105 protein-coding genes, 2 tRNA genes and 1 riboswitch (1 of these 108 running past the window's edge) are annotated in these 114,916 nt (G+C 62.1%); of the genes, 54 read left to right on the top strand and 53 right to left on the bottom strand.

From position 1 onward, the window contains the following. The first annotated feature begins 62 nt into the window (after positions 1-62). On the top strand, positions 63-1,613 hold the full coding sequence (locus RH950_RS05765) for a trimethylamine methyltransferase family protein (RefSeq protein WP_350054610.1): 1,551 nt from the start codon (positions 63-65) through the stop codon (positions 1,611-1,613). A gap of 23 nt (positions 1,614-1,636) precedes the next feature. Here RH950_RS05765 and RH950_RS05760 read toward each other — a convergent pair whose 3' ends face one another. After that, positions 1,637-2,602, bottom strand: a complete 966-nt coding sequence (locus RH950_RS05760) for a fatty acid desaturase (RefSeq protein WP_350054608.1) — start codon at positions 2,600-2,602, stop codon at positions 1,637-1,639. Between the two features lie 130 nt (positions 2,603-2,732). Between RH950_RS05760 and RH950_RS05755 the strand changes: the two genes are divergently transcribed. From RH950_RS05755 to RH950_RS05740, 4 genes are all read left to right on the top strand, one after another. Beyond that, the gene (locus RH950_RS05755; RefSeq protein WP_350054606.1) at positions 2,733-3,596 is read left to right on the top strand and encodes a helix-turn-helix domain-containing protein; all 864 of its coding nucleotides are present in this window, start codon (positions 2,733-2,735) and stop codon (positions 3,594-3,596) included. Next, complete coding sequence (locus tag RH950_RS05750) at positions 3,593-4,396, top strand: phosphate/phosphite/phosphonate ABC transporter substrate-binding protein (protein ID WP_350054604.1); 804 nt, start codon at positions 3,593-3,595, stop codon at positions 4,394-4,396. Before RH950_RS05755 ends, RH950_RS05750 begins: the two co-directional genes overlap by 4 nt. 72 nt (positions 4,397-4,468) lie before the next feature. After that, positions 4,469-5,173 carry a glutathione S-transferase N-terminal domain-containing protein gene (locus tag RH950_RS05745; RefSeq protein ID WP_350054602.1) on the top strand — a complete coding sequence of 235 codons (705 nt, stop codon included), beginning with the start codon at positions 4,469-4,471 and terminating at the stop codon, positions 5,171-5,173. A gap of 30 nt (positions 5,174-5,203) precedes the next feature. Further along, positions 5,204-5,752, top strand: a complete 549-nt coding sequence (locus RH950_RS05740) for a carboxymuconolactone decarboxylase family protein (protein ID WP_350054601.1) — start codon at positions 5,204-5,206, stop codon at positions 5,750-5,752. A gap of 495 nt (positions 5,753-6,247) precedes the next feature. Here the strand turns inward: RH950_RS05740 and phnE are convergent, their stop codons facing one another. From phnE to phnC, 3 genes are all read right to left on the bottom strand, one after another. Continuing rightward, positions 6,248-7,027 carry a phosphonate ABC transporter, permease protein PhnE gene (gene phnE / locus RH950_RS05735; protein WP_350054599.1) on the bottom strand — a complete coding sequence of 260 codons (780 nt, stop codon included), beginning with the start codon at positions 7,025-7,027 and terminating at the stop codon, positions 6,248-6,250. 93 nt (positions 7,028-7,120) lie between these two features. After that, the gene (phnD, locus tag RH950_RS05730) at positions 7,121-8,137 is read right to left on the bottom strand and encodes a phosphonate ABC transporter substrate-binding protein (protein ID WP_350054597.1); all 1,017 of its coding nucleotides are present in this window, start codon (positions 8,135-8,137) and stop codon (positions 7,121-7,123) included. A 33-nt stretch (positions 8,138-8,170) separates the two neighbouring features. Further along, positions 8,171-9,031 (bottom strand): phosphonate ABC transporter ATP-binding protein, encoded by an 861-nt coding sequence (gene phnC / locus RH950_RS05725; protein ID WP_350054595.1) that lies wholly within the window; start codon positions 9,029-9,031, stop codon positions 8,171-8,173. Between the two features lie 274 nt (positions 9,032-9,305). On the opposite strand from phnC, the gene RH950_RS05720 reads away from it, so the two are divergent. After that, complete coding sequence (locus RH950_RS05720) at positions 9,306-10,058, top strand: tellurite resistance TerB family protein (protein ID WP_350054593.1); 753 nt, start codon at positions 9,306-9,308, stop codon at positions 10,056-10,058. Between the two features lie 11 nt (positions 10,059-10,069). On the opposite strand, the gene RH950_RS05715 is transcribed toward RH950_RS05720, so the two are convergent. Then, complete coding sequence (locus RH950_RS05715; RefSeq protein WP_350054591.1) at positions 10,070-10,522, bottom strand: MaoC family dehydratase; 453 nt, start codon at positions 10,520-10,522, stop codon at positions 10,070-10,072. A 4-nt stretch (positions 10,523-10,526) separates the two neighbouring features. Then, the gene (locus RH950_RS05710) at positions 10,527-11,591 is read right to left on the bottom strand and encodes a tartrate dehydrogenase (RefSeq protein WP_350054589.1); all 1,065 of its coding nucleotides are present in this window, start codon (positions 11,589-11,591) and stop codon (positions 10,527-10,529) included. A gap of 158 nt (positions 11,592-11,749) precedes the next feature. Continuing rightward, positions 11,750-11,850, top strand: a riboswitch (TPP riboswitch). Positions 11,851-11,926: 76 nt separating this feature from the next. On the opposite strand from RH950_RS05710, the gene RH950_RS05705 reads away from it, so the two are divergent. The 10 genes from RH950_RS05705 (at position 11,927) to RH950_RS05660 (ending at position 21,895) form a co-directional block, all read left to right on the top strand. Further along, positions 11,927-13,042 carry an ABC transporter substrate-binding protein gene (locus tag RH950_RS05705; RefSeq protein ID WP_350054587.1) on the top strand — a complete coding sequence of 372 codons (1,116 nt, stop codon included), beginning with the start codon at positions 11,927-11,929 and terminating at the stop codon, positions 13,040-13,042. A 24-nt stretch (positions 13,043-13,066) separates the two neighbouring features. After that, positions 13,067-13,960, top strand: coding sequence for a branched-chain amino acid ABC transporter permease (locus tag RH950_RS05700; RefSeq protein WP_350054585.1), 894 nt, complete (start codon positions 13,067-13,069; stop codon positions 13,958-13,960). After that, a complete protein-coding gene (locus RH950_RS05695; RefSeq protein ID WP_350054583.1) occupies positions 13,953-15,620 on the top strand; it encodes a branched-chain amino acid ABC transporter ATP-binding protein/permease in 1,668 nt (555 codons plus the stop codon). Before RH950_RS05700 ends, RH950_RS05695 begins: the two co-directional genes overlap by 8 nt. After that, positions 15,617-16,336 (top strand): ABC transporter ATP-binding protein, encoded by a 720-nt coding sequence (locus tag RH950_RS05690; protein WP_350054581.1) that lies wholly within the window; start codon positions 15,617-15,619, stop codon positions 16,334-16,336. The genes RH950_RS05695 and RH950_RS05690 overlap by 4 nt, the downstream gene beginning before the upstream one ends. A gap of 55 nt (positions 16,337-16,391) precedes the next feature. After that, a complete protein-coding gene (locus RH950_RS05685) occupies positions 16,392-17,078 on the top strand; it encodes an orotate phosphoribosyltransferase (RefSeq protein WP_350054579.1) in 687 nt (228 codons plus the stop codon). A 26-nt stretch (positions 17,079-17,104) separates the two neighbouring features. After that, positions 17,105-17,728: a glutathione S-transferase family protein gene (locus RH950_RS05680; RefSeq protein WP_350054577.1), complete on the top strand. Its 624-nt coding sequence runs from the start codon at positions 17,105-17,107 to the stop codon at positions 17,726-17,728. 90 nt (positions 17,729-17,818) lie between these two features. Next, complete coding sequence (locus tag RH950_RS05675; protein ID WP_350054575.1) at positions 17,819-19,519, top strand: peptide ABC transporter substrate-binding protein; 1,701 nt, start codon at positions 17,819-17,821, stop codon at positions 19,517-19,519. Positions 19,520-19,543: 24 nt separating this feature from the next. Then, on the top strand, positions 19,544-20,512 hold the full coding sequence (locus tag RH950_RS05670; protein ID WP_350054573.1) for an ABC transporter permease: 969 nt from the start codon (positions 19,544-19,546) through the stop codon (positions 20,510-20,512). Next, on the top strand, positions 20,509-21,429 hold the full coding sequence (locus RH950_RS05665) for an ABC transporter permease (protein ID WP_350054571.1): 921 nt from the start codon (positions 20,509-20,511) through the stop codon (positions 21,427-21,429). Before RH950_RS05670 ends, RH950_RS05665 begins: the two co-directional genes overlap by 4 nt. Positions 21,430-21,481: 52 nt before the next feature. Then, entirely contained in the window at positions 21,482-21,895 is a 414-nt protein-coding gene (locus RH950_RS05660; RefSeq protein WP_350054569.1) for a hypothetical protein, read from the top strand. Positions 21,896-21,915: 20 nt separating this feature from the next. Here RH950_RS05660 and RH950_RS05655 read toward each other — a convergent pair whose 3' ends face one another. From RH950_RS05655 to RH950_RS05625, 7 genes are all read right to left on the bottom strand, one after another. Next, a complete protein-coding gene (locus RH950_RS05655; protein ID WP_350054567.1) occupies positions 21,916-22,548 on the bottom strand; it encodes a PAS domain-containing protein in 633 nt (210 codons plus the stop codon). Positions 22,549-22,625: 77 nt separating this feature from the next. Continuing rightward, complete coding sequence (locus RH950_RS05650) at positions 22,626-23,060, bottom strand: hypothetical protein (RefSeq protein ID WP_350054565.1); 435 nt, start codon at positions 23,058-23,060, stop codon at positions 22,626-22,628. 228 nt (positions 23,061-23,288) lie between these two features. After that, on the bottom strand, positions 23,289-24,095 hold the full coding sequence (locus tag RH950_RS05645; protein WP_350054563.1) for an ABC transporter permease: 807 nt from the start codon (positions 24,093-24,095) through the stop codon (positions 23,289-23,291). After that, positions 24,092-24,691 (bottom strand): ABC transporter ATP-binding protein, encoded by a 600-nt coding sequence (locus tag RH950_RS05640; RefSeq protein ID WP_350054561.1) that lies wholly within the window; start codon positions 24,689-24,691, stop codon positions 24,092-24,094. The genes RH950_RS05645 and RH950_RS05640 overlap by 4 nt, the downstream gene beginning before the upstream one ends. 44 nt (positions 24,692-24,735) lie before the next feature. Continuing rightward, positions 24,736-25,908 (bottom strand): M20 aminoacylase family protein, encoded by a 1,173-nt coding sequence (locus tag RH950_RS05635; protein ID WP_350054559.1) that lies wholly within the window; start codon positions 25,906-25,908, stop codon positions 24,736-24,738. Positions 25,909-25,932: 24 nt separating this feature from the next. Continuing rightward, positions 25,933-27,204: a metal-dependent hydrolase family protein gene (locus RH950_RS05630; RefSeq protein WP_350054557.1), complete on the bottom strand. Its 1,272-nt coding sequence runs from the start codon at positions 27,202-27,204 to the stop codon at positions 25,933-25,935. Between the two features lie 47 nt (positions 27,205-27,251). Continuing rightward, positions 27,252-28,169 (bottom strand): ribokinase, encoded by a 918-nt coding sequence (locus RH950_RS05625; protein ID WP_350054555.1) that lies wholly within the window; start codon positions 28,167-28,169, stop codon positions 27,252-27,254. 67 nt (positions 28,170-28,236) lie between these two features. Between RH950_RS05625 and RH950_RS05620 the strand changes: the two genes are divergently transcribed. Both RH950_RS05620 and bluB read left to right on the top strand, forming a co-directional pair. Further along, positions 28,237-29,664: a mannose-1-phosphate guanylyltransferase/mannose-6-phosphate isomerase gene (locus RH950_RS05620; protein WP_350054553.1), complete on the top strand. Its 1,428-nt coding sequence runs from the start codon at positions 28,237-28,239 to the stop codon at positions 29,662-29,664. Next, positions 29,661-30,311, top strand: a complete 651-nt coding sequence (gene bluB / locus RH950_RS05615; RefSeq protein ID WP_350054551.1) for a 5,6-dimethylbenzimidazole synthase — start codon at positions 29,661-29,663, stop codon at positions 30,309-30,311. Before RH950_RS05620 ends, bluB begins: the two co-directional genes overlap by 4 nt. Positions 30,312-30,560: 249 nt before the next feature. Here the strand turns inward: bluB and RH950_RS05610 are convergent, their stop codons facing one another. Beyond that, positions 30,561-32,180: an MFS transporter gene (locus RH950_RS05610; protein WP_350054549.1), complete on the bottom strand. Its 1,620-nt coding sequence runs from the start codon at positions 32,178-32,180 to the stop codon at positions 30,561-30,563. Positions 32,181-32,340: 160 nt separating this feature from the next. Here RH950_RS05610 and RH950_RS05605 point away from each other — a divergent pair, with 160 nt between their 5' ends. After that, entirely contained in the window at positions 32,341-32,847 is a 507-nt protein-coding gene (locus RH950_RS05605) for a PAS domain-containing protein (RefSeq protein WP_350054548.1), read from the top strand. A gap of 22 nt (positions 32,848-32,869) precedes the next feature. Here the strand turns inward: RH950_RS05605 and RH950_RS05600 are convergent, their stop codons facing one another. From RH950_RS05600 to pobA, 3 genes are all read right to left on the bottom strand, one after another. Next, positions 32,870-34,432 (bottom strand): hypothetical protein, encoded by a 1,563-nt coding sequence (locus RH950_RS05600; protein ID WP_350054547.1) that lies wholly within the window; start codon positions 34,430-34,432, stop codon positions 32,870-32,872. Beyond that, a complete protein-coding gene (locus RH950_RS05595) occupies positions 34,419-36,074 on the bottom strand; it encodes a tetratricopeptide repeat protein (protein ID WP_350054546.1) in 1,656 nt (551 codons plus the stop codon). The genes RH950_RS05600 and RH950_RS05595 overlap by 14 nt, the downstream gene beginning before the upstream one ends. Positions 36,075-36,142: 68 nt before the next feature. After that, positions 36,143-37,318 carry a 4-hydroxybenzoate 3-monooxygenase gene (gene pobA, locus RH950_RS05590; protein WP_350054544.1) on the bottom strand — a complete coding sequence of 392 codons (1,176 nt, stop codon included), beginning with the start codon at positions 37,316-37,318 and terminating at the stop codon, positions 36,143-36,145. A 155-nt stretch (positions 37,319-37,473) separates the two neighbouring features. Between pobA and RH950_RS05585 the strand changes: the two genes are divergently transcribed. Then, a complete protein-coding gene (locus RH950_RS05585; protein WP_350054542.1) occupies positions 37,474-38,433 on the top strand; it encodes a helix-turn-helix domain-containing protein in 960 nt (319 codons plus the stop codon). On the opposite strand, the gene RH950_RS05580 is transcribed toward RH950_RS05585, so the two are convergent. The 5 genes from RH950_RS05580 to RH950_RS05560 form a co-directional block, all read right to left on the bottom strand. Beyond that, the gene (locus RH950_RS05580; RefSeq protein WP_350054541.1) at positions 38,409-40,358 is read right to left on the bottom strand and encodes a polysaccharide biosynthesis protein; all 1,950 of its coding nucleotides are present in this window, start codon (positions 40,356-40,358) and stop codon (positions 38,409-38,411) included. The two genes, RH950_RS05585 and RH950_RS05580, sit on opposite strands and share 25 nt — an antisense overlap. Positions 40,359-40,448: 90 nt before the next feature. After that, entirely contained in the window at positions 40,449-41,474 is a 1,026-nt protein-coding gene (locus RH950_RS05575) for an MraY family glycosyltransferase (RefSeq protein ID WP_350054539.1), read from the bottom strand. A gap of 45 nt (positions 41,475-41,519) precedes the next feature. Next, on the bottom strand, positions 41,520-43,142 hold the full coding sequence (locus tag RH950_RS05570) for a heparinase II/III family protein (RefSeq protein ID WP_350054538.1): 1,623 nt from the start codon (positions 43,140-43,142) through the stop codon (positions 41,520-41,522). A 27-nt stretch (positions 43,143-43,169) separates the two neighbouring features. Beyond that, positions 43,170-43,835, bottom strand: a complete 666-nt coding sequence (rpe, locus tag RH950_RS05565) for a ribulose-phosphate 3-epimerase (protein ID WP_350054536.1) — start codon at positions 43,833-43,835, stop codon at positions 43,170-43,172. A 55-nt stretch (positions 43,836-43,890) separates the two neighbouring features. Further along, positions 43,891-45,189 (bottom strand): RsmB/NOP family class I SAM-dependent RNA methyltransferase, encoded by a 1,299-nt coding sequence (locus RH950_RS05560; RefSeq protein WP_350054534.1) that lies wholly within the window; start codon positions 45,187-45,189, stop codon positions 43,891-43,893. 190 nt (positions 45,190-45,379) lie between these two features. On the opposite strand from RH950_RS05560, the gene RH950_RS05555 reads away from it, so the two are divergent. Further along, positions 45,380-46,717: a methyl-accepting chemotaxis protein gene (locus RH950_RS05555; protein WP_350054532.1), complete on the top strand. Its 1,338-nt coding sequence runs from the start codon at positions 45,380-45,382 to the stop codon at positions 46,715-46,717. A 31-nt stretch (positions 46,718-46,748) separates the two neighbouring features. Here RH950_RS05555 and htpX read toward each other — a convergent pair whose 3' ends face one another. Continuing rightward, positions 46,749-47,612, bottom strand: coding sequence for a zinc metalloprotease HtpX (gene htpX / locus RH950_RS05550; protein ID WP_350054530.1), 864 nt, complete (start codon positions 47,610-47,612; stop codon positions 46,749-46,751). Positions 47,613-47,730: 118 nt separating this feature from the next. Here htpX and RH950_RS05545 point away from each other — a divergent pair, with 118 nt between their 5' ends. Beyond that, entirely contained in the window at positions 47,731-47,943 is a 213-nt protein-coding gene (locus tag RH950_RS05545; protein WP_350054528.1) for a DUF1674 domain-containing protein, read from the top strand. 26 nt (positions 47,944-47,969) lie between these two features. Here the strand turns inward: RH950_RS05545 and RH950_RS05540 are convergent, their stop codons facing one another. The 3 genes from RH950_RS05540 to RH950_RS05530 are packed head-to-tail and all read right to left on the bottom strand — an operon-like array spanning position 47,970 to position 51,034. Beyond that, positions 47,970-48,932: a dimethylarginine dimethylaminohydrolase family protein gene (locus RH950_RS05540; protein ID WP_350054526.1), complete on the bottom strand. Its 963-nt coding sequence runs from the start codon at positions 48,930-48,932 to the stop codon at positions 47,970-47,972. Between the two features lie 7 nt (positions 48,933-48,939). Then, positions 48,940-50,091, bottom strand: a complete 1,152-nt coding sequence (locus RH950_RS05535) for a CaiB/BaiF CoA transferase family protein (protein ID WP_350054524.1) — start codon at positions 50,089-50,091, stop codon at positions 48,940-48,942. A gap of 4 nt (positions 50,092-50,095) precedes the next feature. Then, complete coding sequence (locus RH950_RS05530) at positions 50,096-51,034, bottom strand: hydroxymethylglutaryl-CoA lyase (RefSeq protein ID WP_350054522.1); 939 nt, start codon at positions 51,032-51,034, stop codon at positions 50,096-50,098. A gap of 191 nt (positions 51,035-51,225) precedes the next feature. On the opposite strand from RH950_RS05530, the gene RH950_RS05525 reads away from it, so the two are divergent. Both RH950_RS05525 and RH950_RS05520 read left to right on the top strand, forming a co-directional pair. Beyond that, a complete protein-coding gene (locus RH950_RS05525) occupies positions 51,226-51,732 on the top strand; it encodes a YHS domain-containing (seleno)protein (protein WP_350054520.1) in 507 nt (168 codons plus the stop codon). After that, a complete protein-coding gene (locus RH950_RS05520) occupies positions 51,725-53,257 on the top strand; it encodes a sensor histidine kinase (protein WP_350054518.1) in 1,533 nt (510 codons plus the stop codon). The genes RH950_RS05525 and RH950_RS05520 overlap by 8 nt, the downstream gene beginning before the upstream one ends. On the opposite strand, the gene RH950_RS05515 is transcribed toward RH950_RS05520, so the two are convergent. Beyond that, positions 53,177-53,458: a LysE family translocator gene (locus RH950_RS05515; protein WP_350054516.1), complete on the bottom strand. Its 282-nt coding sequence runs from the start codon at positions 53,456-53,458 to the stop codon at positions 53,177-53,179. The genes RH950_RS05520 and RH950_RS05515 overlap by 81 nt on opposite strands. A gap of 185 nt (positions 53,459-53,643) precedes the next feature. On the opposite strand from RH950_RS05515, the gene RH950_RS05510 reads away from it, so the two are divergent. Together RH950_RS05510 and RH950_RS05505 are read left to right on the top strand one after the other, a co-directional pair. After that, a complete protein-coding gene (locus RH950_RS05510; RefSeq protein ID WP_350054514.1) occupies positions 53,644-54,576 on the top strand; it encodes an SMP-30/gluconolactonase/LRE family protein in 933 nt (310 codons plus the stop codon). 170 nt (positions 54,577-54,746) lie between these two features. Further along, entirely contained in the window at positions 54,747-56,141 is a 1,395-nt protein-coding gene (locus tag RH950_RS05505) for an MATE family efflux transporter (RefSeq protein WP_350054512.1), read from the top strand. Positions 56,142-56,143: 2 nt separating this feature from the next. Here RH950_RS05505 and RH950_RS05500 read toward each other — a convergent pair whose 3' ends face one another. Further along, positions 56,144-57,637: an alkaline phosphatase family protein gene (locus RH950_RS05500; RefSeq protein WP_350054510.1), complete on the bottom strand. Its 1,494-nt coding sequence runs from the start codon at positions 57,635-57,637 to the stop codon at positions 56,144-56,146. A gap of 168 nt (positions 57,638-57,805) precedes the next feature. Between RH950_RS05500 and RH950_RS05495 the strand changes: the two genes are divergently transcribed. The 3 genes from RH950_RS05495 to cysE all read left to right on the top strand — a co-directional run bounded on the left by RH950_RS05495 (position 57,806) and on the right by cysE (position 60,165). After that, the gene (locus tag RH950_RS05495; RefSeq protein WP_350054508.1) at positions 57,806-58,126 is read left to right on the top strand and encodes an ArsR/SmtB family transcription factor; all 321 of its coding nucleotides are present in this window, start codon (positions 57,806-57,808) and stop codon (positions 58,124-58,126) included. A gap of 49 nt (positions 58,127-58,175) precedes the next feature. Continuing rightward, positions 58,176-59,222, top strand: a complete 1,047-nt coding sequence (locus tag RH950_RS05490) for a permease (RefSeq protein ID WP_350054506.1) — start codon at positions 58,176-58,178, stop codon at positions 59,220-59,222. A gap of 127 nt (positions 59,223-59,349) precedes the next feature. Further along, positions 59,350-60,165 carry a serine O-acetyltransferase gene (gene cysE / locus RH950_RS05485; protein WP_502889719.1) on the top strand — a complete coding sequence of 272 codons (816 nt, stop codon included), beginning with the start codon at positions 59,350-59,352 and terminating at the stop codon, positions 60,163-60,165. A gap of 19 nt (positions 60,166-60,184) precedes the next feature. Here cysE and RH950_RS05480 read toward each other — a convergent pair whose 3' ends face one another. Beyond that, a complete protein-coding gene (locus tag RH950_RS05480) occupies positions 60,185-60,994 on the bottom strand; it encodes an IclR family transcriptional regulator (RefSeq protein WP_350054504.1) in 810 nt (269 codons plus the stop codon). A 206-nt stretch (positions 60,995-61,200) separates the two neighbouring features. Between RH950_RS05480 and RH950_RS05475 the strand changes: the two genes are divergently transcribed. The 3 genes from RH950_RS05475 to RH950_RS05465 are packed head-to-tail and all read left to right on the top strand — an operon-like array spanning position 61,201 to position 64,414. Further along, positions 61,201-62,262, top strand: coding sequence for an NAD-dependent epimerase/dehydratase family protein (locus tag RH950_RS05475; protein ID WP_350054503.1), 1,062 nt, complete (start codon positions 61,201-61,203; stop codon positions 62,260-62,262). A gap of 11 nt (positions 62,263-62,273) precedes the next feature. Continuing rightward, positions 62,274-63,539 (top strand): TIGR04372 family glycosyltransferase, encoded by a 1,266-nt coding sequence (locus tag RH950_RS05470; protein ID WP_350054501.1) that lies wholly within the window; start codon positions 62,274-62,276, stop codon positions 63,537-63,539. Continuing rightward, positions 63,536-64,414, top strand: coding sequence for a DMT family transporter (locus RH950_RS05465; RefSeq protein WP_350054499.1), 879 nt, complete (start codon positions 63,536-63,538; stop codon positions 64,412-64,414). Before RH950_RS05470 ends, RH950_RS05465 begins: the two co-directional genes overlap by 4 nt. Positions 64,415-64,431: 17 nt before the next feature. Here RH950_RS05465 and RH950_RS05460 read toward each other — a convergent pair whose 3' ends face one another. Next, complete coding sequence (locus RH950_RS05460; protein WP_350054497.1) at positions 64,432-65,664, bottom strand: hypothetical protein; 1,233 nt, start codon at positions 65,662-65,664, stop codon at positions 64,432-64,434. A gap of 174 nt (positions 65,665-65,838) precedes the next feature. Further along, complete coding sequence (locus RH950_RS05455; protein ID WP_350054495.1) at positions 65,839-66,105, bottom strand: hypothetical protein; 267 nt, start codon at positions 66,103-66,105, stop codon at positions 65,839-65,841. 376 nt (positions 66,106-66,481) lie between these two features. On the opposite strand from RH950_RS05455, the gene RH950_RS05450 reads away from it, so the two are divergent. Beyond that, positions 66,482-67,687 carry an FIST signal transduction protein gene (locus RH950_RS05450; protein ID WP_350054493.1) on the top strand — a complete coding sequence of 402 codons (1,206 nt, stop codon included), beginning with the start codon at positions 66,482-66,484 and terminating at the stop codon, positions 67,685-67,687. A gap of 27 nt (positions 67,688-67,714) precedes the next feature. Next, positions 67,715-69,775 (top strand): adenylate/guanylate cyclase domain-containing protein, encoded by a 2,061-nt coding sequence (locus tag RH950_RS05445; protein ID WP_350054491.1) that lies wholly within the window; start codon positions 67,715-67,717, stop codon positions 69,773-69,775. A 188-nt stretch (positions 69,776-69,963) separates the two neighbouring features. On the opposite strand, the gene RH950_RS05440 is transcribed toward RH950_RS05445, so the two are convergent. Then, positions 69,964-70,050: transfer RNA gene (locus tag RH950_RS05440), tRNA-Leu, on the bottom strand. Between the two features lie 144 nt (positions 70,051-70,194). Here RH950_RS05440 and RH950_RS05435 point away from each other — a divergent pair. Continuing rightward, positions 70,195-70,776 (top strand): YqaA family protein, encoded by a 582-nt coding sequence (locus RH950_RS05435; protein ID WP_350054489.1) that lies wholly within the window; start codon positions 70,195-70,197, stop codon positions 70,774-70,776. Positions 70,777-70,800: 24 nt separating this feature from the next. Here the strand turns inward: RH950_RS05435 and mnmA are convergent, their stop codons facing one another. From mnmA to RH950_RS05410, 5 genes are all read right to left on the bottom strand, one after another. Next, entirely contained in the window at positions 70,801-71,976 is a 1,176-nt protein-coding gene (gene mnmA, locus RH950_RS05430; protein ID WP_350054487.1) for a tRNA 2-thiouridine(34) synthase MnmA, read from the bottom strand. Positions 71,977-72,042: 66 nt separating this feature from the next. Beyond that, on the bottom strand, positions 72,043-72,726 hold the full coding sequence (gene tenA / locus RH950_RS05425) for a thiaminase II (protein WP_350054485.1): 684 nt from the start codon (positions 72,724-72,726) through the stop codon (positions 72,043-72,045). After that, positions 72,723-73,043, bottom strand: coding sequence for a 2Fe-2S iron-sulfur cluster-binding protein (locus tag RH950_RS05420; RefSeq protein WP_028464378.1), 321 nt, complete (start codon positions 73,041-73,043; stop codon positions 72,723-72,725). Before RH950_RS05420 ends, tenA begins: the two co-directional genes overlap by 4 nt. Before the next feature lie 35 nt (positions 73,044-73,078). Continuing rightward, entirely contained in the window at positions 73,079-74,191 is a 1,113-nt protein-coding gene (locus RH950_RS05415; RefSeq protein WP_350054483.1) for a cysteine desulfurase family protein, read from the bottom strand. 72 nt (positions 74,192-74,263) lie between these two features. Then, positions 74,264-74,677, bottom strand: coding sequence for an RrF2 family transcriptional regulator (locus RH950_RS05410; protein ID WP_502889718.1), 414 nt, complete (start codon positions 74,675-74,677; stop codon positions 74,264-74,266). Between the two features lie 354 nt (positions 74,678-75,031). On the opposite strand from RH950_RS05410, the gene RH950_RS05405 reads away from it, so the two are divergent. Continuing rightward, a complete protein-coding gene (locus tag RH950_RS05405; RefSeq protein ID WP_350054479.1) occupies positions 75,032-75,700 on the top strand; it encodes an alpha/beta hydrolase in 669 nt (222 codons plus the stop codon). 9 nt (positions 75,701-75,709) lie between these two features. Here RH950_RS05405 and RH950_RS05400 read toward each other — a convergent pair whose 3' ends face one another. Continuing rightward, a complete protein-coding gene (locus tag RH950_RS05400; protein ID WP_350054478.1) occupies positions 75,710-76,837 on the bottom strand; it encodes an anhydro-N-acetylmuramic acid kinase in 1,128 nt (375 codons plus the stop codon). A gap of 108 nt (positions 76,838-76,945) precedes the next feature. Here RH950_RS05400 and tyrS point away from each other — a divergent pair, with 108 nt between their 5' ends. Beyond that, complete coding sequence (gene tyrS / locus RH950_RS05395) at positions 76,946-78,193, top strand: tyrosine--tRNA ligase (RefSeq protein WP_350054476.1); 1,248 nt, start codon at positions 76,946-76,948, stop codon at positions 78,191-78,193. 26 nt (positions 78,194-78,219) lie between these two features. On the opposite strand, the gene RH950_RS05390 is transcribed toward tyrS, so the two are convergent. Next, positions 78,220-81,342, bottom strand: a complete 3,123-nt coding sequence (locus tag RH950_RS05390) for a YhdP family protein (protein WP_350054474.1) — start codon at positions 81,340-81,342, stop codon at positions 78,220-78,222. 167 nt (positions 81,343-81,509) lie between these two features. On the opposite strand from RH950_RS05390, the gene RH950_RS05385 reads away from it, so the two are divergent. The 5 genes from RH950_RS05385 (at position 81,510) to RH950_RS05365 (ending at position 89,142) form a co-directional block, all read left to right on the top strand. Further along, positions 81,510-84,500, top strand: coding sequence for a bifunctional [glutamine synthetase] adenylyltransferase/[glutamine synthetase]-adenylyl-L-tyrosine phosphorylase (locus RH950_RS05385; protein ID WP_350054472.1), 2,991 nt, complete (start codon positions 81,510-81,512; stop codon positions 84,498-84,500). A 100-nt stretch (positions 84,501-84,600) separates the two neighbouring features. Beyond that, complete coding sequence (gene recQ / locus RH950_RS05380; RefSeq protein ID WP_350054470.1) at positions 84,601-86,436, top strand: DNA helicase RecQ; 1,836 nt, start codon at positions 84,601-84,603, stop codon at positions 86,434-86,436. Between the two features lie 88 nt (positions 86,437-86,524). After that, positions 86,525-87,685 (top strand): calcium:cation antiporter, encoded by a 1,161-nt coding sequence (locus RH950_RS05375; protein ID WP_350054468.1) that lies wholly within the window; start codon positions 86,525-86,527, stop codon positions 87,683-87,685. Between the two features lie 84 nt (positions 87,686-87,769). Beyond that, complete coding sequence (gene bcp, locus RH950_RS05370) at positions 87,770-88,231, top strand: thioredoxin-dependent thiol peroxidase (protein WP_350054466.1); 462 nt, start codon at positions 87,770-87,772, stop codon at positions 88,229-88,231. A 68-nt stretch (positions 88,232-88,299) separates the two neighbouring features. Then, positions 88,300-89,142 carry a flagellin gene (locus RH950_RS05365; protein ID WP_350054464.1) on the top strand — a complete coding sequence of 281 codons (843 nt, stop codon included), beginning with the start codon at positions 88,300-88,302 and terminating at the stop codon, positions 89,140-89,142. 10 nt (positions 89,143-89,152) lie between these two features. Here the strand turns inward: RH950_RS05365 and RH950_RS05360 are convergent, their stop codons facing one another. After that, positions 89,153-91,189 carry an oxidoreductase gene (locus RH950_RS05360; protein ID WP_350054462.1) on the bottom strand — a complete coding sequence of 679 codons (2,037 nt, stop codon included), beginning with the start codon at positions 91,187-91,189 and terminating at the stop codon, positions 89,153-89,155. A 115-nt stretch (positions 91,190-91,304) separates the two neighbouring features. On the opposite strand from RH950_RS05360, the gene RH950_RS05355 reads away from it, so the two are divergent. After that, complete coding sequence (locus RH950_RS05355) at positions 91,305-91,970, top strand: TetR/AcrR family transcriptional regulator (RefSeq protein ID WP_350054460.1); 666 nt, start codon at positions 91,305-91,307, stop codon at positions 91,968-91,970. 18 nt (positions 91,971-91,988) lie between these two features. Here the strand turns inward: RH950_RS05355 and RH950_RS05350 are convergent, their stop codons facing one another. After that, complete coding sequence (locus RH950_RS05350) at positions 91,989-92,540, bottom strand: cytidine deaminase (protein WP_350054458.1); 552 nt, start codon at positions 92,538-92,540, stop codon at positions 91,989-91,991. A 4-nt stretch (positions 92,541-92,544) separates the two neighbouring features. Then, positions 92,545-92,994: a phosphoribosyl-AMP cyclohydrolase gene (gene hisI, locus RH950_RS05345; protein ID WP_350054456.1), complete on the bottom strand. Its 450-nt coding sequence runs from the start codon at positions 92,992-92,994 to the stop codon at positions 92,545-92,547. Positions 92,995-93,093: 99 nt separating this feature from the next. On the opposite strand from hisI, the gene RH950_RS05340 reads away from it, so the two are divergent. Genes RH950_RS05340 through RH950_RS05330 form a run of 3 tightly spaced genes read left to right on the top strand, consistent with a single transcriptional unit; the run spans position 93,094 to position 96,985 of the window. Continuing rightward, complete coding sequence (locus RH950_RS05340; RefSeq protein WP_350054454.1) at positions 93,094-93,984, top strand: ferritin-like domain-containing protein; 891 nt, start codon at positions 93,094-93,096, stop codon at positions 93,982-93,984. Continuing rightward, positions 93,981-95,807, top strand: coding sequence for an adenylate/guanylate cyclase domain-containing protein (locus RH950_RS05335; RefSeq protein WP_350054452.1), 1,827 nt, complete (start codon positions 93,981-93,983; stop codon positions 95,805-95,807). Before RH950_RS05340 ends, RH950_RS05335 begins: the two co-directional genes overlap by 4 nt. A 20-nt stretch (positions 95,808-95,827) precedes the next feature. Next, positions 95,828-96,985 carry a M20 family metallopeptidase gene (locus tag RH950_RS05330; RefSeq protein WP_350054450.1) on the top strand — a complete coding sequence of 386 codons (1,158 nt, stop codon included), beginning with the start codon at positions 95,828-95,830 and terminating at the stop codon, positions 96,983-96,985. 101 nt (positions 96,986-97,086) lie between these two features. Here RH950_RS05330 and RH950_RS05325 read toward each other — a convergent pair whose 3' ends face one another. Beyond that, positions 97,087-100,671, bottom strand: coding sequence for an ABC transporter ATP-binding protein/permease (locus RH950_RS05325; RefSeq protein WP_350054448.1), 3,585 nt, complete (start codon positions 100,669-100,671; stop codon positions 97,087-97,089). A 156-nt stretch (positions 100,672-100,827) separates the two neighbouring features. On the opposite strand from RH950_RS05325, the gene RH950_RS05320 reads away from it, so the two are divergent. Then, entirely contained in the window at positions 100,828-101,742 is a 915-nt protein-coding gene (locus tag RH950_RS05320; protein WP_350054446.1) for a LysR family transcriptional regulator, read from the top strand. Here the strand turns inward: RH950_RS05320 and RH950_RS05315 are convergent. From RH950_RS05315 to RH950_RS05285, 7 genes are all read right to left on the bottom strand, one after another. Next, positions 101,739-102,350, bottom strand: a complete 612-nt coding sequence (locus RH950_RS05315) for a pyridoxamine 5'-phosphate oxidase family protein (protein ID WP_350054444.1) — start codon at positions 102,348-102,350, stop codon at positions 101,739-101,741. The genes RH950_RS05320 and RH950_RS05315 overlap by 4 nt on opposite strands. Before the next feature lie 180 nt (positions 102,351-102,530). Further along, positions 102,531-102,836 carry a hypothetical protein gene (locus RH950_RS05310; RefSeq protein WP_350054442.1) on the bottom strand — a complete coding sequence of 102 codons (306 nt, stop codon included), beginning with the start codon at positions 102,834-102,836 and terminating at the stop codon, positions 102,531-102,533. A 25-nt stretch (positions 102,837-102,861) separates the two neighbouring features. After that, positions 102,862-103,197, bottom strand: a complete 336-nt coding sequence (locus RH950_RS05305; protein ID WP_350054440.1) for a TraR/DksA family transcriptional regulator — start codon at positions 103,195-103,197, stop codon at positions 102,862-102,864. Positions 103,198-103,222: 25 nt separating this feature from the next. Then, positions 103,223-104,245 (bottom strand): flagellar motor switch protein FliG, encoded by a 1,023-nt coding sequence (gene fliG / locus RH950_RS05300; protein ID WP_350054438.1) that lies wholly within the window; start codon positions 104,243-104,245, stop codon positions 103,223-103,225. Positions 104,246-104,400: 155 nt separating this feature from the next. Further along, positions 104,401-105,213, bottom strand: coding sequence for a putative universal stress family protein (locus RH950_RS05295; RefSeq protein WP_350054436.1), 813 nt, complete (start codon positions 105,211-105,213; stop codon positions 104,401-104,403). A 99-nt stretch (positions 105,214-105,312) separates the two neighbouring features. Continuing rightward, complete coding sequence (locus RH950_RS05290) at positions 105,313-106,179, bottom strand: DUF547 domain-containing protein (RefSeq protein WP_350054434.1); 867 nt, start codon at positions 106,177-106,179, stop codon at positions 105,313-105,315. Continuing rightward, positions 106,176-106,985, bottom strand: a complete 810-nt coding sequence (locus tag RH950_RS05285) for a 2-keto-4-pentenoate hydratase (protein WP_350054432.1) — start codon at positions 106,983-106,985, stop codon at positions 106,176-106,178. The genes RH950_RS05290 and RH950_RS05285 overlap by 4 nt, the downstream gene beginning before the upstream one ends. A gap of 529 nt (positions 106,986-107,514) precedes the next feature. Between RH950_RS05285 and RH950_RS05280 the strand changes: the two genes are divergently transcribed. The 3 genes from RH950_RS05280 to RH950_RS05270 all read left to right on the top strand — a co-directional run bounded on the left by RH950_RS05280 (position 107,515) and on the right by RH950_RS05270 (position 109,258). Beyond that, the gene (locus RH950_RS05280; protein WP_350054430.1) at positions 107,515-107,931 is read left to right on the top strand and encodes a ParB N-terminal domain-containing protein; all 417 of its coding nucleotides are present in this window, start codon (positions 107,515-107,517) and stop codon (positions 107,929-107,931) included. An 80-nt stretch (positions 107,932-108,011) separates the two neighbouring features. Continuing rightward, a tRNA-Arg gene (locus tag RH950_RS05275) sits at positions 108,012-108,088 on the top strand. A gap of 324 nt (positions 108,089-108,412) precedes the next feature. After that, on the top strand, positions 108,413-109,258 hold the full coding sequence (locus RH950_RS05270; RefSeq protein ID WP_350054428.1) for a hypothetical protein: 846 nt from the start codon (positions 108,413-108,415) through the stop codon (positions 109,256-109,258). A 462-nt stretch (positions 109,259-109,720) separates the two neighbouring features. Here the strand turns inward: RH950_RS05270 and RH950_RS05265 are convergent, their stop codons facing one another. The 3 genes from RH950_RS05265 to RH950_RS05255 form a co-directional block, all read right to left on the bottom strand. Next, positions 109,721-111,040, bottom strand: a complete 1,320-nt coding sequence (locus tag RH950_RS05265; RefSeq protein ID WP_350054426.1) for a TRAP transporter large permease — start codon at positions 111,038-111,040, stop codon at positions 109,721-109,723. Beyond that, positions 111,037-111,675, bottom strand: a complete 639-nt coding sequence (locus RH950_RS05260) for a TRAP transporter small permease subunit (protein WP_350054424.1) — start codon at positions 111,673-111,675, stop codon at positions 111,037-111,039. The genes RH950_RS05265 and RH950_RS05260 overlap by 4 nt, the downstream gene beginning before the upstream one ends. Positions 111,676-111,774: 99 nt before the next feature. Continuing rightward, the gene (locus RH950_RS05255) at positions 111,775-112,815 is read right to left on the bottom strand and encodes a type 2 periplasmic-binding domain-containing protein (RefSeq protein ID WP_350054422.1); all 1,041 of its coding nucleotides are present in this window, start codon (positions 112,813-112,815) and stop codon (positions 111,775-111,777) included. A gap of 173 nt (positions 112,816-112,988) precedes the next feature. On the opposite strand from RH950_RS05255, the gene RH950_RS05250 reads away from it, so the two are divergent. The 4 genes in view from RH950_RS05250 to RH950_RS05235 are tightly spaced (at most 51 nt apart) and all read left to right on the top strand, a layout consistent with a single transcriptional unit that may run on beyond the window. Further along, on the top strand, positions 112,989-113,627 hold the full coding sequence (locus RH950_RS05250) for a cupin domain-containing protein (RefSeq protein WP_350054420.1): 639 nt from the start codon (positions 112,989-112,991) through the stop codon (positions 113,625-113,627). Positions 113,628-113,646: 19 nt separating this feature from the next. Beyond that, a complete protein-coding gene (locus tag RH950_RS05245) occupies positions 113,647-114,354 on the top strand; it encodes a GntR family transcriptional regulator (RefSeq protein ID WP_350054418.1) in 708 nt (235 codons plus the stop codon). Positions 114,355-114,366: 12 nt separating this feature from the next. Further along, positions 114,367-114,858: a GlcG/HbpS family heme-binding protein gene (locus RH950_RS05240; RefSeq protein WP_350054416.1), complete on the top strand. Its 492-nt coding sequence runs from the start codon at positions 114,367-114,369 to the stop codon at positions 114,856-114,858. 51 nt (positions 114,859-114,909) lie between these two features. After that, on the top strand, positions 114,910-114,916 hold the start of the coding sequence (locus RH950_RS05235) for a fumarylacetoacetate hydrolase family protein (RefSeq protein WP_350054414.1). Its footprint extends 854 nt past the window's final position; the window shows 7 of its 861 coding nt (coding positions 1-7); it begins with the start codon at positions 114,910-114,912; the stop codon falls past the right edge of the window.

The raw sequence follows: 114,916 nt of genomic DNA, 5'->3' as shown, positions 1-114,916 counted from the left end.
GCCCTCCTAAAATAGGCAAGATTACGGCAATAAAAAGGTCTTAGTAGGAGGCATCAATCACGATGGCCGAACCCCGAAACAGAACCAGAAAGCGCGGACGAACACGGCAAGGTTCGGACTCTACCGGTAGTCGGCAGAAAATCGCGCAGGCCGAATGGCGCCGGCTTCGCTCACCTTATCCGCCCATGGGTATCGTCTCGGCGGACGAGCTTGAGGCAATCCATGACGCATCGTTACGCATTCTGAGCGAGATCGGGATCGATTTTCTAGATGCGACGGCACGCGGCATATTGAAGCAGTGCGGCGCTGATGTCGCGGAAGGCTCGGAACGCGTCCGTTTCGACCCGGATATGGTGCTTGAATATGTGGCGAAAGCGCCATCGGAATTCACCCTCCATGGCGGTCGCCCCGAACGGGACCTCGTCTTCGGCGGCAACAACATCAACTTTGCCAGTATCGCCAGCGCTCCCTTCTGCAGCGACCTTGAAGGCGGACGCCGGGACGGCAATTACGCCGACTTCCAGAATTTCATCCGCATGGGCCAGACCGCGAACATCATCCATCTTTTTGGCGGCTATCCGGTCGAGCCAGTCGACCTGCCCCCGCAGACACGGCATCTGGACTGCCACTATTCCTTCCTGACCCTGTCCGACAAGGTGCATCACGCCTATTCCCTCGGGCGCCAGCGGCCGAGCGATGCCATCGACATGCTGTGCATCGCCCGCGGCGAGACCCGCGACAGCATCGTCGACCGGCCCGGGCTGCATTCCATCATCAACACCTCCTCCCCGCTCCGGGTCGATGTCCCGATGCTGCAGGGGCTGATGGAGATGAGCAGTCATGGCCAGGCCATTTGCGTCACCCCCTTCACACTCTCTGGCGCGATGAGCCCGGTGACCATCGCAGGCGCCCTCGCCCAGCAGAATGCCGAAGCGCTCGCCGTCATTGCCTTCACCCAGATGGTCCGTGCCGGCGCCCCGGTGATCTATGGCGGTTTCACCTCTAATGTGGATATGCGCAGCGGCGCCCCCGCCTTCGGCACGCCGGAATATGCCAAGGCGGCTTTTGTAGGCGGCCAACTCGCCCGTAAATACGGCCTGCCCTACCGCTCGACGAACGCCAATGCCTCGAACGCGGTTGATGCACAGGCGGCTTGGGAGAGCATGATGTCGCTCTGGCCGGTCGTGCTCGGACACACGAACCTGGTGATGCATGCTGCCGGATGGATGGAAGGGGGCCTCACCGCTTCCTTCGAGAAGTTCGTGACCGATCTCGAACTGCTGCAGGGCATGGCCGCGTTCCTGCAGCCGCTGGAGATCAATGAGGCGAGCCTCGGCCTGGAAGCCATCCGCGATGTCGGACCGGGCGGGCATTTCTTCGGCACCGCGCACACACTGGAACGCTATGAGACAGCCTTCTACCAGCCGCTGCTTTCAGACTGGCGCAATTACGAAAGCTGGGAGGAAGCCGGCAGCCCGGACGCACTGACCCGGGCAAACCGGACATACCGCGCCCTGCTGGCGGAATATGAAGCGCCGGCAATCGACCCCGGGATCGATGAAGAGCTGAAAGCCTATATGGCCAGACGGCGGGAAGCCCCCGGGATCGAATAGCGACCAGACACGAGCGGCCGCATTCAGAAATGCGGGTGAGCCGGGTGTTCCTTCTGACGGAACAGCCATCGCCGCGCCACGTCACGATATCCGCGATAGATCCGCTCCTGCCGGCGGTTGCTCATCCGGCGGCGCAGCACCTCGTATCGCGGCAGCGCGTACCACGGCACGCCCGGGCTGCTGTGATGCGCGACATGCAGATTGTTGTTCAGGAACAGCAGGGCCAGCGGGGCTTCCGCCTCGACGATGGCGGTCCGGTCCTCGACGTCCGGCGCGGCATGATGCTCGGCAAAAGACCGGAGCAGCAGCAGACCGGTTCCCGGATAGGCAAAACAAAGGATATAGAGCCAGATTGGCATGTCGCAGACGGCAACAATCCAGACCGCGAGCACGGCCAGCCCAGCCGCGTGACAGGCCCAGTTCTTCAGACGCCCCTGCCCGTGCATCAGATCCCGCGCCTGACGCCAGAGGAACGAGACAGCGACAAAGGCCGGACCGAGCAGGAGGCGGCCGGCAAGGGTATTCACTGCGCGATACAGCATCCGGCGCGGCATCGAAAAACCCCTCCATTGCTCCGACGTCACATAAAAGGATTCCGGATCCTCGATCGGATCCGTAAGGAATTCATTGCGGTGATGCTTCAGATGACTGTCGCGGTAGATCCCGAACGGCACCCAGAGCATCAGCGGCAGACTTGCAAGCAGAGTGTTGAGCCATCCGACCCGGGTTGGATGGCCGTGGATGGCCTCGTGCTGATAGCTCGCATGCCAGGCAACCACCGGCGCACCAAAGAGCGCCACCACCCATACCGGCAGCGCAGCATACCAATAGGTGACGGCCGCGAAGATACCGTGAATAACAACCCAAAGTGCGACGGTCTGCCATTCAACCGGAGGGATGTGAGGTGCGAGGGCAGCGCCTGCATTTCCTGTGGAAACAACAGCTTCCGGATTTTTCAGCGCGGTCGGTAACGGAGAGCGTTCAAACATGTCGGCAGACTATGCTGCACCGCACCGCCACAACAACGAGCGTTTGCGCTCCTTTCACGACTATTGTTGATTACTCACCCCAAACGCAGATATAAAGAAACATCGCTTCTTTTTCTCGCAGGTATCTGACTTGGATCGTCGAGACACCGTCGAAATTTTCCGAACCCGTCTGGCCGAAAGCATGGAGCGGGCGGGTATGAACCGCTCCAGCCTGGCACGGCGCGTCGGGGTTGACCGTTCAACCCTGTCCCAGTTGCTGTCGCCGGACAACGAACGGCTGCCCCGCGCCGATACGGTGGCGTCCATCGCTTCGGCCCTGCAGGTCAGCCTCGACTGGCTGCTGGGCCTGACCCAGCAGGAACAGCTCGGCGCAGAGATCCTGCAACGATCCATCCACATCACCGAGGCCTCGCGAGCGGCGGCTGACCGTAATATTGCCGAATGGCATGCGGAAGCCGTCGGCTACAAGATCCGCTATGTCCCGACCAACCTGCCGGACCAAGTCAAGACCCCGGAAATCCTTGCCTACGAGCACGGCGCCGTGGAGGTTTTCGAGCGCGACAGCGCGCTGGAGCGGGCGCAGGACCGTCTGGCATACACACGACGCCCCGAGACCGATATCGAGATCTGCATGCCGCGACAGGCCCTTGACGATTTCGCCGCGGGAGCAGGCATCTGGGGCGATCTCGCGCCGTCGCTCAGATACGCGCAGTTGCTCTACATGAAACAACTTCACGACGAACTCTATCCGCGGATGCGTATCTACCTGTATGACGGTCGCAGAGTTTTTTCCGCACCACTGACCATTTTCGGCCCACTGCGCGCCTCGCTCTATCTCGGGCAGAGTTTCTTTGTCTTCAATACCACCGAGCATATCCGTACGCTGGCACACCATTTCGACCAACTGATCCGCGATGCGGTCGTGCAGAGCCATGCCCTGGGAGACTATATCGACGGTCTGTTTGCACAATTTCCGGAACACGACGCCGCATGATTGCTTCGCTCGACATGTACGACTTTCCGGAGGTCCGGGACGCGACCGATGCCTGGTGGGCCGCACTGGCACGGGGCTTTGCGGCGGAAGGACTGGAGGATATCCCGCGGCACCGGACCCGGTTGCCGGAAGAGAGTGTACCCTGGTCGGCGCCGGACCTGTTCTTCACCCAGATCTGTGGCTATCCGCTGCGCAAACAGTTTCGCCGGACGCTCCGGGTCGTCGGGACGCCCTGCTATCGGGCGGAGGGATGCAGCGGACCGCGCTACCGTAGTGCGATCATCGTTCAGCGCGGCGCCGGGATCGGCTCCATCGCCGAACTGCGCGGCGCACGGCTCGCCTATAACGGCGCGCACTCCCAGTCCGGAATGAGCGCTTTTCGCGCCCTGCTCGCGGAAAAGGGAGTTGAACCCGGTTTCTTCGGGGATGCGATCTGCAGCCGCGGCCATCGGGCAAGTGTCGCTCTGGTATCCTCCGGCGAAGCAGACACGGCCGCCATCGATTGCGTGACCTTGGCCCTGCTGCAGAAACATGCGCCACAAGAGTGCGATACGATTGAGATTCTCGCCTGGACCCCGGATGCGCCGGGATTGCCGTACGCCGTGCCGGCGGCGACCAGTGGCGCGACCGTAGCTGCCATGCGGAGGGGGATTGAACGGGCTCTCGCGGACCCAGCGGCACAATCCGCTCGCGACGCCCTGCTGATCTGCGGATTCAGCCCATTGTCCGATGCCGATTATGAAGAAATCGACGTCATGGAGACACGTGCCCGCGAGCAAGGGCTGTCTTCCCTCTTCTAGGCTTGTTGCCAGGCGCCCGGCACGGCAAGATCGCCACCGAAAGACCAATCGCTTCTGTCACGGAGACACGCCATGGCCATTACCTTTTACGATCTGTCCGCCAAAAACGGTGCCCGCTTCAGCCCGTTCGGATGGCGCGCCCGCATGGCCCTGGCCCACAAGGGCCTCGAGGCGGATGCAACGGTCGAGCACGTTCGCTTCGGCGAAAAGGACAAGCTCGACTTCAGCGGGCAGAAACTCGTTCCGGTCCTGAAAGACGCCAACACCGTGGTTTGCGATAGCTGGGATATCGCCTGCTATCTCGAAGAGACCTACTCGGACCGCCCAAGTCTTTTCGGTGGCGAGGCTGGCCGGGGCGGCGCGCTCTTTGTCACAGAATGGACCAACCGGACGATCAACCCGCTGGTTGCCGGATGCATCGTGCATGACGTCTATCTTGCCTGCGACGAGCGCGATCAGCCCTACTTCAAGGAGACCCGCGAGGCGCGCTTCGGTAAATCTCTGGAAGAGGTCCAGAAGGGGCGTGAAGACAGGCTTCCCGATCTGCACAAGGCATTGGCACCCGCACGTGCGGTGATAGAGAAGCAAGCCTATCTCGGCGGCACTGGGCCGAGCTTTTCGGACTACGCGCTCTTCGGCACGCTCATGTGGGCGCGGATTTCCAGCTCGTTCGAGCTGCTCGCCGAGGACGATCCGCTCTGGTCCTGGCGCGAGCGGCTGCTGGACGCCCATGATGGTGCCGCCCGCAAGGAGAAGCTCTGCGCCGACGCCGCCTGAGCCACAACAAAGAACTGGAAGTCCAGCATCATGTCACGCGTCCCCGCCCTCAAGCCCGAAGACATGTCCGACGCGCAGCGAACAATCCACGATGCCATCGTCAACGGTCCCCGCGGCCGGGTCGAAGGCCCGTTGAAGATCTGGCTGCACAGCCCGGCTCTCGCCGACAAGGCGCAGCAGCTGGGCCAGTTCGCCCGGTTCGACAGTACGCTCGAGCCACGGCTTTCCGAGCTCGCCATCATGGTTACCGGCCGCTTCTGGGGGGCTCAGTTCGAATGGTCCGTGCACAAGCCGTTCGCGTTGAAAGCCGGTATTTCAGAAGCGGTTCTGGACGCCATCCGGGACCGGCGCACCCCGTCATTCGAGAAAACCGACGAACGCGTCGTCCATGATGTCTCCCGCGCCCTGCACGAAACCCACAAGATCGGCGACGCGCTCTATGCCGAAGCAATTGAGGTGCTGGGTCAGCAGCGGCTGATCGACCTTGTTGGTCTGCTCGGCTATTACACGCTGATTTCCATGACCATCAATGCGTTCGAGGTTCCGCTGGAAGGCAATCAGGTGGCGGAACTCGACTGAAACTGTCGATGCATGCCGGGCTCATGCAGCACAGCGTGCATCGACAACCGGCACGAACAATTCAGTTTTCGCGCTAAATTTTTTTTCGATTTTTCGAATTGGTAAATATTGCATTAACCCAATTTTTCCACTAATTCTGTCACCATGTAGTAGGAGATCGAAGATGGTAACTCTTGCAATGGTGATCATCACATGGTGCGTGGTAGCGCTTGTCGGCGGTATTATGCTCGGTCGCGGTATCCGCGAAAACTGATCAAGACGCCAGCCAAGTATTCCATTTTCTGGATTCCGGCCTGTATCCGCTACTCCAGATTTCCAACACGTTCAGCTGCGGCCGTTGTCCCGGGATCTGCGCCATCAAGACGGGCCGGCGCGCAGCACAAACTCAATCCCGACGATAATCGCTGCCAGCATCGCAAGATAGATGACGAACTGTGCGTGATCCTCGCCATCGATCACCACCTTGCGCAAGCGCGCCCCAAAAATATCGAACAGCTAAACCGTCGCCAGAATGATCAACAGGATCGCTGCGCCTGATCCGTAATCGAATCCCCGCAGGGCTTCCGACAGGGACATGCCGATACCGCCGGCACCGACGATACCCAGCACCGTGGCCGACCGCACATTTGCCTCGAACCGGTAGAGCGAAAACGAAATCCAGAGCGGCAGGACCTGCGGGATAACGCCGAAGACAATTTCATGCAGGCTCGTGGCCCCGGTCGCTCGGATACCTTCGACCGGACGCGGATCGATGGCTTCAACGGCCTCGGAGAACAGCTTCGCCAGCGTACCGGTCGTATGAATGGCCAGCGCCAGCACCCCGGCAAGCGGACCCAGCCCGACAGCGGCGACAAAAACCAGGGCAAAAACCAGCTCGTTGATCGCCCTGAACGCATCCATCAGACGCCGCACAGGGAAGCTGAGCCAGGCCGGCGCCAGGTTCGACGCGGACATCAGGCCGAACGGCACCGCGAACACGACCGAGAGGAACGAGCCCCAGACCGCCATCTGCACGGTCTCCAGCATCAGGTCGAGATAACTCCGCCAATAGCGGAAATTCGGCTCCAGGAAATCGGACAGCAGCATCGCCATGTTACCGCCGCCGCTGAACACATCGCCGATACGGTTCATGTCCGACGGCACGAAACTCCAGACCAGCATGATCAGGAAAGTGCCCCAGAGCAGGTAGTCGAACGCCTGCTCCTGGCGGCCACGCCCAGGCACGACGATGTCCTCCAGGCGGGGCTGGGTTCCGTTGGCGGCGCTATTATTCATGGCTGACACTCATGGGACTTGGTTCCCGAAAAGAAGCGGGGGCCGCGTGGCCCCCGCATATCGGCCCGGCGATTCACCGGACCGGGATCTGGATTACTTGCGCGGACGCGCTTCGGCGGCGCGACGGATTTCCGCGATCTTCTCGTCGATCTTGGCTATCTTCTCTTTCTTCTCGGACTGGGAGAAAGTGTCGTCACCCTGGATGGACATGCGCTGACGGATTTGGTCCATCTCATAGAACGGCCAGAGCTGGGCGTTCGAGGACGGCACGAACGGGCCCATATCGATCATGGCGAGGATTTCACGCGCCGTGGTCACTTCCGCATCGCTGCCGAGGCGGCCATAGGTCATGAAAAAGCTCATGATCTTGGCTTTCAGATCTTTGTTCAGTTCCGGGCGCCAGGCCATCGGATCGGATGCGATCAGCGGGGAGCGCCAGATTTCCTTGATCTCGGCAAACAGTTCCGGTTTGGCAAGTTTCAGGCGCTTGTAGAGACCACCGGAGGACGCAACGGCCGCATCGACTTGCTTGGTCGCGACGGAGATCAGGTTGGTCTCATGGTTTGCATTGCGGACAATCTTGAAACATTCCTTCGGATCAACGCCTTCTTTGGCGAAGATAAAGGTAGACGGCACCAGAAAGCCCGAGGTCGAGTTCGGATCGCCAAGGCCAAAATTCAAGCTCTTGTCGCACTTCATGACGTCTTCGTAGCTCAGACCAGAATCCTTGTGCGTGACCATGACCGACCAGTACCCCTGATCGCCGTTGGATTCGGTCGTCTGTGCAAAGATCTCGGCACCGGCGCGGTCGACGGCGACCATGCCGGACTTGTTGCCGTACCAGGCGATATCGACCTTGTCGAAGCGCATGGCCTCGATCACACCCGCATAGTCGGCCGCGAAGAACGGCTTCACCGGCATACCGATATCCGCTTCGAGCGCCTGCAGGAACGGTCCCCACTTCTCGCGCTGGGCGGAGCTGTTCTCTGTAGCGATGATGCCGAAATTGATTTCCTTGGGATCTTCGCGATCAGCAAAGGCAGGCATGGCGCTTGTCGCGAGGCCGGTTGCCAGAACCGCGGCGGCGGTCAGGCGGGTGAAGATGGTCATGGGGTCAGCTCCTCTAGATGCTGGGGGATGGGGTCAGGCGAATGCGGCAAGCCGCCCTTCCGCCGTCTCGTGTGCCTCCGCGAAATCCTCGGCATCGGGGAGGATCAGCTCTTCGCTGGCCTCGCCGTAGATTTCTCGGAGAAAAGCAGTGGTGAGATCGTGGGACGGGCCGTCGAAAACGACCCGGCCGTCCCGCATGGCGATGGTGCGCTTGCAGTAGCGCCGGGCATATTCGACTTGATGCAACGAGACGAGTACGGCTGTGCCTTCCGTCCGATTGATATCGGACAGTGTCTCCATCACCCGGCGGGCCGAAGCGGGATCGAGGGAGGCAATCGGCTCGTCGGCGAGAATGGCTTCGGATTCCTGCACCAGGCTGCGGGCAATGGCCGCGCGCTGCTGCTGCCCGCCGGAGAGCGTGGCCGCACGTTGCCGCGCCGTCGCCGCGATGCCGACCCGGGCGAGCGCCTGCATGGCCCGCTGCTTTTCCAAATGGGAGAACTGCATGAGGACGCCGCGCCATTTCGGCATGCGGCCGAGCCGTCCCGCGAGCACGTTGGTCAACACCGTCAGACGCGGCACCAGATTGAATTGCTGGAAGATGACCCCAAGACGACGACGCACTTGCGACACATCGCCGGTCAGGCGACCACCGGCCTGTACCTGATCGCCGAATACCGCAATCTCGCCACCGTCAGCGCCCTTGTTGGCAACTATCAGGCCGCCGATATGCCGGATCAGCGTCGACTTGCCGGAGCCGGAGGCGCCGATCAGCGCCACCATCTCGCCCGCTTCAAGCTGGACGGATACCCCGTCCAGCGCCTTGCGCCCGTTCGGAAATGTCTTGCAGACGTTCGTGACCTGAATAACAGGCTGGCTCTGAGTATGTGACATGCGACCCCTTCCCAAGGATCGCGACATTACTCAGAAGGGTTGACCGGCACGCCGCAGCGCTATGACGGTTTCAGGACTCTGCCGTGACTCAATACCCACGATTTGACGCAAAAATGTCGGAATTCCGTAATGAGCGCCAACAATCAATCCGGTTGAGCCGTTTTCGCGATGATGACCTCGTCCTCCCGAAACCGGTTCCGCACCTGACTTTACTTATTGCAGCAACGATCCTCTGCCCCCACCTGTTCCTTCGGAAACTGAAAAGAGGAACCCGATGAACCCGCAGAATATTCTTCAGCAATTTCTTGGATCCAACGCAGCCCAGTCTGCAGGTGCAACCCTTCGGTCGGCGCAGGGAAAACTTGCAAATAGCGGAACGGCAGGTGTGGTCGGCGGTCTTGCGGCAGGCGGGTTACTCGGCGTGTTACTTGGAAACAAGAAAGCACGGAAGAAAGCAGGGAAACTCGCCGGCGGGGTGGTTGGCTATGGCGGCGCCGCCGCTCTTGGCGCTCTTGCTTATCGCGCTTACCAGAATTGGCAGGACGGCCAGTCCGCCCAAACGGCTGTAAACTCGGCTCCCAAACCCGGACCTACAGGCAGCGTTCCGACACTCCCCCCAGCCGCTCCGGCTGGATCGAAATTCGACCCGGCGGCCTCGCCGGCAGCAGACGGTCGATCATTCGAGTTGGCTCTTGTTCTGGCGATGATTGGAGCAGCCAATGCGGATGGCCATATTGACGCGGACGAGCAAAAACTGATTTTCGAACGCGTCGGGGCGACTGATCTTGAAGCAACGGAGAAAGGCTTCATCTTTGACGCACTCGCCAAGCCGCCGAGCCTGCAAGAGGTAGCAGACTTTGCCGATGGCCCGGAGCAAGGCGCTGAGCTCTATCTGGCGTCACGCCTCGCGATCGATCCAGATCATCCGATGGAACAGGCCTACATGGAAGCCCTGGCCACGCGACTTTCTCTGCCGGCCGAACTTGTGGCACATCTGGAAAGCCAGAGCGCACAGATGGGCGGTTGAACCCGCGGCACTCAGGTACCGTTGCAAGACACGATCTGCGGGCACTCCATGGTCATCACCGCCTCGCCGTCCTGATTGAAGGTGGTGTATTTGAACCGCACGAAGCCGCGATCCGGCTTCGTCCGGGAGGGACGCTTCTCCAGCACCTCCATCTCCACTCTCAACGTGTCGCCCGGCCGCACCGGTTTCAGCCAGTTCAGCTGATCGATGGTCCCGGCGCCGAGATTCGTCGCCTGCAGCCCGTTCGCTTGCCAGGCCAGCCTGAAGCTGACGGCAAGGGTCTGGAAGCCGCTGGAGATAACGCCGCCGAAATGGCTCTCCTCGGCGTCCGGCACACTGATATGGAATGGCTGCGGGTCGTATTTCCAGGCGAAATCGATGATCTCTGATTCCGTCATGGTCTTGCGCTGGGAACGGAGGACCTGGCCGATTTCCAGGTCCTCGAAATAAACGGGCGACTGCATCGGGTTAGCCCCGGAGCACGGCGGCGATGGCGTCGCCGAGATCCGTCGTACTGGCCTGACCGCCGAGATCCGGGGTCTTCGGCCCGCCACCGGAAATCACCGTCTCGCAGGCCGCGACGATGGCATCGGCCGCCTCCTGGTGGCCGTGATGCTCCAGCAGCATGGCACCGGACCAGATCTGACCGATCGGGTTGGCGATGCCCTTGCCGGCAATGTCCGGGGCGGAGCCATGCACCGGCTCGAACATTGAGGGATATTTCTTCTCCGGATTGATGTTCGCGGACGGCGCGATGGCGATGGAGCCGGCCACGGCCGGGCCGAGATCGGAGAGAATGTCGCCGAACAGGTTGGAGCCGACAACCACGTCGAACCAGTCCGGATGCAGCACGAAATTCGCGACCAGAATGTCGATATGATACTGGTCCGTCGCCAGATCCGGGTATTCCTTCGAGATCGCCGCGAAACGCTCGTCCCAGTACGGCATTGTATGGATGATGCCGTTGGACTTGGTGGCGGACGTCACCTTCTTCTTGCCCGTGCGTTGGCAAAGCTCAAAGGCGAAGCGCATGATCCGGTCGGTCCCGGTGCGGGTGAAGACGCTTTCCTGCATCGCCATCTCACGGTCCGTGCCCTCGAACAGGCGACCGCCGATGGAGGAATATTCACCCTCGTTATTCTCGCGCACGACATAAAAGTCGATATCTTCCGAGGTCCGGTTTGCGAGCGGGCAATTCATGCCCTTCAGCATCCGGATCGGGCGCAGGTTCACATACTGCTCCATCTCCCGACGGATCGGGATCAGCAGGCCCCAGAGCGAGACATGATCAGGCACGCCCGGAAAGCCGACGGCGCCGAGGAAGATCGAGTCGAATTCCTTGAGCTGCTCGATGCCGTCCAGCGGCATCATCAGGCCGGTCTTCTTGTAGCGCTCGCAGCTCCAGTCGAATTCCGTGAAATCATACTCAATGCCGAACTTCGCCCCGGCCGCCTCCAGCACCTTGATGCCTTCCGGGATCACCTCCCAGCCGATTCCGTCTCCGGGAATGACCGCGATCTTGATTTTCGACATTGTGGCTCTCCTCCGCATGAGCAAATTTTGTTGCCGGCATGATAGGCGGAGGATGCCGCCGGACAAAACCACTCCGTGGAACTATTCCGTTTTCAATCTGCTCACAGCCTATTCCTCGCCCGTCTCTTGACAAGGATCACTCCCCACCGCAGGTTGGTCGCGTGATGCTGGGGTGTTCCGGGGCGACCTGGAACTGAGAGGATACCCATCGAACCTGATCCGGGTCATGCCGGCGCAGGGAGACGTCACGAGACCGCACAGGCGGTCGCGTACACTCCTCTCGCCCCGATTTTGAATCTCACGTTCCGTCGAACGGACCGATTGGAGTGCCGGAAATGTTCCCGAAATCCGCCGCCGTCGCGCTGGCCGCGCTGCTGGTCAGCAGTCTGACAGCAAAAGCCGAAACCATCCCCGTTCTGGTGCCGATTACCGGCTTCCTGTCGCTCGAGGGCACTGCCCAGCGCAACGGCGCGGTGCTGGCGATCGAGCGGTACGGCAAGGATCTCGATCTGGATGCTGAAGTGACTGACACAGGCACCTCCCCGGAAGGCGCCGTTACCGCATTGCGCCGGGCGCTTGAAGACAAGCCGAGCGCCGCCGTTGCCTCCATGCTCGGCACGCAGATGCTGGCCATGCTGCCGATCGCAGGCCGTGCCGGTGTGCCGCTGCTCACCGTATCCGGCACGGCGAAGATCACCGAGATCGGCATTCCCTGGGTGTTCCGCTTCTTCCCCGGCGACAGCGTGGTGAAAGTCGCGCAGGCCCGGTACGCGGTCGAAGAGCTCGGCGCAAAGCGCCCGGCCCTGCTGTACCAGACCACCGCCTACGGGCAGAGCGGCGCGGAGCATCTGCGCCGGATCATGCAGGATCTCGGTGCGCCGCTGGTGTTCGAGGAAGCCATCGACATCTCCGTGAAGGACATGTTGCCAGCCCTGACAAGAATGCAGGAAGCCAAACCCGACCTGATCCTGCTGCACCTGCATTCCGGCTCCACCGCTCTGGTGATCCGGCAAGCCCGGGATCAGAACATCGCCCTGCCAATCCTTGCCGGCTCCGCCATGCACCAGCCGACCACGGCCGCCCTGCTGGAGCCGCAGCAGCTCGGCGGTGTCTGTGCCGAAAGCGCCTCCTCGCCGATCTCCGAGCCGGAAGGTCCGGTCGAGGATTTCACGGCGGAATACCGGGCTCGTTTCGGCACCGAGCCGGACGCCTTCGCACTGGCCCAGTATGACGGCGCATCCATGCTGATCGCGGCGAAGAATGCTGGCGCCAGAACAGCCACCGAAGTGCGAGACTGGCTGGCAAGCAACAGCTATGACGGGCTCGCCATGACCTACAAATCCGACGGCAAGGGCAATATGGCGCATGACGCCCTCATCGTCTGTTACGATGGCGAAAGCGCGGTGCCGGCAATCAAGCGGCGCTACGAGAATGTCAGCGGCGTGAAATAAGCGGTCGCCTGGCAGCACCACAACATGTCAACCATTGCCCTTACCCAGATCCTGCTGAACGGCCTCGCCCTTGGGGCCGCTTACGCCCTGATCGCGCTCGGCTTCGTCATCGTGCTGAATGCGGCCGGGGCCGTGAATTTCGCCCAGGGCGAGCTGGTCATGGCAGGCGGTTTCGCCGCCATCGCGCTCGCTCCTCTGATCGGTGAGGCGACGGCCCTGCCGGGGCTTTTCCTGCTGCCACTAGTGATGGGGCTGATGGGACTGGTCGGGGCCGGGTTTGCCTGGCTTGCCTATTTCCCGGTCCGCAAGCGTCACCAGGTCGCTGTCTTTGTCAGCACCATTGCCGCCGGGCTGGTGCTGCAGCATCTGGCGAACGCGTTGTTCGGAGCGGCACCCCGCGCCGGACCGCCACTGATTACGGGCGATAGCCTGAGCATCGGTGCCTTCTCTGTCTCGCTTCAGCAGATTGCCGTGATGGTCTGTGCCGCCCTGCTGATTTCCGGTACGGGCCTGTTTCTCGGCCGCACCCAGACCGGCAGGCGGATGCGGGCCGTGGCGCAGGACCCGGAAATGGCTGCTGCCATCGGCATCCGCCCGAAGCGGATGATCACCCTCTCCTTCGCCCTCGCCATCGCGCTTGCGGGTGCGGCCGGCCTGCTGTTGTCCAACCAGTTCTTCGTCAGCCCGAACGATGGCGGGCTGTTCATGCTGAAAGCCTATATCGCGGTCACCATCGGCGGCTGGGGCAGGCTCGACGGCGCCGTGATCGGCGCGCTGCTGATCGGCATCTTCGAGACGCTTGTCGCCGCGCTCGCCTCTTATCTGGTAGCCGAAGCCCTGCTTTATGCAGTGCTGCTGGTCATGCTGGTCTTCCGGCCCTCCGGGTTGCTGCCGGAGCGGGCCCGCGCCCGTGTCTGACCCGCGCGCCCGTCTGACCCTGGGCATCGCGGCAATCGCGCTGGCGCTCTATGCATTGTTCTTCGCAGGTGACTATGCCCTGCATGTCCTGACCCGTGCCGGGATCTATGCCATTGCCGCGATTGGCTATCAGCTCATCTTCGGCCGCCTTGGTGCCCTGTCGCTGGCGCAAGGATGTTTCTTCGGTCTCGGCGCCTATGCGGCTGGTCTTGGCGCGCTGGAACTTGGTCTCGGATTTCCAATGACACTGGCGGCCGGAATCCTGCTGCCAAGCCTACTGGCAGCGTTCATCGCCATCCCCGTTCTCCGGCTCGCCTCGCACTATTTCGCCCTCGCCACCCTCGGCATTGCCCAGCTCGCCCTGCTCGTTGCCACCAACTGGACGGCGGTCACCGGTGGCGCAAATGGCCTTTTCGGAATTCCGCCCATCGAGATCGGCGCGATTTCACTCGGGCATGGCCTGCCGCTGACCATACTTGTCTGGGCCTGTGTCGGACTTGCCCTCAGCATCTCGCACCGGATGACGGCCGGGAAGCGCGGGCTCGCGGTCGAGACCCTGCGGGAAGCGCCTCTTGCCGCCGCCACGCTCGGCATCGACGGGGCGGCGATCCGCTTTCGCTTTTTCGTCGCCAGCGCAGCCCTCGGCGGCCTGGCGGGGGCGTTGCAGGCGCATGCGATCGGTGTCGTCTCGCCGGACGTGCTGCAATTCCATGTCCTCGTTCTGATTCTCGCCATGACCGTGATCGGCGGCCGCGCCTCCCCCGTCGGGGCCGTGCTTGGCGCCCTGCTGCTTGTCCATCTGCCGGAATGGTTCCGGGATTTTGCCGACTATTATCTCGTGGTCTATGGCGCCGCATTGCTCGCCGCCATCATCTTCCTGCCGCGCGGCCTTGCCGGCCTGTTCGGGCAAAGCAAAATGCCCCCGGTCGAGACGGCCGATGCCGAGGCACCGCGTGATCCTGCCCCTCTCACACTGTCCGTTGAGACAGTCTCAAAACGGTTCGGCGGCGTGACCGCGCTCGACGGCGTCTCCCTCACCCTTGCCCCCGGCGAAATTCTCGGCCTGATCGGCCCGAACGGCTCCGGCAAGACAACGCTGGTCAACCTGCTCTCCGGCATCGAAAAGCCGGATGGCGGGCGCATCCTGCTCGGTGATGCCGACATTACCGGAAGGCCTCCGGAATATATCGCCCGTTCCGGTCTCTGCCGCAGCTTCCAGCATCCGCAGATCGCGCCGGACCTGACCGTGCTGGAGAGCGTCGAGGCGGTCACGACAGAGGGCGAGAGAGCCGATGCCCGCGTGACAGAAGTCGGGCTCTCAGACGGTGCGAACGAAAAAGCCGGAACCCTGCCACCAGCAGCCCTGAAACATCTCGAAATCGCCCGCGCGCTTGCCGCCGGTGCCTCCATACTCGCCCTGGACGAGCCGGCCGCCGGGATGAACGAGGTGGAACGCACGGAGCTTTCCACCTTGCTGAAGCGGCTGGCGGATGCGGGTCACGGCATCCTGCTGATCGATCACGCGATGGATTTCCTGCTGCCCCTGGCGGACCGCGTGATCTGCCTCAGTGCCGGACAGGTCGTTGCCGAGGGCACGCCTGCTGACGTCGCCCGCGATCCGGCGGCCATCAGCGCCTATTTCGGGGAGAGCCCGTTGTGAGTGCCTCCCTCCTCTCTTTCCGGAATGTCTCGGTCCGGCGTGGCGGTGCGATGGCTGTGCGCGGTCTTACACTTGAGGTCGCATCAGGCGAGATCGTCGCCCTGATCGGTCTCAACGGCGCCGGTAAATCAAGCCTGCTGCGGGCCGCCATGGGGCTGGAAACACTCACAGGTGGCGAAATCCTGTTTCGGGACCAGTCACTTGCCGGAAGAGATACGCCGGACCGGGCGCGGCGCGGCATCGGCTATTGCCCTGAAGGACGCCGGCTGTTCCCTGGCATGAGTGTTTCGGACACGCTGCATGCGGCAATGAAGACACCACGCAGGCAACGCCTCGCACGGATCGAAGAGCTCACGGAGCTCTTCCCCCTGCTCGGCAGCATTCTCGACCGGGAGAGCTGGAGCCTCAGCGGCGGGCAGCAACAGGTTGTCGCCATCGCCCGCGCGCTGATGCAGCGCCCGGAGATTCTGCTGCTGGACGAGCCCTCCCTCGGGCTTGCGCCCGTCATCTGCCAGGAGCTGTTTCCCGCGATCCGGCGGCTCGCGGACGATGGTGCCGCCGTGTTGCTTGCCGAACAAAGCACAGCCACGGCCCTCGCTGTCGCCGACCGGATCGCGGTACTGCATCGGGGCACACTGGTCCTGAACGAGCCCGCAGCCGCGCTTTCTCACGACCGCCTGAAAACAATCCTGCTTTCCGAGGGTGAACAGCGCTGACGCTTGGTTTATGCTCGCCAAAAATCGACTTGCCCGCCTATGGAGATCCCCGTCGATGGACGAGAGCCAGACACCCGACTTCCGCCAGAGCATCGCCGAGACCGCGGCGAATATCCTGCTCGAGATCGAAGCCGTTCATATCCGCCCGGAAGAGCCGTTCACCTTCACATCCGGTCGGCTCAGCCCGGTCTATGTGGATTGCCGCAAGATCATCAGCTTCCCGCGCGCCCGGAAGCAGCTGATGCAGATGGGTGTCGAGCTGCTTGCCCAGAAAGCGGGGTTCGAACAGTTCGATGCCGTGGCCGGCGGCGAGACGGCGGGCATTCCCTTTGCCGCCTGGATCGCCGACCTGCTCGGCCTGCCGATGCTCTATATCCGCAAGAAGCCGAAGGGCTTCGGCCGCAATGCCCGGATCGAGGGCACCTTCGAGGACGGCGCGCGCATCCTGCTGGTCGAGGATCTGGCAACGGACGGCGGCTCCAAGCTCTCCTTCATCGACGCCATCCGCGAGGCGGGTGGCGAGGTCGCTCACTGCTTCGTGGTGTTCCACTATGGCAACTTCCCGCAGAGCACCAGCTCGATGAAGGAGAAAGGCGTCGATCTGCACGGACTCTGCACCTGGTGGGACGTACTGGCGGCGGCGGAGAAGCGTGGCTTCACCAGCGCGCAGCTCGATGAGGTGCGCCAATTCCTGCGCGATCCGGACGGCTGGGCCGCGACCCGCGAAACCGTCGACGTCTAATAAGAAACCAACATAGGGGAAGAGTGATGCTGAGGATTCTCGGCCGCAACAATTCGAGCAACGTGCAGAAGGTAACCTGGCTCTGCGAGGAGCTGTCGATACCAAACGAGCGCGAGGACTTCGGCGGAACCTTCGCCAACACGAAAGACAATTACTACCTTTCTCTCAATCCGAACTCCCGGGTCCCGACGATTATCGAGGACGATTTTGTCCTCTGGGAATCCAACGCCATCGTGCGCTATCTCTGCACCAAGTACTCGGCGGGCGACATGGCCCCGGCGGACCCGCGTGCCTATGCCGATGCGGACCGCTGGATGGATTGGCTGCAGACCACCGTTCTGGCCCCGATCACGGTGATTTTCTGGGGCCTGGTGCGGACTCCCGAAGCAGAGCGCGATCTGGCGGCGATCGAGGCCGCACGGGAAAGCATGATCGCGATCTGGCAGATCCTTGATGAACGGCTGACGGGCCGCGACTTCATCATGGGCGACCGGCTGACCATGGCGGACATCGCCATTGCCATCAATTGCTACCGCTGGCTGACCCTGATCCAGGACCGGCCGTCCATGCCGGCGCTGGAAGCCTGGTACGCGCGCATTGCCGCGCGCCCGGCCTTCAAGAAGCACGTGCTGGACATACCCCTGACCTGAAGAAACCGAGGACGGGGCGCGGCGCTGGAAATCACCCGCCGCGCCCCCTATCCTTAGAGTATCGACCCACTGAGACGGAGACAGCCCCCGATGCGACGATCCGCCCGCGTCCTGACCATCTGGCTGCTCCTGTTTCTCTCCGCACTCCCCCTTGCCCGCCCTGCCGATGCCCGCGAACAGCTCGTCATCGGCATGACCCAGTTCCCGACCACGCTGAATCCGATGATCGATTCCATGCTGGTGAAGACCTACGTGCTCGGCATGGCGCAGCGGCAGATGACAATCTTCGGGCATGACTGGGAGCCGATCTGCCTCTGGTGCACCGAACTGCCGACATTTGAAAACAAGCGGGCGAAGCGCTTCCCGGTCCTTGATGCGACGGGAAAGGAAACCGGCCGCGAGGGCGTGCGCACGACCTACACGATCAAGCCGGGCGCCGTTTGGGGCGACGGCACAGAGATCACGACGGACGACGTTCTTTTCAGCTGGGAGGTCGGCCGGCATCCGGAAACCGGCGTGGCGGATTCCAGCAGCTATCAGGAAATCGTCGATATCGAGGTCGAGGACGAGCGCACCTTCACCATTGTCCTCGACAAGATCGACTACCGCTACAACACGCTCGGCGATTTCCAGCTGCTGCCCGCCCACCTGGAACGCGCCGCTTTCGCCAACCCGCGGGAATACAAGAACCGGACCCTGTACAAGACCGCGCCCGGAACACCCGGCCTCTATAACGGCCCGTATCGGGTCACGGAGGTCAATGAGGGTGCCTATATCGTGTTGGCCCGGAATGAGCAGTGGCAGGGCAAGCCGCCGGCTTTCGAGCGGATCGTGGTCAAGACCATCGAAAAAACCGCCGCGCTCGAGGCCAACCTGCTGTCCGGCTCGATCGATTACATCGCGGGCGAAGCCGGTCTCACCCTGGATCAGGCACTCGGCTTCGAAAAACGCCACGGGGACACCTTCGACGTCATCTACAAGCCGGGCCTGATCTACGAGCATATCGAGTTCAATCTCGACAACCCGGTACTGGCCGACATCAAGGTCCGACGCGCCCTGCTGCACGCCATCGACCGCAAGGCGATTTCCGACAAGCTGTTCGCCGGCAACCAGCCGGTCGCCCATGGTGCGGTCAATCCGCTGGACTGGGCGTATTACGACAAACTTCCGACCTACCCCTACGATCCGTCCCGGGCAAAGGCACTGCTGGACGAAGCCGGCTGGACCGAGATCAGGAACGGCATCCGGCACAGGCCGGACGGCACGAAGCTCAGTCTCGAGATCATGACCACGGCCGGAAACCGGATTCGCGAGCTGGTGGAGCAGGTGCTGCAGAATTACTGGAAACAGGTCGGTATCGAGGTGACGATCCGCAACGAGCCGGCCCGGGTGTTCTTTGGCGAAACCGTGCGGAAGCGGGCATTCCCGGCCATGGCCATGTTCGCCTGGCTGTCGGCCCCGGAAGCCCTGCCGAAGACCACGCTCTATTCAAGCTCCATTCCGACAGAAGCAAACAACTGGTCCGGCCAGAACGCGACAGGATACAGCAGTCCCGAGATGGACAGGCTGATCGACGCCATTGAAATCGAGCTCGACAGGGAAAAACGCCGGGAGCTGTGGGCCAGGCAGCAGACGCTCTACGCCACCGACCTGCCCGTGCTACCGCTCTATTTCCGCTCCGATGCCTATATCCTGCCGAAATGGCTGAAGGGCCTGCGTCCAACCGGTCACAAATACAGCTCCACCTACTGGATCGAACAATGGCGCGACGGATCGAGCGCGAGCCAGTGACTCCATGAGAAACCCCGGGCAGCCATGACCGGCTACCTCGTCCGCCGGCTCGGCCAGGCGCTGGTTGTGCTCTGGGTCATGTCCTTCGTCACCTACGGACTCTTGGCCTTGATGCCGGGCGACCCGGTCGACCTGATGCTGTCGGGCGACCCGAACGTGACCACGGCGGACGTGGCACGGCTGCGTGCCCTGCACGGCCTCGACCAGCCGTTCCTGGAGCGCTACGGGAACTGGTTCATGGGCGCCCTGCAGGGGGATTTCGGCTATTCCCGGCTGTTCTCCGCGCCGGTCCTCGATGTGCTGGGACCACGACTCCTCAACTCCCTGCTGCTGATGGGCCTCGCCTTCCTTCTGGCGGTGTCCGTCGCCCTGCCGGCGAGCATCGCGGCGGCCCGGCGGCCCGGCGGCATGGCGGACCGGCTGATCAACCTGCTCTGCTTCGCCGGTATTTCCGTGCCGCCTTTCTGGCTCGCTCTGCTGATGATCCTGCTCTTTGCCGTCAGTCTCGGCCTGTTCCCGGCCGGCGGCATGGCGACCGTCGGCGATGGCGGCCTTGGCGACCGGGCCGCCCATCTTGTGCTCCCGGTACTTACCCTCGCCGTCGCCAGCATCGCCCAGTACACCCGGCACGGCCGCGCCGCGATGATCGAGGTGCTACGGGAGGACTACATCCGCACCGCCCGGGCGAAGGGGGCGACAGAGCGGACCGTGCTCTGGCGCCACGGCTTCCGCAATGCGCTGATCCCGGTGGTCACCATCATGGCGCTCGATTTCGGCGCCCTTTTTTCCGGCGCCCTGATCGTCGAGACCATGTTCGCCTATCTCGGCATGGGCAAGACGATCTACGACGCGGTGATGGGCAACGACTACAACCTCGCCCTGGTTGGCCTGCTGCTGGCCACCAGCGTCACCCTGGCCGCGAACATCGCCGCCGACATCGCCTACGCCCTGATCGACCCGCGTATCCGGCTGACGGGAAGAGGCCGGGCATGAGCATGGCCTCTCTCCAGCCGGCGCCCCGGCGCGGCGCATTCTCGCGGCTGAAACGCAACGGCTCCGCCACGACCAGCATGATCCTGCTCGCCTGCCTGCTGCTCGCCTGTTTCGGCGCGCCGCTGGTCGGCGCCGCTCTCGGTACCGACGCCACCTCCATCGATCTGTTCAATATCTCCGCCCCGCCATCCGCCGCCCACCCGCTCGGTACGGACGAAATTGGCCGGGACCTGCTCATGCGGCTGCTCGACGGCGGACGGGTCTCCTTGACGGTCGGCATCGCCGCCGCCGCAAGCGCCACACTGATCGGCACTCTGATCGGGCTGAGCGCCGGTTATCGCGGCGGTTTTGCGGATGCGGTGCTGATGCGGCTCGCCGACGGGGTGATTTCCCTGCCGCTGCTGCCGTTGCTGATCGTTCTGGCCGCCATCGATCCGGCGAAGACCGGCCTGCCGCCGGAACTGGTGCAGTCCGAGGGTTTCAGCCTGTACCGGATTGTCGCCATCATTGCTCTGGTCGGCTGGACCACAACGGCACGGTTGGTGCGCGGCGCGGTTCTTAGCCTGCGCGAGCGGGACTTCATAGAAGCCGCCCGAGCCCAGGGACTGCCGCCGTCGCGCATCCTGTTCCGCCACCTGCTGCCGAACGCCGCCTCGCCCATCCTGGTCGCCATGACCCTGACCATCGGCAATGTCATCCTGTTCGAAAGCGTGCTCAGTTTCCTTGGTCTCGGCATCCAGCCGCCGATCCCGAGCTGGGGCAACATGCTGACCGGCGCGCAGGATCTGATCTCGGTTTCACCGATGCTCGCCATCTGGCCGGGACTGCTGATTTTCGCCGCCGTCATCGCCTTCAATTTCCTCGGCGACGGGCTGCAGGATGCGCTGGACCCACGAGCACAGAACCGGCGCGGGTAATGCGATGCCGCACCGCATTGACGCCTTGCCACCCCGTCTCTAGCTTGGCCCCATGAACCGCTTCCGCGCCCTCTCCCTCATGCTGGTCTTTCTTGTCACGCTTGGCCTTGCGGCCTGCGAGGAGGAACAGGCGACCGTGTTCAACCGGCGCGACGGCAAGGCGCCTCCCGGCGCGGGTCAGACCGGGGAGCTCTGCGTGCTGGTGCGCAACCGGGCGCCCTTCACAATCACCGGCCGGGTGCAGCTCAAGACACGGGAACGGACCAGTTTCCGTCTGCCACGCAACGGGAGGACCAAGATCTGCCTGCAGGGCACCCTTTATGGCGGCGACACGGTCTCGCTGGTGCTGACCAACTTCATGACCCTGCCGCTATTCTCCTGCTATGTCCGGTTCGATCAGTCGATCGACGTCTATGCCCGACCGCATCCTGATGGCGGCTGGCTCTACAACGCCCCCTGCAGCTGATCCGGCGGTCGTGTAAAGACCTAGAGCAGATCGCCATTCCGTCCGGCATCAGCCAATAGCGCAGAGACAGGAATATTCCCGACGATGAACTGCTCGCAGGTTTCCCCACCATAGGAAACAGGCAGAACCAGACGGCGCCAGACCTTTCCGCTGAGCCAATGCGGTGCCAGATGCTCGGAGTAAATCGGCCAGTTCGATTCGTAAACAGCCAGATAGACAGACCGATACATCAGCGCCAGCTCATGACGGGTCGTCCGGTTCATCTCGGAGACCGTGTGACCGGTCCAGTTTTTTGATGATGCGTCCGAAATTCCGGTTCCATACAATCGGTAGCGGGCGTCGTACCCGTTCCTGAGCACGTCGAGGATCATGATATTCCCGACAGCAGGCAACATGGACAGCATGTCGAAATCGACGCGGTCATGTCGGCCGGTCTCCGGATCGGCCTTGTCGAGCCAGAGCTTGTAGAGGAATTCGAGCTTCGGTTCAGGCAGACTTTCCATCTCCTCAACGAAGCTGATCTGGTGGACATCACGACCGAACTCCTGCCGGAACCCTCCGTCGAGAATGGCCAGTCCTGCCTTCCGGATCTCATCGTCCGCAAGTTCCGTCGGCTCCAACTGCGATCGCGTGGAATTATCCGGAGTTTTCATGTGCCAACCGTCGCAAGAGCGCTTGAATTGAGAAATCGGTTTGCCACCGGTTCAGGCAGCCGTCTTGAGAGACCGTTTCATACCGCGGCGGCATCACGGACCATGCTCAAGTGACGGCGAACAGCCATGATCCTGTCGAGACCTCCAGCAGCCATGAAGTCGACCGGCGGCTTGCCGTAAAACGGGTCGAGCCGATTGTTCTCCATCGGCCAACTTCCACCGTCCTTTTCCCCGTAAGCCTGAGCCACACTTCGATAAACTGTAACAAACGCAGAAGCTCTCCCCAGTTGCTCGGCTGAAAGAATCCCTTTCCGGCTGCCATCGTCCATTGCAGTCCAAGCCCCGTCATCGACATTCAACAACTTGGCCGCCTTGCGCGGCGGCAACGCCCAGAGGTCAAATAAAGTCGCCACAGTCTTGACCGCAACGGGCACCAGATCTCTACGATCGTTGGTGCTCTGCAGGCGATCACTTTGCAACCGTTCGCCATGGTCTCCAGAAAAGTAATTCATAATCTTCAAAATCCTTGCCTAATTTTTCTATGCGGCTCCCTCGTGTGCACGGACGCACATGCCCGATATTCAGCTACCATTCGATAGGTCAATAAAGGCACAGCACTTATATAAATGTCGTAGTTGTATACTTCAGAAAATCACAAATTCCAAATATTTCGCATATTAACAATAATCAAAATTTATCCAAATTCAGTGAAAAACTCACTAAACGAAGAGGAATTTTTTTCATTCGTCACCGATATCGGTCAATCGATCCAGCCTTAACCTGTGACGATGGTCCGAAAGGCGCCAACTGATGGAAAACACAGCCCCGGTGGTCCCGATTGCCGTTGCCCCGGCAATCAGGAACATGACGAGAAGCTGGTATTTTACGGCCTCGACAGGGTCAATGCCGGCGAGGATCTGCCCGGTCATCATTCCGGGCAACGACACCAGGCCCGTTGCTGCCATTGCATTGATGGTCGGGGTCAGGGCCGTCTTCAGGGCGGAACGGACTATCGGCAGGGTCGAGAGCCGGAACGGGCGGCCGAGAGCCAGTTGCGCCTCGACGGCATTCCGCTCACCAGTCAAGGCTCCGGTAATGGAGCGAATGGCCAGCGCCACGCCAGTCATGCAATTGCCCAGCACCATGCCAAGCAAAGGCAACAGGTATTGCGGGTGGTACCAGGGATCGGCCGAAACCTGGGTGATCAGGGCGAACCCCATCACCAGCACCGCCGCAAGTGTCATCACGCCGGTGCCCAGCCCATAGGCCCAGAATCCCTTCAGCCGCCGGTCCTGCCGGGCCATCGCTTCGTATCCGGCAAACCCGAGCATCACCAGGACGGCAAGACCGGTCCAGAATGGCGAAACAGTCGCCAGCAGGAAGTCGAGGATCAGCCCGATCAGCAGCAGCTGCACGACCATCCTGACCGCCGAGATGGCGAGACTGCGGGCAAGGCCAAGCGAGAGCGCGACGGAGACCGCGCCGTTGATCAGAAGCAGGGACGCCGCCAATGCCAGATCCACATAGTCGAGCGTTACGTAATTCATGTGCCACCGTCCGGAACAAGCTTGCCCGCATCGAGCAGGAAGCCGCGCCGGGCGACCCTGATGAATTGTGCGGTATCATGAGTCACGAACAGACAGCACCCGCCAGCAGCGCAATGCTCCGCAACCAGCTCTTCGATCACTTCCGTCGCCACCTCATCCAGTGATGCGGTCGGCTCGTCCAGAAGCAGGCAGTGGGGCCGGTTCTCCAGCAGCCGGACGAATCCGAGACGCTGACGCTCGCCCGAGGAAAGCCGGGCAACGGACCAGTCGACTGCGGCCGGGTCCAGCCCCAATCGTTCGACCATTGGCCGACATGCACTCCAGTTTGCGAAATGCGCGCCTACGCGATCACCCCACCAGCCGGTCTCCGCCGGCAAATAGCCGACCTGTCGACGCCAATCCGGCGCAGTCATGGTATTCCGGCCCGTCCCGTCCAGTGCGATATCGCCGCCAGCCGGGTCCAGGTCTGCAATCGCCCTCAGGAACAGCGATTTCCCCGATCCGGACCGTCCGCGCAGGGCGACGCACTCCCCCGAGGCGATCTCGAGATCAATCGGGCCGAGATGCAAGCGTACGAGATGGCGTATCGAAAGCATGCGACAGCGGCCTCTCGCGTCTGCCCCTGATTGATCGCCGCAGTTTATCCCGCCCGCGGCAGCTGGTTCTCGACGAGCTGGCTCCAGTAGCTGGCGCCCCAGGGAAGGGCCTCGTCATTGAAGTCGTAACCAGCATTGTGCAGCATCTTGCCTTCGCCGCCGCCGCCATTGCCCATCCAGATGTAGCAGCCCGGCTTCTTTTCCAGCATGAACGCGAAATCCTCGCCGCCCATGCTCGGAGTCGGGTCGCGGACGACCATCTCGTTCCCAACAAGTCTTTCCGCCACCTGCGCGGCGATCTCTGACTCGGCTTCGGAATTCACGGTCGGCGGATAACGCTTCTCATAGCGCAGCTCTGCGGTCGCGCCGAAACCGGCACAAACACCGTCGATGATCTGCTTCATCTTCGGCTCGATCATGTCCCGCACTTCCGGACGGAAAGAGCGGGTGGTGCCGGCGAGCTGCACCATGCCCGGAATGACGTTATAGGCATCGCCGCCGTGGATCTTGGTGACGGAGACGACCACCGCGTCCATCGGATCGACATTGCGGCTGGCGATGCTCTGCAGGGCAGTGACGACCTGGGCCGAGACCAGGATCGGATCGATACCGAGATGCGGCATGGCGCCGTGGCCGCCGACGCCGGTGATGTCGAGCTCGAACATGTCATAGGCGGCCATCATCGGACCTGGACGGACCGCGACGGTTCCGACCGGCATGCCCGGCCAGTTATGCATGCCCCAGACGGAATCCACCGGGAACTTGTCGAACAGGCCTTCCTCGACCATCACCCGGCCGCCGCCCTCGTTCTCTTCCGCAGGCTGGAAGATGAACTGGACGGTTCCCGAGAAGTTCCGGGTTTCCGCCAGATACTTGGCCGCGCCGAGCAGCATGGTGGTATGCCCGTCATGCCCGCAGGCATGCATCTTGCCGGGATTCTCCGACGCGTATTCGACGCCGGTCTGCTCCGTGATATCGAGCGCATCGATATCGGAACGCAGGCCGATGGCACCTCCCTCGCCGTTCCCCTTCAGAGTGCCGATCACGCCGGTTCCAGCGAGGCCCCGATGCACCTCAACACCGAAACTTTCCAGCTTCTCGGCGATGAAGGCGGCGGTCCAATGTTCCTCGAACGCTGTTTCGGGATGCCGGTGCAGCTCACGCCGCCACGCGGTCATTTCCTCGTGAAATTCGGCGATCCGGTTATTGATGGGCATCGGGACTGGCTCCGTTCATTGAACTCAAAAGGCCGCGTTTGCAGCTGAAGCAAAGCGGAGCACATTGTCCGCCGGGCTGCGCGTTTCGTGCTCGGCATCATCCGTACGGATCCGGGCCGGAACGCCGTTCTTCACCACCATACGATGGTTCGCCCGATCCGCAACCCGGTCGATATCGGCCAGCGGATCGCCATCGACGATCAGCAGATCGGCGTGATTGCCTGCAGCGACGGTGCCACGGTCTTCGAGACCCATCAGGTCGATGCCGTTGCGGGTTGAGAAGATGATCGCGTCCATCGGCGCGATGCCGATATCGACCATGTAACGCAGCTCCAGCGCGTTCTTGCCATGCTTGTTGAACGGCGTGCCCGCGTCGGTGCCCATGGCGATCTTGCCGCCGGCGTCATAGAACATCTTGATTGACTGGATATGCCGTTCCTCGACCCGCATGGCCTTCTCCACAGCCTGCAGCGGAACGCCATTATCCTTGTTGGAGACGATGTATTTCACCGCCGCCAGGGTCGGCACCAGATAGGTTCCCGCTTCCAGCATTTCCTTCAGGCACTGCTCGTCCATGAAGATGCCGTGCTCGATGGAGGCAACACCGGCGCGGACGGCGTTCAGGATACCGAGACCGCCCTGAGCGTGGCTGGCCGCGCGCTTGTGGAAGCGTTTGCCCTCGGCCACACCCGCGGCCATCTCCTCCGCCGTGAAATGCGCGTCCTCGGGGCTGACACCCGGGGTCATCACGCCGCCGGTCGCCATCAGCTTGATCAGGTCGGAGCCGGCATGGATCTGCTCGCGCACCGCCTTGACCACTTCATCCACGCCATCGGCAATGCGGCCGTTGCGGTTACCGTGCCCGCCGGTCATGCAGATGATCTTGCCGGAGCAGAGGATGCTCGGCCCGATCTGTGCGCCGCTGTTGCAGGCATCGCGCACCGCAAGTTCCAGATAGTCCTTGCCGCCGCAATCCCTGAGCGCGGTGATCCCGCCCATGAGCGAGGTCTGCGCGTGCTTGTAGGCCGCCATGGTGATCTGGCCCGGCGTCATCATCGCCTGGACCGAGGCCGGGTTGCCCTCGCCGCCCATGCAGAGATGTACATGGCAATCGACCAGTCCCGGCAGCAGCGTGCCGCCGGTGAAATCGACCCTGAAGCCGGTGAAACCCTGGAACCTCTCGGCGGGCGCCACCTCGGCAATCCTGCCATCGCGCACCATTACACCGTGATTTTCCAGACTGGCGCCATTTCCGTCGAGAATGGTGCCGCCCTCATAAAGAGTTTCAGTGACCATGATTTGTCCTCACCGGGCAGCTTCCAGCCCGTTCGTTGGTTCTGTCGTCAAGAATATGTTTGCACGGAAGGCAGGTCGGCCAAAGCCGCGTTGATCCGTGCCTCATTCAACTCCGGGGACTGGGCACCTGGCAAGGTACAGATGACACCACTCGCCGCCGCCGCGCGCCGGGATGCGTCCATCAAACCTGCCCCGCGATCCAGTGCCGCCGCCAGAACGCCGCAGAACGTATCGCCCGCGCCCACCGTGTCGACCGGCCGGATCGGCAGTGCCGGAACCTGGAAACAGTGCCCTTCCGCAGCGACAACAACCCCGTCGGCGCCGATCGTCACGATGCCGGTTCCCCGGCAGAGACCGGCCAGGCCGCGCGCCAGATCGGCATTCTCGAGCCCGGCGCCGGCGCCGAGCAGGCCCATGGCTTCTTCTTCATTTGCGATCAGGATATCGACCTCGCGCAGCGCTTCCGCTGAAAGCGGGCCGAGAGGCGCATCATTCAGGATCACCCGGCAATTCCGCGCCCGTGCCCGCCGGATTGCCGCCTCGGTGTCCGCCTGCGGCAGTTCCATCTGCAGGAGCAGGGTTTCTCCCTCGCTCAACAGATCGTCCGTCAGCCAGTCCGACGAGGCCTTCATATTGGCGCCACTGGCCACCAGGATCTGGTTCTCGCCGCTTTCCTCGACCGAAATCACCGCCGTGCCGGTCACGCCGTCGACGGTGCGGATGCCGGAGACATCGACACCTGCCGCGGCAAGAGCCGAAAGGCATGGCGCAGCGTTCGTATCCCGCCCGACAGCGCCAACGAACCGGACGGCAGCGCCGTCACGGGCCGCGGCCGCCGCCTGATTCGCGCCCTTGCCGCCCGGACAGAATGTGAAACTGTCGGTCAGCACGGTCTCTCCGCGGCGCGGCAATTTCACGAAGGAAAAGAACAGGTCGGCGTTTATGGATCCGAACACGACAATCATGATCTGCTTTCGTCCGCTGCTCTATGTTAGTAAGCCTTTCTAGATACAGAAATCGCGCGGATTGCACATGATTTATCCTGTCATCCTTTCGGGCGGCTCCGGCACCCGGCTCTGGCCCGTCTCACGCGCGCTCTATCCGAAGCAGCTGCTGCCGATGCTGTCCGAGAAGACCATGCTGCAGGAAACCGCCCTGCGGTTTACCGAGAATGCCGGCTTCGGCCCGACATCCGTGATCTGCAATGCCGAGCACCGGTTTGCCGTGGCCGAACAGCTGCAGAGCGCCGGTATAAATCCTTCCGCGATCATGCTGGAGCCGGCCGGCCGGAATTCGGCGCCAGCGGCCGCCATTGCCGCTCTGCATGTCCAGAGCGTCGATCCGCAAGGCCTGGTGCTGCTGCTTGCCTCCGATCACAGGATTGAGCGACCGGACGCTTTCAGGGCCGCCGTTGAGACGGGTGCGGTCGCGGCACGGGCCGGACAACTGGTCACTTTCGGCATCACCCCGGACCGGCCGGAGACGGGCTATGGCTATATTCGGCGGGACGCCCCTCTGGACGGTATGGACAGCTGTTTTGCCATTGAGGGATTCGTCGAGAAACCGGATCTTGAGACCGCAAAAACCTATCTCGCCGCCGGAGACTATTACTGGAACAGCGGGACCTTCCTGTTCCGTGCTGCCGATTTCCTCGCCGAATTGAAACGCCTGGCACCGGATATCCTCATGGCCGCAAAGGCGGCCCTGGACAAAGGCATCTCGGATCTGGATTTCCGCCGGCTCGACGCAGCCGCCTTCGCCAAGGCCCCATCGATCTCGATCGATTACGCGGTGATGGAAAAGACCGGCCTCGGCGCCGTTGTCCCGCTCGATGCCGGCTGGTCCGATGTCGGCTCCTGGAGTGCGCTTTGGGCCGTCCAGGACAAGGATGCGGACGGTAATGCGGTTCAGGGTGATGTCTGGCTGCACAAGACCCGGAACTCGCTGGTCCGGGCCGAAACCCGGCTGGTCACGGTGATTGGCGTCGAGGACCTCGTGGTGGTGGAATCGCCGGATGCCATTCTCGTCGCTTCCATGGGCGCGGACCAGGATGTCAAACTGGCTGTCGAAGCGCTGAAGCAGGCCGGGCGGCCAGAGGCGATCAGCCATGCGACCACGCACCGTCCCTGGGGCAATTACCGCAATATCGACAGCGGCGATGGCTACCAGGTGAAGCGGATTACCGTGACGCCGGGCGGCCGGCTCTCGCTGCAGAGCCACAAGCATCGTGCCGAACACTGGACGGTCATCACCGGCAAGGCCCGGGTCACACGGGGGCCGACAATTGATCGGCTCGATGTGATTCATCTCGATGCGGACCAGTCCGTCGACATTCCGCTGGGCTGGATCCACCGGCTGGAAAACCCGACCGACGAGCCGCTGATCATCGTCGAAGTGCAGTCCGGCGTCTATCTGGGCGAGGACGATATCGAGCGCTTCGACGACCAGTACGGGCGATGACCGGCGACAGCCCCGCTCCGGAATTCGATACCGCCTTCAGGGAGCGGTTCGAACAGCTGCTGCGCTGGCGCCGGGATGTCCGGGCCTTCCGGCCTGATCCCCTGCCCGAGGGAGCCTTGCAGCGGCTGGTGGAGACCGCCTCGCTCGCTCCCTCCGTCGGCTACAGCCAGCCCTGGCGCTTTGTCACCGTCTCCGACCCGGAGCGCAGAAAGATTGTCCGGTCCGCCTTTGAAGAGGCCAACAGGGATGCTCTTGCAGGATATGACGGCGAGCGCCAGCAGCTCTATGCCCGGCTGAAGCTGGCAGGACTGGACCAGGCGCCGGAGCAGGTCGCGATTTTCACCGATCACGGAACCGCGCGCGGTCACGGGCTCGGCCGGCAAACCATGCCGGAAATGCTCGACTACTCGACCGTGAACGCGATCCACACCTTCTGGCTCGCCGCCCGCGCGGAAGGTATCGGCGCGGGCTGGCTTTCCATTCTCGACCCGGTTCGGGTGACCAGGGCGCTGGACGTGCCCGAAGGCTGGTCCCTGACGGCCTATCTGTGCGTCGGCTATCCGGCGGAAGAGTCCGACCGTCCGAAACTGGAGCAGGCCGGCTGGGAAGAGAAAGCGGCGGAGAGCGTTACAATCCTGCACCGCTGACCCAGGCGCGAAGAGCCTTGATCATCAGGACCAGATTGTCTGCCGCGACGTCCCGGCCCTCATTCACAATCGGCCTTGCCGCAAAGACGCGCGGTCATTGCACCTCTGGACGACAGGATCTCCAACGCGGTGCATAGCAGCGGAATCCTGCAAAGGTCCTGAAAGAGCCGCAGGTGCTGGCAGAGCAGATCCTGCTGCTCCGCTCCTACATCAAGCTGCTGTTGCAGCAGGTGCCGGGCCAGGTACCGTTTATCGGGGAGCCCTGAAACGTGTGGGCTGGATCACAGCAACGACGATCAGGGGAAGCGCCAGGGTCAGAATAGCGACAGTGATCAGCAGCATCCCGAGTTCGCTATAGTCGGCTGGAACCTGCACTTCTCCAGTGGCTCTGTCCCGCACCTCGCGCGTGACCAGAAATATCTGGTTCAGATATTTCGTGCCGAGGGCTCCCGCGGAGAGGCCAAGATTGATGAAGGACGCCATCACCGCAAAGAAGGTCGCCTTCAGATGTACCGGTGCTGTCTTGGCGATCCAGGCAAGTACGGGGATCAATGACACCTGGCCCAGCGGCGACTCAATCGCCGTATCGATCAGGGCAATGAACCGGGCATCCACCACCCCGCCGGTCAACGGCGCCGTCCATTCGTGGATGCCGTAATAAAGCGCAATGTCCGGCAGCGAGAGAATTCCGGCGAATATGGACAGCAAAACAACGATATAGGCGATTGAGCGTGTCGCCATAAGCGGCCGCAAAACCACCATACCGACCATCGCAAGTCCTGCGCTGATCAGTGTCAGGACGGAAAAAAACTGCTGGTCGAAGCCAAGCTCGTCGATATTAAACCAGGCAGAGCCAGCGCCCGGCGAGGGTATCGCGCGAAACACGAAGACGATAATCGAGGTCCCGATAAGTGCGAGCCGCTGGGCCGGCTGCAGCTCCGGCAACAGACGGGAAATCAGGAAACAGACGATCCCCATCGATCCGGCAAAGACGACCTCCTCCGAATATCCGAAGCCGCTCAGACCGACGCTGATCGTGAAGGCGGCGAAGACCAGACTGCCGCCGAGGATCCACCAGTTCGGGTGCGCTTCGCCATCCGGCCGGAACAGCATCGCATCGACTTCGGAGGCCGGCAGGCCAGTCGCAAGCAGCTTGCGCGCACGGTGTCGCAGCATCATCCCGCCAAGGATGACGCCAATAACGGAGATCACCGGCACGGCAAGCGCGAGCAGGTAGATATCGGCATAAATGCCGACTTTCTCCGCCTCGCTCATATCGGCCACGCCATCGAACATCGTGATGTTGATCACCGCCACGAGCGCGATCCCGCCGATCAGCGCGAACCGGCCAAGCATCTGCATGGTGGTATGCATGGCCTTGACGTCGTCATCCGCGAACGGCTCGCCGTTCTCGTCCAGTATCGGAACCGCTTCGACGGTCATGGCATCGGCGACCGCATCCTGCAGGATGTAGCCCGTCGGCGAGAGTAAGGCACTGAGGACGAACCAGGCCGCGACCGGCATGATTGCCGCCATCGCGTCAGTATGCGCAATCAGGCCGTACATGATCAGCAGACTGGCCGACACCAGCAGCGCGCCGAGATAGACGAGGACCGCCTTCCATTTCCAGATGATGTCGATCAGGTGCCCCACCGGCATTTTCAATGCCCATGGAATCCCGGCCCAAAAACCGAGCGCTGCCAGGAATGCGGCGGAGAGGTCGAGATATTCCTTCACGAAAAAAGTGCCGACGATCGAGGTCAGTCCAGAAATACCATAGGCGAGATAGACCATCAGGGGCGGCAGATAGGACCAGCGCATCTGTTCGAGCAGCCCGACAATAACCTCGTGCAGCCACGTCTTTCTCATAGATATCGCCATGCTTTTATTGTTTGACCCCGCCATTTTGCCTGATGCCGGACAGCGCGCCTAAACCTTTATGATTCTGTGGTTTCTCCAGGCTTCATGACCGCGCGTTCTTTCGTATAGAATAACCACAGAGTTCCACCAGAGACATTCAAGGTTACTAATGGATCGTGCCACGCAAAGTCTCGCGGAACTGCAAGCCATCCTGTCAACGATCCAAAACCCTAAAGTTAGGCAATTTGCCGAGTATTGGATGTCGATACATCCAGGCGATCATTTGCCCTCGCGCACGAATTTCGACCCAATCCATATTCCGTTGCTCCTGCCGCACCTCGTGCTGGTCGACGTAACGCGGGATCCTGTGCGGTTCAGAGTTCGGGTTCAGGGCACGGACGTTACTCGCGCGATGCGGCGCGAACTCAAAGGCACTTACCTGGACGAAGCCTTTCCGAATTTCGAGCAGAGTTTTCCCCACCTCGACCGGGTGCATGTTGTGGAAACGGGACTGCCCACGCACCGGATTGGCTCACCGAGCATTCAATTCGCTCTCGATTACGCTCCAATCGAACGTCTCCACTTGCCTCTCGCCACCGACGGATCGACAGTCGACATGGTGATTTCGATCTTTCTCTACGAACAGAAAACGACCGCGCCGATGTCTCTTCTCTGATCCCGTCCCCAAAGCTGGCTTCTCATAGACGAGATTGCACCCAGCCAGACAATTCAGACTGCACCTGAGGAAAGACAGACTTCCAGTCACCAGGTACCGGTTGCCGGAACAGCCTTGCATTCGGGTATGCCGGCGTGCGCGTGCCCTGCCGCAGCCAGATCCAGCTTGGCCCGAGACCAGCGGCCAGCAGAACCCAAACCGGCGTCTCTGTCCGGGCAGCGATATGCGCCGTCGTGTTGCCCACCGTGATCACCAGATCCAGTTCGGCCACCCTTTCCGCAAAATCCAGCGTCGAGCCATAGGGATCGAAGTCAGGCATGGACCCGATTTCCGGGAACGCCTTCAGATCTTCCGCTCCGTCACCATATTGCAGTGAAACGAAGCGGCATCCCGGGACCTTCAGAACCTCAGCCCAATCCTCAAGATCCGTGGATTTCAGCCCACCGATGATCGGGGCGCCAGACCACCATGAGATACCGATCCGGGCCTGATCGCGGCGCGGACGATGCCTTGAGAGAACCCGCTCCCGGCCGCCTTCACTCAGGCCCTCTGGCGCGCGCGCAAAGAAGCAGCCGACAAAATCAAATGGAAAACAGGCCGCCGCGCACCGGTCCGCATCGCCGGTCAGCGCCTCCTCGAGCGAGTCGATCACCCTCACTTCAGGATAAAGCTCCCTGAACAGTGCACGGTTCCGGGGATCGACCAAAAGAGAAACCCGGCCGGCAGCTTCGATCGCGCGTTGCAGGAAGATCGAGAACTGCAACTCGTCACCGATCTGATCCATGCTCCAGAGCAGCAGGGCCCCTTGAGGGAGACGTTTTCCGTCCCATCGCGGCAAACCGTCGATCGGCGGCTCCCACTCAGGCAGCCTGAAATATTCCAGCCGGCGCCACCCTTCCTGAAGTGCGCCGATGATCATCAGGGTGCGTCCGAGTTCACCCTGCGCCTCACGGCTCACCGGGTTGACAGCCACGGCGCGCCGGAACCAGCGCGCCGCGTCTTCGGGATCATCCTCGCGCCGCCGCCACAGGCCGCAATGGCGTAACGACAGAAAATCGGACGGAGCGGCGCAAAGAGCTCTCCGCACGGCCGCGCCGGCATCCGGACTCCCAATGATCAATGCCTTGATCCGGGCGATGTTGCCGAGAGTTCCGTCGTGCAGCGGGCGCGTGACATTGGCGGCGGCGAAGCATCGAAGGGCGGATTCCGGCCGGCCGGCACGGTCCTCCGCATTGCCGATATTGTAGTAACCGTCGCTGTTCCCGGGCACGACGAGTGCTGCGCGCCGCAGAGCGGGAATGCTGTCTCCCGCCAGACCGATGAGCGTGAAGAGCTCGCGATGCAACGGCACGGCGCAACGCCCCGGAAGCACCGCTATGGCCCACTGCGCAAAGCGGATCGCGTTCGCAGCGGCACCGATATTCCTCGCTGATAGACTGAGATAATACCCGCTTGCCGGATCTGCCGGCACCAGCAGCAACGCCCGGCGGGCGGCATCCAGGCTGGCTTCAGCATCCCCGGCAACGGCGGCCTCGCCCGCTCTTTGGCGAAAATGCGCCGCCTGCCGGGTGTCAGCCTCCGCCATGTCCGAACAGCATGGTTATATTGATCCGCCGGTGAATATAGCCGTCGCGGAAACGGAACCGGTCGGTTTCGTGGAACAGTCGCGAATCAAACAGCAGGGCCCGGTTCTCGCGGTTCGGAACGCGCAGGGGATTGTCCCGCTCGCTGCCGAGAAAATCGTAGATCTCGGATGCAGGCGCGGCATTGTACCGCTCGAAGGTCCAGTCTTTCGGAGCCGGTTTGCGGAACACCAGCAGGCCGCCGGTATCGGGCTCCAGGTTGGACTCGCCGTGGTTGATCCAGAAATTCACGTTCACCGCGGCGAAATCGGCATGCGGGTTGATGCCCGCCATATGCTGGTCGTACTTGTAGGCCCACATCATTTTCAGGCCGTGCGGGCCAAGCACGCGGGGCATCCGGGCACGCAGGCCGCGCCCGATGGCGAACAGCAGCGGATCATTGAACCCGTCGCGGTAATAGGCGCCGAGATATCCCGCCCCTTTCAGCTGGTGCCAGATCGTCGATTCGAAGCAGAACCGGCGGAGCCTGGCGAGCGCGTCTTCGCTGAGCAGGGAATCGATGGCAATCGCCCGCGGATCGCCGTCCAGATAGCTCTCCTCGATCCCGTCCCAGTCCAGGTCGGCATTGAGAGGGTCCGCCCCCTGCCAGCCCGTCGCCGCGATATGGACGAGTCGATTGTAGGACCGTTCGATTTGACCGAACGCCGCATCATCGAGCTCGAAGGAAATCGCATTGCGCTGCTCTTCACTCAACCCGTCCAGCAGGCCCTGATAAGCCTGCCACTCTTCCCTGTAACTGTCCGGAAGAGCATCACGCTCCGACAGATAGCGATACTGTTCGGCATCATGTTTCAAACGATGCCGGGCACAGGTCCTGTCAACCGGCCGCACGGGCGCCACCGGCATGTCCGCATAGTCGGGCGCATCGTTCAACGGCCGGCCATGGGTCAGCCGGGCACGCCGGGCGTAAGGCTCCGCCGCGGCCTCGAACCTGTCGTCTCCGATCAGCGTGACGCCGAGATTGAACCAGAGGTCCGGATTGTGTGGCTCACGCTGGAGCAAGGCCCGGTAAAGGGATTCTGCTTCAATACTTCTGCCGTTCTGTTGCAACAGATAGGCCCGATGCATGCTGGCGCCGAGATCGGCACGATCCGCATTGAGCAGACGGCTGGTTGCCCGCTCCGCCCGCTCGATATCGCCTGCGCCCTGCGCCGCTCCGAGCAACAGTCCGCTCTGCCGGTCCGGATCGATGCAAAAGGCACGGCTGGCCGCCGTCACGGCGCCGGCCACATCGCCATGCGCCGATGCGGCCTCGCTTTGCAGCGTGTAAGGGCCGATCCCTTCCGGAGCCAGCACAAGAGCCATGATGGACGCGCGGTGGGCAACCGCTTCACTTCCCGCCCGGTGCGCCGCCAGCGCCAGGTTCGAATGGACAGCCGCCACGCCCGGCAGTCCTTGAGCGGCGGCGGCATATGCCGCTTCGGCTTCGGCGCTCCGGTCCTGCTTCAGGCGGATAATGCCAAGATAGAATTGCGCCGCCGGCTGACGCGGGTTTTCCGCGACGATGGCAACAAGACCGGGCTCGGCAGCGTCAATGTCGCCTGCCTCGACCATTTTCATCAGGGCGTTGATATCGTGGCTCATGCACCGGTCATAGCGCGTTAAGGGCCGGACGCCAACTGGCGACACCTTTCCTCATCGCCGATTTCCGCTCACCCGAACGGAAGGCCGACATAGTTCTCCGCGATGGTCTTCCGGCCCGCGTCAGAACCGGTGAAATAATCGAGGTCCGCAATCTGGATTTCCTGGTCGAACGGCTCCCCGTCGGGGAACCGATGCAGCAGGCGCGTCATGAACCAGGAAAACCGCTGCGCCGCCCAGACACGTTTCAATGCCGTCGCTTCATAGGCATCGAGCAGGTCGCTGGCCCCGTGCTTGAAGAAGGCAACGAGCGCATCGTTCAGAACCTTTACATCACCGGCAGCGAGGTTGAGTCCCTTGGCGCCGGTCGGCGGCACGATATGCGCGGAATCCCCCGCCAGGAACAGCCGGCCGTGGCGCATGGTCTCGCATACGAAACTCCGCATCGGCGTGACGTCCTTGCGCAGGATCCTGCCCTCGTTCAGCCGGAAGCCGTCGCCGGACTCGAGGCGGGTATGAAGCTCGCTCCACACCCGCTCGTCCGGCCATTCATCCAGCTTCTCTTCCGGGTGGCATTGCAGGTAGAGCCGCGTCACCTCCGGCGAGCGCATGCTGAACAGGGCAAAACCGTTCTGGTGATAGGAATAGATCAGCTCATCCTGGGCCGGCGACGCCTCCGCCAGGATGCCGAGCCAGGCGAAGGGATAGACCTTCTCGAACAGGCGCAGCCGTTCCTGCGGGATCGTCGGCCGGGAGACACCATGGAATCCGTCGCACCCGGCGATGAAATCACAGCTCAAGACAGTGTCTACACCGCGCTGCGTGAAACTCACCGACGGGCTGTCTCCGTCAATGTCATGCAGCTGGACATTCTCGGCCTCGAACCGGATCTGGCCGTCGAAATTCTTCTTCAGCGCGATCAGGTCTTTCACGACCTCCTGCTGACCGTAGACGGTCACCTTCTTGCCGCCGGTGAGTGCGGGGAAGTCGATCCGCCGCTTCTCGCCCCGGAAGACCATGTCGATCCCCTCGTGGGGCATTCCCTCGCGGGCCAGGCGGTCTCCCGCCCCGATGGCGTGCAGCAGCTCGACGGTCGGGTGCTCAAGGACCCCGGCACGGATCCGGCTCAGCACATATTCTTCCGAGCGTGCCTCGAGAATCACGCAGTCGATGGCATGCTGGCGCAGCAGCTGGGCCAGCAGAAGACCGGCCGGGCCGGCCCCGATGATTGCGACCTGCGTTTTCATTGATCTCTTTCCTCCCAAAGCGATCCGACTCTAGCCGGGAACCCGGCCGCCCAGAAGAGAAGTTAGGGACAAAAATTTGCATATTCCGGCCAAACTGATCTTTATTGGATTGCCCATGGCCAACCCGGCGATTGCAGAGAGACAGCGAACTCCCGATGAATCTCATACCTTCCTTCAATCTTTACAGTGATGCCAATGGCATCGTCGAGCCGCGATTCCTGCATATCGAAACCATCCCGACGCGCAGCCTGGGCAATGATTGGACAATTCGGCCACACCGGCATCCGGAGCTGTTCCAGTTCCTGCTCCTCACCGACGGTGGCGCGGAAATGCAGCTCGAGAGCACGACGGCGCAGCTGGTCGCGCCGGCCTTGACCGCCGTCACGCCGAACGCCGTGCACGGCTATATCTTCCAGCCCGGCACGGAAGGCTATGTGCTGACAATTGCCGTGGCGTACCTGACCGACCTTGTCGAGCACGCAGCCGATGCTACGGCGCGCGGGGTGATCCGGACGTCCACGATTGTGCCGCTGGCTAAAGACGCGGAAACCGTCGAGGAAATAAGACTGGCCTGTGAGCGGGTTTCGATTGAAAGCCGTCGGAACCTTGCCGGAAAGCAGGCGCTCGTTGCCGCCGACCTCTTGCGGATTCTCGGCCTCTTCGTCCGTCTGACCGCTGCCGACCAGCAGCGCAGCGATGAGGCATCCGCTGCCCCTGACAATCTTTACGAGCGGTTTCGGGCCATTGTGGAAGAGCGGTTTCGCGAGCACCTCACCATCGCGGACTACGCCTCCCGGCTGGCGACGTCCGAGCGCACCCTGCGCCGGGCGACGCAGGCGCGCTCCGGGCGAACGCCGCTTGAAATCCTGAAACAGCGCATTTTGCTCGAAGCCCAGCGTGACCTGCTCTATACGGCCCGGTCCGTGGCCGAGGTCGCCTACGGGCTGGGCTTCCAGGATCAGGCCTATTTCACCCGGCTCTTCTCCGCCGGGACCGGCGTGACGCCGACCCAGTTCCGCAAGCGGCACAATGCCTACCTGAGCGGCACGCCGGAAGATCGGGTGGATGCAGCGAACAGCACCCGGCCGCGTCAGGCCGGCCGTTCCACTTTCTGAGCTGGCTGTTCGGGAGACTTGCCGGTCTGGCCGTTGAACTCGGGCACGAGCCGGGCCAGAAGTCCCAGAACATGGTCCTCGTCGCGTTGCCGTCCGCTCGCCTCTATCTCGTCAAGCGCCCGCGACAATACCGCCAGATCGGCCGTGCGTGGCGAGGCCCGGTGAATGCCTTCGATTTCGGTCGGGATCAGGGCTTCGGCATCGTGGAACAGTTCCTCAAACAATTTCTCGCCCGGCCGTGGCCCCGTATAGGTGATCTCGATATCCACACCCGGCGTCAGTCCGGAAAGCCGGATCATCTGCATCGCCAGATCTGCGATTTTTACTGGCTCGCCCATATCGAGGACACAAATCGCGCCGCTCTGCCGCGCAGCGCCACGCGCGCCCGCATCCATGGCCGCGGCCTGCAAGACGAGCTCCACCGCCTCGCGCACGGTCATGAAATAGCGCGTCATGTCCGGATGGGTCACCGTCAGCGGACCGCCCCGGGCCAGCTGACGCTTGAACAGCGGGATGACGGACCCGGTCGAGCCCAGCACGTTGCCGAAGCGGACGGTGACGTAGCGCGGCCCGTCCCGGCGCGCCTCGTCCCGGTCCTTGGCCTGGCAATAGGCCTCGGCGGTCCGTTTCGTCGCCCCCATGACATTGGTCGGATTGACCGCCTTGTCCGTGGAGATCAGGACCATGGCCCCGACACCGTGCCGGGCCACGGCATCCGCCACGTTCCGCGTGCCGATGACATTGGTCATCACCCCGTCGGTCGGGTTGGCCTCGACCAGCGGGACGTGTTTCAGGGCCGCCGCATGAAAGACGATATCCGGCGCGAAACCGGCGATCCGGTCATCCACCGACCGGGCATCCCGGACATCGGCGAGCAGCGCCTTGCGCGGCAGGTCCGGGAATTTTTCGGAAATTTCCAGATCGATCTCGTAGAGCTGGAACTCCCCGGCATCAAGCAACGCGATCTCGGACGGGCCGAGGGCGGCGATCTGGCGCGACAGTTCGCCACCGATGGTGCCGCCGGCGCCCGTGATCATCACCTTCTTGCCGCCGATCAGGGTGGACACACCCTTGCGGTCGAGGATCTTCTGCGGCCGTCCCAGCAGATCTTCCACGCTGACGGAACGCACCGTGTCCGCAGCCCCGTCCGCGCCCTCCAGAGAGGCCATTTTCGGCATCCTGCCAACGGCAAGCCCGAGGGCGTTCGCCCGGTCCAGCAGATCCCGGACGACGGTGCCCTCGATGGATTGCCGGGTAATGACGAGCCGCTGCGGCGCGGTGTTCCGCTTGCGCAGATCGGCCACAACCTTGTCCAGCTCCTGCAGCGTGCCCAGCACCGGCACGCCGCGGATCATGCGGCCGACACGGCCGCCGAGATCGTCGACGATGCCAACGACCCGGTATGGCGCCTCGCGTTCACGGCCCATTTCCCGGATGAAGGCGTCCGTCCCGTCGCCAGCCCCGATCAGCAGTACCGGCACCCGGCCTGCCGCATTGCGCTCGAACAGGCTGGAAAAGGCGCCGTCCTTGACCAGCCGGTAGGCAAAGCGCGGCCCGGCCAGCAGCAGCGTCAGGACGAAGAACTCGATGATCAGGAAGGAGCGCGGGAAATCGTCCAGCCGGGTGGCAAGGAACTGCACGGCAAGGAACAGCGCGATGCAGACCACAACCGCCCGGACGATCCGGCTGAGGTCGCTCATCGACGCATAGCGCCAGACCGTGCGGTCCAGACGCATGGAAAAGAAGACCAGGGCAGCGACACAGGTGAAGGCGACCAGCCCGAAAACCACAACCTCCTGCGGCCATATCAGGATGTCCTGTCCGAGCCGCAGGGTCAGCGAAATCAGGAAGGACAGTGCGGCCATCCCGACATCGTGCAGGAAGGTCAGGAAACTGCGCCTAGAGCCGAACAGTGTCACGTTCATCACTTCCCCGCCCCGAACGAGCCCAAAACGCCAATGACCTTAAACCAGATACGTGGGGACGTCTGCCCCCGGGGGCCCTGCGCCGCCATGTCAGGCAACTGTCTCCGCCTTCAATCCGCCGCGGCGGAAGAGAAGGCAGAGCAGGATGACGGCGGCAAGCCCCGCGGCCACGGAAAACACCGGGTAGGCCGGCGCCACGAACAATGCCAATGCAATCAGACAGGCATTCAGCGCCGCAATGGCCAGACAGGCTCCGGCATGGCTGAAACCGCGTTGCGTCGCCTGCTGGTAGAAATGCTGGCGATGCGCCTCGAAGACATTTTCCCGCCGGAGCGCCCGCTTCAGCAATGTGTATGTCGCATCGCACAGGTAATAGCCCGGCAGCAGCAGAACCGCCGCCCAGCCCGCAAGACCGCCGGAGGACGCCCCGGTCTCAAGCAGCATCCAGCCGGCAAGAAAGCCGAGGGGAATCGATGCGACATCGCCGATGAAGATCTTCGAGGGCTGCCAGTTCCAGACCAGAAACCCCGCGATCGCGGCAACCATTGCCAGCGCCGGGACCTGTATCGCCGCGCCCAGCCCGGTGATCACGCCGAGCCCGATCAATCCGCCGCCGATGCTGATGGTCTCGACCCCGGTGATACCGTCGATCCCATCCATGAAGTTGAACAGATTGACGAACCAGAGCCAGGCAAAGCCGGCAAGCGGAAGCTCGAGCCAGACCGGCAGCAGACCGTTGCTGAAGCCGGCATCCGGAACCGTCACCAGCAATCCGGCCGCGACAGCCAGTGCCTGCACCAGCAACCTGAGTCGCGCCGGCAGGTTCTTCAGATCGTCGATAAACGAAAGGACCGCGAGACCGGCCGTCAATCCGGCAAGCAGCAGGGACTTGCCGTCGAGGCTCCCGTCGATTGCCAGCCAGCCGATCCAGCCCGCAAGCATGACCGTGACCACGGCAATTCCGCCGCCCCGCGGCTTCGGCACGGCGTGGCTGCTGCGCTCGTTCGGAACATCGATCACGGCGCGGCGCGTCAGCAGGGTGATCAGCGCGCGTGTCCCGACCAGCGAGGCCAGGAACAGGACGGCGAAAAGGACAAGGGCTGTAAGCAGTTGCATGGGCGCTCTTATAGCGTTCCAGCGGCCATCAGGGCCAGCCGATTGTCATCCCGCCGCCTTGCCGTCTTCTCGCTGCAGGGCCCAGCGGATCGTCACCTCGCCGGACGCCCGGATATCGTCCAGCGGCTCCCGGATCACCAGCTGCTCGCAGCGCTGGAACTGACCGCCGCGGCCGAAATAGACGCTCTCGTTCAGCGCCAGTCCCCGGTCGCAGCGCAGGCGCCAGCCGGAGCCGCTGCCCAGCCGGATAAGCGCCGCCGAGCCACTCTGGATGATGGACGTGCGGACTTTCGGATGCAGATGCAGCCGGATGCAGGCTTCCTTCGGCAGGTCGCCCGGATCGCCGGTATAGACCAGCCGGTCCTCGACCCTGAGATCGTCCCCGGTGTGCGACAGATAGACCCGGCGGAAATGCTTCAGCCCGTGGGTCGGCAAATAGCCGTCATGCTCCGCCTCGATCAGCATGTCGCCGTCAACGTCCGAGCGGACCGCATGGACATGCGCCGGGCGGGCGCCGGGCATGCCGTCGACCTCGATCTCGGCTGCGTTGCGATCATCGACGACAAGGGTCGAGTGCGCCGCCGTCGCCCGCAGCGCGCCGTCCCATTTCGGGTCGGCCGGGCTGGCGCCGCAATTCACCACCATGCGCTGCTTGCCGACACTGAGCTCGAAGGAAAGCAGCCCGGCATGGGCGGTATGGTCGGACGGTGACGGCTTGCCGGTATCCATGATCAGGCAGGTGCGACCGGCAACCAGCCGCTCGAAGCCGCTGTCCGGCGCCGAGGCCAGAGACTTTCTCTTGGTTTCCGCCTGGGCGATCAGGCTGTCGATGAACCAGACCTCGCCTTCCGTGGCGTGATGGAACAGGGCAAGGCCGCCGTCGCCATGACGCAGCAGGCGCAGCATCGCCGTCATCATGGAAATGCGCTCGTCCAGATCCTCGTCGGCATGCCCCGCCAGGCGCAAGGCCTTTCGGATCTCGACCAGATCGGCGAGCACCGAGACCTGCATGGCCGGCGAGCGCGAGACATGCCCGCCATCGGCCAGGACCTGCCGGTCGAGCTCCCTGTGCAGCCACTGCAGGGCCTGACCGAACTTGCCGGCCCCTTCCCCGATCACCGCCATCGCGGCGAACAGGCCCTTCGCCGCCAACAGGCGCCGCGCGCCCGGCGCCGAGGCCTCGATATCGCCGGTCAGATGCCGGTACTGGCGGCCGATGGACTGGAAGAAATCGGCGCGAAACTCGTCATCGGCGGAGCCGCCGAAAAAGTCGTAATTGCCGATCCAGGAAGACAGCCGGGCGCCAAGAATATCCGGCCGCCAGAGCAGCGCGTCCCATTCGTCGTGCCGGGCCAGCCAGCCGTCGACCAGATCGCGGGCCCGCAGCCGGGCGGCCTCGCCGCCGAGGTCGCGGAGGTCGCGCAGCCAGGAAAATCCGTGCAGATGCTCCAGTGCACCGGGCTCGCCCGGCTCCGCGTTCCAAGGGTCCGCGTCCAGCACGAAGCTGCCATGGGTATGGGGCATGCGCCCGTCAAGAATCGCGCGCCCGATCGAACTGTCGCCCGGCAGATCGTCCGAAAGCCGGTCCTTCAGCCCCAGCAACGGCCTCGCCGCAAGGCGCCAGCGATAGACCGGCGAGGCGAAATAGAGCTCCTTTAATGTCCGCATGCCCGCCCCCAAAGGCTCAGCAGAAACTCACCTGTCACCGCGAATGGCCGCTATATTCGCGGCATACGCATCCGGGCCACCCTTAAAGACGGCTGTGCCGGCGACCAATACATCAGCCCCGGCTGAAATGCAGCCCGGCGCCGTCTCGATCGTCACCCCGCCATCGACCTCGAGGTCGATGGTCCGTCCCGTCGCGTCGATCTTTTTCCGTACCGCCTCGATCTTGCGCAACTGGCTGTCGATGAACTTCTGGCCTCCAAAGCCGGGGTTCACCGACATGATCAGGATCAGGTCGCAGAGATCGATCAGGTTGTCGACAACCTCGACCGGTGTGCCCGGGTTGAGCGAGATCCCCGCCTTCTTGCCGAAGGATTTGATCAGCTGCAGCGTGCGATGGGTATGGGCGCCCGCCTCCGGGTGCACGGTGATGATGTCCGCACCGGCGTCGACAAAGGCTTCGATAAAAGGATCGACAGGCGAGATCATCAGATGCACGTCGAATGTCTTCGCCGTGCTGCCGCGGACCGCCCTGGTCACGGCCGGGCCGAAGGAGATGTTCGGCACGAAATGACCGTCCATGACGTCAACATGGATATAGTCGGCGCCAGCCTTGTCGATGGCCTCGATTTCCGCTCCCAGCCGGGCGAAATCCGCCGCCAGGATGGAGGGTGCGATTCGTGTGTTCTGCTGCATGGCCTTCACCTAACAGGTTGCCCGACGGGGAACAAGTGCGGGGCGCGGCACCAGCTTACACCCGCCTAAACCGCGCGATAAAGAACCCGTCAAAGCCACCCAGCTCCGGATAAAGATGCGGCCCGGTCCGGACGTCGCCGTCCGGGGTCAGCAGCTTGTCCAGACCGCCCAGCTCTTCCGCCGTCACCGGATCGCGCTCCAGCGGCAACTCCGCCAGCGCACGGGCGACCTGCGCCTCGCCTTCTTCGGTCTGCTGGGAGCAGGTGCAGTAGACCAAACGCCCCCCCGGCTGCAGCATGCCGGCCGCCTTGGCCAGCAGCTTCGCCTGCAGGGTCGTCAGCTTGTGGAGATCGCCGAGCCCCTTGGCGTGCAGGATGTCCGGGTGGCGCCGGATGGTGCCGGTCGCCGTGCAGGGCGGGTCGAGCAGGATGGCGTCGGGCGCGAAGGGCGGTGTCCAGCCGGTGATATCGGCGACAGCGACATCGCCGTAGAGCCCGAGGCGTTCCATATTGCGTTCCAGACGCTTCAGACGCCTGGAGGAGCGGTCCACCGCCAGCACATCCGCGCCCATCGCGGCGAGCTGCAGGGTCTTGCCGCCGGGTGCGGCGCAGAGATCGAAGACCCGCTTGCCCTTGACGTCGCCGAGCAGTTTCGCCGGCAGTGCGGCGGCCGCGTCCTGGACCCACCAGGCGCCTTCGTCGAAGCCCGGCAGGCCGGTGATCGCGCCATCAAACTCGCGGCGGAGCGTGCCGGTCGGCAGCAGCGTGGCCTCCAGCTTGTCCGCCCAGAGTTCCGGATCGGCCTTGACCGAGATATCGAGCGTCGGCTGGGTCAGCGAGTATTCGGCAATCGCCTGCGCGGTTTCGGCGCCGAAAGCGGCCTGCCAGCTTTCGATCATCCAGGGCTGGAAATTCAGTTCGATCGGAAGCTCTTTCAGGCGTTCCGCCCCTTCGCGGGAAACCCGGCGCAGGACGGCATTGAGGAGTCCCTTGAACTTCGGGTGACCGCGGCTTTCCACCAGCGTCACCGCGCTGTCGACAGCCGCATGCGGCGCGACGTCGAGGAACAGCAGTTCTGCCACCCCGAGCCGGAGAATATCGCGCACAACCGTCGCCTGACGCGGCAGGGGCTTCTCAAGCACGGTCTCGATCAATGCATCGATCTGGCCGAGCCGGCGCAGGGTCGTGCTGACGATGGAACGGGTAAAACCACGGTCCCGGCGGGGCAGCTTGTTGAGGCCGTCATGCACGGCCAGGGCATCATCCAGCGGCGTGTTCTTTGTCAGAACCGCGCGGAGAATATCAAAGGCGACGCTCCGGGCCGCGGAGACGTCCTGTTTTTGCTCTTTTTCCATGCGCGTCGCTTACTCCAGCGCAGGCGCGCTGGCCAGCATTTTTGCAGCAGGGCGGCCATGCATCCGGAAACATGTCCCCGGCACGGTCATCGCGCCATCGCAGGCAGATAAAGCCCGGATACGTTTGGTATTTCTTAACCAAAACCGGCAATGCTGAAGCCGACCCCGGATATGCGGAAAGGAAAAGGTTTTGGCTGATACCATCGCACTCGACGACATCGTGCTCTTGCCGGACTCCTTTATCGACGCATTGCTGGCCCGTCGCGAGGATCAACTTGAACCCTATTTCGGCGATCGCACGGCTGAAATCCTCGCCGCGTTCAACGGCCATTCGCTGGATTCCGAGGGCCAACTCAAACAGTGGGTCGAAATGTCGGTGACCGCGAATGACAGCGTCCGTCAGGTTGCCGAGATGACCCGCTCCGTCCGGGAGGTCGACTCCCGCACCCAATCGATCGCCTCCGCGGTCGAAGAACTTTCGGCCACCGTGAGCAGCATCACCGCGACCTCCGAATCCGCCGCGGCGGAAGCGCAGGACGCCGTCGCCGTCTCCGATACGGGAAAACAGGCTGCCGCCAGCGCGGTTTCCGCCATGGGCGCGGTTTTCGAGGTCGTGCATTCGGCCGTGGAGAAGGTCGGCGCCCTGGCCGAAGCCTCCAACCGCATCGGCGAGATCGTCTCCACAATTGAGGCGATCGCCAAACAGACCAATCTGCTTGCCCTGAATGCCACGATCGAGGCCGCCCGGGCCGGAGAGGCAGGCAAGGGATTTGCCGTCGTGGCGGGCGAGGTCAAGACCCTTGCCAACCAGACGGCGGAAGCCACGGACGATATCCGCTCACGTATCACCGAGCTTCGGTCGGAGATGGACACGATTGTAACCGTCATGAAGTCTGGCGCGGAAACGGTCGATACAGGCCGGCAATCCATTGAGACTGCTGGCTCTGAAATGGACCGTCTCGCAAGCGGTATCACCTCCGTTACAGACCGCATGGAGGAGATTTCCGGCATTTTGATCGAACAGCAGTCCGCCACCGAGGAAATTGCCAGCGGCGTTGGCGTCATTGCCCGGATGAGTGCGGAAAACGTTTCGCTGATCGACGGCGCCATCACAGCTCTCGAACGGACCGCGCCGATCATCTCGACCAGCATCGACGCATATGTTCAGGAAGGAGCCCCGAACGCGACGATCCATGCGGCGAAGTCAGACCATATGATCTGGATGCGCCGGCTTGCCCAGATGCTTGCCGGGCGCGCGTTTCTCAAGCCCGACGAACTTGCCGACCACCATAGCTGCAGACTGGGTAAATGGTACGATTCCCAGACCGATCCGCGGCTCACAAGCCATCCTGCCTGGACAGCGCTTATCGGGCCTCACAAAGAAGTCCACCGTGCAGGCATCGCCGCCGCCGAGACCTTCATGACGGGCGACCTGGACGGTGCGATCAGACTGGTCTGGGATGCGGGAGAGGCGTCTAAGGAAGTCATGCGTCTTCTGGACGAGTTGTCCGATCACATGACTGAATGATCGCCGATCATCCAGGCACGACACCCCCCGGTCAGCTCCAGGGGCCCCGACCGCCACGGGTCATGCCCGCCATCTTCTGCAAGGCCGCGATCCGGTTCTGCGTGTTCGGATGGGTGGAGAACAGGCTGTCCACTGCATTGGCATGTAACGGGTTGATGATGAACATGTGAGCGGTCGCCGGATTGCGCTCGGCCGCGTGATTGTCAATTGCCGCCGCGCTCTTCTCCAGCTTGCCCAGTGCCGAGGCAAGCCAGAGCGGACGGCCGCAGATTTCCGCGCCGATCCGGTCTGCTTCATATTCCCGTGACCGGCTGATCGCCATCTGCACCAGCATGGCCGCCATCGGCGCCAGGAACATCATCGCCAGCGTGCCGATCAGCCCCAGTGGGTTGTTCCGGTTACCGCCAAAGAACAGTGCGAAATTCGCCAGCATGGAGATGGCACCGGCGATGGTCGCCGTGATGGTCATGATCAGGGTATCGCGGTTCTTCACATGCGCCAGCTCATGCGCCATGACGCCTGCAACCTCTTCATGGCTCATCCGCTCAAGCAGGCCGCGCGTCGCCGCGACCGCCGCGTTTTCCGGATTCCGGCCGGTGGCGAAGGCGTTCGGCTGATCCTGTTCGATCAGATAGACCTTGGGCATCGGCAATTCCGCCCGGTGCGCCAGCTGCTGGATCATGTCATGGAACCATGGCAGGTCGGCGCGGCTGATCTCCCGCGCGCCATACATGCCGAGCACCATCTTGTCGGCGTTCCAGTAGGTGAAGAGATTCATGCCGGCCGCGAAGACCAGCGCGATCATCATCCCCGCCTCGCCGCCAAGCATGTAGCCAACGCCGAGAAACAGCGCCGTCATTCCGGCCAGAAGCAAAGCGGTACGTGCGTAGCCCATCGATCCCTCTTGAGAGTTTCCATCCATCCGGCGACGCAGCCGGAACGACTGATAAATGGGCATCGCAAGGAACGTATCAAGACTTGGCGCCGGGCCTCAGAAGAGCCATATGTATTTTATGAGCGAGACAAAACGCACCTTCACGCAAGTCACCGTCAGCGGCACCAAACCGGCACCGAAACCGGTTGGCCCGGAAAAATTCGTCACACCGCCGCAATTGAAGCCCGAGACGAAGGGTCTGCCCGATCAGGAAGAGTTTGGCGGCTATGACGGGCCCGAGCCGACCCGTTTCGGCGATTGGGAACATAAGGGCCGCGTCACAGATTTCTGAGCAACGCGGGTTTTGCCGTCAAAGCGTCAGGAAACCGCCTCGCGGTGAACCACACCCGTGAGGCAGCCCATGGCCCCGGCGGCTTTCACCAGCTCCGAGCAATCCACCGTCACGCACTCGATCCCGGCATCCTCATAGGTCTTCTGCACGCTGTCGTATCCGGCGCACATCAGGATCTTGCGCGGCGCCAGGGTGACAATGTTCATCGCCCGGTTCAGCTCAAGGTCCGGGCCTTCCGGCAGCCAGACGATTTCATAACCGCGTTCCTCGAGCGCCCGTACCGTGGCATGCGGCGTGCGGCGCCACCAGCAGATGGCGAGATCCTTGTCGACGATCCGCAGCAGCCCCATGAAATGCATGCAGCCGAACGGCATGTCGACCGGCAGCACCTCGACGCCCATCTCGATCAGCACCTCGTCGATCTGGGCCACGGCCTCCGCATTGGTACGCTGGCCCATGCCGACCATCACCGTCTCCGGATCGAGCCACATCGCATCCGCGCCCTCGAACAGAGCCGTGCCGCGCAGGGTGCGCAGGATCGGCACGCCCATATCGGCCAGCCGCCGCGCGATCAAACGCTCCTCGCCTGCCCGCACCGTCGATGCCGGACGGGCCAGGATGGCGCCTTCCGGTGTCATCACGAACAGATCGGCACAGAACATCTGGTTCGGTGTCGGTACTGCGGGCGGGTCGACATAATGCACCTCGACACCGTTCGACCGGTAGGCTTCCGCGATCCCGTCATGCTGGGCACGGGCCAGGCCGATATCCAGCGGCGCCAGCATCTGCACGGCGTCCGGATCGTTGTGGGAGATATCCAGCTCGGCACCCGGGCGATGCATGATCACGCTTTTCAGCGGCGCCCATTCTGTATCGATACCCGACGGCGCCCAGAGATCGCCGATCTCCTCGCGATGGGTACGCTCACGCCCGGACCAGCCCGGCCCGCCATAGGCTGACGTATTGAACAGCCCCTTACGATCACTCATGCCTGATTTATCCTGTTTTCTTGACCGATGGTGTCAACGCCGCCAGCACCTGGTCCGTGTCGCCGCCGAGAGACGGGACAGGATGACGAAGTTGCGCCGGCGTGTCCGAGAGTTTGACCGGGAACCCGGTCATGCGAATGGTCGTCCCGTCCGGCTGAGGCACATCCAGGACAAGATCCTGTGCCAGCACCTGCGGGTCGGTGAATACCTCCTGCAGGTCCATCACCCGGCCGCACGGGCAGCCTGCCTTGTTGATCGCCTCGATCCAGTGGTCGACCGGCTCTTCCGACATCCGCGCATTGATATGCTCGTTCAGAGCTGGACGGTTCCGCACCCGGCGCTCGTTCGTCGCGTAATCCGGCTGCTCCAGCAAATTACCAAGTCCGATACATTCAAGGAACCGGACCACGAACGCATCGTTCGATGGTGCCACGGCGACCTGGCCATCGGATGCGGTGAACAGGCCGTAGGGCGCGACGATCGGATGGTCGTTGCCGGTTCGCTTCGGCACCTCCCCGGTAGCGAAATACTCCGCCGAAAGATACCCCAGCATGCTGACCAGGCCACCGGTGAGAGTGGATTCCACCCTCTGCCCCTTGCCGATCCGCTTCCGGGCATGCAGCGCGGCAAGCGTGCCGAACGCGGCATAGAGGCCTGCGATCAGGTCACTCATCGGCGGCGCGGCCCGCATCGGATCGTCACCATCCGCGCCATTCACACTCATGAATCCGCTCATGGCCTGGGCGATGAAATCGAAGGACGGCCGGTCCACATAGGGGCCCGTGGAGCCATAGCCATTGATACTGGTAACGACGAGGCCAGGGTTCAGTGCATCGAGACGCGCCTGATCAAACCCCATCTTGTCCAGCACGCCCGGCCGGTAATTCTCCACCAGCACGTCCGCTTCCTCGATGAGCCGGGCGAGAGTCTGCTTCCCCTCGTCCGTATAGAGATCGAGAACCACCGACTTCTTGTTCCGGTTGAACTGGGCGAAATACCAGCTCACTCCGTCACGGACCACGCCCTGACTGCGTACCGGGTCTCCGGCGGGCGGTTCGATCTTGATGACATCCGCACCCATATCGGCCAGCAACTGCGTGCAGAACGGCCCGGCGAGAATACGCGTCAGGTCGATAACCCTAATGTCGGAAAGCGGCATTGCTTCAGCCCACCGCCGTCTGCACATCCCCCATGGAATGAAGGTCGAGCCGCGGCCCGGCCTTCATCACCTGCCCCGGCAGCGGGTGCTCCAGCGCTTCTTCAACGATGTTGGCGATCTTCATCAGCTTGGCGAGATCGATACCGGTCTCGATGCCCATTTCATGCATCAGATAGACCAGATCCTCGGTGCAGATGTTTCCAGTCGCCTTTGGCGCGAACGGACAGCCGCCGGCACCGCCGAATGAGCTGTCGAAATGCGTGATGCCCTCATCGAGCCCGGCCACCACATTCACCAGACCGATTCCGCGCGTGTTGTGGAAATGCAGATGGATCGGCAGGCTCGGCACATGTTCTTTCAGGTAGCGCACATTTCGGGTCACCAACGGCGGGGTCGCCATGCCGGTGGTGTCGCCAAGCGCAACGCTCTTGAAGCCGAAATCGACGAAATGCTTGGCGACATAGCCAAGCCGTTCAGCCGGAATATTCCCCTCGAACGGGCAGCCAAAAGAAGTCGCGATCGCGGCGGAGACCGGGATCTTCGCTTCCTCGGCAATCTTCGCCACCTGAGCGAAGCCGGCCAGGGACTCATCGACGGTCCGGTTCACGTTCTTCTTGTTGTGGCTCTCCGAGGCGGAGACAAAGACGATCATCTCGTCGACACCAGCCTCGGCAGCGCGGATCGCACCTTTCACATTCGGCACCAGGGCAGCGAGAACCGCGCCCTTGGACCGGTCAACGCCATTCAGCACCTCGAGAACGTCCGCAAGCTGCGGCACGGCACGCGGCGAGACGAAGGACGAGAACTCCATGCGCTTGACGCCGGCATCGACCAGGTCGTTGATCAGTTTGATCTTCAGTTCCGTCGGAACGAATTTCGGCTCTGCCTGAAGGCCGTCCCGCGGCCCGACCTCCGTAATTTCCACCCGTGTCGGCCTTGCCATTTTTCTGCTCCTGTTAGGCATCGTTTACGACGAATTAGCATTTCGACGGCATCCTAGCGAATTCGACGAAATGTTGCAGGCTCTGCGTAAGAACAATTGCCATTCCGGAAAACCGGGGCGGCGCACAAGTTTAGAAATTGGTAACGAATTTCAGGGAAAGTGATACCGACAATCACTCGCGAGTACGCACAATGCACCGAAGCCACAGCAAAACCGCCGAAATTACGCGGACAGCACCACTCATCGCCGCGATCGTTTTCGCTGCGCTGTTCTGCTGCGCACAGGCTTTCGGCGCCTCGCCTGCACTCAATCTGAACGAAAACGGCATCGCTTTGCATGGCTACGATCCGGTCTCCTATTTCACCAACCAGCAGGCCGAACGCGGCCGGTCCAGCATTTCCGCCGAATACAACGGCGCCACATACTATTTCGCCGAAAAGAAAAACCGGGATGCCTTCCTGCAGGAGCCGCGGCTCTATGAACCGCACTATGGCGGTTATTGCGCTTACGGCGTCGCGGTCGGCCAGAAGTTCAACGGCGATCCGGAAGTATTCATGATCGTCGAAGGCAAGCTCTACCTGCAATTGGACCGCGCTACACAGACACTCTGGAAAGCGGATCTCGACAAGAATATCGCGATTGCCGATCGAACCTGGCCCGTTATCAGACAAATCCCGGCGAATGTCCTCAATGACTAACGCCCCCCCCAGCGCGCCAAACACCACGAATAGGGTGCGCCTGACATCCATCAGCGCACGCTATCTCACGCGTTTCGTGCCAATAATCATGATCATCTTTACGGTGATGATTTCTCTCTACGGCACCGTCGCCTACCATCAGGCGATGGCAAACCTTGCCACCAAACTCGATACCCTGGTCGCCCGCCAGTCACTCTTGCTGGGCGAAGCGGTTGCGGATGGCCGCAACGACAGGATCGGTCTGCTGGTCGCGCAGACCATTGCCGACCGTGATGTCGCGACAATTGCCGTCCTTGACGCCGAGGGGGCCACGCTCAATCGGTATGGGTCTCTGCCTTCTGCCGACGGGCCGCTGACCCGCAGCGTCGCCATCAATCACATGGGCCCAAACAGTTATCAGCGCGTCGGCACCCTGGTCGTCAGCATGAGTGAAGAACTGGCTGTCGAACGACTCACATATACCCTGTTTTACATTGCCCTGCTTGGCATCGCCCTGCTGGTGGCCGCAGCCGTCGCCGCCCATCTCGTGCTCCGCGCCACAGTGAGCCAGCCTCTCGACAAAATGCTGACCGCCATTCGCATTCAGCGGGACAGCGGCGCGCATATTCCGATCGACTGGGACAGCCCGGATCAGATCGGCCAGGTCGTATCCGCCTACAACGCATTGCAGCTTCGCCAGACCAAGACGGAAAACGATCTGACCCGCCTGCATAACAAGGCGGCGCGCGCCCACCAGTCAAAATCCGATTTTGTCGGCCGTGTGATCGAGGAACTCCGCACGCCACTGAATTCGATCGTTGGATTCTCCGAAATCGTCAGCAGCCAGCGATTCGGCCCGGATACGATCCACCGCTACCTGAGCTATGCCGGCAACATCAATCAGGCCGCCCGACATCTGCTTTATGTGATCGAGAATGTACTGGACCTCACCAAGCTGGAAGGCGGCGAGGTCGAGCCGGTCTTCGCTCCGGTCAAGGTTGAAATGCTGTTGCGGCGCGCGGAAACCGCCGCCGCGACGCTTCCGCACAACAAGGGCGTGCGCCTGATCGTGAATGCACCCGCACCCGGATTCATACTCAATGTCGATGCCGGGTTGATCAATTCTTTACTCGGCAAGCTGCTGGAAAACGCGCTGCGTCACGCACCGGATGACGGGCGGGTGGAACTGACATTCAGCGTATCTCCCGGCGGCACCGCCTCCTTTACCGTGCACGACAATGGCGACGGCATCCCCGAAAAGGAAATCGAACGTCTCCTGACCCCCTTTGCCGCGTCGCGCGACATGGATGAAGGCCGTTATCACGGCATCAGGCTCAGCCTTCCGATTTGCAAAATCCTGGCGGAAATGCACAGCGGCACGATAGAGATCACCAATCCGCCGGCCGGTGGAGCCGCCGTTTCGCTTCTCTTGCCGCCGTCGCGGATAACCGAAAGCCCGGCCCCCTCACCGGGTGGCGATGAAAATTCCGGCACCGATCATCGCGCTCCCCGCGCTTCTGTTCAGTATCTTCACCGAACGGCCTGAGCGAAAGATCCGGCGCGCCCCGGCGGCCATCAACCCGAAGAAATTGTTCACGACCAGGATCGCCGCGACGACAATGGTGGCGAGGATGGTGATAGCCGGCACGGCCAGGGCGTCGAAATCGACAAAGGTCGGCAGCAGCGCTCCGTAGAACAGGATGATTTTCGGATTCCCGAGAATGATCAGGATAGGCCGCAATCTCACTGATCAGACCCTTCGATGCCTGCGGGCGGGCCTCCAGGAGCTCCGGCCTGGCGCGAACGCGAGCGCGGTTTCCAGTGTCATGTCAGTGTTCCCGTCGAAGGAAAATGTTTGCCGGATTACAAGGGCCGCCGGCGCCGGTCGATACTTCCCGCAAAATCATGACAATCGCGCGGGAGGAAAAACAAGTGTCAAGAGTAAGGGTCATCACCGACGGGCTCATGTTTCCCGAGGGGCCGATTGCCATGCCGGATGGATCCGTCATCCTGGTCGAGATCGGGCGCGGCACCCTCACCCGGGTCTCTCCCGACGGGACGAAGGAGATCATCGCGGAGCCGGGAGGCGGCCCGAACGGCGCCGCCATCGGACCGGACGGGCATTGTTATGTCTGCAACAATGGCGGTTTCGCGTTCCAGCGCGATGCCCAGACCGGCAACATGCGACCGATCGCACAATCGGCGGACTACACGACAGGACGGATCGAACGGATCGACCTGACGACCGGCAAGGTCGAGCGGCTCTACGAAAGCTGCGACGGCCACCCGCTGAAAGGTCCGAACGACATCGTCTTCGACCGGAACGGCGGGTTCTGGTTCACCGATCTCGGCAAGGTGCGGGCGCGAGACATGGATCGCGGCGCGGTCTACTACGCGAAGGCTGACGGCAGCCTGATCAAGGAAGTCATCCAGCCCTTCATGACCCCGAACGGGATTGGTCTCAGTCCAGACGAGAAAACCCTTTATGTCGCGGAGACGGAAGGGGCCCGGCTTTACGCCTACCCGATTACCGGCGAGGGCGAGGTCTCCCGGGTCGGCTTCCCATCGTCCCTGAACGGCGGCAGGCTGGTGAATGCCGATGGCGGCTGGCGGCGTTTCGACTCCCTCGCCCTCGAGGCGAGCGGCAATATCTGCGTCGCCACACTGATGACCGGCGGCATCACCGTCGCCCATCCGGACGGCAGCACAGTCGACTTCTTCGAGACCGCCGATCCCTACACAACCAATATTTGCTTTGGCGGCCCCGACCTGAAAACGGCTTACCTGACGCTGTCATGGGCCGGGCAGCTGGCGGCTGTGGAATGGCCCCGGCCCGGATTGCCATTGAATTTTCTCAACAAATAATGGCGCTTGGCGAACCCTTATGGGTTCGTCTTGACCCTCTCCTCCATGCGGTCTAAAGACACCGCATGGAAACGTACTTGCAGGCTCTAGCGGAACGAATGACCGCGTAGCTGGCCCTCCGGCCCGCGCCGTCATCCATTTTTGCTTCCTTTTGAGCCTGAGCTGTTTTCATGTCTGTTCTTCACTCCCGACCTGCCCCCATTTCCTGGCGCCATGAGCTGGCTGCCACCTCGAAACTTGCCTGGCCGCTGGTCCTGACCCAGCTCGCCACAATCGCCCTGAGCACCGTCGATGTGATCATGATCGGCTGGCTCGGACCGGAAGAGCTGGCGGCGGCGACGCTGGCAACCTCCCTGATCTTCCCGCTGACTTTCTTCGGCATCGGCCTGCTGGCCGCAACCGCCGCCATGTTCAGCCACGAGATCGGCGCTATCAGGCTGCGCGGTGTCCGCCGCACCCTCCGACAGGGATTCTGGGTCGCGATCTCGCTCTGCATGCCGTGCCTCGTTTTACTCTGGAACAGCGAGTCCCTGATGCTGCTGATGGGGCAGGATCCATGGCTTGCCGCCAGTGCGGCCGACTATGTCCGCATCGCCATGTGGGGATTGCTCCCCCTGATGTGCTTCACGGTCCTGCGCAACCTGGTTACCGCCCATTCGCGGCCACGCTCCTCTCTGATCATTCTCGTTCTGGCCATCGGCGTGAACGCGATGGCGGATTACGCGTTGATATTTGGCAATTTCGGGGCTCCGGCCCTTGGTCTGGAAGGCGCCGCACTGGCCACACTGGTTGTTCAGTGCTTCATGTTGCTGGCGCAGACCCTGTTCGTCGTCACCGACCGGAAATTCCGCCGCTACAACCTTTTCGGCAGATTCTGGCGTCCGGACTGGGCACGCTATATCGAGATCATGAAGATCGGCATTCCGATCGGCCTGACCGTTCTGGCAGAAGCCGGTCTGTTCGCCGCCAGCGCCTTCATGGTCGGCCTGTTCGGACCGGACCAGCTGGCCGCTCATGCCGTCGCCCTGCAATGCACCTCGGTCGCCTTCATGGTGCCGCTCGGGGTGTGCCAGGCAGCAACCATCCGGGTCGGCCTTGCCATGGGCCGGGGCCGTATTCTCGACGCCCTTCTGGCCGGCCGGATCTCGACCTTTGTCGGCGTCGGCTTCGCCACTCTGACCGCGCTTGTCTTCTGGTTCGCGACGGAGCCCATTGTCGGTTTCTATCTCCGGCTTGATGATCCGGAAAACGCCACGGCCATCGCCTTTGCCGTCGACTTCATTCGGATCGCCGCTGTGTTCCAGATCGTCGATGCAGGACAGGCTGTCGGCGCCGGTAATCTGCGCGGCCTGAAAGACACCACGATCCCGGCGATCCTGGCCTTCATCGGATACTGGGTGCTCGGTTTCCCGGCCGGGGCCTATCTCGCCTTCACCTACGGATTGCAGGGCGCCGGGGTCTGGATGGGGCTCGCGGTCGGGCTGACCGCCGCCTGTTTTGCCCTGATCATGCGTTTCGAGTTGCTGATGCACCGGACCATCCGCCGGGCCGGCGCCACAGCCTGACCTCAGGCGGTGCGCCTTCCGCCGCGCAGATAATGGTTCGGCACGCCTTCGATCTGGGCGACGCGGAGTTCCTGGGCGTACGCCCCGCACTCTGCCCGGATCAGCAACTCCTTCCAGAACGGTGCCGGCGTCTCGATCCGGAAGGCCTCGGCGAGCACGCGGCCGGTCGTGCTTTCCGGCGCCTCGACATCAAGCGCGGCCAACATCGTCGGCAGAACATCGACCAGGCCGGTCGGGGTCTCCACGATGTGATCCTGGCGGAACAGGTCTCCGCCCGCGGTCAGCAGATTGTTGATCTCGTGCTGATGCAGCCCGCCATGGATTCCGCCCCCTGCCGGAATGTCGGCATTGTCGGCGTAGCACAGCCCCGGATAGCCGTGTGCATTGGCCCCGTCGGAGGTGCGCAGGACCATATAGAGGTCCGGCGCCCGTACGCTTGAGACATTGATTGCGCTCATCGGCAGCGCGCCCGGCAATTCCTCCCGGCTGAACACAAGGCCGCACCAGTCCTGTTCGATGAGCCAGCGAAAGACTGTCTCTGTCATCGCCGGATCGCGGTCCCGGATACTGATACCGCCCGCATAGCTGCGCTTGACCACGACATCCACATCCGGACCGATGGCCTTGCCGACCCGGAAACCGGCTTTTGTCAGCTCCTCGGCGACGTTGATCTGCCCTGTGGCCGTGATCTGGCCATGGTCGGACGCGGCGATGATCTGCCAGCCCTCTTCCCGGCCTTCCGCGTCCCACCAGTCGAGAATGCGCCGAAACGCATCGTCTACCGCCTTGATTGCCACAAGGGAGTCCGGCGAGCCTATTTCCTTGTAATGGAAGCTCAGGTCCGGCTCGTTGAACCAGATCACCTGGATGTCCGCATCATGCTTCGGGATGAACTCCTCAAGCAGCACGGTGGCCGCATAATCCTGCACGGCCACATTCGGCAGCTGTTGCTCCGGCACCGGCCCGAACCGTTCGATCACACCGTCGAAATCAGCGGCCGGACTGGAGATGTCAGCTCCCCAGATCGAGAAAACGGGCTGTCCCTGCTCCGCCGCGTTGAGATTGAGCAGCCGGGCATTGCCGATTTTGCCCGTGGTGACGACCGCATATTTGAGGCCGGCCGCATGCAAAATTTCGCCTGTGTTCCGCGCGGCATGCAACCGGCCGTAGCGGCGGGCGGCCTCGGCCATCCTGGCATCGTCCGATGTGTCCATCGGGCCGTCGAAACCGAGCGCCGGATCATAGAAACTGTTGCCCATGATGCCATGGCCCGGACGGGCCTCGTCGCCGAGACTGTGCAGCGCGGCGGGGCCGGGAAAAGCGCCGGTCACGAAGCTGGAGACCTGCACCCGGGTTTCCACCGGGAAGACCGAGGCACTGTTGGGGAAATCGGTCCAGGACTGGCGGAAGCCATGAATGGCCGGCGCCGTATCGGGCCGAACCATGTCGCGGCGCAGACCGTCGAAAAGGACAAAGAGAAAACGCGGTCGCGCCATGGAAACCCTCACACAAAATCAGCGAATTGACGGTCGCATTGTCTGCCCGCTTTCTGGCGCGGGCAAGACAGCGCTCCATGAAAGCTCCGTGACAGTGCCAAATCATATTAGTTCGATAAATCTAGAATTATCGTTGACTCAACCGAAATCAGTGCATACCTTCCCATCATGGACATAGAAACCGCCTCGAAATGCCTGTCGGAACTTGGCAACCCACACCGCCTCGAAGCCTTTCGCCTGCTCATCAAGGCGGGGCCGGAAGGGGTGACGGTCGGCGAAATTCAGAAACATCTGAATATCCCGAAATCCACCCTTTCCCACCATATCTCGCATCTGGTCTGGGCCGGTCTGGCACGGCAGGAGCGGGAGGGTCGGGTGCTGCGCTGCACGGCCAATTTCGAGCTGGCCGATGCCCTGGTGACCTATCTCTGCGCCGAGTGTTGCAACGGCCTGGATGTGGTGCAGCTGGACGAGACGCAGGACGCGTGAGTTTTTTTGACTTAATAGTTCGATGATACCGGAAGGATCGGATAGAATCATGACCACAGCTGACCTGACGCGCAGCATCTCGTTCCAACTCGGTCGGATCGATCGGGTCTGGATTGCAACCATTCTGCTATTCGCGGCCCTTGCCCTCCTGGTCCCGGACCAGGCAGCGAGGAGTGTCGGTTTCACATTCGACGCTCTTGTCCATGTCGGACCCTTCATCATCCTTTCTGTCGCTGTCGCCGCATTCGCCCGGGCAAGCGGACTCGATCACCAGATCGGTCGGGCCTTTTCGGGCAACGCGACGCAGGCAATCCTGCTGGCGGCCGCCTTCGGCTCCCTCTCACCCTTCTGTTCCTGCGGTGTGGTGCCGATCATCGCCGGCCTGCTCGTCGCCGGGGTGCCCCTGGCGCCGGTCATGGCCTTCTGGCTCGCATCGCCTCTGATGGACCCGGAAATGTTCATCCTGATGACGCCGGTGATGGGCCTCGAGTTCACCTTCGCGAAGCTTGCCGCTGCTTTCACCATCGGTGCCACCGCCGGGTTTGGCACGCATCTGCTGGTGAAGGCTGGCGCCTTCAAGGACGCCCTGCGCCCGGACCTGACCAAATCATGCGGCTGCGGCAGTTCCAACGCCCTGAAGACAGAGAAGATTGTCTGGGGTTTCTGGAAGGATCGGGAGCGCCGGGAGGCCTTCTCCGGTGAAGCCAGGAGGTCCGGTCTGTTCCTTCTGAAATGGCTGACCCTCGCCTTCACTCTCGAAAGCCTTATGGTGGCCTACGTTCCGGCTGAACGGGTGGCGACCTATCTCGGCGGCAGCGAATGGTGGACCATTCCGGCGGCCATCCTGGTCGGCGTGCCGAGTTACCTCAACGGCTATGCGGCCATTCCGCTGGTCGGCGGCCTGATGGATCTGGGGATGACCCCGGCAGCAGGCCTCGGCTTCATGATTGCCGGCGGCATCACCAGCATTCCTGCTTCGATGGCGGTTTTTGCCCTGGTGCGCGGCGGCGTCTTCGCCTGGTATCTGGCGCTCGGGTTGCTCGGCTCCCTCGCCGCTGCCTACGGATTTGCCCTCTACCTTGCGGTTTTGGCATGATATTCATGCGTGAAGCTGGATATTGCTTCCTGGAATGGGATACTTACCTTTCCTGAATACGCGGCCGCCGCTCTGCACGGGCGGCGGATTCCACAAACGCCGGTCATGCGGCGCGGAGGACAGTACAGTGGACGCCAATCCGAAACCCAAAGCCGTCGTCGACCCGGTCTGGAGTTCGATGCTCACCGATGCCGCCGAATGGGCGAAACAGGAATCCGCCCTGGCGAGCTGGATGCATGCCAGCGTGCTGGATCAACGCAGCTTCGAGGATGCCCTGGCTTACCTGATCTCCCAGAAGATCGGCGGCACGGAGATGAGCGATCTCTCCGTCTATCAGGTCGTGCACAATGCAATGCTGTCCGACGCCTCGATCGGCGAGTCCGCCCGCGCAGACCTTTCCGCCACCTACGACCGCGATCCGGCCTGCACCAGCTATCTCGAGCCGTTCCTCTATTTCAAAGGGTTCCATGCCCTGCAGGCCTATCGGATCGGCCACTGGCTCTGGGGCCATGACCGAACCTTCCTGGCGAAATATTTCCAGAGCCGGATCAACAGCGTCTTCGGCGTCGACATTCACCCCGCCGCCCGCATCGGCAAGGGCATCATGATCGATCACGGTACCGGCGTGGTCATCGGCGAGACCGCTGTTGTCGAGGATGGCGTCTCCCTGCTGCACGGTGTGACCCTGGGCGGCACGGGTAAGGAAACCGGCGATCGTCATCCGAAGATCCGTCGGGGCACCATGATCGGCGCCGGAGCCACCGTGCTCGGCAATATCGAGGTCGGTGAATGCTCACGGGTCGGTGCCGGGTCGGTCGTGCTGAAAAGCGTCGACAAGAACACCACCGTTGCGGGCGTTCCGGCGAAAGTGGTCGGTAATGCCGGCTGCGCCCAGCCGGCGCTCTCAATGGACCAGCGATTTTATTCCGAAGAGTACGACTGACGTTGCATATCTGAGCTGATCAGGGGGCCGAGTGCGGCCAAATTCCGCCGAGCGCGACTGTCGCCTCCCTGGCCACATTGCAGACGATCTTGCCCAGTTTGCTGATCCGTTCATCCGTGATCCGTGCCGTCGGCCCGGAAATGGAAATCGCGGCCAGCGGCTCGCTGTGATGGCCAAAGACAGCCGATGCGACGCAGCGCAACCCGACCGAATGCTCCTCGTTATCAATGGCAAATTCGACGTCACGAACCTTCGCCAGCTCCGCCTCCATGCGCGGCAGGGCGTCGATGGTCCGGCGGGTCTTGTGTTCCGTCCCGATCCGCGCCAGCAGCTTGGAGACCTCGTCGGTCCGCATCCGCGCAAGCAGCGTTTTTCCGACGGCCGAACCGGCGATCGGAACGCGCGCGCCGGGCTTCGCGAAGGCCCGCATGATTTCCCGGCATTCGACCTGGGCCAGATAGACCATTTCATCATTGTCGCGGACGGCCAGATTCACTGTCTCCCCGCTCTCTTCCATCAGGCGCCGCATGTAGGGCCGGGTAATGGCAACCAGGTCGCGCGTGCGCAGGAAAGCATTGCCGACGGCGAAACACTGGACACCGATCTGCCAGGCACCGCGCTCAGTGTCGAAGCGAACGTAGCGCTCCTGCTGCAGGGTGGTCAGCAGGCGGTGCACCGTCGACGGCGGCAACGTCACGGTATGGGCGATTTGCGTGAGGGTCATGCCCTCTTCGTCAGCGGCCAAAGCGTTGAGAACACTGATGGCGCGTGCGACGGACTGGATCTGGCCCGATCGCTCGGAATCTGATCGCTTGGGAGCTGCGGTCATGAAATCGATATCTTCCCTTTGGGCTTTGTATACAATTCTTATTCATAGCGTGACATGATGTCACTCCGGCTGCCCGCATCATAGATTTCCGCATTGTGGGATGCAATTGCGTTTTTAAAATGAATTGATCCGCTTTGCGTTTGCTCCTCGCACGGGCCTGCGTTAAGCCGAAGAAAGCTCAGAATTTTGGATCGTAAGTCAGGCATATGCGCATTCTCGTCACCGGTGGGGCTGGCTTCGTAGGCTCAAATCTGTCTCTGGCCTTCAAACGCGCCAATCCGGATGCGGATGTGATCGCCGCGGACAATCTGAAACGACGCGGCAGCGAGCTAAATTTGCCGCGCCTGCGCGCCGGCGGCGTCCGGTTCGAGCATGCCGACATCCGCGATCCGAACGACCTCGCGGCGCTCGGGACCATGGATCTGCTGATCGAGTGTTCTGCCGAGCCATCCGTCCAGGCCGGCTATGGGGGGAACCCCGCCTATCTGATAGACACCAATCTCCGCGGCACCCTGAACTGTCTGGAAGCGGCACGGGCACATGATGCGGCCTTCGTGTTCCTGTCCACCAGCCGGGTCTACCCGATTGAGCCGCTCCGTGCCCTGCCGTTTGAAACCGCAGAACGCCGCCTGGCGCTTCCGGCCGGCGCTTCAGGGCCCGGATGGAGCGAGCGCGGCATTGCGGAGGACTTCCCTCTCGCCGGTCACCGCTCTCTTTACGGCGCGACAAAGCTGAGCTCGGAACAGTTCATCGAGGAATACCGTGCCGCCTTCGGATTGAAGGCGATCATCAACCGCTGCGGCGTACTGGCAGGCCCATGGCAAATGGGCAAGGTGGATCAGGGATTCATGACACTCTGGGCAGCCCGGCACCTGTATGGCGGGTCCTTGTCCTACAACGGTTTCGGCGGTCACGGGCACCAGGTCCGGGACGTGTTGCATGTGGAGGACCTGTTCGACCTGATCGTCCGTCAGCTCGACAGGCTCGAGATCGCGGCCCAAGGTGTATGGAATGTCGGCGGGGGGACCGGCAATGCAGTTTCCCTTAAGGAACTCAGCCATGCATGTGCGACACGCTCCGGAAAATTCATCGACATCGGCGTCAATCCGGACACCAATCCGGCCGATATCCCCTGGTTCATTACCGATGCAGGGCGGGTCGGGCAAAGTTTCGGCTGGCGCCCGGAACGATCGGTTGATGCTGTGCTGGACGATATATTTGAATGGCTGACGGCTGAGCGCGCCACGCTTGAACCCATTCTGACATAGGGGTTTGACCAATGAGCCAATCCAATGACCTGAACCGATTGGACGAATTCTCGCTCCAACAGGTTTTTCATCCAGAACGGGTCACAGCACTGGTCCACGCCGTCGCCCCCCACCTGTCGACCGAAGGAAAGACGGTGGTCCACATCATGCCGCTGGCCTGGCGCATCGGGCACCTCGCGATGGAGCCGCATGCGCTCTGGGAAATGTTCGGCGAGAATCACGACCGGCAAATCATCGTCATTCCGGATAGCACGGTGGCGCCGCACAGCACTGGCGTCAGAAGCATAGTGGATCAGAGAATCTCGGTCCTGGAGTCCGCTGACATGGACATCATGCTGATGGGCCATATCGGCGCCGGCACCCTTTCCGTCAATCAATTGACCTGGTATCAGCGTGGCCCCGCCGGCATTCTGGACGACTATATCAAGTTCCTTAACACGAGCACCCGGCAGCCCCGCCATTTGCCTGTCTCGGAGACAGTTTCTCAAGCAGCCCAGCAGTTTTGCGAACGGCGCGGTATTACGGAGACAGACCGGATCGTCGTGCTCAATGTGCGCGACCGCAACTTCCTCCCGGGAGAGACAATCCATTTCTACCGCTCGGCGGATATCGCAACCTACGAGCCAGCCATCCGCTATCTGCTCGATCAGGGCTACTGGGTGCTGCGGACAGGCGTGGCAGGCTCGGTCGAAGCGCCCTTCGAGCATCCGCATTATCTCGATATCTGGAAGGAGCCGGACTACACGGACCTGCTGGACCCCGGCTTGATCAAACGCGCGCATTTCGGCATCACCTGTTCTTCCGGGCCAGAGGCGGTCTTCCGCATCCTTGGGGTGCCGCAGGTCATGGTGAACGGCGTCCTGCAATGTGGCATGTGGATGAATCCACAGGATAAACTGGTTTTCAAAACCTATCTTTCGAATGACGATGGAAAACCCGCAAGACTGCGGTCAATGCTGGAGCAGGGCGTCGCCCGTCATGCAAGTGACGAGGGTGTTGCGAAATGCGGCTTTGCCGTCGAGGACAATACCGCCGACGACATTCTGCATGCCGTCATCGAGATGGACAGATCCCTTGCGGGATCCCATCAAACGGATGAAGCGGCACAGCGAAGGTTTCTGGAAATCGGCGCCGAATATCAGTCCTTCCTGGACAAGGGCGGCCATCCTACAGACAACAGCACCGTCTCCGCCCGGCAGAGCCAGTACGGCTATGCGCTGCCCTGGACGCAGCTCGCGGACCGTTACGTAAAGTCCCACCCGGAATTCCTCGAATGAGGCAATTCATCCCGGTCGCCGCTCCGGCGATCTTTGTCCTGCTCTGGAGCTCCGCGTTCATTGCCGCGAAGTTCGGGCTCGAACATGTCGAACCACTCACCTTCATGGCGAGCCGGTTCGGCCTCGTCACCGCAATTTTTGTAGCCATCGCACTGATCACCGGGGCCCGCTGGCCGAGGAGCATACGCGGTGTCTTTGACATTGCCGTGGTCGGTTTCTGCCTGCACGCGGTTTACCTCTCGAGCATCTTCATCGCCATCCATAGCGGCATGCCCTCCGCGCTCGTCGCCCTGATCACGGGGCTCCAACCGGTGCTGACCGCCGTGGCCTCCGGCTTGTTTCTCGGCGAACCGCCAACGCGCCGGCAATGGCTGGGCTGCTTTGTCGGCTTCGCCGGCATGGTTCTTGTCCTGTCGGACCGAATGAGTGTCGACGGCGTCAGTCTGACCGGCCTGGGCCTGTCCATCCTGGCACTGGTTTCAATCAGCGTCGGGACGCTCTATCAGAAGCGGTACGCAACCGAGATGAACCTGATCACCGGCAGCGCCATCCAATGCGCCACCGCGTTCCTCGTCACACTTACCGGTGCAGCCCTGTTCGAAAGCATGGTTCTCGTCCCCGCGCCGGCCTTCATCGGCGCCTATCTCTGGCTGTCTCTGGTCGTCTCGCTCGGCGCCTATTCGCTCCTCATGACGCTGATCAAGAACGGTCAGGCGACGAAGGTGGCAAGCCTGTTCTATCTCGTTCCGCCGACGGCGGCCGTGATGGCCTATCTTGCATTCGGAGAAGAGATCAGTCCTGTCGCCGGGATCGGTATCCTGGTGACGACCATCGGTGTTGCACTGGTGGTATTCCCACAGCGTCACCGTCGCTGAATACCCGCGAGGCGGGGTCAGGACATGAGGCGACCCGCCTCTGTATCGGACTGCTTCTTCTGGCCTTTCTCGACCCTGCGCGCAAGTTCCTGGTCCAGGGCCTCTGTTGACCAGGAGTGCATGGCGGCAACGATCTTGACGCGGGCTCGCTCGATGCTGGCCTGGCCGTCGAAGCCGTCGTCCGGATACAGTTCCCGATGCGGGATGATCGGCAGGAAATTCATGACATAGGCCACAGCCCGGTCACGGTATTCAACGCTTCCCGCTTTCTTACAGTCCTCGGCATCGGCTTCCGTCCAGTGGTCGATCAGGTCATTCCAGCCATCAAGGGCGAAAGCAACGTCGCGGCGCAGCTTGATCAGGTAGGAAACATTCGAATCCTGCTTGGAGAAGACATCGGCAAAACTGCCAAGCAGGGAATCGAGCGTGACGATCCGCTCGTCCACATAGCGGATCGTCTGATCCACCACCTCAAGCAACACCTCGGCGGCGGCGCCGTATTCCTCCGGCTTCTGTTCCATATAGGCGGCGACGGATTTGCGGAATTCCATCAGATTGACGTGTTCCAGAAACAGATGTCCGTTTGTCCGGTCCGCCTGGGTGCCTTTCACGGTCCCGAACGGCGTGATTAGGCCAACCAGCGGCTCCAGCCATTCCCGCACATTGTCGATACTGACGCCGCTGCGCTGAGACGCGAACAGGAAGACCCGGTCGATCAGCATCTCGACATCGAAATGCGACCGTGATTCCTCGGCAGTCATCAGGTCGACCAGCGTTTTGGTATTCGCCCCCGCCATTACCGGGTCGCCCCGCTCGATACCGCATTCCCGCATCAGCTGGGCGATACAGGACATCCGGACAACTTCCTTGTCCTGACTATCCTGCTGGGCCTGCGCGCGCGCCTTAGCCCGGACCTCCGGATCATCGGAATAGGCCGCATTCACCTTGTGGAGAAGCTCGCGTACCTGCAGCGGATCGATACCATGTTTGCCGACGATCCCCGGAATGCCATCGTGCAATTCCCTGTCCCGATCCGATAGCTGCACGAAATCCGGCAGGTCCTTCCAGGGCACGACCATCAATTCGCCACGCCGCCCGCCGCCAAAACTCGGAATAACCGCTTCAAGGATTCTATCGTTCCCGTGCTGATAAAGGCGTGCGCGGGTATGGCGCAGAGAATCCCCGGTCGTGAACGGGACACAGGTCCCGCGCCTTTCGAAGGTTTGCGCGACACTGATATTATTCGCCATATGGCGGAATCCTAAAGCTTTCTGATCGACTAGTTAGCGCAAAATTCGGTGGTTTTTGCAAGATTTTCAAACCATGAAGCAGTTCGATAAAGCCCATGTTTTCCCATAAAAAAAGACAAGAATTACTCAATTCCTATTCTTACTGAGTCCGGAGAAAGCATTTTAACTCATTGATCACCATGATCGTCTCTTGCCTGCAAGGCAATATCCCGGCCGGGAGACGAGCTGAATGTCGGCCCGCTGCTGCGCTACCGGATGGGACGGGACGACGATGGCAATGATGCGCTGAAAAGCCTTGGCAACATCGACGGCTCTGCCGGAAATCGGCGACGAGCATGACGGCATGGCCGGATAACGTCGCCTCACGATGCCGCCGGTAGCCTGATCGTTGACGAACAGGGGGCAGCCGAGGCGTTCATGACAGGGATATTCGCCGGTCATCGTTTCCAGTCCGAATGGCCGTGAAACAGGCACAAGACCAAGACTGAAACCGCCGCCACTCAGGCGGCTTCGCCAGAGCATGGCACTGCGGACGCTTACGTCACCGCAGACATGACCTGGGCCGCACTTGAGGAATGGTCCGGCTTTGACGAGACGCGCAGTATGTTTAAGGGGTCGCCGTCCAGAAAGCTGCCGGTTCCCGTCAGGAGAGAGCGTCACGACGATAATTTGCCGTCTGGTTCTTCACCTCAACGGGGTTTGCAGCATATCGAAAATCGTGCAATGCGCGAGAGTTCGGCTATACTCGCCTGATACTGAATTTACAGTTTCTCAATTGATCAAGAAATGCCGGAAAACGGCGACCTGGGAGGAGACCATGCTGCATTTCCGATCGGGCAGCAGCAATGCCGTCAACGCTAATACCGCGGTCCAGGAGTGCCTCGATCGCGCTTTTGAAGAAGACGCCGCCGAAGGCTGCAATCTGCTGATTGTCTACTCGACAGTCGGGCATAATTTCCCGCAGCTCATCGCCGCAGCCCGCGAAGCCTGTCCGACGGCCCATATCGTCGGCGGAAGTGGCAGCGGCGTGATCGCGAGCGAAGGCGTCAGCGAGTCGATGCGGTCCATGGCACTCATGGCAATCACAGGCGATGAGGTTTCGGTTGCATCGGTAGCGGGCTTGAATGGACGGAACTCGGCGGACCTCGCCCGATCTGTCGCGGACGATCTGAAAGCACAATCCGACGACATCAATATGATCTATGTCCTCTCTGCCGGACTCGATGTTTCGGGCGACAAGGTGATTCAGGGTATCGAAGAGGTGTTTGGCACCGACATCACGATCTTCGGTCTGACGACAGCGGATAACGGAAAAGCAAAGCGGACCTTCCAGTTCCATGACGAGACCGTCATGGAAGACGGACTCGTCCTTGTTGGTTTCTCGGATCACTCGCTGGAGCTCGTTACCGGAGTCCATCATGGGTCCGTGCCACTCGAAGCGGTGATGTTCGAGGTCACAAAATGCGATGCAAACCAGATACTGGAGCTGGATGGACAACCCGCCTGGCCCACCCTGATGGCCAAGTTGGGACTGCCGGCCGAAACCCCTCCAGCCGATGCCTTGCCGATCGCCGGCCTGGGTATGGATCTAAATGACGAAGAAAGCGCCGCCTACGACAATCCGCAGATCCTGCGCGTGCCGATCAAGGTATCGGACGATCAGCAGTCGTTCTATCTTCCGACCTCCGTTGAAGCCGGCACCCGGTACGTCTTGATGCAGCGGGATGAGCATCTGATTTTCGAGGGGGTTGATCGTTTAATGAAGCGTCTGGGCGATCAGTTGAACGGCCGCAAGCCAGTCGCGGTGTTCCATGCCGACTGCATGGCCCGGGGCCGCCTGATGTTCAACCGCGTGTTGAAGGACGAGATCATTGCGAAGATGCAGCACCCGATTTGCGGGGATGAGATGGTGCCCTGGCTCGGCATCTACGGTTTCAGCGAGTATGCCCAGCTCGCGGGCAAAAACGCGTTTCATAGCTACACGACTTCGCTGTTCCCGATCGTTCGCAACGCAACCAGCTAGCCTGGCCTCCCGGCATGGGCGTGGTCTGTGAAGAATCGTCAGCTCAGCTACGAGGAACTCAGTGCGCATTGCGCGCGGCTCGAAGAACGGGTCGCGAAGCAACTGGTTCTTCAGGACAAGCTCAACGCCGCGAAATCCCGGATTGACCAGGAACTCCGGCGCTTCCAGACAATCCAGGCCTTTATCGAAAAATCTCTCGCCGCGGACTCGGACTCCGTATTTCTCGACACCGCCCTGGAAGCAGTAATCGAAGCCTTCGAGTTCGAAGTTGCACTCGTCCTGCGCCCGTCTGATAACCCGGGAACGTTACATGTCGCCGGCAGTTTCGGCTTCGACGAAAAACCGGCCGAGCTGGATTACGATAGCGCATGGTTCAGCGGCGAATCCGGCAGCATTGTCGCAGAGAACGACACCATTCTCGCAAAATGGAGCTCGCTGGGGCTACGAGTCGCCATAACCTGCCCTCTCAGGAGCGCGAACGGCGCGTTGAGCGGTGTCATCCTGGGCGGTGTCACGAATAACAATTACGAACTTTATGAGCCAATCACGGCTGACAGGACCGCCGCATTCACGGTGATGGCGCGCCAGATTGGCTCTGTCCTGAATAAACGGGCCCTTAATCTGGAGCTGGTCGAACAAAATCGCCGCCTGGAATTGGAGCATGGACGCCAGCTTGTTCTCCAGCGCGACCTTATCCGCGCCAAGAATCAGGTCGATGACGAGTTGATGCGGTTCAAGTCCATTCAGGAATACACTGCCAGGACTCTTGATGTTGACGACGATGAGGCGTTTTTTCAGCTAACCCTGGAAGCCATCATCGAAGCCTTCGAGCTGGAAGCTGCCGTTTTCATGCAGATCGACGGGGCTCACCCGGAACGTATGCAGATCGTCTCCCAGTTCGGCCTCGAGAACGCACCTGAGTCTCTGCCCTACCAAAATGAATGGTTCTCCTGCCCGGAATGCTGGATTGCGGACGATCAGAGCGACGTCCTGAAGCAATGGTCCGACCTCGGTATCGCAACGGCGATCATTTGCCCGTTTCTTGACCGGCACGACGAGCTCGGCGGCGTCATTCTTGCCGGGGTGACAGCCGAAAACATGGATTTCTACGATCAGATCCAGCCCGATATCCGCGTCGCCTTTTCCGTTCTTGTCCGTCAGGCGGGCGGTCTCTGGATTAACCGGCAACTGAACGCCCAGGTCATGGCCCATAATCAACGGCTGGCCAGCCTGACCAAATCCTATAGCCGTTTCGTTCCCTTCCAGTTTCTCGAACTACTGGACAGATCCGGCATTGAGGAGATCCGGACCGGTGACAGCGTGCTGAAAACCATGAACGTTCTGTTCGCCGATATTCGCGGTTTCACGACGCTATCCGAACGTCTAGGTCCGACCGAAACATTTGTCGCACTCAATGAATTCCTCGCAACGATGGAGCCACTTATCGCCAACGAGAACGGCTTCATCAACCAGTATCTCGGCGATGCGATCATGGCATTGTTTCCGGGTTCTGCCGATGCCGCGCTGCGTTGCGCCGAAGCCATGCTGGACACCCAGGTCGCCTTCAATCGCGAGCGTGAGGACCGGGGCGAAAGGCCGATACTCTTTGGCCTCGGAATCAACAGCGGCCCCTTGATGATCGGAGCACTGGGCGGTGGCGAACGGCTCGATTCAAACGTCATAGGCGATACCGCGAATCTCGCATCCCGGGTCGAAGGTTTGACAAGGCTCTATGGTGTCTCCGCCATTTTCACCGATCGAACGCACGCCCTTCTTGAAGCACCGGACTCTCTGGAGTTTCGTGAAATCGACCGGGTTGTCGTCAAGGGCCGGGCCGAAGCCAGCACGATTTTCGAACTGCTTCATCCAAGCCAAACCGGGCACCGTACCGCCCCTGAATTGCTTGCTGGTGCAATTCAATCCTATCGACAGGGCGATTTCGATGCGGCCTTGCAACTTTTCAAGAAATGCCGGTCCGGCGCTCCGGTCGACCCGATCACCGGTGTTTACATTACGCGATGCGAGAGCCTTATTGCGAACCCGCCCGCGCACTGGGATGGCGCTTGGGTCCTATCCGAGAAAAGCTAGGTTCGCATGGCGCCGGACGGTACTGCGAGCCACGCCCGCGCAGTGTCTAACACCCGAAAAGGGGATCACACACCATTGGACCGCATTCGCGTCTTGGAATCAGATCGCCAGAAACGCAGGTTGTTTCAAGGCCACTAGATCGAAGATTTTCAGGCTGTTGGATGACTTGCGAACATCCCAAGATAAGTTGGTGCCCCCGGGGAGACTTGAACTCCCACTCCGTTACCGGAAACAGATTTTGAATCTGCCGCGTCTACCGATTCCGCCACAGGGGCCCCGCATGGCGAGGAGCGCGCATCATAGCCAAAAGCATGGGCCGGTCAATCCGCAACCGGCAGCTTGCGCGGCAACCGTGACCGCTGCTAAAGCGATCCTCGCGCCGGAGGGAACCCGGCCTGATTTCCGGGACATCTGACAGCATGCTGCAAGCGACCTACGAGCGACTGATGCGGGCCGCCGCGCACAAGCGGGCAAATTACTGGCTCGCACTGATTTCCTTCATCGAGAGTTCGATCTTCCCGATACCGCCGGACACCATGCTGATCCCGATGGTGCTGGCCGACCGGCGCAATGCCTGGCGCGCCGCGGGTATCTGCACCGTGGCGTCTGTCCTCGGCGGCCTGCTGGGCTATGCAATCGGCGCCCTGCTCTACGAAGCTGCCGGCCTGCCGCTGCTTGAATTCTACGGATATGCGGAGAAGTTCGCTTCCTTTACCGACAAGTATAACGAATGGGGCGCCTGGATCGTGTTCGGCGCCGGGATCACGCCGTTTCCCTACAAGGTCATCACAATCGCAAGCGGCGTGGCCCATCTCGACCTTGCCGTCTTCATCGCCGCCTCGGTGCTGGCACGGGGTATGCGGTTCTATCTCGTCGCCGCCCTGTGCTGGAAGTTCGGGCCGGCCGTGCAGAAGACCATCGAGAAAAATCTCGGCCTCTGGACCACGGCCGCCTTCCTGCTGCTGGTCGGCGGTTTCGCGCTGATCAAATTCCTGGGCTGATTCGCGTCGGGCTTCCGACGGGGGTCAGGCTGCGACAGCGCTCTCTTCGGTGCCGGTGATCCAGCCGCCACCGAGAACCCGGGTCGAGTCACCCGGCATGTAGAAGACGGCGGCCTGTCCCCGCGCGATACCATGCTGCGGCACATCGAGCTGAATGCGGCCCCGTCCTTCGCTGTCCGTATGGATGCGTGCCGTTGCCGGGTGGGTGGTGGAGCGCAGCTTCACCGCGACCGGTATGCCGGCCGCCCCCGGCAGCGCATCGCCGAGCCAGTTCAATTGATCGACATAGACGGTCTCGCGGCCAAGCGCCTCGCGCGGGCCGACAATCACCCTGCTGGCCGCCGGATCGAGCCGGACGACATAGAGCGCATCGGTGTCCGGATTGCCGTCCTCGTCGCGGCGGCCGCCGATACCGAGGCCTTTCCGCTGACCGATCGTGTAGTGGATGATGCCCTTGTGCCGCCCGAGCACGGTGCCGTCGAGATGCACGATCTCGCCCGGCTCGGCCGCACCCGGGCGCAGTTTCTCGACCAGCTCGGCATAGCGCCCGTTCGGCACGAAACAGATATCCTGGCTGTCCGGCTTGTCGGCGATGCTCAGCCCGAAACGCCGGGCATGCGCGCGGGTTTCCTCTTTTTCCATGCCGCCGAGCGGGAAGCGCAGGAAGTCGAGCTGCTCCCGCGTGGTGGCGAACAGGAAATAGCTCTGATCCTTCTGCGGATCGATGGCGCGGTGCAGTTCCGCCCCGTTCTCGCCGTCGAGCCGGCGGACATAATGCCCGGTGCAGAGCACATCGGCCTGCAACTCCCGAGCGGTGGCCAGCAGGTCGCGGAACTTGACGGTCTGATTGCAGCGCACGCAGGGGATCGGAGTCTCGCCGCGCAGATAGCTGTCGGCGAAATCGTCGATCACTTCCTGGCGGAACCGGCTCTCGTAATCGAGCACATAATGCGGGAAACCCAGGGTATCGGCGACAGTGCGCGCGTCCTGGATATCGAGACCGGCGCAGCAGGCGCCCTTCTTGGCCAGCGCCGCCCCGTGATCGTAGAGCTGCAGCGTGATGCCGACGACATCGTAACCCTGCTCCGCCATGAGGGCCGCGGTCACGGAACTGTCGACACCGCCTGACATGGCGACGACGACCCGAGTATCCTTCGGGGCCTTGGCAATGCCGAGCGAGTTGAGTGTGTGTGCTGTCATAATGGGCGCAATATAGGAAAAGCGGCGGCGGAAACAAGAAAACTCAGCGCATGGCTGTATCCGCGCTCAGACGGCATTCAGTCCCATCTGCCAGAAATCCCGCTCCAGCACGGTCGCCGCCCCGAAGGTTTTGGCAAGCTCGGCAAACCGGTCTTCCCCGCCACGCCGGGCGGCGAGGGCGTCAAGATGGGCGGCCGCACCACGCGCGACATCCTGATATTCCTCGCCCGCATACATCTCGATCCAGGCGAAATAGGGATTGCCCTCCCGCTTTGTCGCCGGGTCCGCGGCAAGCCGGGCGCCGATCACGCCATAGCCGACCACGCAGGGCGCCAGCGCCACATGCAGGTCGAGCATGTCGCCCGCCATGCCGCGCTCCAGCACATAGCGGGTATAGGCCATGCAGGCCGGGTCTTCCGGCAGCGCGGCCATCTCCGCCTCGGTCAGCCCCCAGCCGGCGCAATATTTGACGTGCAGGTCCATCTCCACATCGAGAATGCCGGAAATGACGGCAGAGGCCGCGCGCATGTCCTCAAGCCGGTCCGCCTTGTACACCGCGAGGCCGTAGGCCCGGGCGAAATGGATCAGGAACAGGTAATCCTGGCCGAGATAATGCTTGAACGCCGCTTCGGGCAAAGTGCCGTCCGCCATGCCGGCGACGAAAGGATGCGCGGTATAGGCCTGCCAGGCATCCGGCGCGGCGGCGATCAGCCGGCCAAGGAAACCGCCTGCAGGGACGAGATCGCTCACGCCGTGCCGTCCGGCGGCAGGGTCACGACCAGGCCGTCGAGTTCCTCGGTAATCCGGATCTGGCAACCGAGGCGGGACGTGTCGACAATATTGAAGGCGAGATCGAGCATGTCTTCCTCGTCGTCGCTCGGCGCCGGAACCTTCTCGTACCATTCCGGAGCGACATGCACGTGACAGGTCGCGCAGGCGAGGCATCCCTCGCAGGCGCCTTCGATATCGACATCGTTTTCGCGCGCAATCTGCAGCAGCGTATATCCGAGCGGGGCATCGACCTCCTGACGGGTACCGTCGCGGCCGATGAATGTCATGCGGGGCAAATCATTCTCCGTTCGATATCCGCTCGAAAGGCGGATCAATGTTGGTCAGCTGACGAGCGTTTGTACAAATCGCACCAGGCCGCGACAAGCCTGTCGATATCCTGCTCCGTGGAATCCCAGCCGAGCGAGACCCGGATCGCGTTTTCCGCATCCGGCAATCCCGGGTCCATTGCATCCAGCACATGGCTGCGCCTGACCTTGCCCGACGAGCAGGCCGAACCGGAACTGACGGCGATCCCGGCAAGATCGAGGGCGATCACCTGGGTCTCCCCTTTCGTGCCGGGAATGGACACGCAGCTGGTATTGGGCAGGCGCACGGCTCCCGCCGAAAAGATCCGGGCGCCGTTTCCGGCATCCCGAACCGATGCCTCGAACCTGTCGCGCAGACCGGCCACCCGCGGCCAGTCGGACAGCGCCGCTAGGGAGGCTTCGGCAGCAGCCCCGAAACCCGCAATGCCGATCTTGTTTTCCGTGCCCGATCGGCGCCCCTTTTCCTGACCGCCGCCGGACTGGACTGCCTTAATGTCCAGACCATCGCGCATGATGAGAGCACCGACCCCGGCCGGGCCGCCGATCTTGTGTGCGGAGAGAGACATCAGATCGATGCCCGAGGCGCTCATGTCGATGGGAAGCTTGCCGGCGGCCTGTACCGCGTCGCTGTGAACCAGGGCACCATGCGCCTGCGCGATCCGGACGATTTCATCGATCGGCTGCACGGCGCCTGTCTCGTTGTTCGCCCATTGCACGGAGACCAGACAGTCCGCCCCACCGCCCGACAGGGCCTCACGCAGGGCATCCAGGTCGAGAATGCCCTGATCGTCGACGGGTAACCGGACAGCGTCCGGAGCGGCTGCAAGCACGGCTTCATGCTCGATTGCGCTGGTGATGATCCGGGAGCGGCCGCAGCCCTTGAGCGCCAGCGCGGAAGCTTCTGTCCCGCCGCTGGTGAAAACGACTGATTGCGGCACCGCGCCGACCAGGGCCGCGACCTGACGACGGGCCGTTTCGATCAGCGCCCGCGCCGCCCGGCCCGGCCCGTGAACGGAAGACGGATTGCCGACGGTCTCCATCGCACCGATCATCGCGTTTCGGGCCACCTCCCTCAACGGCGCTGTCGCGTTGTAGTCCGCATAAATCCTGTTTGGCATCTCTGTCCCACATCCCGGCCGGTCGCACAGCCGAGATAGGCAGGCGGGACAAAACCGTCAAGCGATGAGCCCCTAGTGCGGAACTCTTCCCGTCATCAGATCCGCGACGGTAACCTTGTCGAGATACCCGAGAACCTGGCGCCCCACCTCTTCCCACAATGGTTTGGTCGGATCATCCGCGCATCCTCTCGTCGCAAACATCCCGTCATCGTCCTGATTGCCGCGCACAGGATGCTCAATCGCCGTCATCACTTCGGAGATCTTGATCTCAGACGGCTCGATGGCGAGAAGATATCCGCCTCCCGGCCCCCGCACGCTCCGGACGAAGCGCGCCTTGCGGAGCTGAGCGAACATTTGCTCAAGATATGAAACTGAAATATTTTGCCTGGAGGCGATCTCGGCAAGTGACACTGGCCGACCATCATCATGTCGGGCCAGGTCGCAGACAGCCATAACTGCGTAGCGTCCCTTAGTGCTGAACTTCACGTTATTCGACCCCCGTCCGATATGGTCACTGGTCGCCGAGTCCCCAAAAACGGCGAACAATAAAAGTGAACGGAGGTCCCGTCCGTTCGTGATAAAAGAGCGGCCAACTTTCTACGGCCTCGGTAGCATCGACCTATGCTTCCGTTAACGGGCAGCAATGCTACACTTGAATACTACAGCCCGAGTAAGCTAAAGCCAGACTCCTGCTGTCAGATTGAGATTACAGCCAACACATAATGAATGTAAACCGAGATAGAGGCCGATTTCCCTGACGAGTTCGTAACAGGCCGTTAGAGACTGTCTGCATTATTGGATCGGGTGAGCCGGAAAACCGGCGGTTGAGGAACGGATCGAATGCCTGAAGTCATTTTGAATGGTCCCGAGGGGCGCCTTGAGGGACGTTATGTGCACAGCAAGAAGGAAGGGGCTCCGATCGCTTTGCTGCTGCACCCGCATCCGCAGCACGGCGGGACCATGAATAACAAAGTCGTCTATTCCATGTTCCAGAACTTTGTGAATCGCGGTTTCTCGACCTTGCGCTTCAATTTTCGCGGAGTCGGGCGGAGCCAGGGTCTGTTCGATCGCGGCGAGGGTGAACTCAGCGACGCCGCGTCGGCGCTGGACTGGCTGCAGACCTACAACCCGAACGCGCCGTACTGCTGGATCGGTGGCTTTTCCTTCGGCGCCTGGATCGGCATGCAGCTTCTGATGCGCCGCCCGGAGATCACCGGCTTCATCTCCATCGCCCCGCCGGCAAACATGTTCGATTTCACCTTTCTTGCGCCCTGCCCCGCCTCCGGCCTGATGGTGCACGGCGATTCCGACACGGTGGTACCGCCGGACTCCGTGAAGAAGCTGGTGGACAAGCTGTCGGCCCAGAAGGGCATTGTCATCGACCATGTCGTGGTGAAAAACGCCGACCATTATTTCGGCAAGCATCTGGAAGACGTGAACAAGGCCGTCACCGATTACCTGAACAAGTCCTTGCCTGAGTCCGAACAGCTCGCCGCCACAAAGAAATAACGCCGACAGTCAGTCCGGCCTGTGCAAGGTGCCGCCAGTAAGCGGCACCGGCACGCGGGTCGTGCCGGGGAACGTCAACGGCTTTCCCTGAAGACTGCGGATAGCCAGATAGGCAAAGGCTTCGGCCTCGACGGCATCACCGTTCCAGCCGAGCGTGTCCGCCGGCACGATCGGCGCCGACAGACGTTCTGCCAGCATCGTCATGAGCACCCGATTGTGACGGCCGCCGCCACAGGCGATCCATTGTTCAGCCGGATGTGGGAACCAGCGTTCGGCAAGGGCGACTGCGGCCGCCGAAAATGCGGTGAGCAATGCCGCGCCATCTTCGTCAGGCAATCCCTCCACCGCCCGTTTCGCTCGCCGGACAAAATGATCCCTGTCGAGGGATTTCGGTGGCGGCTTGTCGAAATAGGGATCGGACAGAAGATCCGCCAGACGCAGATCATCGACATGGCCCGCTGCCGCCAGGGCTCCTTCCGCATCGAAGCGCGCGCCGCGGCGCGCCTGTACAAAATCATCAACAAGAGCATTTGCCGGGCCGGTATCGAAGGCGAGCATATGTTCCGGGCCGGCGGCCTGGTTCCCGTCAATCCAGCTCACGTTGCCCACGCCGCCAAGATTGAGAACGGCAACCGTCGAGCCGAGTTCTCGCGTGAGTGCGCGATGATAGACCGGCACAAGCGGCGCGCCTTCCCCGCCAGCCGCGACATCGGCGAGGCGCAGGTCGAAAACGACCGGCAGGCCGGTCTCGCGCGCCAGCAGGTCCGGCATACCGATCTGAACCGTCCGGCGCCGTTCCGGTTCATGCAGGATGGTCTGCCCATGAAAGCCGATGACATCAATGCTGTCGCGCGCAACGCCCTCCAACGCGAGCAGGGAGGAGACCGCCGCCGCATGCCTCTCGGTCAATTCGGAGGCCACGCCGGAAATGTCGCCAACCTCCCCCATCACCGATTGCAGACGGGCGCGAAAATCATCGGGATAGGGGGTGCTGAGGAAGCCGCAGCGTTGCACGATCCCGTCGCCGTCACTCTCGATCAGAGCCGCGTCGATCCCGTCCATTGAGGTTCCGCTCATCAGGCCGATTGCCCGATATGTCCGCTTCCCGCTCACTCGATCGTCTCCGTGTGTGGTCATTTCCGCGCAAGCCGCACTGCGTGGCGCCGGTTCCGGTTGAGACCCGGGTGGCCATGTGCTAAGTGCTCGCGCCTTGGATTCTGACACATCTTCACCGGGAACACGACCATGAGCCAGTTCAAATCAGGCTTCATGCAGACCATGAGCGAGCGCGGTTACGTGCATCAATGCACCGACAACGACGCGCTCGACGAGCTGCTGAACAACAAGGTCGTGACCGCCTATATCGGCTTCGATTGCACGGCCGACAGCCTGCATGTCGGCAGCCTCATCCAGATCATGATGTTGCGACACCTGCAGCGGGCAGGCCACCGGCCGATCGTGCTGATGGGCGGCGGCACCAGCAAGATCGGCGACCCGTCCTTCAAGGACGAGGCCCGCAAGCTGCTGTCGGACGAGGATATCGAGCACAACAAGTCCGGCATCAAGACCGTGTTTCAGCGTTTCCTCAGCTTCGGTGAGGAGACCAGCGACGCAATCATGTGCGACAATGCCGAATGGCTGGACGGGCTCGAATACATCCCGTTCCTGCGCAAGATCGGCCAGCATTTCTCGGTCAACCGGATGCTCAGCTTCGACAGCGTGAAAACGCGCCTAGAGCGGGAGCAGTCGCTGAGCTTCCTCGAATTCAACTACATGATCCTGCAAGCCTACGACTTCCTCGAACTGCGCCGGCGCTACGGCTGCCAGCTGCAGATGGGCGGCTCGGACCAGTGGGGCAACATCGTCAACGGCGTCGAGCTGACCCGGCGGATCGACCAGCAGTCCGTGTTCGGCCTGACCACGCCATTGCTGACCACGGCCTCCGGCCAGAAAATGGGCAAGACGGAGAAAGGCGCCGTCTGGCTTAACGAGGACCGGCTCTCGCCCTACGATTACTGGCAGTTCTGGCGCAACACGGAAGACGCCGATGTCGGCAAGTTCCTGCGCCTGTTCACTGAACTGCCCCTGGACGAGATCGCCCGGCTCGAAACGCTGGAAGGCGCCGAGCTGAACGACGCCAAGAAGGTGCTCGCAAACGAGGCGACGGCCCTGCTGCATGGCAAGGAAGAAGCGGAAACCGCCGCCGAGTCCGCACGGAAAACCTTTGAACAGGGCGCTCTCGGAGACAGTCTGCCGCGGATCTCCGTCACGGCGGCGCAGCTTTCCGACGGCTTGTGGGTGGTCGATGCCCTGCGCATTGCCGGTCTCGCCACGAGCAGCGGCGAAGCCCGCCGGCTGATCAAGAATGGCGGCGCCAGGGTCAATGATGTCGCGGTCTCGGATGAGAGTCTGAAACTGGGCAACACCGATCTGGCCGATGGTGTGATCAAGCTCTCTTCAGGCAAGAAACGTCACGTCCTGCTGCAGGTCTGAACCGGAAAGTCCGGGGAAATCCGGATTCAGGGGCTGGTATCCTGCGGCGGCGGCTCGGCCGGTTCCGGATCTTTCGGCGGTGCGTCAGACAGCCGGAACAGATTGCGGAAAATGCCGGGCGTCAGGGCCGTCAGCGGATTCACTGTGACCACCGGCTTCTCAAGCGGGCCGGCGACCGAGAATTCCGATGCAAGGAACCCCTCGCCTTCTCCGCCTGTGAGCAGAGTCCCGATCAGCGGAATCGCGCCGATAATCTCGTTCAACACATAAGCCGGGACCAGCATGCCGTTCAGAGCCATCTGATCCTGCACCCGGTCGACCGAGCCGGATGCCGAGATACCGAGCGCCGCCCCCTGCGCCAGCAGCTGCTCCAGGACCAGCCGCTCCTCGGAAACATGCATGCCGAGATCGAGGCGGGAGAAATTAATACCACGGCCCTGAACAAAGGCAGGCAGCCCGGTGATGGAGGCGGCACTGAGCAATTGCGCCATGACAGGAGCATCGATCAGGTTGAAATCGAGCACCGACAGGGAGACATTCCAGCCCATATGGCCGTCCCGTTCCTCGCGAAAACCCGATGCGGCGAGCTTCCCCCCCATAATGGAGTCGAACCCTTTGAACGATTTCATCATGTTCCCGGCATTTTCGGTGCTGACGTCGAAATGCGGACTGTCTCCAATTGTCGAATAGTTCAGATCGACAGGCTCGGTTCCGAGCAGTCCATTTGCCGCAAGGGTCAGACTACCGGCGCCGTCATCTTCCAGCAGCAGCGTGACATCGCGCATCGCATCGAGCTCTCCGATCAGCACCTGATCGACCCGTGCATTCACCACGAGTGGCAGGTTTATGTCTGTCGACGTTCCGTCGAACCGGTCGACGAGCGGGCGCAGGTCGGCAAACGGACCGCTGATGTCCGCGGTATAACCACCAGCTCCATCGGCCGCGACCACTCCGGACAGGTCGGTCTTGCCCAGTTGCAACCGTTCGACCGTGAGCCGGCTGGGCTGTTTCGTCTGCTCGGAAAACTCGACCGAACCGGACGCGGCGAGATCTGCGGTCGCGACCTGAAACCGCTCGATTGAGACCAGGGCATCGTTCCGCGTCTGCAGCCTGGCCCGCAATGTACCGGCGGCGCCGGCCGGCTTTTCCCAGGCCAGCTCCCCGATCTCGAGTTCGGTATTCTGCAGGCCGATGACGAGATCAACCGTCGCCTCGCTGGCGCTCGTTTCCTCGATGGTCGCGTCCAGTTCCACCTCTCCATCCGCAAAACGGCGGATGTCGAATCCCAGATCAGCCAGCTTGTCCGTATCGGGGCGAACGATGACATGAGTTCGGCGGCGGATCGCGGCTTCCTTATCAAAGGATTGCAGGAAGCCGAGCTGCATCGGCAGCCCGGACAGCGCGCCGCTGCCATCCAGCAACATGCCGTTATTGTCGAGCTTCAGGGACATTTCCCCCTGCTCGAACGGCAGGCGGGTCGTTCTCGTGGGCAACGAGACCTGCGAAAGCTGCCCCTCCGCCGACAGATCGACCATGTCGAACGTCATCACCCGGAGCAGCGGCATCTCAAAATGCATCCGCCCATCTGCCCGACCGGTGACCTCGTCCGGCGAAAGGCCCAAGGCCTGTGCATAGCCGAAAGGCTGTGTATCGAGCACCCGGAGAATATCCGATATCGGTCCCTCGATATCGGCATCGATCGTCGCGTAATCGTCGCTGACGGTATGGATGCCGGTGAGCGAGACCTTCGCCCCTTTCAGCGTGATGCCGTCCAGACGCCCGGTTGTTACCGTCGCATCGAGACGCTTTTCGGTGATATGCAACGTGCCGCCAACCTTGAGCGCCGGGGGCAGCGGCGGCAGGTAATGCACAGTGACATCCTCGAACGCCACATCGGCGTCAACCGCGACATCCCTGAACCGGGTCTCCGCAACAACATCCATACGACCGGAAATCCGCGCAGTAATTTCCGTAATTGTCCCGTCCCGCAGGTTCCCGGTGGTCCAGCCGCGCGCTATCTCGAACAGTTCCGACGGCCAGTAATCCTTGATGTTGTCCACCGGGAGGTCGGTAATCTTCGCCGAGAGTTCCAGTGCGGGGTTGCTCAAATCCTTTAAAGATCCCTGCAACATGGCAACCATGCCGCTCTTCTCGAGAACGAAATTGCGCAACGCCACAGTATCTTCACGGCCGTCGTAACCGATCTGGAAGCGCAGGCTATCGTAGGCCAAAGGACCCGACAGCACGGAATCAACGGATATTTCCCCGTTGGTCGCCGTCGCAATCACATCAATGCTTTCGAGTGCGCGAAAATCCTGCAAGGCAAAGGCGATGCTGCCACTGAGCCTGCTCGATACCGTGAAATCGACAGGCATCTCGGGAAGCCGGGAAAGAACAAGATCGGGTGTCAGACCCTGGAACAGCACGGCACCGTCGAGCCTGCGGCTGCGGTAGAAATAGTTGCCGTCGCCCCTGATCTCGACACTCTCGCCGCCAACCGCGAGATCGGCCCGCGCTTCAACGCGCCAGCCATCGCGTTCGCGCTCGAACGTCCCGTCAAGCCCCGACAACCTGACATTGCCCATTTGCCCGGCATCATCCTTTACACGAACAGTGGCGCGTCTCAGTGAAAATCGCTCAAGCCGTTCCAGACCGGCCAAGCCCTGCTGTCCTCCCTTCGGAGGTTCCTGCAGTACTGAAAACAGGTTCCCGGCATCCGCATCGTCGCCGGATGGCGCCGCGCCATAGAGCGCATAGGAACCGTCGGCCCGCCGTTCCAGATTGAGCACCGGCTGATCAACCGCAATGTGGACCGGCGCAATCTCGCCAAGCAGAAGCTGGGGGCCGGACAGGGCGATATCAGCAGACGGAGCGAACAGAATGAGGCCGCCGGACTGATTGTTCAGCCGCAGGCTGGTCACCCGGATCTCGAATAACCGGCTCCAGCCGCGCCATTCCATGCTGAGATCGCCGATCGTCGCTGTCCCGCGTTCGGCCGGGATCAAGGCTTCCGCAACCCGCGACTTCATAAATTCAAGCGATACCGGCTGCGTGCTCGCGCGCCAGAACACCAGGGCCGCAAGCACGACGATACCGGCAAAGATCGCGGCCGCGATTTCGAGGGCTATCTTGGTGGTTCTTATCAGCACGCGGGGCACTCTTGGCTCAAGGTTGTTCCGCTTATCATAGGGTATGCCGACTGGCGACGCTAAAGACGGCAAATCACCGGGTATGAGGTGATCCGGCCGCCTGTCCGGTTGACGTTCGCTCTGACCGTGCGCACCCTTCACCAAATTTAATCAGGCTGGGGGTTTCGGTGTTTCTGGACCAAATAGAGCATTTTCCGGAAATCACGGATAGCGAAGCGGCCCGCGTCGGCCTTGAACGTTGGCAGGAACAGCCCGGCGTGCTTTCCGACCAGGTCCTTGCCGACCGGGCAGGGTCCATAGCGGGACATCGGAACGGCAGACGTCTGTTGCAAGGACTCTTTGCAAACAGCCCCTATCTGACCCAGCTGATGATCCGGGATATCGAATTCGCCGTTTCCCTGCTCGAAGACGGCCCGGACCAAACCGAAACCCGTCTGCTGCAGGATGCCGCCGCCCTCGACCCGGCAAGTCTGAAAACGCCCGAACTGATGACCGCGTTGCGCGTCCTGAAACGCCACTATTCGCTGACCACAGCCATTGCCGACATCACCCGGGCCTGGCCACTCGAAAGGGTAACCGGCGCCCTGAGCGACCTTGCCGACATCGCCATTGCCGCCTCCTGGCGTCATGCCCTTCAGCAGGAAATCAGCGCCGGGCGCCTCCCGGCCAGCGAGGGAGACGACATTCTCGACGGGTCCGGCCTGATCTGTCTCGGCATGGGCAAGCTCGGTGCGCGCGAGCTGAACTATTCAAGCGACATCGACCTGATCGTGTTCTTCGACAACGAAATCCCCCGCTATCGGGATGTCGAGGAACTGCAGAAGCATTTTGTGAGCATGACCCGGCTGGTTGTCAGGCTTCTCGAAGAGCGAACGGCTGATGGATATGTTTTTCGCACGGACCTGCGGCTGCGCCCCGACGCGAGCGCCATGCCCCTCGCCGTCTCCACCGCCGCTGCGGAGATCTATTACGAAAGCCAGGGCCAGAACTGGGAACGTGCCGCGCTGATCAAAGCCCGCGCCATCGGCTCCGACAAGAACGCGGCGGCAGATTTCATGACCCGGATACGGCCCTTCGTCTGGCGCAAGCATCTGGATTTCGCGGCCATCGAGGACATCCACTCGATCAAGCGGCAGATCGCGGCCCACAAGGGCGGCACCAAAATCAATGTCGAGGGACATAATGTGAAGCTCGGCCGCGGCGGTATTCGCGAGATCGAGTTCTTCGTACAAACCCAGCAGTTGATCTGGGGCGGCCGCGACGCCCGCCTGCGCGGCATGAAAACCAGCGAGGGCATGGAGGCGCTCGTCCAGCTCGGCCGCGTGAAGCAGGACGTGGCCAAGGCAATGATGGAAGCCTATCGCTTCCTGCGCACGGTCGAACACCGTCTGCAGATGGTAAATGACGCGCAGACCCACTCCCTGCCCGAGACGACCGACGGACTGGCCCGCATTTCCGGTTTCCTCGGCATCGCCGATACGGACCGGTTCCGCCGCGAGTTGATCCATCAGCTCTCCACCGTCGCCTATCACTATGGCCATCTGTTCGAGGAAAGCGCGCCGCTTTCTTCCGGCGACGAGATCGAGGGCAGCCTCGTCTTTACCGGGGTCGAAAACGATCCCGAGACCTTGAAAACGTTGCGGGGCATGGGATTTGGAGATCCTGATTCCGTCGCCACCCGGATCCGGGCCTGGCACCACGGCCGCTACCGGGCGACGCGCAGCGAACGGTCGCGGCAGATCCTGACGGAGATCGCCCCGGCGCTGTTGTCTTCCTTCGGACAGGCGCCAGAACCGGACGAGGCCTTCAAGCGGTTCGACCGGTTCCTGGAAGGCCTGCCCGCCGGCGTCCAGCTGTTCTCCCTTTTCCAGGCAAATCCCCCCCTGCTGAACATGCTGGCCGACATCATGGGCATGGCACCGTCACTGGCCCGTCAGCTCGGTCTGCATCCCTCGCTGTTCGAAGGCGTGCTGACCCATGACCCCTCCACACGCCTGGGCGACAGAGCCAACCTTGAGGCGGAGTTGGAGCGCGATCTGGAGCAGGCGCGCTATTACGAGGACGTTCTCGACATTGCCCGGCGCTGGATCAATGACCAGCGCTTCCTTGTCGGCATCCAGGTCATGCAGGGGCGGGTTCCGGCCTCCCGCGCCGCCATCTGCCTCTCCGACATCGTCGATGCCGGCATATCCGTGTTGCTGCCCAGGGTCGAGGCCGAGTTCGCGAAGCTGCATGGACGAATCCCCGATTGCCCGCTGCCGGCGCTTGCCGTCATCGCCTACGGCAAGCTCGGCGCGCGGGAAATATCGGCCGGCTCCGACCTCGATCTGGTTTTTCTCTATGACGCCCCCTTCGATGCCGAGTCGGACGGGCAGAAGCCGCTGCATGCCAGCACCTATTTCACGCGGCTTGGCCAGCGGTTGCTGGCGGCCCTGACGGCGCAGACCGCCGAGGGCGGACTGTTCGAGGTCGACATGAGACTTCGCCCGAACGGCAACAAGGGCACCATGGTGCCGAACTTCGAGGGCTTCGCGAAGTACCACCGCGAGCAGGCCTGGACATGGGAGCGGATGGCGATGTCCAGAGCCAGGGTCATTGCCGCGTCTCCCGCCCTGGCCAAAAAACTCGATGCCCTATTCAAGGAACTGCTCTGCGCCCCCCGCGATCCGGACAGTCTGTTGCGCGAGGTCGCCGTCATGCGGGAGCGGATCGCCAAGGAACATGCCAGCACCTCCCATTGGCAGATCAAACACTGGAGAGGCGGGCTGGTGGATCTGGAATTCATGGCGCAATATCTGTTGCTGAAGCATTGCGGGGATCATCCGGATCTGATCACCGGCAATACGGCGGACCTGTTCGAGCGGCTGGCCGCGAAAAAGCTGATGACGTCCGACCTGGCCGACCGGTTGTCCGCGACGACCCGGTTGTGGCGGGCGATCCAGTGGATCCTGCGCCTCACCGTGGACGAAAAATTCGATCCAGAGACGGCCCCAGAGGCTCTCAAGGCGCGGCTGGCGAAAGTTGCGGGCGTCGATGTTTTCGAAGACCTCGACAGGATCATCGAGAAACGCGGCAGCGAGGTACGCAGTACTTTCAACAGCCTGATCGTGGAACCGGCGGCGGCACTTCCCGCGACGGAACCGACCGCGCCAAAGTAAGCCGGGACATGGTTGCGGGCCCGACTGTCCTCCTGTACCAAGATCACAAGATCTTGGCGCCAATGATGCGCAGACCCACCAGACTTGGACCTTTTTCCCGATGATGCATGCCGTTCGCCCGGACCCTGAGAGCGAGAAATACCGCGTTCTGAAAGGCATATTCGGGTTCGACGGTTTCCGGCCGGGCCAGGAAGTGGTGGTCGACGCGATTCTGAGCGGACGGAACGCGCTCGCGGTGATGCCGACAGGCTCGGGAAAGTCGCTCTGTTTTCAGCTCCCGGCCCTGGTGCGCGGCGGCCTGACCGTCGTGGTCTCGCCGCTGGTCGCCCTGATGCAGGATCAGGTCGCTGCCCTTAAGCTGGCGGGTGTGCGCGCCGCGACCATCAATTCGGCAAAAGACCGGGCAGAAAATGTCGCGATCTGGCGCAGTGTCGCCGCCGGCGAAATCGACCTGCTCTATCTCTCGCCGGAACGGCTGATGACGGAGCGGATGCTGAGCGCCATCGGCAAGTTGCCACTTTCCTTCCTGGTGGTCGACGAGGCGCATTGCATCTCGCAATGGGGTGCCTCCTTCCGCCCGGAATATGACGCTCTCGCCCGGCTGCGGGACATTTTCCCGAACGTGCCGATCGCCGCTTTCACAGCCACCGCAGATCAGGTTACCCGCCTCGATATCGCCGAAAAGCTGTTTCGCAGCGATGCGGAAATGTTCGTGCATGGCTTCGACCGGCCGAATATCCGGCTCGACGTCACACTGCGCTCCGACTGGAAACGCCAGGTGCTGGATTTCATTGGACTGCACGAGGGCGAAAGCGGCGTGATCTATTGCCTGTCCCGGAAGAAAACCGAGGAGACCGCTACCTTCCTGCGGGAAAAGGGCCTCAACGCCCTGCCCTACCATGCCGGACTGGCCAAGGAGGAACGGGACCGCAACCAGGACATCTTCATGTCCGACAGCGGCGTCATTATGGTCGCCACCATTGCTTTCGGCATGGGAATCGACAAGCCGGACGTGCGCTTCGTGCTGCATACGGACATGCCGGGCAGCGTCGAGGCCTATTATCAGGAATTCGGCCGCGCCGGACGCGATGGCGCGCCCGCACGCGCCCTGATGCTCTACGGCCTCGACGATATCCGCATGCGGCGGATGTTCATCGACCAGGAGCACGAGGACGGAGACAGGCGGCGGCGCGAGCACAAGCGGCTCGACGCGCTGATCGCCTATTGCGAGGCGGCGGAATGCCGGCGCCAGTCCCTGCTGCGCTATTTCGGCGAGGAATCCGAACCCTGCGGCAATTGCGATGCCTGCCTGGAGCCGATGGATCTTGTGGACGGCAGCGAGGAAGCCGTTCTGGCGCTGAAAACCATCCAGGCCACGGGCCAGCGCTTCGGTACCGTGCATATCGTCGACGTGTTGCGCGGCGGTAATACGGAGCGCATCCGGAAATTCGGTCATGACAAGGTCGCGACCTATGGCAGCGGCACCGCGCACAACGCGAAGGACTGGCAATCACTGATCCGCCAGCTCGTCGCCAACGGGTTCCTGACCCTTGATATACAAGGCTTCGGCGGTCTGTCCGTCAGCGACAAGGGTGAGGCTCTGCTGCGTGGCGAGTTGCCCTTCCGCTATCGCCGCGACAGCCTGCGCCGCGAGCGCCAGAGCAAGACCGCCCGCTCCACCGGCGTTCCGACCGAGACCATGAGCGACCCGGAGTTGAAACTGTTCAAGGCCCTGAAGCAGCTCCGCTCGGAAATCGCCCGGGAAGGCAACGTGCCGGCCTATGTGGTCTTCACCGACCGCAGCCTGGCGGACATGGCCGCCAAACGCCCGACCTGCAAGGAAAGTTTCGCCTCGGTTCATGGTGTTGGCCAGGCGAAACTGGAGAAGTTCGCCGCCCCCTTCATCGACCTGATCCTGAAGCAGGACAAAACCTGATCCGGCGGCAGGTCTCCGTTTGGATTTCGGCCCTGCGGCCTGCTATCTAGAGAGGTCGGTTCACCTCCCCGGTCTACGGAGTGCCTGAGTGCCCGCCACTGCGTCCGAAAGAGCATCGCGCGTTTTCACACATATCCTGAAATATGTTCTGCCTCTCGTGGCGGGAGCCTCCACGTTTGCAGCCTTCGAGCTCGGCGCCGATCGCCTGATCGGCGACCTGCAGGATCCGGTGATGGCCGGCCTGATGTTCGCGTGGCTGTTCGGCGCCATGCTCTGGGGGGCTTTCGGTGTCGTCCGGCACGCGGACCGGCTGGCAGAAGCCCTGGGCGAACCCTATGGCACACTGGTCCTGACACTGGCTGTCGTCGGCATCGAGGTGGCGCTGATCGCCGCCGTCATGCTGACCGGAGAGGCGGCGCCGACGCTGGCCCGCGATACCATGTTCGCGGTGCTGATGATGGTCCTGAACGGGCTGGCGGGCGCATCCCTGCTACTCGGCGGCCTGCGCCACGGGCAACAGGATTACAACCTGCCCGGGGCCCGCGCCTTCATCGCCGTCCTGCTGCCTCTCGCCGTCTTCGCCCTGGTGCTGCCGAACTTCACGACATCGACGCCGAACCCGACCTTCGACCCATATCAGGCAGCGTTCTTTGCCTGCGTCACCGTCCTGCTCTATGCCGTTTTCCTCGGCATCCAGACCACCCGGCACCGGACATTCTTCGAGGAACCGGAAGTCTCGGGCGATGGAGAGGCCGCAGCGGATGCATTCCATCCGGACCAGGTTCTGGAGCGAAAGCCGACAGCCGGCTTCCACGCGGCATTTCTGATCCTGACACTGATCCCCATCATTCTGCTGGCGGAAAGACTGGCCAAGATCGTCGATTTCGGAATCGTCGAGGTTGCCGCCCCTCCGGCCATCGGCGGCGTCATCATCGCGCTGCTGGTATTGATGCCGGAAGGCCTCGCCGCCCTTCGGGCCGCACGGGCAAACCGGCTGCAACGGTCGGTAAACCTGCTGCTCGGCGCGGCCCTCTCGACCATCGGCCTGACCGTACCGGCAGCACTCGCCATCAGCCTTGTCATCGCGCAGCCGATCACCCTCGGCCTCGATGATACCTCCATGGTGATGCTGTTTCTCACCTTGCTCATGAGCAGCATGACATTCGGCGGCATCCGCACCAGCGTGCTCCAGGGAGCGGTGCATCTGGTTCTGTTCTTCGCCTATCTGATGCTGATCTTCAGCCCATGATCGAGCACCCCGGCTTGACCATGGCGTTCGCTGCGCCAGTTAACTCAACAACCTCGTAATTTCCCATTTCCTGGAGACGCTTCAATGGTCGATGTCGGCGACAAGGCACCTGATTTCAGCATGGCAACAGACGGCGGCGGTACCGTCTCGCTCGCGGACCTCAAGGGCAGGAAAGTGGTGGTCTACTTCTATCCGAAGGACGACACGCCCGGCTGTACCAAGGAAGCCTGCGCATTCCGCGACGCCATGCCTGATTTTTCCGGCATCGATGCCGTGATCATCGGTGTTTCTAAGGACCCGGTCGCCAAGCATGACAAGTTCAAGGCCAAGTACGACCTGCCCTTCACGCTTGCCTCCGACGAGGAGAGCGATATCTGCGAGCGGTTCGGCGTCTGGGTCGAAAAGAACATGTATGGCAGGAAATACATGGGTATCGAGCGGGCGACCTTCCTGATCGACGGAGACGGTATCGTGCGCGATGTCTGGCGCAAGGTGAAGGTGCCTGGACATGCCGACGCGGTGCTGGCGGCGGTCAAAGCTCTCTAATCCGCAAAATCTCACCGGGTCTAATCCGGGGAATATTCTCCGGCACAACTCTTGCTTGTTTATGCACCATGAACTCGGTGCTCACAAACCCACCCGCGATGACGGCACTCAGAAACCTGTCGTTCATCCAGCGCTCCAAGGACATGGTGCAGAACCATGTCTCCACCGGACTGCGCGTAACAGGTGCCGTCGAGGACGCGTCGAACTTTACCATTGCGCAGGGTGTCAGGACCGAGATCCGAGCAATCGATGCCGTCATCACGGGGCTGAACAACGCCAAGGGCGTCGCCACAGTCGGTATTGCCGGGGCGACCGCCGTCTCCGAACTGATGGCCGACATCCGCGCGAAGATCACCGAAGGCGCCAATCCGGGCAATACCGCCCAACAGCAGCAGATTCTTCAGAACGATTATGCGGAAATGGTCGCGCAGTTCCGGCAAATCCTGGAGAACTCGACCTTCAACGGCGAGAATATCCTGATTGAGGTGGCGATCCCCTTCAACCTCGCTGTCGGCACCGTGAACGACATCAACGTTCTCTCGAATGTCAATGGCGGCACCCTGACGGTCCGGGGCCAGCGCCTCGATGTGAGCTACGCCCGCCTCAACAATGAGGATATCAGCAGCTCGGCAAATGCCCTCACCGCGCTGGGCGTCTGGGAAACGGAAATGACCAATATCGGCACTGCTCTCGGTGAGCTCGGCGCCGATATGCGTGCCCTCAATCTGCAGACCGAGTTCCTGGAAAGCCAGCGCGACGCGGTTGAGGAAGGCCTGGGCAATATCGTCGACGCGAACATGGCCCGCGAGAGCGCCCGGCTGACTGCTTTCCAGGTACAGGAACAGCTTGCCGTCCAGACCCTTGGCCTCGCCAACCAGCGCCCGCAGACTTTACTCGGCCTGTTCCAGTAAAACGCACGCCCTACAGCACCTTCACAAGGCGCAATGCATCATAGATCGCCGCGTGGGTATTCCGCGCCGCCACGGCGTCGCCGATACGGAATAGCTGAAAGCTGCCTGCAGCATTTCGAATGACATCCTGGGGCCGGCCATCGATAAGAGACTGGTAATCCACCTCTCCAAGATTGCTGGAGCCCGGACGGAGATCGAAATAAATGTCATCATGCGGACGGGTGCCGTGATTGACGACAACCTGATCGACCTGCCGTTCCCGCGTGACCCCGCCATAATCGCTGCCGACCATGGCCAGCAGCCCGTTACCCTCGCGCCGCACCGCGTCCAGGCGCCAGGTCACGGTGAAGGTCACATCCTGCTTCTGCAGCTCCCGCATCGACGGTGTCAGGGACATCGCCATGACCTCGGACGCGAAGCTCCGGTCCCGGGTCATGATCTCGGTCTTCGCCCCAGTCGCGGCGATCTTCTCGGCGGCCTGAAGCCCCGCATAGTCGCCGGCATCATCGTAAATCAGAACGTTCAGGCCCGGCTGAACATCTCCGGACAGGATATCCCAGGCCGAGACCACCAATTCGTTACCCTCCCCCAGGATATCCGTATGGGGCAGCCCGCCGGTCGCCACGATCACCGCATCCGGGTTTTCGGCGCGCACCATCGCCTCATCGGCGAAGCTATTGAAATGAAAGGCCACACCCATTCGGGAGCATTCCTGGAAACGCCAGTCGATCAGCGAGATCATCTCCTGCCGCCGTGGTGTCAGCGCGGTAAGGCGAACCTGCCCTCCCGGATCGTTCGCCGCTTCATGCACGATCACCTCATGCCCCCGGGCGGCCGCGACACGCGCGGCCTCCAGTCCGGCCGGACCAGCTCCGATCACGACAATGCGGCGGGTTTTGTCCGCTTTCGGAATATCGTGCGGCTGTTCCAGTTCCCGCCCCGTCGCCGGGTTATGCAGGCAGAGCGCCATGCCGCCCTGATAGATTCGGTCGAGACAGTAATTCGCTCCGACGCACGGGCGGATACGGTCCTCCTCCCCGCGCAGGATCTTGGCGACGATATGCGGGTCGGCCATATGGGCACGGGTCATGCCGACCATGTCGAGCTTGCCGCTGGCGATCGCATGGCGCGCCGTCGCGACATCCTGGATCTTCGAGGCGTGGAATGTCGGGAACTTCGTCTCCGCCCGGATTTCCCCCGCGAAATCGAGATGCGGCGCGCTTTTCATGCCCTGCACCGGGATCAGGTCGGTCAGGGCTGCATCCGTATCGATATGCCCCCGCACGACATTGAGGAAATCCACCAGCCCGCTATCCTTCAGGCGGCGTGAGATCTCCATCCCGTCGTCCCTGGTCAGCCCGCCCGGCAGGCATTCGTCGCCCGAATAGCGGATGCCCACGATGAAATCATCGCCGACTCTCTTGCGGATCGCCCGCAGCGTGTCGAAGGCGAAGCGCAAACGATTGTCCAGACTGCCGCCATAGGGGCCGTCGAGGGTGTTGGTCAGCGGGGACCAGAACTGATCCATGAAATGGCCGTAGGACTCGAGCTCGATCCCGTCGACACCGGCCTGCTGCATCCGTTCGGCAGCGTCGACATAATCCTCGATGATCCGGGCGACATCCCAGTCCTCGACCTTCTTCGGAAATGCCTTGTGCGAAGGCTCGCGCTCATGACTGGCCGAGACGACAGGCAGCCAGTCGGCCTTGTCCCAGCGGGTGCGGCGGCCGAGATGGGTCAGCTGGATCATCACCGCGCAGCCATGATCGTGACACTCGTCCGTCAACGCCCGCATCCAGCCGACGACCTCGTCCTTCCAGGCCAGGATGTTGTTGAACACCGGCGGGCTGTCCCGCGAGACCGAAGCAGAGCCCGCCGTCATCGTCAGCGCCACCCCGGCCTTTGCCCGCTCCACATGATAGGCCCGGTACCGGTCCTTCGGCATCCCGTCCTCGGGATAGGCCGGCTCATGCGAGGTGATCATCAGCCGGTTTTTCAGCGTCAGATGTTTCAGGGTGTAAGGCTGGAAAAGCGGGTCGACGGACATGAGAGCCTCCTGCGTTTCCAGAATGCTCCGGCAAAATGTTCACTTATGTCAAGTTTAAGTTCATCTCTGTCCATTTCACTGGAACCTGTGTGATCCAGCCGCTAGACTTGCCGCCATGGAAATTGATACCTCCCAAGACAACGAGCCGAAAAATACGGGCTGGCGCGGATCGCGGGAAATCTGGCTTGAGGCGGCAAAAGCGGCTTTCCTGGAGAACGGCATCGATGCCGTGAAGATCCAGCCACTGGCCACCCGGCTGAACCTGTCGCGCACCAGCTTCTATTGGTTCTTCAGGGACCGGGCGGCCATCCTCGCGGCCCTTCTCGAAGAATGGGAGGTGAAGAATACCGGCGGCATCGTCTCCGCGTGCGAGGCCTATGCGGACAATGTTGCTGAAGCGATGCTGAACATCATCAGCGTCTTCCTGGACGAAGAACGATTCGAGCCCCGCTTCGATTTCGCCATCCGGGGCTGGGCCCATCAGTCCAGCGCAGTGATGGTCCGTGTCGCCGCCGCAGACGAGGTCAGGCTTGCCGCGATCCGCTCGGTCTTCGAGCGCTTCGGTTTCGATCCGGGTGAGGCGGATGTTCGCGCCCGGACCATCTATCTCGTCCAGATCGGCTATATCTCGATGCAGATTGAGGAGCCGCTCGCCCTCCGCATGGAGCGGATACCCGCCTATGTGAAGACCTTTTGCGGCCAGCCGCCGACGCAAAGTGAGCTGGCCCGCTTTCACGCCCGGCATGGATTTCAGCCGCCAACGGGTGCAATACCCTGTTAACCGTGCATTACGCTATCATCAGAGCCGGAAGCCGTAAGGCAAGAGCCGGTCGATATCGAGAATGTCGGCGGTGAACTCCGCGTCGCCCGTGTCCACCAGGATCAGGGCGGCGTCCTGCGCCTCCTCCCGGTCGATGAATTCCCGCATCACCTGCCGGCAAATTCCGCAGGGGGAACGGTCGGGGAGCGGGCCGTCGAGACTGTCGGCCGTGGAGAGGGCGAGAAACTTGATCCGCCGGAAGCCTTTGGCGGCGGCGGCATGCAGCGCGTTGCGCTCACCGCAGATCGTGGCGCCGTAGGAGGCATTCTCGATATTCGCGCCGGTGATAACCGCTCCCGACGGATCGTCCGCCATGATGACAGCCGCCCCGACATGGAAATGCGAATAGGGCACATGCGCGTTCCTTGCCGCTGCCCGCGCGCTCTTCACCAGATCGCGCAGGACTGCCGGATCCGCCATCACGCGTTTCTCCGGAATGTGCTGACCGGCGATGCGAAACCGCCCCGCGTCCGTTTCCAGCACACTATCGGCGGCCTCTATCGCGGGCAGGAGGATTTCGATCTCCGCCATCGGCTTAGTGCTTCTTTCCGTAGACGGCTTCCGGGTCGTACGCCTTGCCCTCCTTGATCACATCGAGCACGGCCTTGCCATCCTCGATCCGGGCGGCCCGGTAGAAGCAGCTGTCATAGCCGACATGGCAGGCCGGACCGGACAGCACCCGCAGCAGCACCACGTCCTGATCGCAGTCGACCCGGAGCTCGACCAATTTCTGCACATGCCCGCTTGTCGCGCCCTTGTGCCAGATCTCGGCCCGGGACCGGCTCCAGTAGACCGCCTCGCCCAGCTCCAGCGTTTTCGCCAGCGCCTCCCGGTTCATGAAGGCGAACATCAGGACCTCGCCGGTCTCCGCATGCTGGGTGATGCAGGGGATCAGGCCGTCCGCATCGAATTTCGGCTGGAAGGTCGCGCCTTCCTCAAGCTCCGCCTTGCCGCCGCGCTCTGAAAACAGGGTAGTCGCTGTCATGGTCACCGCTCCGCAATCAAGATCCGGTTATAGGCCCCCGCCCCGCCTGCCTGCAATGCCGCCAAAAGTGGACCGATCGGGCACGGGACGCGTACAACCATGGAATTGGATGTTGAAAGTGACCGGACCGGCATGCCTCGCGAGAAACAGTTCCAGTCTTTGGCCGAAGCCGCCGTCGCCGTGCTTGAGACCGGCGATACACGGCGGAAGGCCACACTCGGCCGCGCGGTCGTCTCCGCCTGGAAAGACGGAACTGTCAGCGATATCGGCACAGCAGTACCGCCGGACCGCCCGGCACGCCCGCCCCTGCCTGCCCTGCGCCCGCCGCGCGAGGTGCCGAAGCGCAGGATCACGGCGGCCCCGGCCGGCCGGATCGCGCTGCTGCACGCGCTGGGCCATATCGAGCTGAATGCCATCGATCTCTCCTGGGACATCATCGCCCGCTATACCGGCCACGATCTCCCGCAGGATTTCTATATCGACTGGATGAAGGTTGCGGATGACGAGTCGAAACATTTTCTGCTGATTGCCGACCGGCTGGAGGAACTCGGCTCCCATTACGGCGCCCTGAACGCCCATGACGGGCTGTGGGGCGCGGCGACGGAAACCGCACATGATCTGCTGGCCCGGCTTTCCATCGTGCCGCTGGTGCTGGAGGCGCGGGGCCTCGACGTCACCCCGGCGATGATCACCAAGATGCGCGAAGTCGGGGACGGGCCGAGCGCGGAAATCCTGCAGATCATCTTCGATGACGAGATCACCCATGTCGCTGTCGGCAAACGCTGGTTCGACCATGTCTGCGATCGCCAAGGCAAACCCCGGATCGAGACGTGGCAGCATCTGGTGCGTAAACATTTCCGCGGCGGCGTGAAGCCGCCCTTCAATATCCCTGCGCGCGAGCTGGCCGGCTTCGCAGCCGCCTTCTACGTCCCGCTCGGCGAGGAATTCCTGGCCTCGCAAAAGACCGGTGCCGGAGGCGACAAACAGTGAGCGCTGTGCTTTCACGCGAATTCGTGCGCCGGTTCGACGCCTCCCGGGAAGAGGTCTGGGAAGCCCTCGCAGATACGCGGCGCTACAACGAATCCATCGGCCTGCCGAAGCACGAGATCCGGGAGGACCCGCAGCCGGATGGCAGTGTCCGGTTCTACGCCACCGCCAATATCGGATTTGTCACCCTGCATTGGGAAGACATCCCGCAGGAATGGTCCGCCGGCCACTGGTTCCGGCACCGCCGGCTCTTCCTCAAGGGCCCTCTGAAGCAGCTTTATGTGCATGTTCGCTTCGAGGACGGCCCGGACGGGGCCGGATGTATCGTTCATTATCGCATCGATATCGAACCCCGGAACCTGATCGGCGGCGTGATCGCCCGCCGGGTTATCTTTCCGGCAACGGACCGGGACTTCACACGAGTCTCCGAGCAGATCGAGGAATGGGCAAAACATCAGACCGCGACGCCCTACCCGACCGTGCCGGTGAGACTCGACGCGGCCCAAAGCCAGCGCCTTGAGAGTGCACTCACCCGGCTTGAAGCCTCCCGCTACGGACATGGCCTCGGGCGCCGGCTTGGCGACTGGCTGCTCTCGGCACAGGAAATCGACCTGATGCATATCCGCCCGCTGCGCCTCGCCCGATTGTGGGGCGCCAAGGAACGCCATGTCATTGAGCTCTGTCTGCAAGCGGTGAAGGACGGCCTGCTGGAAAGCCGCTGGGACCTGCTCTGCCCACGCTGCAAGGGCGCAAAGCTGTCGGAATCCGCGCTCGACGAGTTACCCCAGGGCGCGCACTGCGCCTCCTGCAATGTCAGCTATGACCGGGATTTCGCCCGCAATGTCGAGCTCACCTTCCAGCCCGCTGCGGGCATCCGCAAGGTGACCCAAGGGGAATTCTGCCTGTTCGGTCCGATGTCGACGCCGCATGTCCGGCTGCAGCTGCGGGTCCCGGCTGGTGGACGCGAATACATCAAGGCCGCCATGGAACCCGGTTCCTACCGCATCCGCACTCTGGAACCCGGGCCGGAACGCATCGTGGATCATTCCGACGGAAACTTCCCGGTGATTGCGGTCTCCGAAGACGGCATCGAGCCGGAAGCGCTGTCGGAAGCGCCGGACATGGTCACCCTCATCAACCGCAGCGACCGGGACCGGGTGGTCATCATCGAGGCCCGGGACTGGGCCGAGGACGCGCTGACCGCCCACCGGGTCACCTCGATGCAGGCTTTTCGCCACCTCTTCGCCGAGGACGTGTTGCGCGGCGGGGACGAGGTTGGCATTGCCCATATCACCCTGATGTTCACGGATCTCAGCGGCTCCACCGCACTCTATGAACAGATCGGCGATGCCCCTGCCTACGGCATTGTCCGGGAGCATTTCGATTTTCTTGCCCGGATCGTCCGGGGCCATGATGGCGGCGTCGTGAAAACCATCGGCGACGCTGTCATGGCCGCCTTCACCGAACCGGAATCCGGCGTCCGGGCGGCCCTGGCGATCCGTGCCCATATCCTTGATTTCAACCGGGAGCACCGCGGCAATCCGATCGGTCTGAAGCTCGGCCTGCATGCCGGACCCTGCATCGCCGTTACCATGAACGGACGGCTCGATTATTTCGGTGGCACCGTCAATATGGCCGCCCGCCTGCAGGGCGAGGCCGGTCCCGGCGAGATCGTCATCAGCGAGGCCATTGCGAGCGATATGGCGGCAGCGGAAATTCTCAATTCGAAATGGCTGGAGCAGGACCTCCGCGCTATAAGAGGGTTCAAAGAGCCAGTCACATTTCGGCGACTCCTGCCGGATGACACAGCGTCAGAACCAGAATAACCACGAAAGGCCGCGCACCAATGAGCCCGGACTCCGCCCAGCAATCGAACACCCCGAAGATCGAACCCGAAGAAATCCTCGAAGGCATTCTTGACTGGGTCGAGGCGGAAAGCCCGACCACCGACAAGGACGCCGTCAACAGGGTCGCGACAAAGGTCGAAGGACTTTACAAAGGCCTTGGTCTCGCCATCGAGCGGACCCCCGGCCGGGACGGTTACGGCGACATCATCCGGGCCCGCACGGAAAATGCAACAGGCGAAAAAGGCATCCTGGTGCTCAGCCATATCGACACGGTGCACCCGATCGGTGTGAAGGACGGCGCGTTGAAGATCCGCCGCGAGGGTGACGAGGTCTACGGCCCCGGCATCTACGACATGAAAGCCGGCGCCTACCTGCCCTATTACGCCTATCGCCACCTGCAGCGCCTCGGCCGCAAGACCAACCTGCCGGTAACGTTTCTCTACGTTTCCGAGGAGGAGGTCGGCAGCCCGGTTTCCCAGGAAATCATCGAGGAAGAGGCCCGCAAGGCGAAATACGTGCTGGTCACCGAACCGGCCCGCGATGGCGGCAAGGTCGTGGTCTCCCGCAAGGGCGTCGGCCGCTTCGTGATGAAGATCACCGGTCGGCCTGCCCATGCCGGCGCCAAGCACGAGGATGGCCGCAGCGCCGTCAGCGAGCTGGCAAACCAGATCAAGGCAATCGACGCGCTGGTGGATTACGAGCGCGGCGTGACCACCAATGTGGGCATGATCAGCGGCGGCACCGCCGTCAATGTGGTTGCGCGCGACGTGGTCGCTGAAATCGACCTTCGGGTCCTGACAAAGGAAGACGGCGAGGAGCTCACGGCAAAGATCCTCGGCCTCAAGGCCCAGAATCCGGATGTGACCGTCGAGGTTACCGGCGGCATGAACCGCCCGCCCTTCGAGGCATCCGATGCCAGCATGAAACTGTTCGAACATGCGAAAGCCTGTGCGGCGGAATTCGGGCTGGAGCTTGAAGCCACCACCACGACCGGCGGCGGCAGCGACGGCAACTTCACAGCCGGCCTCGGTGTCCCCACCCTCGACGGCCTCGGCGCCGACGGTGCAGGGGCGCATACGCTGGAAGAGAAGATCTATTTCTCTTCCCTCGAACCGCGCGCGAAAATGTGGTTCCGCCTGCTGGAAACGCTGGAATAGAGATAGATAAAGATACGTTTTCCCGGACTTGATCCGGGACCTTGGAGCGATAAAGCTCCTTCGAAAGGTCCCGGATCGGGGGCCGGGAAAACAATATTTTTCTACTCCGCCGCTACCGCAGAGGCGAGCTGATGTGAAACCAGCTGGGCGTAGAGCCCGCCCTTGGCCACCAGCTCCTCATGGCTGCCTGTTTCCACCAGTGCCCCCTCGCTCAGCACCGCGATCATGTCCGCGCTGCGGATGGTCGAGAGCCGGTGGGCGATGACGATGGTGGTGCGGTCGCTCTGCAGCCGGTCCAGCGCCGCGCGGACCGCCTGCTCGTTCACCGCATCGAGATGCGAGGTTGCCTCGTCCAGGATCAGTACCGGCGCGTCCTTCAGGAAAGCCCGGGCAATCGCCACCCTCTGGCGCTGACCGCCCGAAAGGCTGGTGCCGCGTTCGCCGACCCTTGTATCGAGCCCGTCCGGCAACATTTCCAGCAGATCGCCGAGTGAGGCATGGCGCACTGCCGCCTGCAGGTCCTCCTCACTGGCATCGGGACGGGCAAGCATGATGTTGGCGCGGAGCGTGTCGTTGAACAGGTAGGTGTCCTGCGCCACCAGGGCGATCCGGCCACGCAGATCATCCAACTTGAAGCCCTTCAGGTCCGTGCCATCCATCAGCACCCGGCCGGAATCAGGGTCCCAGAACCGCATCAGCATCTGGGCCAGCGTCGTCTTGCCCGCGCCGGAGGTACCGACCAGCGCCACCGTCCTGCCGGCCGGGATCTTCAGGCTGAAGTCCCGGATGGCCCGGCGATTCTGTCCCGGATAGCGGAAGTCGACATCCTCCAGCGATATTGACACCGCCCCGGACCGGGCCGGAGCACCGGGGCCATCCGTCACCGGGACCGGCTCGTTATTCAGGGCATAGACGCGCCGGGTCGAGCCCAGCGTATCGGCAAGTTGCCTTCCGATCTGGGCAATTTCGGACACCGGCAGGAAGGCCGCCATGGCAAGGATGGTCAGCAGCGGCAGCACACCTGCCTCGACCACGCCGGATGCTGTCAGCCAGGCGCCGGTGACGACCACAGCCAGACCGCCGAGACCGGTCAGCGCCTCGAGCAGGCTCTGCTGTGCGGTCAGTTCCCGGAAGAACGGCAGGCGCAGATCGATATGGCGCTGACCGAGCGCATCCAGCTTGTCCCCGCGCGGCCCTTCCTGCTGGAAGGCGACGATCTCGCCAAGGCCCTGCACGCTATCGACCGCGAAGGCGCCAAGCTCGCCGGATGCTTCCCGGGCTTCCGAGCCGAGACTGTCGACCCTGCCCCGCATCAGGAACGGGCTGAGGCCCACGGCAATCAGGAACGGCAGCAATGTCAAAGCCAGCACCGGGTCTTCCATGCCGAGCCAGATCAGCACACCGGCCGGCACCAGAATGGCGACGAAGGCCGGCGCCACCGTGTGGGCGAAGAAATATTCCACAAGCTCGATATCGTGGGTGACCAGCGTCATCAGATCGCCGGTGCGCCGCCGGACGAGATAGGCCGGGGCCAGCGCGTCCAGCTTGCGGAAGGTATCGATCCGCATCTCCGCCAGCAGCCGGAACGCCATGTCATGGGCGAGCCAGGATTCCAGCCAGTGCAGCACGCCGGACAGCGGCGCCACCACCGCCAGCCCCCAGAGATAGGGCGTGAAATCCGTGCCGTTCTTCAGGGCCAGCACGACAAAGGCGCTGAGCACACCGACGCCGATGAAGCCGAGCACCCGGAGTACGCCGAACAGGAAGGTCAGCACCAGCTTGCCCTTCCACGGCATGATGACCTTCATCAGTTCGGTGACAACCTGCGTCCAGGTCAGCCCCTCGGCCTTGATGATACCCTCGGTCGGCGCCTGTATGGCACCGCCCGGAACGTCGGCAAGGCTTTCCGCGGCCGGTTTCACCGGCGCGTCCCGCACCACCGGCTCCGCCTCGTCGGCGGCGGCTGCCTCACGGGCCTGCTCGGCCATCAGCCCGGCATAGAGCCCGCCGGCCTTCATCAGCGCGCCATGCGGACCTTCCTCAGACACCTTGCCCTCGTTCAGCACCAGAATGCGGTCGCAATCGATGACGCTGGAAAGACGGTGTGCCAATACCAGCGTGGTGCGGCCCTTCATCAGCCGGTTGAGGGCGTCCTGGATGACCGCCTCGTTCTCCGCATCCACCGCCGACAATGCCTCGTCGAGAATCAGGATCGGGGTGTCGCGCAACAGGGCCCGGGCAATCGCCATGCGCTGGCGCTGACCACCGGAAAGCTTGATGCCGCGCTCGCCGATCACCGTCTGGTAACCCTCGGGCAGACCTTCGATGAAATCATGGATGTTGGCGGCCTGTGCGGCTGACACCACGGAGGCGTGATCCGCCTCGGGCCGGCCCATGCGGATATTTTCCTCCACCGTGCCATGGAACAGGAACGTGTCCTGGTTCACCACCGAGATCATCGAGCGGATCTGCTCGAAGGACAACGTATCAAGAGGCTTGCCGCCAAGCAGGATACGGCCCCCGGTCGGATCGAAGAAACGCAGCAACAGACGGACGACGGAACTCTTGCCGCAACCGCTCGGACCGACAAGGCCAATCCGCTCTCCCGGCTTTACCGCAAAGCTGAGCCCGTCATGCACGGTGCGCGGCGCTCCCGGATAATGAAAGCCGACATCCTCGAAGATGATGGACGCTTCCAGTGGCGCAATATCGGACGCCACGGCATCCACCACGTCCGGCTCGCCGTCCAGCACCCGGTAGATGCCTTTCGCGGCGGACAGCCCGACCATGCCTTCATGCAGCACGTTTCGCAGCTCGCGCATGGGCCGGAACACCTCGACGCCAAGCATCATGATGACCAGCAGGGAGGTGAGCTCCAGCTGTCCTTCCGCTACCCGCCATGCACCGAGTCCGAGCGCGGCGGCAGCACCGCAGGCAATCGAGCTGTCGGTGATGCCGCGGGCAAGCACATTGCCGCTCAACACCCACATGGTGCTGCGGAACACTTCCCGTGCCTTCACTTCCAGCGTATCGCCACGCGCCTTGCTCTGGCCGAAAGCCTTCAGGGTGGCGAGGCCCTGCAGGGAATCCAGAAACTCGGCGGCGAAGGAGGAGTAGGCCTCCTGACGGCGGCGGGCGCTGCGCTCGTTCGAACTGTGCCAGAGCGCCGGCGCGAACACCGCCAGCAACGCAAAAGCCAGCATGACCAGCGCCACCGGCAGGTCGATCCAGGCCACGAAGGCGAAAATCAGCAGCGGCGCCAGCAGGGAGACCGCGAGCTGCGGCAGATACTGGCCGAAATAGACCTCCAGCCGGTCCACGGCATCGGTCAGGGCCAGCGTGATGGCGCCAGACCGTTCCCGCCCGACATAGGCCGGCCCGAGGCTGGCGAGCTTGTCATAGACCTTCCGGCGCAGGCTGACCTGCACCTTGGCCGCCGTTTCGTGCGCCACCATGTTGCGCCATTGCTCGACCCAGCCGCGGGCGACCATCACCAATGCAATCCCGGCAATGGAGGGCCAGAGATCTTCCAGGGTATCGCCGGAGAAGATCCGGCCGATCAGCCACCCCAGCAGGCCGAGCCGGGCGACGCCGAGACCGACACCGAGCAGTCCGATCAGGATCGCCCAGGAAATCCGGCCGCGAACCCCTTCGGTGAACTGCCACAATCTGGTTTCGAAATGCATGGTGGTTTCCCTTCAGGCGGCACGGACCGGCTGGTCTGTTATTCCAATCGGGATCAGATTACCCGAAAGATAATATTCCGGGACTGGACAAATTTTGCATCGCACCGAACAATTTTGTACCACCCTCTTGCAAGCCACTCGCATTAAGGTACCGCCATGCTGACCGATTGGGACGATTACCGGGTGTTCCTGACCCTTGCGCGCGAGCGGAGCCTGACGGCTGCCGCGAAGGCGCTGAATGTGAGCCACCCGACCGTGGCCCGGCGCGTGAAGTCGCTGGAGGATGCCATCGGTGCCCGGCTGTTCGACCGGCTGCCGGACGGCTATGTCCTGACCCCCGCCGCCGAACAGTTGCTCGCTGACGTGCAGGCGATGGACGATGCCTCACAGGCCATCGAACGGCGCAGCCTCGGCCTTTCGGACACGGCACGCGGTACGGTGCGGATCTCCGTCGGCGAACACATGATGCATTTCCTCGCCCAGCATCTCGCCAAGCTTCGCGACCGGCTGCCGGAAATAGAGATCGAACTGCACGTGACCCACCTGATGGCCAACCTCTCCCGGCGCGAGGCGGATATTTCCATCCGCGAGGTGGTACCGGATGCGGCTGATCTGATTACCCGGCGGATCGGCCGATTCCATTATGCCGTCTATGGCACGCCGCAGATGGTCGGTCAGGTCAGCGGCGGTAATGACGGGGACAGGCTGAACGGCTCGCTCGCCTATCTGCCCTGGATCGGCTTCGACGAGGAGCATCATTACATGCCGGGCCAGGCCTGGATCCGGCAGCTCCTGGGCAATCGCAGCCCGGTGGTGCGGGCCAATAATGGCAACAGCCTGCATCTCGCGGTCAGTGCCGGTGCCGGCGTGACCGTCCTGCCCTGCTTCATCGGCGATGCCGACGCGAACCTGGTCCGGGCAACGCCGGTTCTTGACGATGTGGTCGCGGACCAGTGGATGCTGGTGCATCGCGACCTGCGGACCCTGCCCCGGGTCCGCGCCATGATGGACGAGCTGGCGCGCCTGTTTCAGATGCAGAAAAAGGCGCTAGAAGGGGAAACGCCAGTTTAGTACATGGTCTCCTTGTACCGCTCCACCATCTCGTCCTGCGTCTCGGCCTCAACCGCCAGGTTGAGCTGATCCTTGAGGATCTTGCCAAGAGACGGCATGACGGAGCGCTCGACCTGCGCCTTCGGATCCCAGAGACGTGAGCGCATCAGGGCCTTGGCGCAATGATAGAAAGCGGTATCGATCGTGATCCGGATGACGGTGACAGGGAGCCGTCCCTTGATCTCGAACCGTGCGCGGAGCGTTTCGTCGTGCAGGATTTCGGCCGTACCGCGGACCCGCAGGGTCTCGTCAATACCCGGCACCAGAAAGATCACTGATACGGTCGGATTCGAGATGATGTTCGCAAGCGACTCAAGCCTGTTGTTTCCCGGTCTGTCGGGGATAAGCAATGTCAGGTCGTCCGGCATGAGCACGAAACCGGGGCCGTCGCCGCGCGGTGAAATATCAACCTCGTTGTCCGCGTTGTGGGTCGCCAGCAGCAGAAACGGCGACAGGTCGATAAACTGCCGACAATAGAAATCCAGCGCCTGCAGATCCTTTGCGCCCGCCCGTTCGCTCACGGGCTTGTAGAGGCTACGCAGGGCCTCGACCGTTTCAATCTTTGCCATGACACCTTCCGAAACTGAAAATTCGCGCTGGCATGCTGCGTTGCTGCAGCCGGAACGTCAACCGCGCCAGCGCAAGACCGTATCGCGGACAGGATTATCGAAGGCACCGCCGTCCTTGCGCCAGACGCCGTAAGATTCTAAGCCGGAAAGACCATTCCCCCTGAATAGCGGAATCGTCGATCAGCATGAGCGCGGATTGAAGGCGAGGCCACGCTGCTGCTTTATCGCCACGTCACGGTCCTGGCCGAGGAAGCGCTTCACGAACGGTACAAGAAGCGGCTTCAGGGGCGTCAGCCAGGACATTATCCAATAGACTACGTGATACACCTCGCTCTGCATCGGGCTAATCGGCGTCACGCAAGTCAGGTTGCAGAGCTGATGGCGGCCCGCTTCGATGTGCGCGACACGTACGCCCGGCAGGCGAGATCGGATCTCGGTGAAGATGCCGCCGCCGAGGATCTTGCAGGCGGCGGCGTTGAGTGCCAACCGAACGGGCACGCCATAAGCCGGATCATTTGCTGGCGCAGGTAATGCAGGTGGTGATGGCGGGATCCAGTTCCAGGCGCTTCAGGGGAATCTCCTCGCCGCAGGAGACACAATAGCCGAAATCCTCGTCCTCGATCCGCGCAAGCGCGGAGGCAATGCGCTGCAATTCCATTCCGCGGCGGCGTTCGGTTTCCTTGGCCATGGCCTGTCCCTGCAATGCGTCCATACGAGAAAGCCGCCCAACCCGACTCTGGTCAAGTTCGACCGGCTTGGCCGCCCCCGACGCAGAGTCCATCACTGCCTGCAATTCGATACGCCGGGCAAGCAGCAGGCCCCGGAAATGATCGAAATCAAACGCCATGGCTGCACATGCGCCCGGCTCCGGCTCAGTAGACCAGCTGGTCGTCGCCGCCGGAACCGCCGATCACCAGCTCGCCGCGATCGGCGAGATCCTTGGCCGCCGTGACCATGGCGGTCTGCGCATCCTCGACATCCTTCAGCCGCATCGGGCCGAGAGACTGCATGTCCTCGCGCAGCAGCTTGGCCGCGCGTTCCGACATGTTCGAGAAGAACAGGTCCTTCAGCTCCTCCGACGCCCCCTTCAGGGCGATGGTCAGCTTGTCCTTGTCGACCGCGCGGAGCAATGTCTGCACCCCTGCCGGATCGACCCGGGCCAGATCCTCGAAGGTAAACATCAGGCTGCGGATCTTCTCCGCGCTGTCCTTGTTCCGTTCCTCAAGGGCCGAGAGGAAACGGGACTCGGTCGCCCGGTCCAGATGGTTGAAGATCTCCGCCATCATTTCATGGCTGTCGCGCCTGTTGGTGCGGGCCAGGTTGGACATGAACTCGGTGCGCAGCACCCGCTCCACGTCCTTCTCGATTTCCTTGTTCACCGCATCCATGCGCAGCATGCGCATAACCACTTCCATGGCGAAGTTTTCCGGCAGGATCGACAACACCTTGCCCGCATGGGCCTGGCCAATCTTGCCGAGGATGACGGCGACGGTCTGCGGATACTCGTTCTTCAGGTAGTTCGCCAGGACCTGCTCGTTCACATTGGCGAGCTTGTCCCACATGGTGCGGCCGGCCGGACCCCGGATCTCCTCCATGATGTCGCCGACCCGGTCGCCGCCGAGCACCTTGGTCAGCAGCCGCTCGGTGGAATCCATCGAGCCGACGAGGGAGCCGGTGGAGGAGACCTGCTCGGCGAACTCGACGAACAGCCGCTCGACGACGTTGGAACTGACCGTGCCGAGCCCGGCCATGACCTGGGAGACTTCCTTGATCTCCTCATCATCGAGCAGGGCAAACAGCTTTCCTGCCTGCTCCTCGCCAAGAGACATCAGCAGGATTGCGGACTTCTCCGGACCGGTTATGCCCCGATAATCCTCCCGGACACGCATTCCCATAGTGGCCGTCCCCAAAAAAGACGTTAGTCAAGAAAATTTGGTGAATCGTAACACGAATTGCGGGGCGCCTGAAGTGGCTAACAACTTCCGATCCCCTATCGCATTCTACGCCGACAGCCGGCCCGGGTTACCGGCCTAGGGGCACAGGCTCCGCATCAGTGCGCGAAGATCACCGGGATGTCGGACTGATCGAGAATCTGCCGTGTCGCCCCGCCGAAGATCAGCTGGGTCAGGCGGCTCTGGGTATAGGCCCCCTTCAGCAGGAGGTCGGCCCCGAGCTCCCGGGAGATCTCGACCATCTTGGCTCCCGGACCGCTCGGTGCGTCGCTCTTGTGCTGCTCGGCCTTGATGCCGTGTCCGGCCAGGTAATTCTGCAGCGCCGCCCCGTCCGGGCCGGATGTGTACCAGCCTTCGAGCTCGACAATATGCACCGCCTTGGCGGAACGCAGGATGGGGATGCTCTGGCCGATCAGGCGGGCCGTCTCGGTGCTCCGGTTCCAGGCGACGACGACCGTTTCGCCGAACGGCTTGTCCCAGCCTTCGGGCGCCAGCATTACCGGGCGCCCACCTTCAAACAAGGCCATTTCAAACAGGGTCTGCCAATGCGGACTACGGGTTGCGCGGGCCACCACGGTCAAATCGAAAATCCGCGACTCCTCGCCGATCTGGCGCCAGTTCGACAGACGGTGCAGTTCAACCGAAACCCGCCCCCCGAGATCGTCATCGAGTTTCCCCTTCGCGGCAAGGAACTGGCTTTCGGCCTGTTCGCGCTGCGCGGCAACCTCCTCGTCGATGCCTTCATATGACACCACCCCCCCGCTCATCGGATCGACGATCACCGGATCGGGCAGACGCGGATAGAACAAGGCCGTCACCTTGCCGTCGAACCGCTGCGCCATGCGGGCGGCGGCGGCAATCGGCGTCACGTCAGCGTTATCGGCCCCGAACGGCAGAAGGACTTGTTTCATTGGTTGCATCTCCATTTCATACGATACCGTAAGCCGATAGCAGCGCCGGATAAAGGCCTGAACAGTGACTAAAGCATATCAGAATTGCGGAATCCGACTCTAACCCAAACTTCCTGTCGCATCGTTCAGGGACCAGTCGAACGCATAGCTGACGGCAACGTCTTCGGCCAGCATCGGGCGCAAGGCCGGCAGCGCGTAAAGCCGGAGATGCGACAGTACGGCCTGCCGCGAGCCGCCGAAATCCGCCGCATACCAGTCATACAGGCCGGACAGGGTCGCGGCCCGGCCGTCGGCCCAGACACCGCGCGGATGATTGACGAAATCAAGCGCCTGTTCGTCGAGCATGCGATCGACTGTCTCACCGGTAAAAGCCTGCGCCAGCAGGCCGGGCGATCCGATGGCGCCGTAACAGAGACCGTAATGCACGCGGCCATCGCGCCAGATGGCGCGCAGGATGCCGTCGCGGATATCGGCAAGACTGAGGGGGCGGCCCTCGACCTCGACAATAGGCCTGTTCCAGGGCGTGCCGTCGCCGAAATCGATGTCGCGGACGGACAGCACGAGATAGGCCCGGGAAATCAACCGGACCACGAGGGCATTGTGCAGATTGAGCCAGAAGGCATATTGCTCCGGCCGGTCCAGCGACCGGACGGGCGTCGCCGCCAGCCCGCCGAGATAGGTATCCAGCAGCTCCCATTCCGCGCTCGCGATTTCGCCATAGGGCAGCAGGGGAACATGGTCTGATCTGAGACGGCGGTATTTCCCCAGGAAGCGGTCCCAGAGACGGTGATCGACCAGCCGGCGCGCGCCCGGCACATGGGCCCGCCAGTGCTCAATAGGGCGCACCGGACCGGGCACGAACGGCCGGTCCAGGCGGAAAAGTCCGGCGCTGCAGCCACCGAGCGTCGCCGCCAGCAGCCCGCCGGCCAGCACCTGGCGCCGGGTTTGCCAACGTTTATGGATCACGGAACGATGGACATCTGGACCGATCCGATCCCTTCCACCTCGTAGAGAAACCGCTCCCCGGCCCCGGGAAAGCGGGTCTTCAGGGTCGATCCGGTCATGACGATCATGCCGGCCTCAAGCGGACGCCCCTGGGCGGACAGCTCGTTCGCCGCCCAGGCCAGAGCCGTCAGCGGATTGCCGAGTGCTGCGCCGGTTGTCGCGGTCTCCACCTCCCCGCCGGTTTCCAGACGGGTCGGCGTTGCGGCAAGATCGAAGCCGCGCCAGTCCGTCACCGGCTGCCCCAGGACGACGGCACCGGACCAGGCATTGTCGGCCACCAGCGATCTGGCATCGAAATTCTCGTACACGGCGTTGCGATCCTCGATCAGCTCGAAGGCCGGAATGACGGCATCGACATAGGGGGCAATTGAAACCGCATTGTAGGGCTGCGCCACCGGGGGAACATCGCGGCCAAGCCGCAGCGCAAGCTCGAACTCGACACCGACATGCTGGAACGCGCCAAGGGAAATTTCCGCCGGGGCGTGGAAAACCGTGTCGTCGAGGATCGCGCCCAGCAGCGGATGGTCAACACCCACGAACGCCTGCATGGCGGCGGAGGTCAGGGCGATCTTGTAGCCGGCAATGCCGGCGCCGCGCGCCTCCCTGGAAAGGGCGACGAAAATCTGCTGCGCCCGGTAGGCCTCCGCCATGTCGGCCAGCGCCAGTTCCCCCTCAAGCGTCAGGAACGGCTTGCCTGTACTATGTTCCGCCAGAAGATGCCGGGCAATTGCCTGCTCCTTATCCACATTCGCTCCGGTTTCCGGCATTTGATTTCCTCCATCGGCCGTCCCCTGACGGACCTGTTGCTATGCCGGGAGAGTGTCTCCGATCCGGAACGCACGCTCAATACCAACTGAACCGGCGAGCCAAATGGCCCTGCAATTGAAACATCGGGACTGACCATACGAATATTCGATCGAACATCTCCATCAGACTGCTCCCATGGTTTTCCAGGCACGGGAAACCACACCGCATTATCCGGCCCGAAAGGTCCGGCACGTTACATCCGGAGAACTGGATGCTCCCGCGACCACTGCCGAATCACCCGATCTGTCGGCGTAAAACCCATGCATGACGCATGGCCAGGGCGCTATCCGGAGCGTCAGACCGGTCCGGAAATTCCAATACCGCGCTTAAGGTTTCTTAAACCTATAATATTGTATTGTATCAGCACGATAGCCGAATACGAACGCGCGAAGGTGAACCGTACAAAACGCCAAAGCGCAATGAGTGCGCATTTTTTACTGGAAATTAATTTCGTTCGAACCTATCTACTAAGTCACTGAGTTGTAACACATGCGGGAAAGGTGTGAGGCGGCCGACATGGTCATCAAGGGCAAGGTAAAGAAATCGATCAAGAAGCAGATCAGCAGCCAGGGCTTTGCCGAGGTGGACCTGACTCTTGACCAGATCGAGAAACTTCACCTGATCAATGACGACCGCGGCATGAACCGGGAGAACGAGCGGTTCTGGAAACTTGTCCGCGCCATTCGGGATCACGGCTACGCCTCGACAGACCCGCTCCGCATCTTCTATCTCGACGACAGCTTCGTGCTGGTCGATGGCGGCCACCGCCTGACCGCAGCCCGCAAGGTGGCGGAAGAATGGCTGTCAAACCTATTCCGGGAAAAGGTCCACTATATCAGCTGCCTGGTGACCGAAGGACCGCTGCAGGACAGCGCCGACACCGGCAACCGCTCCCTGCCCGCCTGACCGATCCCGGTTTCCCCCACCGACATATGCCGCGCCCCATTGGCAAGCGCCGCCCGCTCCTGTATCACCTTCGCCTAGGCGGCCCCGTAGCTCAGCAGGATAGAGCGACAGATTCCTAATCTGTAGGTCACAGGTTCGAATCCTGTCGGGGTCACCACTCTTTCATCGAAGGCAGCCAGAGCCTCTAAAACCCTAAAGCCTCTGCGTTTCGCGCGGTTCGCCTCCCCTTTTCGGCCGTTTGCGATTTGCCCTTCAAAGGCCAATCGGAGCACGGTTTGCTAATGCTCCGACTTATCGGAAACCCAAAGTTTCCGAGGGTTCGACAAGAACGCGAACGCAGTTCGCAAACGTTCGTCAAAGGCGATGAGCGGTTTTGCAGCGGGAGCGCCACAAAGCTTTGAGCGGAACGCGAAACATGGTAAATTGTAAGTACAAATAAAGTAAAACGCATTAGCCGTTAAAGCATAGTTGGATCATCTCCATGACGAGTGAAGCTGGTAAGCCTGTTTCCGATATGGAAGAATGGCCAGCCGGAATGAAGATCGTGAATGGTCATCTCGCGAAAGACATCCGCGAGCAGGGCATGATCCAGCCACCCAACAGCTTCGGATACATTCATCTGGCTGCGGAAGTTGAACGGCCGCATCCCCTGAAACGGAACAGCGCTGAAAAGAAGGCATTGCTGGCCTCGCTGAAGACTGCCGCCGCCGCGCTCCGCGCGGCCGAACCGGAGCGGGTTCAACGGGTCGACCTGTTCGACGCTTTCGTCATCCCACCAGGGTCGAAAGAGGGCCGGGAACTCATCGCCAGGAGTGGCTACGACGTGCATTTGGCTGCATTTGACATAGTCGTGCTGGTTGAATGCAGCGATGTCGACACCGCACGCTCGGTCCGCGACAGTGAAGCGTTCGTCACCATCCAGAACCTACTGACCGAAGGGGCGAGCCACACCCATTGCTTTGTCGGGTCCAACGCCAAGCGTATCGCCGAAGTCGATCACGACCGAGACGGAATATTCCTTTTTAACTATTTCTACGCGGCGGACATCGCCGCCAAGGGCGCTGACGGTATCGACATCTTGCTCGGGGTTTGGGAATACACCGCCGGCTGGTGGACCGCTTATGCCAACCTTACAAATTCGACCCCGCTGCAACCGGTCGCCGGCGAGAAATCAGATTACAGCCTGATCAATCACTGCCGATGGGACCGGCTGGCCGACATCCTGCCGCATCTCCTGTTCCGGCCGTCGCTCGGCAGGTTTGTGCTGGCCAACTTCACCGCCAACGACATCATGGCAATGCCGATTCTTTATCGTCTGGCAAAGTAGCGCTTTGTTCGGTCGTTAGGCGACTTCGCTGCAGCACATGCCGCGACGCCGGCCAACGGTTCCGCTCACAACCTGAACGCGCGTCAGGCGACAAGCAGCCGATGCAGCAGACGACCCGCCACGGCAACAACGGCCACACCACAACAAAAAGTCCAACCCAGTTTACAAACGACTTGCGGCATCAGTGACGCCGTTCTCCATTGCCAGTATTTCCACGGAAAACCCGATTGGAATGCGCCGTCTAACCAAGGATTAAAGGCAGAAGGAAGGCGGCGCCGACGGGCAGGAACGGAGCTGGGCCGCGCGTTTCAGAGGCTGGTCATGGCGGCCCCGGTCAGGACCGGCCCCGACGCCGGGCAGAGCAGCACCAACATGGAAAACCAGCGCGCCATGCAAGCCGGATCGAGGGACGGTCTCCGCAGGCTGACCGGCCCGCACAGCAAGCCCCCGAGGACCCCGGCCTCAAAGCAGGAGGCTGGGCAGGAAGGTGATGATCTCCGGGAAAGCGATCAGCACTCCGATGGTGATGACATCGGCGATGAAGAACAGCAGGATCCCCCGGAACACCTTGCCGAGTGGAATGTCCGGCCGGACCCCGTTCACCACGAAACAGTTGAGACCGATCGGCGGCGTGATCAGGCAGACTTCCGCCATCTTCACCACGATAATGCCGAACCAGATCGAGTCGAAACCAAGCGCGATCACCGCCGGATAGACCACCGGGAGCGTGAGCAGGAGCATCCCGATGGCATCCATGAACATGCCAAGGACGGCATAGGCCAGCAGAATGGTGATCATGATCACCATCGGATGCATGTCGAGGCTGAGAATCCAGACGGTAAAGGCCTCCGGCAGACCGGAGAAACCGAGGAACCTGACGAAGATCAGCACACCCCAGATCATGGCGAAGATCATCGCCGTGAGTTTGGCGGTCTCCATCAGGGCGTCGCGCACCGTCCTGGCCTTCATCCCCCGCCGGAGCGCCATGGCGAGCACGACTGCGGCGCCGAGCGCACCGGCTTCGGTCGGCGTCGCCCATCCGCCATAGATCGCGGTGATGATGATGATGACGACGGCGAAGATCGGGAAGGTCCCTGGCAGGGCCTTGAGGCGATCCATGTGTGTAAAGCCGGTCACCGGCGGGCCGACATCCTTTTGCACCGTCGCCCAGAGGATGATGATCGCGGCGTAGATCAATGCGGAAACAAGTCCCGGCAGGAAACCGGCGAGCAGCAGGGCACCGACCGATTCCTCGACGATGATCGCGTAGATCACGAGGATCGCCGAAGGCGGAATGAGTGACGCCAGCGTCCCGCCGGCCGCCACCACGCCCGCCGCCATGGCAGGATTATAGCCGTGCTTCAGCATGTCCGGAATGGCAACCCGCGCAAACACGGCGGCTGTCGCTGTCGAGGCCCCGGAGACGGCGGCAAATCCGGCGGTCGCGAAGACCGTGGCCACCGCCAGCCCGCCCGGCACCCATCCGATCCATTTACGCGCCGCATCGAATAGCTGCTGCGTCATCCCCGCATGGAAGGCGAGGAACCCGATCAGGATGAACAGCGGCAGGACGCTCAGCGCATAGGTGGAGGATTTCGAGTGCGGGATCGTGCCGACGATCCCGGCTGCGGGTGCCCAGCCCAGCAGTTCCACCAGACCAAGCAACCCGACGATGGAGGCGGCAAACACGATCCGGATGCCGACCAGCACCAGGAGGAGCAGCAAGCCGACACCGAGCAAGCCGACCAGGAACGGGTCATCAAATCCAATTCCGAGTATCATCGACCGTCATCCTGGTTTTCGCCAAAGGTCTCCCGGATCTCTTCCTGGGCCAGCTCGGCCGCATCCTTGGGCACGACCACTCCGATATGCTCGGCGTCGGGATCAAGCACGAGCCGCAACGACCCCAGCAACTGAATGAACAGCCGCCCCCACCAGATCGCGAAGGCGATGGGAACGAGAAGCTTCGAGGGCCAGACCGGGAATTCGGCATCGATCGTGGTGTCGCCGAGTTCATAGGCCCGCAGGAAATGATCCCAGCCAAACCAGACAATCACGGCGATGATCCCGAGGGCCGCGATCGTGCCGATACTTTCCACGATCCAAAGGGTCCGGCCACGCAGGTGAGCCAGCAGGAGCTCCATGCGGATATGCCCGCCCAGACGCTGGCAATAGGCCGCACCAAGAAAGGCCAGGACCGCCATCGAAAGCTCGACCAGGTCGATATAGCCGACGATCGGGCTGTTGAAGACGCTCCTGAGCACGATCTGCATGACCCCCAGCAGCATCAAGCCGAGCACCGCCGCACCGGCGACAAAATTGGCCAGATTCTCAAACGGCGTCAGAGTCCTGTCAGCCTGCAGGAGGAAAGAACCGAAGGAACCTCCGGGGCTCTCGCCCGGCGTCTCGGATGTCATTAAACGACCTCGTTTATTTGGTGTTGCCGGACCAGCAAGGTCGCCCGGCCGATCAGGGCGCCGGGCGGCACGCGGACCGCCCGGTACCTTGCGCGGTGCCTATTTCAGCGTCGCTTCAGCTTCTTTGGCGTAGGCCCAGACGGCGTCGAACACGCCCTGTGCGTCGAACTTGTCCTTGTTCTCGGCAATCCATTCGTCCCAGACGGGCTTTCCGGCAACCTTGCGAAACTCGGCCAGGGTCGCCTCGTCATAGGTGATCTTCGTCATGGTCTTTTCGAACATCGGCAGGTTCTTCTTGTCCTCTTCTGCATAGGCCGCCTGTGTCACGTCCATGACCTCATCCCGCATTCCCGTGAGGAGATCCTGATACTGTTTCGGAAGCTTGGCATAAGCGGTTTTGTTGAAGACCCAGCCACATTCAGACGTACCGGGAGTGAGGTTGGACGTGTACCAGTCGGCTTCGTCGCTGATCTTGAAGGCGACATGGGCATAGGTGTAGGGGAAGGCCGCGGCGTCGAGCGCCCCGCGCTGGAACGCGGTCGAGGTCTCGCCGGCGGGCAGGGTCTGCCGCACTGCACCCAGCCGTTCCATCGCGGCTCCGAGGCCGCCGCCGGCCCGCACCCGCAGGCCGCTCCAATCACTCAGTTTCAGCGGCGGTTCACCCTTGCCGAGGATCTCGTACTGGGGCAGCAGGCCAGAGACATAGGGGACGGCATTCCACTTCGCCATATCCGCGACCAGCGCCGGATGGCTCATCATCCGCGACCGGACATATTTGTCGACGCGCGGATCGCCCAGCGGCAGAAACGGCAGCGAAAACACCATGAAGGCCGGATTCTTGCCCGGATGATAGAAATTACAGAAGGCGGCGCCCTCGAAGGCATTGAGCTTCAGCCCGTCGAGATTCTCGCGCGATTTGGACAATTGCCCGCCATAGAAAATCTTGATGCGGAACTTGCCATCGGTCTCTTCGGCGACCTTCTCGGCCAGCCGTTCCATGCCGGCGGACAGGGCCCGCGGGTTCCCCCACATGGACAGTTTCCAGAACAGGGTCGGGCCGTCCACCGCCGCCAGTGTCGGCGCGGCACACCCGATAAAGGCCGCCGTCGCGGCGGCGATTGCTAAAAATTTCCTGCGCATTTTGTCCTCCCAGACCTGTTTGCCTCACGAGCGATTCCTGTCGCCCTTCATTCGTCGCGACCGCCGCTCGAGGGCGATCTGCGTCTTACTTGAAAATAAACATATTCTGTCCTTAGATTAAAAAAAATCGTTTTTTTCTGGATCAAGCCAAAAATCCAACCTTAGAATGGACCATGATGTATGCAAACCAGATGATCTTCCGGGTATTCCAGACCGCCTCGACGCAGGAAATTGCCCTGCCGAATGCCGACGCCCCCTCCATGCTTTATGTGCAAGACGGGACGGTAACGATCGACGGCATGGCCTTGGAAGCGGGAAACGGGACTTTTCTCGCCGCCGGGACGGCAGGAACCGTTACCGGTACGGGCCGCTTCTGTCTCTGGTCCCTCGGCGAGGTTCCGCAGGAAACGCCAGAACATTGCGTCCTGCAGGACCATGCTGGGCTGGACCTAGCACCGGGCACCTATGCCTTCCGGCTGGACTCGGTCGGGTTTCCCAAAGGGGCCCGCGCCTATCGGCACGAGCATCCCGGGCCCGGATTCCGGTATCTGCTCTTTGGTCAGTTGGAAATAAAATCGGATGATCACAGCACGCTCATCACTCCTGGAGTCCCCTGGTTCGAAGGCGCGCACTCACCCGTGACAGCAATTTGCGCCGAGGACCGGGAAAGCCGTTTCGTCCGGGCCCACCTGCTGCCAGAAGCGTATCTGGGTAAGCCGACGATCCGCTATCTGAATGCCGAGGACGAGGCTAAGCCAAAGCTTCAGACTCACGAGCGTTTCTGCGAATATCTGGTCAAACTCGGGGACTGAAGGACGCAAGGCGTAGCCAGTGGAAACCTCTCTTAAATCCGGTATCGACCACTCTGCCACACCATTGCGGCGCGACACCTCGTCGCTCACCGCGCAGACTGCGGGGCGCATTAGGGCGGACATCCTCAATGGTGCCTGGAAACCCGGAACCAAACTGAAAATCAGTGACCTCTGCACGCGTTACGGTGTCGGCACAACCCCGGTACGGGAGGCCCTCAGCCTGTTGACCTCCGACAATCTGGTCGAGCGCGTGGATCAGCGCGGCTTCCGCGTTGCCGTCGTCAGCAAGGCCGAATTCAGCGAGCTCCTGAAGACTCGGTGCTGGCTTGAGAAACGCGCCCTCGAGGAATCAATTCTCCATGGCGACCGCGCCTGGGAAGAGGCGCTTGTCATCGCCCACCATCATTTGGCGCGTTTTCCCAGAACGCGGGAAGGCGGAGACTTCGACGCAAACCCCGAATGGGAAATTCGGCACAAGGCTTTCCACACCGCCCTGATCTCCGCCTGCGGCTCGTCGATTCTGCTGCGCTATTGCGACCAGCTCTACGACCAGAATATTCGCTACCGCATGATCTCGGGCATATCGGCCTACCCGAGCCGGCGGATCGGTGAGGAACATGAAGCGATCATGAGTGCCGCACTGGACCGTGACGCGGACGTGGCCGTGTCGCGTCTGATCTCCCACTATGAAAGCACCGGACGCTTTCTTGAAGAACGCCTGCGCTAGAAAGGTCGAAGCATGAGCGGATATCACCTGGTCGATATAGCATCGACTCTCACGCTGGAGATCGCGCAGGCGATCTCCGGCAATACCCTGGCCGCAGGACGGGAGGCGAACCTGTTGCCGCTGACCGTCGCGGTGCTCGACGCCGGTGCAACCCTGGTACATTTCCAGCGCGAGGATGGCTGCGGGACGGTCCGCGGCGACATCGCGATCGGCAAGGCCGCAGCCGCACTCGGCATGGGCATCCCGAGCAGGACGATCCGCGACCGGCTGAAGGAAAGACCCGCCTTCCAGTCCGCGATCGCCGCCGCCTCCGGCGGAAAGTTCATACCCGTGCCGGGCGGTGTGCTGATCCTGGGCGCGGACGGCAAGGCGATCGGCGCGGTCGGCGTCAGCGGCGACGCCTCGGACAGGGACGAATATGCGGCAATCACCGGCATTCGGGCAGCGGGGCTCGTCTCCGATCCGGCCGAGCCGGTCGAGAACTGGAAGTCCGCCGCCCTCTGAAACTCGCGCGACACGGCCAATCAAGAATCACTCATCCAAGAAGGACAGAGAATGCGAC

Source organism: Nisaea sp., assembly GCF_040217065.1.
In the GTDB taxonomy this organism is placed as follows: Bacteria; Pseudomonadota; Alphaproteobacteria; order Thalassobaculales; family Thalassobaculaceae; genus Nisaea.
This window is presented reverse-complemented; position numbering and strand designations above follow the sequence as displayed.

Coding starts and splice junctions, on each gene's coding strand:
- RH950_RS05765 (WP_350054610.1), top strand. CDS start 63: ATGGCCGAACCCCGAAACAGAACCAGAAAGCGCGGACGAACACGGCAA.
- RH950_RS05760 (WP_350054608.1), bottom strand. CDS start 2,602: ATGTTTGAACGCTCTCCGTTACCGACCGCGCTGAAAAATCCGGAAGCT.
- RH950_RS05750 (WP_350054604.1), top strand. CDS start 3,593: ATGATTGCTTCGCTCGACATGTACGACTTTCCGGAGGTCCGGGACGCG.
- RH950_RS05745 (WP_350054602.1), top strand. CDS start 4,469: ATGGCCATTACCTTTTACGATCTGTCCGCCAAAAACGGTGCCCGCTTC.
- RH950_RS05740 (WP_350054601.1), top strand. CDS start 5,204: ATGTCACGCGTCCCCGCCCTCAAGCCCGAAGACATGTCCGACGCGCAG.
- phnE (WP_350054599.1), bottom strand. CDS start 7,027: ATGAATAATAGCGCCGCCAACGGAACCCAGCCCCGCCTGGAGGACATC.
- phnD (WP_350054597.1), bottom strand. CDS start 8,137: ATGACCATCTTCACCCGCCTGACCGCCGCCGCGGTTCTGGCAACCGGC.
- phnC (WP_350054595.1), bottom strand. CDS start 9,031: ATGTCACATACTCAGAGCCAGCCTGTTATTCAGGTCACGAACGTCTGC.
- RH950_RS05720 (WP_350054593.1), top strand. CDS start 9,306: ATGAACCCGCAGAATATTCTTCAGCAATTTCTTGGATCCAACGCAGCC.
- RH950_RS05715 (WP_350054591.1), bottom strand. CDS start 10,522: ATGCAGTCGCCCGTTTATTTCGAGGACCTGGAAATCGGCCAGGTCCTC.
- RH950_RS05710 (WP_350054589.1), bottom strand. CDS start 11,591: ATGTCGAAAATCAAGATCGCGGTCATTCCCGGAGACGGAATCGGCTGG.
- RH950_RS05705 (WP_350054587.1), top strand. CDS start 11,927: ATGTTCCCGAAATCCGCCGCCGTCGCGCTGGCCGCGCTGCTGGTCAGC.
- RH950_RS05700 (WP_350054585.1), top strand. CDS start 13,067: ATGTCAACCATTGCCCTTACCCAGATCCTGCTGAACGGCCTCGCCCTT.
- RH950_RS05685 (WP_350054579.1), top strand. CDS start 16,392: ATGGACGAGAGCCAGACACCCGACTTCCGCCAGAGCATCGCCGAGACC.
- RH950_RS05680 (WP_350054577.1), top strand. CDS start 17,105: ATGCTGAGGATTCTCGGCCGCAACAATTCGAGCAACGTGCAGAAGGTA.
- RH950_RS05675 (WP_350054575.1), top strand. CDS start 17,819: ATGCGACGATCCGCCCGCGTCCTGACCATCTGGCTGCTCCTGTTTCTC.
- RH950_RS05670 (WP_350054573.1), top strand. CDS start 19,544: ATGACCGGCTACCTCGTCCGCCGGCTCGGCCAGGCGCTGGTTGTGCTC.
- RH950_RS05665 (WP_350054571.1), top strand. CDS start 20,509: ATGAGCATGGCCTCTCTCCAGCCGGCGCCCCGGCGCGGCGCATTCTCG.
- RH950_RS05660 (WP_350054569.1), top strand. CDS start 21,482: ATGAACCGCTTCCGCGCCCTCTCCCTCATGCTGGTCTTTCTTGTCACG.
- RH950_RS05655 (WP_350054567.1), bottom strand. CDS start 22,548: ATGAAAACTCCGGATAATTCCACGCGATCGCAGTTGGAGCCGACGGAA.
- RH950_RS05650 (WP_350054565.1), bottom strand. CDS start 23,060: ATGAATTACTTTTCTGGAGACCATGGCGAACGGTTGCAAAGTGATCGC.
- RH950_RS05645 (WP_350054563.1), bottom strand. CDS start 24,095: ATGAATTACGTAACGCTCGACTATGTGGATCTGGCATTGGCGGCGTCC.
- RH950_RS05640 (WP_350054561.1), bottom strand. CDS start 24,691: ATGCTTTCGATACGCCATCTCGTACGCTTGCATCTCGGCCCGATTGAT.
- RH950_RS05635 (WP_350054559.1), bottom strand. CDS start 25,908: ATGCCCATCAATAACCGGATCGCCGAATTTCACGAGGAAATGACCGCG.
- RH950_RS05630 (WP_350054557.1), bottom strand. CDS start 27,204: ATGGTCACTGAAACTCTTTATGAGGGCGGCACCATTCTCGACGGAAAT.
- RH950_RS05625 (WP_350054555.1), bottom strand. CDS start 28,169: ATGATTGTCGTGTTCGGATCCATAAACGCCGACCTGTTCTTTTCCTTC.
- RH950_RS05620 (WP_350054553.1), top strand. CDS start 28,237: ATGATTTATCCTGTCATCCTTTCGGGCGGCTCCGGCACCCGGCTCTGG.
- bluB (WP_350054551.1), top strand. CDS start 29,661: ATGACCGGCGACAGCCCCGCTCCGGAATTCGATACCGCCTTCAGGGAG.
- RH950_RS05610 (WP_350054549.1), bottom strand. CDS start 32,180: ATGAGAAAGACGTGGCTGCACGAGGTTATTGTCGGGCTGCTCGAACAG.
- RH950_RS05605 (WP_350054548.1), top strand. CDS start 32,341: ATGGATCGTGCCACGCAAAGTCTCGCGGAACTGCAAGCCATCCTGTCA.
- RH950_RS05600 (WP_350054547.1), bottom strand. CDS start 34,432: ATGGCGGAGGCTGACACCCGGCAGGCGGCGCATTTTCGCCAAAGAGCG.
- RH950_RS05595 (WP_350054546.1), bottom strand. CDS start 36,074: ATGAGCCACGATATCAACGCCCTGATGAAAATGGTCGAGGCAGGCGAC.
- pobA (WP_350054544.1), bottom strand. CDS start 37,318: ATGAAAACGCAGGTCGCAATCATCGGGGCCGGCCCGGCCGGTCTTCTG.
- RH950_RS05585 (WP_350054542.1), top strand. CDS start 37,474: ATGAATCTCATACCTTCCTTCAATCTTTACAGTGATGCCAATGGCATC.
- RH950_RS05580 (WP_350054541.1), bottom strand. CDS start 40,358: ATGAACGTGACACTGTTCGGCTCTAGGCGCAGTTTCCTGACCTTCCTG.
- RH950_RS05575 (WP_350054539.1), bottom strand. CDS start 41,474: ATGCAACTGCTTACAGCCCTTGTCCTTTTCGCCGTCCTGTTCCTGGCC.
- RH950_RS05570 (WP_350054538.1), bottom strand. CDS start 43,142: ATGCGGACATTAAAGGAGCTCTATTTCGCCTCGCCGGTCTATCGCTGG.
- rpe (WP_350054536.1), bottom strand. CDS start 43,835: ATGCAGCAGAACACACGAATCGCACCCTCCATCCTGGCGGCGGATTTC.
- RH950_RS05560 (WP_350054534.1), bottom strand. CDS start 45,189: ATGGAAAAAGAGCAAAAACAGGACGTCTCCGCGGCCCGGAGCGTCGCC.
- htpX (WP_350054530.1), bottom strand. CDS start 47,612: ATGGGCTACGCACGTACCGCTTTGCTTCTGGCCGGAATGACGGCGCTG.
- RH950_RS05545 (WP_350054528.1), top strand. CDS start 47,731: ATGAGCGAGACAAAACGCACCTTCACGCAAGTCACCGTCAGCGGCACC.
- RH950_RS05540 (WP_350054526.1), bottom strand. CDS start 48,932: ATGAGTGATCGTAAGGGGCTGTTCAATACGTCAGCCTATGGCGGGCCG.
- RH950_RS05535 (WP_350054524.1), bottom strand. CDS start 50,091: ATGCCGCTTTCCGACATTAGGGTTATCGACCTGACGCGTATTCTCGCC.
- RH950_RS05530 (WP_350054522.1), bottom strand. CDS start 51,034: ATGGCAAGGCCGACACGGGTGGAAATTACGGAGGTCGGGCCGCGGGAC.
- RH950_RS05525 (WP_350054520.1), top strand. CDS start 51,226: ATGCACCGAAGCCACAGCAAAACCGCCGAAATTACGCGGACAGCACCA.
- RH950_RS05520 (WP_350054518.1), top strand. CDS start 51,725: ATGACTAACGCCCCCCCCAGCGCGCCAAACACCACGAATAGGGTGCGC.
- RH950_RS05505 (WP_350054512.1), top strand. CDS start 54,747: ATGTCTGTTCTTCACTCCCGACCTGCCCCCATTTCCTGGCGCCATGAG.
- RH950_RS05500 (WP_350054510.1), bottom strand. CDS start 57,637: ATGGCGCGACCGCGTTTTCTCTTTGTCCTTTTCGACGGTCTGCGCCGC.
- RH950_RS05495 (WP_350054508.1), top strand. CDS start 57,806: ATGGACATAGAAACCGCCTCGAAATGCCTGTCGGAACTTGGCAACCCA.
- RH950_RS05490 (WP_350054506.1), top strand. CDS start 58,176: ATGACCACAGCTGACCTGACGCGCAGCATCTCGTTCCAACTCGGTCGG.
- RH950_RS05480 (WP_350054504.1), bottom strand. CDS start 60,994: ATGACCGCAGCTCCCAAGCGATCAGATTCCGAGCGATCGGGCCAGATC.
- RH950_RS05475 (WP_350054503.1), top strand. CDS start 61,201: ATGCGCATTCTCGTCACCGGTGGGGCTGGCTTCGTAGGCTCAAATCTG.
- RH950_RS05470 (WP_350054501.1), top strand. CDS start 62,274: ATGAGCCAATCCAATGACCTGAACCGATTGGACGAATTCTCGCTCCAA.
- RH950_RS05465 (WP_350054499.1), top strand. CDS start 63,536: ATGAGGCAATTCATCCCGGTCGCCGCTCCGGCGATCTTTGTCCTGCTC.
- RH950_RS05460 (WP_350054497.1), bottom strand. CDS start 65,664: ATGGCGAATAATATCAGTGTCGCGCAAACCTTCGAAAGGCGCGGGACC.
- RH950_RS05455 (WP_350054495.1), bottom strand. CDS start 66,105: ATGACCGGCGAATATCCCTGTCATGAACGCCTCGGCTGCCCCCTGTTC.
- RH950_RS05450 (WP_350054493.1), top strand. CDS start 66,482: ATGCTGCATTTCCGATCGGGCAGCAGCAATGCCGTCAACGCTAATACC.
- RH950_RS05435 (WP_350054489.1), top strand. CDS start 70,195: ATGCTGCAAGCGACCTACGAGCGACTGATGCGGGCCGCCGCGCACAAG.
- mnmA (WP_350054487.1), bottom strand. CDS start 71,976: ATGACAGCACACACACTCAACTCGCTCGGCATTGCCAAGGCCCCGAAG.
- RH950_RS05415 (WP_350054483.1), bottom strand. CDS start 74,191: ATGCCAAACAGGATTTATGCGGACTACAACGCGACAGCGCCGTTGAGG.
- RH950_RS05405 (WP_350054479.1), top strand. CDS start 75,032: ATGCCTGAAGTCATTTTGAATGGTCCCGAGGGGCGCCTTGAGGGACGT.
- RH950_RS05400 (WP_350054478.1), bottom strand. CDS start 76,837: ATGACCACACACGGAGACGATCGAGTGAGCGGGAAGCGGACATATCGG.
- tyrS (WP_350054476.1), top strand. CDS start 76,946: ATGAGCCAGTTCAAATCAGGCTTCATGCAGACCATGAGCGAGCGCGGT.
- recQ (WP_350054470.1), top strand. CDS start 84,601: ATGATGCATGCCGTTCGCCCGGACCCTGAGAGCGAGAAATACCGCGTT.
- bcp (WP_350054466.1), top strand. CDS start 87,770: ATGGTCGATGTCGGCGACAAGGCACCTGATTTCAGCATGGCAACAGAC.
- RH950_RS05365 (WP_350054464.1), top strand. CDS start 88,300: ATGAACTCGGTGCTCACAAACCCACCCGCGATGACGGCACTCAGAAAC.
- RH950_RS05360 (WP_350054462.1), bottom strand. CDS start 91,189: ATGTCCGTCGACCCGCTTTTCCAGCCTTACACCCTGAAACATCTGACG.
- RH950_RS05355 (WP_350054460.1), top strand. CDS start 91,305: ATGGAAATTGATACCTCCCAAGACAACGAGCCGAAAAATACGGGCTGG.
- RH950_RS05350 (WP_350054458.1), bottom strand. CDS start 92,540: ATGGCGGAGATCGAAATCCTCCTGCCCGCGATAGAGGCCGCCGATAGT.
- hisI (WP_350054456.1), bottom strand. CDS start 92,994: ATGACAGCGACTACCCTGTTTTCAGAGCGCGGCGGCAAGGCGGAGCTT.
- RH950_RS05340 (WP_350054454.1), top strand. CDS start 93,094: ATGGAATTGGATGTTGAAAGTGACCGGACCGGCATGCCTCGCGAGAAA.
- RH950_RS05330 (WP_350054450.1), top strand. CDS start 95,828: ATGAGCCCGGACTCCGCCCAGCAATCGAACACCCCGAAGATCGAACCC.
- RH950_RS05325 (WP_350054448.1), bottom strand. CDS start 100,671: ATGCATTTCGAAACCAGATTGTGGCAGTTCACCGAAGGGGTTCGCGGC.
- RH950_RS05320 (WP_350054446.1), top strand. CDS start 100,828: ATGCTGACCGATTGGGACGATTACCGGGTGTTCCTGACCCTTGCGCGC.
- RH950_RS05315 (WP_350054444.1), bottom strand. CDS start 102,350: ATGGCAAAGATTGAAACGGTCGAGGCCCTGCGTAGCCTCTACAAGCCC.
- RH950_RS05305 (WP_350054440.1), bottom strand. CDS start 103,197: ATGGCGTTTGATTTCGATCATTTCCGGGGCCTGCTGCTTGCCCGGCGT.
- fliG (WP_350054438.1), bottom strand. CDS start 104,245: ATGGGAATGCGTGTCCGGGAGGATTATCGGGGCATAACCGGTCCGGAG.
- RH950_RS05295 (WP_350054436.1), bottom strand. CDS start 105,213: ATGAAACAAGTCCTTCTGCCGTTCGGGGCCGATAACGCTGACGTGACG.
- RH950_RS05285 (WP_350054432.1), bottom strand. CDS start 106,985: ATGCCGGAAACCGGAGCGAATGTGGATAAGGAGCAGGCAATTGCCCGG.
- RH950_RS05280 (WP_350054430.1), top strand. CDS start 107,515: ATGCGGGAAAGGTGTGAGGCGGCCGACATGGTCATCAAGGGCAAGGTA.
- RH950_RS05270 (WP_350054428.1), top strand. CDS start 108,413: ATGACGAGTGAAGCTGGTAAGCCTGTTTCCGATATGGAAGAATGGCCA.
- RH950_RS05265 (WP_350054426.1), bottom strand. CDS start 111,040: ATGATACTCGGAATTGGATTTGATGACCCGTTCCTGGTCGGCTTGCTC.
- RH950_RS05260 (WP_350054424.1), bottom strand. CDS start 111,675: ATGACATCCGAGACGCCGGGCGAGAGCCCCGGAGGTTCCTTCGGTTCT.
- RH950_RS05255 (WP_350054422.1), bottom strand. CDS start 112,815: ATGCGCAGGAAATTTTTAGCAATCGCCGCCGCGACGGCGGCCTTTATC.
- RH950_RS05250 (WP_350054420.1), top strand. CDS start 112,989: ATGATGTATGCAAACCAGATGATCTTCCGGGTATTCCAGACCGCCTCG.
- RH950_RS05240 (WP_350054416.1), top strand. CDS start 114,367: ATGAGCGGATATCACCTGGTCGATATAGCATCGACTCTCACGCTGGAG.